Below are 115,343 nucleotides of genomic sequence, written 5' to 3'. Positions count from 1 at the left end.
GGCAGAGGGGTACGCACTGTCCCCATAGTTCAAAAAGGGGAGTTCATAAGAGTGACGGGGCTACGGGTAGCGCAGAAGGGGTAGTTGCGCACACCGAATCGGACTGGAGCCTCCTTCACAGAAAGCCCGGTTTTTTTCAACGCCGGATTTCTGACCGGTTTTATACCTATCTTGCGTCTCTTCAACCCGCTATCCGCTTACTTCGACACGTCCTGGCGATCAGGTGAAATCAAAGTGGTGAATCAGGAGAGACACATGGCTGCACGTATCGCAAACAAGGATAAATGGATGACTCCACGTCTTTACATGGCAGTTTCAGCAGCCCTCATGATGTTGCCCGGCCAACTGCTGGCGGGAGGCCTGATGCTCTATGAGATCGGCACGGACAACGTGGGACTGGCAAATGCGGGAGCCGCAGCTAGAGCCCAGGGACCCGCCACCCTCGCCAGCAACGTGGCGGGTATGGCCTGGTTGCCCGGTACGCAGATCACCGCTGGCGCCCAGGTGCTGCACAGCAACCTGGACTTCGAGTTGGACGAAAACACCAACGTCGCAGGGGGAGACAGCGGCAACGCGATGGAGTGGTCCCCAGGCGGGAGCTTGTTCGTGACCCGGGAAATCGGCGATGGCTGGACGGTCGGCTTTGCCAGCTACGGTGACTTCGGCCTCAATCTCAATTATGAGAATGACTGGAGCGGCCGCTACTTCCTGCAGAACGGCGAATTGCTCGGTATGTCGCTCATGCCGGCACTGGCCTATCGCCTCAACGAGCAGTGGGCATTCGGCGTTGGCCTGCGTGCTTTCTATGCCACGCTGGATACCCAGTTGGCCGTGAACAACGATCCGCTGGGACTGCTCCAGCGCCCGGACGGCCAACTGAAATACCGGGACCATGATTGGGGCTATGGCGGCAATCTGGGGGTTGTCTATGCCCCTGCTCCCGGGACGCGATTGGGCCTGAGCTACACGAGCGAGATCGACGTCGAGTTCGAGGATGGCCTGGACCTTCAGGGTGTCGGCCCCGTGACGACCCGTTTGCTGCGCGATCGCGGACTGCTGGACGCCGCCACCCGCATCGATATGCAGGTGCCACAAACCCTGACCTTCAGCCTCTACCACCAGCTCGACGAGCAGTGGGCACTCCTGGCCAGCGCCAATTGGCAGGACTGGTCCAGGTTCGGTGAGGTGGGCGTCGATCTGGACAGCAACCAGCCCCGCTCAGCAACGCTTGAGGCGAATTATCGCGATACCTGGCATCTCTCTGTCGGCACCCAGTACCGGTTCGACCCTCGGTGGATGTGGAGTTTCGGCGTGGGCTACGACAGCTCGCCGGTGGATGACGAGGATCGCACGCTCACGGTGCCGATGGCAGAAACCTGGCGCTTCGGCACGGGCCTGACGTATGCATTGGATGCCCAGACCGAGATGAACCTGAGCTATGAAATGGTCTGGCTCGGGGACATGGAGATCAGCCAGGAGAAGTCGCTCCCACTTGATGCGCCCCAGCGGGTTTCCGGCGAATTCGACAATGCCTGGATCCAGGCGCTCAGTGCCAGCGCTACCTGGCGCTTCTGAGTGTTGTGAGTGGTGGTCCGTGACGCGGTTGGATGCACAACGCATGCATGTACAGGGACTCGTAGAACCTAATGTCCAACAAGGAGAGAGCACGATCATGATGAAGACCAGGACCCTGATGGCAGGCAGCCTCGTGGCTGCCGCAGTACTACTGAATGGCTGCACCAGCAAAACGGTCAGCCAGGAGCAGTATTCAGGGTTTCTTCCCAGCTACGACGGGTTGAAAACCGTCGAAACCGCCAGCGGCCAGAAGGCCCTGCGCTGGGTGGATCCCGCGTTCAATGTGGCCAACTACGACAAGCTGATCTTTCAGCCGCTGCGCTTTTACCCCACCCCGCAAACGACAGATCGCATTGGGCAGCAGACCTACGACGAACTGTTGAAGTACGCCAACGCGCGCCTGGGCGAGGCGTTGTCCAGCAGGTTCCAACTGGTGGGCTTCTCCACCGGGCCTCGCACCCTCGAGTTTCGCGGGGCCATTACCGGCGTCAGTGCCAACACCGAGGGGCTCAAGCCCTATGAGGTCATCCCCATCGCTCTGGTGGTGGCCGGCACCATGGCCGCCACCGGCGAGCGCGACCAGGATACCGAGTTGTACCTGGAAGGGGAGCTGATCGACACCAGCACCGGCAAGGCCGTGATGCGCGTCGTGCGCAAGGGCTTTGGGAAGACGCTGAGCAATGACCGCCAGGCTATTGGATTCGCCGATCTCAAGCCGGTTGTCGACGAACTCACCACCGACGTTTTGAAGTTCCGTTAGCCCTGCAGGGGACTGTGCGCGAGTAAGTGATTCGATATCCAGACCGCGCTGTGTTCCTGTGCGCAAAAACCGTCTCATAGCCAAGGAGAATGCATATGAAAATTGCATCTACAGCCATGCTGGCTGCCGCTATCAGCCAGGGGCTAGCCGGCCATGCATCGGCTGCCGATCAGGACGAACTCCTGCAGATTGCCAAGGACGCCTACGTCTACGGCTATTCGTTGATGACTACCGAGGTCACCCGTGTGCAGATGACCAACGTAGACAAGGTGGACAACGAACATGCCCCCATGGGGCAGTTCTTCAACGTCAAGCGTTATCCGCCGGCGGGGTACCGCGGCGTGTCGGCACCGAATGCCGACACGCTCTACTCGATTGCTTGGGCGGATTTGAGCGAGCCGCAGGTATTCAGTCATCCCGACATGGGCGATCGTTATTACCTGATGCCGATGTACAACTTGTGGATGACCATCTTCGACTCCCCTGGGGCGCGCACCGCAGGCGGCGCTGCGGCCAACTATCTGCTGACCGGGCCGGGCTGGGAGGGCAAGGTGCCCGAGGGTATGAAGCAGATCAAATCCGCCACCCGAAAGATGTTGATTCTGGGGCGCACCTACGCCGATGGCACCGAAAAGGATTACGAGGCCGTCAATGCCCTGCAGGCGCAGTTGAAGCTCACCCCGCTGTCGGCCTGGGGTAAACCCTATACGCCCAAGGCTCCAGCAGTGGATCCGAATCCGGGCTTCAGCATGACGGCCAAACCGCAGGAAGTGATCCTCGGCATGAGTACCGAGACCTATTTCAACAAGCTCGCCGAACTGATGTGTGAAGCGGCGCCTCCCGCCGCTGAGGACGGCGCTATCCTGGTCCGCATGGCCAAGCTTGGCATCGAACCCTGCAAGCCGTTCAAACTCGGCAACCTGGACTCGGCGCTGCAAGCGAAGTTGAGCGACCTGCCAGAGGTCGCCCTGAAGGAGATCGGGGCCAACCAAGGCACCCTGGGACACAAGGTCAACGGCTGGACCTACACCAAGGGGCTTGGTGTATACGGCACTGACTATATGAAGCGTGCCGTAGTCGCAGCCTTCGGCTGGCCCGCAAACGTGGAGAGGGACGCGGTGTATCCCTACACCGAGGTGGACAGCGACGGACAGAAACTCAACGGCGCAAACAAGTACACCCTGACGTTCCCCAAGGGGCAGACGCCCCCGGTGAACGGCTTCTGGTCCATCACCATGTATGAGATCGACAAAGGTTGGTGGTTCGTGCCGAACCCGCTCAGCAAGTTCACCGTCAGCGCGCGCAACGATCTGCAATACAACGCCGACGGCTCGCTTACGCTGTACTTCCAACACCAGTCTCCCGGCAAGGACAAGGAGGCCAACTGGCTGCCGGCACCTCAAGGTGATTTCCTGCCAATGATGCGAATGTACTGGCCGAAGGAGGGCAACCCCTCGATCCTGGATGGTAGCTGGACTCCGCCGCAGATCGTCCGCGTCAATTAGCTGCCTTGGTGAGATGCCCCAATGCAGTTGGCATTGGGGCCCATTGGGCTACTCGTTGTTCGCAAGCCTGATTCGGAGGGGGCGGTAATCCCCTTGTCTCACCTTCGGCACTCCCAGATACCACGCGGCCGCGTATGTCATGGCCTCATCCTAGTACAGCGTCGGCGCCCCGAGGCCTGAGCTCTGGTTGCTTTCCCGTCTTGTTCAACGTCATGCCCCCCGTTGCTGGGGGTGGAACCTGAGCCGTGGCTTTTTATGTTCTGCAGAATGCTGTCGCGCTTTGCTGGTGGCCGCCCCTAGTGAGCGCGACCAGGATGCCGAGCTGTATCTGGAAGGGGAACTGATCGACACCAGCGCTGGCAAGGCCGTGCTGCGCGTCGTGCGCAAGGGCTTTGGGAAGACGCTGCGCAACGACAGTACCGATCTCAAGCCGCTCATTGATGAGTTCACCACCGAGGTTTTGAGGTCTTGAAGGGGGGGAAGAATGACCCCGGTCAGTGGCTGTACCGATTGTGTGACGCCCATATAACGTAGAGCCGCTGAGCCGTCTCAGCGTGTCTTGTCAGATTGCCGAGAGAATGAAAGGGAGTAAGTTCCGATGACGACCAAATACAGGATGTGCATGGCCGCGTTGGCCATGCTGAGTTGCGCATCAGTTGCCGCAACACAGGACAAGACACCGGGTTACAACTACCGGATTCCCGACAAGGTCATGACCCCGGACTCCGTCGAAACCCGCCTGGGTACATTGCGTTTCTTCGACGGAATGCCGGATGCGGCGACGGTCGAGGCGCTGTATGACAACCTCGACCTGATGCGAGGCGTGGAGACCTTCCTCAATGGTATCCCCGCCACCTCCATTGAAGGGCTGCGCCTGGGTCACCTCAGCATGGGGGTGGATGCCTCGAACAAGGCACTCATCATGGACAAGTTGCTGGATTCGGCTCCGCTGATGCTGACCGGCAATACCGACACGGTCTATTTGTCGGTGTTCCTGAATCTCGAGAAGGACGGTGCAACCGTTGTCGAGATTCCACCAGGTTCGGGCCCCGGCACCGTCAACGACGCGTACTTTCGCTTCGTCACGGACATGGGCGCCCCAGGTCCCGACCGCGGCAAGGGGGGGAAATACCTGATCCTGCCACCGGACTACAAGGGGGATCTCGCTCCGCCAGTGGGCGGTATGGAAGCTGTCGTCGAAGGTGAGAAATACTTCGTTTCCAGGTCGACCAGTTACGTCAACTGGCTGATCCTGCGCGGCTTCCTGGTGGACGGCAAACCCGATGCCGCCACCAAGATGTTCGAGAGCGGGGTAAAGGTCTATCCGTTGTCCAGCAAGGGCAATCCTCCGAAGATGGAGTTTGTCAGCGCCTCGCGGAAATTCTTCAACACCATCCACGCCAACAACTTCAAGTTCTACGAAGAGCTTCATACCGTGATCGATCGCGAGCCTGTGTCGATGCTTGACCCGGAGCTGCGTGGGCTTTTCGCTGCAATCGGTATCGAGAAGGGCAAACCCTTCGCACCAGACGCGCGGATGCAGAAGATACTCACCGAGGCAGTCGCCATCGGCAACGCGACCGCCCGGGCAATCAGTTTCCGACCGCGTTTTAAAGATGCCCCTCTCCATCCGGGTAGTGCATGGACCCATGCATTCATCGGCGGCGACTATCAGTGGCTCTCAGACAAAGGTATGGGCGGCCGCAATCTGGATGCGCGGACGCTGTTCTTCTACCAGGCCACCGTCAACACCCCGGCCATGGTGTTGAAGATGGTCGGGGCGGGCTCGCAGTACGCCTATGCGGCGACTGACAGGAAGGGGGCCTACCTGGACGGCAGCAAGACCTACCGGCTGAACATCCCCGCCAATGCACCTGCCAAGAACTTCTGGTCCATCGTGGTCTACGACCCGCAAACCCGGTCCGAGCTGCAAACAGGCCAGACGTTCCCCAGCAAGAACAACAAGCGCGATGACCTGATCGCCAATGCAGACGGCTCCATTGACCTGTATTTCGGCCCGCAGGCGCCGGAAGGCAAGGACGCTAACTGGATCCAGACCGTACCTGGAAAAGCCTGGTACACGCTGTTCCGGCTGTACGGTCCGCTCGAGCCCTGGTTCGACCAGACCTGGCGCCCTGGTGAAATCGAAGAGGTGAAATAGAGACGCCGATAGCCGTTCACCTGAATACGCAGGGCAGGGGGCGCGTCATCGTTAGGCTTTCCCCTGTGCCTGCGGTTCTGGTGGAGTTGCGGTAGTGCTCGACAGCACTCCAGCGGGGGCGTCATCCGGGCCAGTATGCTGATTAGATTTGATTCTGAGGCGCAACCGCCAAGGTATGGCCGTTATCTTGGTGCCTGGTGGTTGAAGCACTGGGTCCAGGCTTTACGTGCCATTGCCGTGAGCGGAGCAGTTGTCCCCGAATGATGCAGACCTCGGCAAGCTCCTCCCTGACTTTGAAAACCAAGGGAAAAAGCAGCATTGCCAGGAATTTCCATGCGACCTGTGCATAGCAGCGTGCGTTTGACACGTTGGCATCGTGCTGGCCGCGACCGTACGAACGATCAAATCACCAATTCGAAGCTCGATAACAGCCTCTCGGTCTGGGTTAGCTCCTGCTGAAGCAGTTTGCGCAGTATGGGGCGGGTTCCTTAGTGATGCTCGTTGGCGCTGCGCAGCCTCTAAGACTGCCGCCTGATCCAAATCCCAAAGGTCAGCGATGAAATCAGCGGTCGATTACCTCAAGTCTCGTGGCGTACAGGTACTGGATACTCCATCGACCTTCACCGAAGGCCCGGCCAAAGGACTGACGTGGGTGTACTTTCTGGCGCCCTGGGGTCTGCAGCTGGAACTGGTCAGCTTCCCCGATGGGATGGGTTATGAGAGAGGATTGACGCGTCTTTTGTGGAATCCGCGCACGCCTGAGCACTGATTCGGCGCAAGTGCCCCGGCCGGCCCCGCCTGGAGCCGGCCAGGGCACTTGAGGTCATCGCTTAGCTGTCCAGGGCGTTGGGCGGAACGATGTGATGAAGTTTCATCCAGCGATAGAGGGTCGGGCGCGACATACCCAACTCACGCGCTGCAGCGCTGACATTCCAGCGCTGTCGGCGCAAGCAATCTTCGATTGCACGCCCATGGGATGTCTGCTGCTCTAGGCCTGAAATAGAGCTCATGACCTGCCTTGGATTGACGCTCGGCAGGCATTCTTCGGGCAGGTCGTTGACCGTGATTTCATCAGTCTCGGCGGTGGCCAAGGCAAATTGCAGCGCATTGCGTAACTCGCGAATATTGCCTGGCCAGGCATAGCCGAGGAGAGCACTCATGGCGTCGCCCCGGATTCGAGCGGGACGTTGGCGTTGATCACAGAGCTCTCTGAATATGCGCTCTATCAGGTAATTCTTGTCGGCCCGTTCGCGCAGTGCAGGCAGGCGCAGGATTGCGCCATTGAGTCGGTAGTAGAGGTCTTCGCGGAACTCGCTTTGTTCGATCATTTGCCGCAGGTCGCGGTGACTCGCCGCGATGACACGGATATCGACCTTGATCGGCTTTTCGCCGCCCAGCGGCATCACTTCCTGCTCGGCAAGCACGCGCAGCAGCCTTGTCTGCAGGTGCAGTGGCATGTCACCGATTTCATCCAGGAAGAGCGTGCCGCCATCGGCTTGCTGGATCAGTCCTCGCATACCCTTGCTGCGTGCCCCAGTGAAGGTGCCGGGCTGGTAACCGAAGAGTTCGCTCTCGATCAATGATTCGGGCATCGCAGCGCAGTTGATGGCGATGAAGGGGGCTTTGCGCCTGTTGCTGCTGTCGTGCAGGGCGCGGGCAAGGCGCTCTTTGCCTGTACCGGTTTCGCCATTGAGCAATACGTTCAGCGGCTCGCTGCACAGTCGTTTGGCACGTGCCAGCATTTTGCGCATGACCGGGTCGTCATCGGCCAACTCGTCCAGTGGGCAGCGTTCCTGATTGGTGCGCTGGGCCTCGGGGGCGGCAGACGCACGGCTGGGTTCCATCAATGCGGCAAAGAACAGGGCGTTCTGTCGGTGAGTGCGGAAGGCGCGCACCTGGTCGGAACTGGCGTGAGGAATGCTGAAGATATCTTCAGGCACGCAGTCGAACAGATCCTCGATGCCGACTCTGCGAGCCAGCGCCGACGGCCGCTCCGCCAACTGCAGGCCACAATCGGCGAGCAGCCCCCGGGCCGCGGTGTTGGCTGCCAGGAGACTGCCGTCCCCGGCAAGCGCCAGCAGATACTGACGATTGATCAGGACGAACTCGCGGGATCGGTCGAAGCAGAGGATGTGCTCTGTACGGTAGCGACGCAGGAAGTAGGCATCTTCGATCATCCGCGCGTACTGCTTGACCAGTTGCAGGGCAAATAGCTGCGACTCCTTGGACGGGGGCGATTTCAATGCCGAGATATCGAGCACCGCCAATAGCTGTCCCTGGGGATTGAAGATGGGGACGGCGGTACAGGTCAGGGTGATGTGGTGAGCGCTGAAATGATCATGATGGTGACAGGTCAGCGGCTGCTGCTCCTTGATGCAGGTTCCCACCGCGCAGGTCCCGGCATGGTCTTCACTCCAGTCGGCACCCAGATAAAGGCCGGTTTTGCGATGTGCCGCTTCATCCAGCGGATCACCGAGAAACTGTACGGTGATACCCCGGTTATCGGTAAGGAGTATGACGTAGCCGAGTTCGGCGATGTGCCGGTACAACTGCTCGACACCGGCCCGCGCCACATTGATCAGCTCGTCTGCATGGTCCTGGTGTTCTCGCAATACCTGACGCGGGACGAAACGCGGAAGCGCTGGCTTTGCCGGATCCAGGCCGTAATCCTGGATACAGCGTTTCCAGGAGCGGGTGATGATGGATTCGTGCCCGGCACCGTCACTGGCATAGGACAGTACGGTGTCGATATGCAGGCTGGGGGTCGAAATGATGCTCATGCGGCCTCCCGGACTCGAGGGTGAGGCGCCCGAGATCCGTGACGATCTTGTTCTTGTTGACCGGTTGCACAGAGAGCTGCCTGGCACCAGTGCAATCACCTTACGAGTTTAGCCCTCCGGCGTCACCTGCCTGTTAGTCGGGGTCAGACGCATCTTTCTTACACCTGTAATACCCCGAACACTCGAAGGAGAGCATCGGGCTTTCTTCTCGTGGCTGAGAAATCCTTTTGATTCATAGCCTTGAAGGATCATTCAACGGTTTGGCACGCATTCTGCGCCGCGCTACCTCGGCCCCCACCGGGGTACTACAACAAGAAACGAGGATGCTCGATGCTGCCTTACCTGCAACGGACCAGCGTGACTGGTCCCTCGTCACTCGACAACCGAACCTGGGCCGCTGCGTGGGGCCTCGTACTTCTGGCCGGCGGACTCACTGCCACATGGCCGGCCAGCGCGTTGGACCTCGATGCCGGCGACTATGTGGCCGCGCCTGCCGGCACCACATTGGGCCTGCTCTACCTGCAAGGGGCCGAGCGTGATCGGCTGTACCGCGCGGGGCACAGCCTACCCGACGCGCCGGGGCTGGACTCGGAGATCGGGATATTGCGCCTGGTCCACTATTCCGACATCGGAGGCTTTCGTGTGGCGCCTCAAGTGCTGCTGCCATTCGGGCGCCTGGACGGGCGCCAGGGCTTGGGTGACTCCAGTGGCCTGGCCGATCCGATCCTGGCCATGCCTCTCTGGCTGATCAATGAACCGGAGCGCCGCCGCTACTTGGGCATTACTCCCTATCTGTTCCTGCCCTTGGGCGAGTACGACGCCGATGACGATCTCAACCTCGGCGAGAACCGCTGGAAGCTGAACGTGCAAGCCGCCTACGTTACCGGGCTGACCGAAAACCTCTCCCTGGACCTGGCCGCCGATGTGATGTTTTACGGGCGCAACAACCATTACGGCAGCGGCCGTTGGACCCAGAGGCAGAAACCCAGCTACCAGTACCAGGGCTTCCTGCGCTACCAGTTGACCCCGCAGGCGGACCTGCGCGCCGGCCTGTCGTGGCTCGATGGCGGCGCCAGCCGCGTCGATGACCTCCAACTGGATGATCGCCAGGAGACCGGCAAGTGGAACCTCGGCTTCTCCTGGTTCTTCCTGCCGAAGACCCAGGTCGCGGCCACCTATGGACGGGATTTCGCGGTGGAAAACGGCTTTCGCGAAGAGCACAGGTTGAACGTACGCCTGATGCAGGTGTTCTGAGCGGTCTGGACGGTCCGTTCTCTTGGGGCCCACGGGCCCCTTTTTTAGGTTCTTCTCGTCGCATCAGGGGAGGAATCCATGACAACCAATCGACTTCCATACGGCTGTAAAGCGATTGGAAGGATGCTTACAGGTGTAAAGCCTGCGCTTTACAGGTCCTGCCTCCAGGATGTCTTTCTCGTTAAATAAAACCCTTTAAAAACATGGTGTTATAGACATTCCGCGGCATTGGCACACAAGCTGCTCCATGGCTATCGAGGGGCCGAAAAGGCACCCGGACGAATAACAACAACGTCGCCACACCTGTTCCCACCTTGCAGGCGTGCCGGCAATAGCCTGGAGCTCTGCCATGCATGACTCTTCCTCTCTGAGCGGCCCTCTGAGCCGCCGACGCTTCCTCAGCCTATCGGGTCAGTCCGCGCTGATCATCGGCGCCACCGCCGTCGCCGGGCAGCTCATCCCGGTCAAAGTCCTCGCCGATGACGTGCTGCCCCAACTGCCCGCCGGCCTGCTGCGCATGGGTCGCGACATCTATCCCCACGACCGCCTCGGCGATGCGCCTTACGCCAAGTCGCTGTTCGAGCTGGTTGGCAAGAAGCCGGACCTGGTTCGTGAAGGCATCAACGCGTTGCAGGCCCGCGCCCGAGCCGTGCATGACCGAGCCTTCGAGGACATTGCCAACGAAGACGACCGCGTTGCGCTGTTGCGCGAGATCGAAACCACCCCCTTCTTCCGTGAAACCCGCAGCGCGCTGATGTTCGGCCTCTACGACAACAAGACCCTGTTCCCTCTGTTCGGCTACGAGGGCTCGTCGGTGGAGAAGGGCGGTTACATCGCGCGTGGCTTCAACGACCTCGACTGGCTCTGAGCGGTCACTCCCTTCGCGGCTCCATCCATTCCAACAATGAGGGTTAACCCCATGGCAGCGAAATTCTCCCAGGACGACAGCGACGTCGTCGTCATCATCGGTTCGGGTGCCGGCGGCGGCACCCTGGCCCACGCCCTGGCCCGGCAAGGTATCCGTACCGTGGTACTGGAAGCTGGCAAACGTTACGAGATGTCCGACATCGAGAACGATGAGTGGGCCATGTTCAACAAGATTTCCTGGCTCGACAAACGTATCGCCACCGGCGGTTGGGACGTGGCGCGCAACCATCCGAATCTGCCGGCCTGGATCGTCAAGGCGGTCGGCGGCAGTTCGGTGCACTGGGCCGGCGTCGCCCTGCGCTTTCGCGATTTCGAATTCCGCATGCGCACCGAGAATGGCGAAATCAAGGGCGCCAACATGCTGGACTGGCCGATCAGCTATGAGGAGCTGGAGCCCTGGTACGTCAAGGCCGAGAAGCACATGGGGGTGACCGGTCCGAGCACCGGGATGCCGTACCACCAGTGGCACAACTCCTTCAAGGTACTGGCCGCCGGGGCTCAGCGCATTGGCTACAAGGAAATCCAGTCCGGGCCGATGGCGATCAACACCCAGCCGTACGACAGCCGGCCGGGTTGCATGCAGATCGGCTTCTGCATGCAGGGCTGCCGCATCGGCGCCAAGTGGTCGACTCTCTACACCGACATCCCCCGCGCTGAGGCCACCGGCAACTGCGAGGTGCGTCCGCAGAGCATGGCGCTGCGTATCGAGCATGACGCCCGCGGCCGGGTCACCGGAGTGGTCTACGCCGACGCCCAGGGCCGGCAACAACGGCAGAAGGCCAGAGTGGTGTGCGTCGCCGGCAACTCCATCGAGTCGCCGCGCCTGCTGCTCAACTCGGAATCCTCGATGTTCAAGGATGGCCTGGCCAACTCCTCTGGCCAGGTGGGGCGCAACTACATGTGCCACACCACCGCCGGGATCTATGCGGTTCTTCCCAAGCCGGTTCACATGTACAGGGGGACCACCTGTGCCGGGATCATTTCGGACGAGTCGTACAACAATACCTCGCGCGGATTCGTCGGCGGTTACCGACTGGAAATCCTCTCTCTCGGCCTACCGTTCATGTCCGCCTTCCTCGACCCGACCCCGCAGGGCTGGGGTCGTGCCTTCACGGCGAAGATGGAGCGCTACGACCACATGTCCGGCGTCTGGCTGTGCGGCGAGGACCTGCCCATGGAGAGCAACCGCATCACCCTCCACGGCACCGAGAAGGATCAATACGGGCTGCCGATTCCGGTGGTGCACAAGGACGACCATCCTTTCGACAACGCCATGCGCGATCACGGCGTGGAGCAGACCCGCAAGTGCTACGAGGCGGTCGGCGCCACGGAAGTCATCCGCCTGCCGTCCTACCCGGCCAGCCACAACATGGGCACCAACCGCATGAGCGCCAAGGCCGCCGACGGCGTGGTGAACAAGTGGGGCCAGAGCCACGACATCCCCAACCTGTTTGTCTCCGACGGCAGCCAGTTCACCACCAGCGGCGGGCAGAACCCGACGTTGACCATTGTCGCCCTGGCCCTGCGCCAGGCCGAGCACATCGGTTCGCTGATCAATCAGCGCGCCCTTTGAGGAGCCGACCCCATGACCACACCCAGTAACGACCAGCGCCGCTGGATGCTCGAGCAGATGCTCGTCAGCCGCTACCTGGAAGAGTCCATCGAACGCATCTACATGGAAGGCAAGACGCCGGTCTTCAACATGGCCAACGGGCCCATCCCCGGCGAAATGCACTTGTCCAACGGCCAGGAACCTTGCGCCGTGGGTGTCTGCGCCCATCTGACGGCCGAAGACATCGTCACCGCCACCCATCGTCCGCACCACATAGCCGTGGCCAAGGGCGTCGACCTGGACGAGATGGTCGCCGAAATCTTCGGCAAGAAGACCGGCCTGTCCGGTGGCCGGGGCGGCCACATGCACCTGTTCGACGCCAGGGTGAATTTCTCCTGCTCCGGCATCATTGCCCAAGGCATGGGCCCAGCCGTGGGGGCCGCACTGTCGCGCCAGTTGCAGGGGAAGTCCGGCGTCGCCGTGGCCTATCTGGGCGAAGGCGCTGCGAACCAGGGCGCCTTCCACGAAACGCTGAACCTGGCAGCGCTGTGGAAGCTGCCGGTGGTGTTCGTCATCGAGGACAACGCTTGGGGCATCTCGGTGGCCAAGGCCGCTTCCACCGCCATCGAGCGCAATTACTTGCGTGCCGCCGCCTATGGCATGTCCGGCGTGTTCGTCCCCGGTAACGACGCCGACGCCATATTCGCTGCCGCCGGTGAGGCCATCGCCCGTGCCCGCGCTGGGGAAGGGCCGACCCTGATCGAGATCGAGACCCACCGCCTGGCCGGCCACTTCATGGGCGACGGCGAAACCTACCGCCCGGCCGGCGAGAAGGAGGCCCTGTTGGCCAAGGACCCGATCCCCGCTTACCGCCAGCGCCTGCTGGAGCTGGGGGTGCTGGACGAAATTGCCGCAGCCGACATCGACGAGCGCGCCCGCAGCCGTGTAGATGCCGCCGTGCAGTTCGCCCGCGACAGCGCTTATCCGGCACCGGAAGAAGCGTTGGAAAGGGTGTTCGTGTGAACGGAACTCGGCATAACAACGACAAAACGGAGACCGATATGTACCGACAACCAACCATGAAGGCGGCAGTCTGGCACGGCCGTCGCGATATCCGCCTGCAGGATGTCGCCCTCCCGCCGCAACCACAGGCCGGCTGGGTGCAGATCCGCGTCGAGTGGTGCGGTATCTGCGGCTCGGACCTCCATGAATACCTGGCCGGTCCGGTATTCATTCCCACCGACACAGCCCATCCGCTCACCGGCCTGAAGGGCCAGTGCATCCTCGGCCATGAGTTCTGTGGCGAGATCGTCGCCTTGGGCGAGGGCGTCTCGCATTTCGCCGTGGGCGAGCGCGTCGCCGCCGACGCTTGCCAGCACTGCGGCCAGTGCTGGTTCTGCCAGCAGGGCCAGTACAACCTGTGCGAGAACCTTGCCTTCACCGGGCTGATGAACAACGGCGCCTTTGCCGAACGTGTCAACGTTCCCGCCAACCTGCTGTACCGCTTGCCGGAAGGCTTCCCCACCGAAGCCGGTGCGTTGATTGAGCCCCTGGCGGTGGGCATGCACGCAGTGAAGAAGGCGGGCAGCCTGCTCGGCCAGACGGTGGTGGTGGTCGGCGCCGGTACCATCGGACTGTGCACCATCATGTGCGCCCGCGCCGCCGGTGCGGCGCGAATCATCGCCCTGGAAATGTCCACGGCGCGCAAGGCCAAGGCCCTCGAAGTAGGGGCCACTGAAGTCATCGACCCCAGTCAGTGCGACGCCATCGCCGCCGTGCGCGAGCTCACCGAGGGCTACGGCGCTGCCGTGTCCTTCGAGTGCATTGGCCACAAGGCCACCGCCAAGCTGGCCATCGATGTCATCCGCAAGGGTGGCCGTTGCGTGATGGTAGGCATCTTCGAGGAGCCCAGCGAATTCAACTTCTTCGAGATAGTCGCCACCGAGAAACAGGTCATAGGCGCGCTGGCCTACAACGGGGAGTTCGCCGATGTGATCGCGCTGATTGCCGACGGACGCCTGGACGTCACCCCGCTGATCACCGGGCGGATCGAACTTGAACACATCCTCGAACAGGGCTTCGAGGAACTGGTGAACAACAAGGACCAGAACGTGAAGATCATCGTCAGGCCGAGCGCGCCTGCCGCTGCCCGTCACTGATCCCATAGACGGAGGAATCGAGAAATGTCCGCAGCGATCAAAGAACGCAAACTCACCATCGCCCGCGCCATGGCCGAGGCGGTGGCCCAGGAAATGCGCCTGGACCCGCGCGTGTTCGTGATGGGTGAGGATATCGGCCAGCTCGGCGGGGTGTTCGGCAATACCCGTGGCCTGCACGAAGAGTTCGGGAGCGCGCGCATCCGCGACACGCCGATTTCGGAAACCGCCTTTATCGGCGCCGCCGTGGGCGCGGCTTCCGACGGCATGCGGCCAATCGTCGAACTGATGTTCGTCGACTTCTTCGGTGTGTGCATGGACGCCATCTACAACCTGATGGCGAAGAACACCTACTTCTCCGGCGGCAAGGTCAGCGTGCCCATGGTGCTGATGGCCTCCACCGGCGCCGGCTATTCAGACGCCGGCCAGCACTCCCAGTGCCTCTACGGCACCTTCGCGCACCTACCGGGGATGAAGGTGGTGGTGCCGAGCAATGCCTATGACGCCAAGGGTCTGATGACCGCCGCCATCCGCGATGACAACCCGGTGATCTACCTGTTCCACAAGGCCCTGCAGGGCATGGGCTGGCTGGGGACGGAGAAGGGCGCCACGGTGGCGGTGCCGGAAGCCCCCTATACGGTGGAGATCGGCAAGGCCAAGACCGTGCGTGAGGGCCGCGACGTCAGCATCGTCAGCCTCGGCGCCGGCGTGCACCACGCACTGCGCGCCGCCCAGCAACTGGAGCAGCAGGGCGTCAGTGCTGAAGTGGTGGACCTGCGCAGTCTCGTGCCGCTGGACCGCGAGCACGTCATCGAGTCGGTGCACAAGACCGGGCGGCTGATCGTGGTCGACGAGGACTACCACAGCTTCGGTGTCAGCGGCGAAATAATCGCCAGCGTCGTCGAGCACGATATCGGCATGCTCAAGGCGCGGCCGCAGCGGGTCGCCTTCCCCGATATCCCGATTCCCTTCACGCCGCCCATGGAACAGTGGGCACTGCCTTCCGCCGCCAAGATCGTCGCGGCCTACCAAAACCTGAAGAACGAGGAATAACACCATGTCTAACCCAATCCTGATTCCAACCGACCTCTGGGAAGGCGATGCCGAAGCCGTGATCACCTCCTGGCTGGTCAGTGACGGCGCCGAAGTTGGCCAGGGCGACCTGGTGGCCGAGATCATGTCCGAGAAGGCGCAGTTCGAGATCGAGGCCCCGGCTTCCGGTGTGCTGAAGATCCTGGAAGAAGAAGACGCGGTGGTCGCCAAGGGCGCGACCATCGGATTGCTGGAGTGAGCCATGGGGCAAATGCAGACTCCAGCTGCCGGTACCGGTAGCACCGTGCCCTTGAAAGGCATGCGCAAGATGATCGCTGCGAAGATGAGCGAGAGCCTGCAGACCGCAGCACAACTCACCCACCATGCCGAGTGCGAACTGACTGCCCTTCAGGCTAAAAGAGCGGAGCTGAAGGCGGCGGGTAGCGTGGTGTCGCTTCAGGACCTGCTGCTGTTCGAGATCGTACGAACCCTGAAGGACCATCCGGGACTCAATGCGACCCTGACGGATAATCAGATCACGCGGCACGGTTCGGTGCATTTGGGGTTGGCGATCCCGCTGCCGGACGATCTCCTGGTGGCGCCTGCACTGTTCGATGCCGATCAGCTGGATACGGAGGGCCTGGCGCTGGCACGCCGGGCCCTGGTGGACAAGGCACTGTCCGGAAAACTCTCGGTGAAGGAGCTAACGGGTGCCACGGTGACCGTGATCAACCTGGGGCTGTCGCGGGTGCGTTTTTTTACCCCCATTCTCAATGTTCCCCAGGTCGCCATCATCGGACTAGGAGGCGTCCAGCGTCGTCTACAACGGGACACCGATGGTTCGTTGGTGGAGCGCGATTTCATGGGGCTGTCGCTGACCTTCGATCACCGGGCTGTCAACGGCGCACCTGCCGCGGACTTCCTCGATGACCTGTGCCAGCGAATTGAAGGAGGCGAACTGTCATGAGCCAGATCTGGCGTGTCAGTGTCGAGGCTGGCCTGGAAGCTGAGCGGCAGCTGTTCGACCGTGTGCACGCCGGCGAGGAAGAGTGGGGCGTGTTGTTATGGCGGCCCTCTGATTCCGCCTTGGTCATGCCTCGCAGGCTAAGCCGGCTTCCGGGGTTCATGGCGGCAGACATCAGCTGTGCCGCGTTGGGCTGGCCCATCGCATTGCGAGACACCGGTGGCGAACCGGTACCGCAGTCACCTGCGGTGCTCAATGTGGCCTTGGCCTATGTCGTGTCGCTGGAGGACGACGAACAGTCGCGGATAGAGGCTGCCTATCTGCGACTGTGTGAACCCATCTGCCAGTGGTTGCGCGGCATGGGGCTGCTACCTGGCCTCGGGGAGGTTCCCGGCGCGTTCTGTGACGGTCGGTTCAACGTGACCCTGGGGCGCCGCAAGCTGGTGGGAACCGCGCAACGTTGGCGGCGGCGTGCAGCGGATAATCGCCTGGTGGTGCTGGTTCATGGCGCAATCCTGTTCGAGGACCAGCGAGAGGCCATGGTCGATGCGGTCAATCGTTTCTACCAGAGCTGTGGTCTGGAGCAACGATGTCGAGCTGCCAGCCACGTGTCTCTGGAGGAGTGGTTGGCTCCAGCGTGGCAGGAAGCGAAAAGCCTCGCTGACTGGTTTGAAGCTCCTTGGGAGGCGTGGTCACCCGACAAGGGCTCTGGCGATCAGATAGCTTTCTGTTGATCCGTCGCCTGGTTTCCAAGCAAAGCACGATCCTCTGAAGACGTTCCTGTCGTAGTGGGAGCAAGGAAGCGCCTGCTATGGGCCCCGGCCAGGTATAAGCGGTGCAGGCAGCGGAGATCGTGCTGTCGGGCTGTTCCCTTGGTCCCCAGCGCCTACTGGGCGCGTTGTGCATCGAAGTTGGCCGTGCCACTAAAGGGCATTCTCAGTTCTGGTGTTTGGGGGCGCCTGTTGTGTTTCCCGCGTTTCGGGAAGAGGGGAGTACCCGTTGGTAAACGGCAGCTATCGGCCCAGGCTGTGTAAAAACGTGGCCAGCGCCCTTGCTATGCTGCCGGCGGGTCTCATAGCGGGGGTACTCCATGAAGCGTTTCATCCAGGGCGAATGTCGAGGACAAACCACGCTACTGCCCGAGAGCTTGGATGATTACGTCACGGACACCAATCCGGTGCGGGTGGTCGATGTGTTCGTCGATGAACTCGACCTCGGCAGGCTGGGCTTCGACGGTATCGTCCCGGCAGAAACCGGTCGCCCCGCTTACCATCCCAGCGTTCTGCTGAAGATCTATATCTACGGCTACCTCAATCGCATCCAATCCAGTCGCCGGCTTGAGCGTGAGGCTCAGCGCAACGTCGAATTGATGTGGCTGACCGGACGTCTGACCATGCATAGCGACGGTCGGGGTCAGGCCGTCGCTGACCGGCCAATTGCTGTCGTTCGAGAACGTCAATCTCTGCCGATGCCCATCAATAGCTTTGGGTCGGAAGCTGCTCGGCACCGAGGACAGCTTTACGGCAGCGGCGACAACAGACATAGAGGGGGGAGGTCGCTCGTGAAGTCTGCCCCAATAGACCGTGATAATTCACAAATGGGTCGCTTGGGGCTGAGTTGTACGAAGCTTTTAGTGTTTCTGCATCGAGTCTTCGATCTTGTGCGGATGCGCATCCTTGGTTTGACCCGGTGCATTCTCGATGGCCTGCGCATCGTCGTTGCCCATGGAGTTGCGCAGGCCTTTTATCGTCTCACCCAGATCCGATCCCAGTCCTTTCAGGCGCTTGGTACCGAATAGCACGATCAGGATCAGCAAGATGATCAGCAGTTTCCAGATACTGATGCCGCCTATTCCCATGATGGTTACTCCGTAGTGAAGGTCTGGAGGACAGCCCCGATTACAAGGTGCCTGCGGATCGGGATTGCGCGTGCACTGAACGCTGTTGGCGGTTATCTGAAGGCTGGATTAGCCGATGGCCTGGGTGACTAGCGCGAACTGCCGGACACCAGCAACGGGTATAGGCGGGGTTCCGCGCGCCATCTGTGCGACGCAATCGACGTACCGCAATCCCGCATCGCTCAACCAGTCGCCGAGCCCAATATCCGCCAAGACATCCACGCGCACGAATTCGCCCTGGACGTGGTCAAGCAGTTCGGCGATCAGATGTTTGGCCTGTTCCGGCGTCTCCGCGACAATTGGGCCGATGACGTGGCCACGGCCGAAGGCGCGGAGCATCGCGAAGGCGCGCAATTGGCCATCGCGCTCTATGACGGCCGTCCGCTCGATCACGTCTTGAAGATCCTGGAATACACGGGTTCTGTCGAGGCCGCTGCCCGCATGAGCCAGTTCAAGAACCTGTGGCCACTCCTCGACGCCGGCAACTCTGCAGTGCTCACCAGCCGCCAGGGCAGGGCGCCCAATGTATTGCACGTGACCTTGGTGCTGATGAATCACGCCGAACTCGACAAAGCCCTGACTGGCATACAGTGGCACGCCAGCGAGGGTGGCGTTAAGTATCGCGGTAGTCGAGCCGCAGGCCTGTAGCGCCTGTTCCATTAATTTGCGCCCGATACCTTGACCCTGATACTCGTCGCTAACGATGACCAGGCCGATGGTGGCGTAGTCACCTTGCCGGCAGCTGAAGGCTGTTCCGATCAGGCGACCAGCATCCTCCGCAACGAACCCTTCAGCGACGCGCTGCAGCATGGCCCAGTCGTCGAGGCGATGTGGCCATTTGAGCTGCACAGACAAGGCGTGGGCTGCCGGCACGTCGGCGGCGGTCATGGGGCGATAGGTATACCGATGATTCTGCGAGTTGGGCATGACAGGTCTCCGTGGATGGGCCGCACGGCTTTGATTGCGGGTTAGATGGAGCCTGTATCCCACCTGCGCCGAAGCGTGGCAATAGGCACCGGCTAATTCGGCATATTCGCCAAGCGGACCGTTCTGCAGGCCATAGTTACTGCTCGAACGGTGGCGGGAATCGGCAGTAAATGCCGGGCGAGATTTTGCCTTCGTGGCTCGTTGTTGTAGCTCTCCAGGAGGCCTTCGTCGTCGAGGGCACTCCTGCCACACCACTCGACATTGGACTTTTTGAATCGGCGCTGGGCAACAGCTGTGCGAATAGCCCCTTCCACTACGCAACCACCTTCACGTGCGCTTCCGGGCATATAAAAAAGACGCCCGGTTGGGCGTCTTAAGGCAAAGGAGCGTGGAGGATGCCTTGAAAATAATGGGCCAATCCTTGGCAGAACAAGACGGCGGTGATTACAGGATGCTCAGCGGGTACTCGATGATCAGGCGTACCTCATCGACATCACTGTCGAACGAACTGGAGCGATGGGTGGCCTGGCGAATGCGGAAGGACAGGTCTTTGGCGGCGCCTTCCTGGACCACATACTTGGCTTCCAGGTCGCGCTCCCAATGATGCTCATCGTCGGCTCCGGCGCGGAAAGAGGTGCCAGTCGGATCAGCTTTGGTGAAGTCGATCTGATCGCCTTTGATGTAGCGCGCCATCTGTAGTGGTCTACTGATCCCGGACAACCATTTAGGCGAAAGCCCTCGCCGTGAGGGAGGTGTCTGATGAGCAAGCAACGACGTACGCTTGCCGCCGACTTCAAGCGAGAGGCCACAGCCCTGATGTTGGACCAGGGTTACAGCCATATTGAGGTTTGCCGCCCACTGGGAGTGGTGGGCCCCCAATGGCGTTCCTCTCCGAATGTTTCGCCGGCGCCATGGCAAGCCGGCTCCCGGCCTGGGCCACGGCACGGCGATTACCGCGCCGGGCCAGGGGAAAGCCCTCAGCGCGTGTACGGGCCCTGCATGACGACTGCTTGGCCGCTGACCCAACTAAACCAGGCGGATACGCCGAGCCAAGGATCGGTGCGTGCGAGTATGTCCATGAGGTTGACGTTCAGCGTGACCGTGAGGTCCGTCATCATGGGTTGTGTCGGATAGTACTTGACGGCGTGGCTCGTGCTCCAGATGAGTGCGAACTCGTAGTACGGGCCTTCCACGTAGGTACCGTCGGGAGCCCGTGTGATCGTGAGCGGGATGTAGTCACCGTATAGCGCCTGATTGCCACTGAACTGAGCAGGGGCGGCCCAGCCGACTCCCCAGAATAGCTGCATCAGGGTCTGGTAGGCCTGCAGCATCAACCCATTGGCCATCGTGCTGGCCACCGAGGCCTGGTAGTCATTGCTTCCGTTGCTACCGGGGATCGGCAGGTTGCCGTTGTCGGAATAGCTATAAAAGGCAAGCAGCCGCCCATGATCGCCGACGATGTTCGTGTAGAAGGTGTCGAGGGCGGTGAGGCTATTCTCGAAGGAGTTCGCGACGTTCTCCCAGTACTCGCCGATGGAGGCTGAGGTCAATGTTCCGCCAAGGCCACTGGTGACCACACGGATGACATCGGTCACGGCGGTGACGGCAAGGTCCAGCGCAGCGCCGCCGGGCAACATCCCCAGCAGACCGTAGCCTAGGTCCTCAAGCAGCTGGCCAAAGTCGACCAGCGCGGAGTCGCCCACCTTGGCCTGCATGTTGGAAATGGCACCGTTGATCAGCGAATCCGCCGCCGTCTGGGCGGCGTTCAGTGTCCCCTTGGTGTAGTCGTAGAGCGATTGCAGTTGCTCTACCGCGCCCAATTCCTGCCACACGGTGTAGATGATATGCAGCCAGTCGTCGGAGGCTACGCCCGCAGGGGCGGTAGGCGCGGAGGGCGCGAGCGTGTAGTTACCGTTGGCGTCGAACGCCAGCCAACTGCCCAGTTCTCCTGCCACGGTGTTCGGCGACCAGCTCGGCGAGGCAGCCAGCGCTCGAGGATCGAGCGGGTCGTTGGAGTTTGGCCCGTTGATGATATTGCCGAGCACGGTGCAGAGCGCCGAATAGGCGTTGTTGTAGTCGGGCCAGCCAGTCTTGGGTTGGTCGGCGATAGATTGCAGCAGGTCCGCTGTCGGCTGCTGCGTCGCGAAGCGGATGACGATGTCGTGGGTATAGATGAAGTTGGCCTGGTAGTCGGCTGAGCAGAAACCGAAGGTGGCCGCGCCGCAAGCACTGCCGTAGCGCATGGCCCAGCGGTTGCCGGCCACCGCCAGGGTGCGCATGTCGGTGTCCATCAGGTTCGGATCGGACGCGGGCTCAAGGATGCCCTCGGAGATCTGGTCCATAAGGGCGGCACGTCCGGCCTTGAGGACCTGGATGCCGGAGGTGTTGCTGAAGGCAAAGACGCCCCGGTAGGTCTGGCCGTCCTCTATCGCCATTTCCCAGCTCGGGATGCCGGCCACGTAGGGGTTACCGTTGGCATCGTTCTGCGACAACGCATAGGCGTGGGCTGCGGCGGCCCAGCGTCGCTCATCGGGGTCGCCGGTCTGGTTCGTGGTCAGAGTCAGTGGTGGCTCGTTGTGGTAGGCGTTCGCCAATGCCGCATTCAGCTCGTCGTCGGTGGGTTGGAGAACGGTGACCTGGGTTCCCACCGGGAACAGGAAGGCGCCGACGACCGGATGGCCGTTGTTGTCGATGCCGGTTTCCCACGAGGGGATGGCGAACACGTAGAGCGGATTGCCATTGTCATCCTGCTGGCTCAGTGCCCAGCGGAGGATGCCGTTCGCCCAATAGCGGTAATCGATGAAGACGCTGGTTTGGGGGACGTCGATGCCCGAGAGCATCGCAAGCACCTCGCTCTGCAGGATGTTCTGCCAGACCACGGCAACTGCAGTGCTTTGGATGGTGCCTGTTGATGGCGGCAGGGTGGAGAGGTGGGTAGCCAGGGATGGCCGTTGTTCAGGGGCGAAATCGCTGGAATCGAACATGGTAGATCTCCCTATCTGCGGATGAAGGCGAGCGACTTACGTGATGCCTTGCAGGCGCTGAAACTACAGCGCTCGGAGAGTTTAGCCAGCCTCACTTGCGTTGCCAGGGCGCCCGGTCTCGATCTGATAGCCGGTATTGGCCGCTCCTGGTTGGAGTACGCCTGGTGGATCCGGCACGCTCGGGTGAGGTTTCGAGAGCGATTACTCAGTGGGTGTTTGCCTTCAACAAAAGATCAGGCCCGGCCTATGAAGTCCGGGCATATTGCATAGGTGTAGTACGACGCGCCTTGGCTCAGCGAATTCCTGCATTGCGCAGGGCTGCCGGGGTCAGGTCGTTCATGCTTGTCTTCAGGTCGAAGGTGATCCCGCGCTTGGCCTCGTTGATCAGGTTCTGTACCAGGTAGCGTCCCGCGATCAGATCGTAGAGCGTGACCGCGGCGTAGTAGCTGGCGCCCTGCTGGTAGTGCAGTACCTGGTGCCCCTCGGCGACGCGCCAGAGTTGCCCGCGGCCGTCATAGTGGTCGACCTCCACCAGGGCCCAGGTGTCCTCGTCGAAGTACATGTGGCGCTTGGCGTAGATATGCCGTTCACCTGGCTTGAGAGTACCTTCGACCTCCCACACGCGGTGCAGCTCGTAGCGGGACAGGTCCTGGTTGATGTGACCGGGTTTGACGATGTCGGCGTATTTCAGCTTCGGCGACCACAACCGGTAGCTGTTGTAGGGAATGTAGATTTCTTTCTTGCCGACCAGCTTCCAGTCGTAGCGATCCGGGGCGCCGTTGTACATGTCGCCATTGTCGGCGGTGCGCATGCCGTCGGCGGCCGTGCCCGGGCCGTCGTAGGCGACCTGCGGGGCGCGGCGCACGCGGCGCTGGCCGGCGTTGTAGGCCCAGGCCATGCGCGGTTCCTTGATCTGGTCGAGCGTCTCGTGGATGAGAATTACGCCGCCGGCCAGGCGCGCCGGTGCGAGCACCCTCTGCTTGTAGTAGATGAGGATGTTGGCTGCATCCTGCGGGTTCACGTCAGCCATGTTCTGCGGGAAGGCGAAGGTTTCCTCCATCTCCACGACGGTGTAGGCGCCGTTCACCTGCGGGGTGATCTGCGACACCAACTGGCTGCCGTTGGTGCCGCGATAGCGGGTTTCGTGGTTCCACACGACTTCCACGCCGCTCTTGGGGATCGGGAAGGCGTAGTAGCGCGACTGCTCGAAGTTCTTCAGGCCATTACCGTTGTCCACCGTTTCGGTGGTCACCGCGCTGCGTTTCGCCGCGTCGTAGACCGACTGTGGTGCGGCTGCGCTGCGGTGGGTGGGGTAGACCGGAATTCGGTAGGTATCCGGATAGCGCTTGAACAGGGCCTGCTGGCCGGGTGTCAGTTTGTCCTTGTACTGCGCGACGTTGGCGGCCGTGATGACGAACAGTGGCTTTTCATTGGCGAACGGATCGCCGAGAAAGCCGTTGGCGTCCACCGGCGCTGCGCCCGGCTTCAGGCCGCCGGTCCAGGCGGGGATGCTGCCGTCGGCATTGCCGGCCTTCTCCGCGCCAAGCGGGGTCAGGGTAGTGCCCAGTTGCGCCGCCTCCTGCGGGGAAACAGCGGCCATGACTCCGGTGGCCAGCAGAGACAGCGCCAGGGCGCTGGATTTCAATACAGAGATGGATTTCATGCTTGGTTTCCTCTGCCAGGGTGGATCAGAAGTTCACGCCGAAGCTGAGCGCGATGAAATCGCGATCGCCGTTGGTGTTGAAATGGCCGCCAAAGAAGTCGGTGTAACTGAGGCTGGCGGTGTAGGTGTTCAGGTAGTCGGCATCCACGCCGATGCTGACTGCCTTGAGGCCTTCCTCGAAGTTGGGGCCATTGCCCTCTACGTCGTGTGACCAGGCCAGGTTTGGCGACAGGTTTATGCCGGCGAAGACGTTTGCGTAATCCAGCTTGGCGCGTGCACGGTAGCCCCAGGAGTGGGTGGTATAGAAACCGTGGCTGTTGCACTCCTGCTGCGGGTTGCTGGCAGAGGGGGTGCCCGGATTGCTGCCGACGCACAGGCTGGTGCCCGCCGGAACCAGTTGGCCCGGACCGAAGATCGGGTTGCGGCCGAAGCGGATGTCGCTGCCGTCGGTCCTGCCCAGGCCGTTGATGCGGTTGTAGCCGACCTCGCCGACCAGGGTCAGGCGGCTGGCGCCCCAGATCTGGTCGAAGAACTGGGTGGCGGTCATCTGTGCCTGGAATACCGGCATACGCTTGTAACCGGGCAGCGCGCCGCCGAGGACGACGGGCGTTTCACCGCTGACGAAGATCGGAGAGACCTGCTGGCTGAAGGTCTGTAGGTCGGTCTGCTGCAGTGCCGCCAGGTTCGCGTCGGTGGTATTGATCTGCAGCGGCATGTTCGGCCGATAGCTGACTTCGCCACCCAGTGCTGTACCGCCGACGTTGGTCTGGAAGCTCAGGCCGTAGAGGCGGATGTCTTCCGGATAGTCGATGAAGAAGCGCGCGCTGCGGAGCCGGTCGATCTGGTTCTGCCCGATCGCGCCCAGCACGGCCTGCTGCGCCTGAGCGGCGGTGCCGCCGGTCGCGATCACCTGGCCAGCGATGGCCTGAACCTGCGCGGCGGTGATGGGCGCAACCTCGGTCTGCCTGAAGCTGATGTACGGATTGCGGCTGTGGTAGTTCATCACATAGGCGCCGAACTCGGTGTCGTTCAACTCCGGCACGAACCAACGCAGGGCGATGCCGTATTGCCCCCCGTCGCGCGCGTCGTTGTCCTTCAGGCGCGGTTCGTAGGCGTTGCCCCTGCCGGTCGCGACGGCGCCGATGCCGCCCTGGTTGGCAAGTGGGTCTCCCTGCGCGAAGTCCGGTCCAGCGCCCACCAGTCGATCGTTGCAGCCTTGCGCTACGGCATCGCTGCCGAAGAAAGTGCCGCAATTGTCGACGACGGTCTTTTCCCATTCGAGCTGGTAGAACGCCTCGGCGGTGAGGTTCTCGGTCAGGCCCTGCGACACGTAGAACATGTTCACCGGGATCAGGCCTTCCTTGATCTCGGCACCGGGGCGGCGAAGCGCCGCGACGTCGATCGGGTTGATGCTGTTGATCGAGTTGCCGATGAAGGTGCTCTCGCCCCAACTCACTACCTGCTTGCCCAGGCGGACATTGCCCGGCAGGTCGCCGAGGTTGTAGTTGTGATACACGAAGGCATCGAGAAATTCGGCACCGGACGCCTTGGCCAGGTCGTCGCGGCCGCTGTCGTCGATGTCGTAGAACAGGCGGTGTTCGTCCTTCAGCTCGAAGTCGTACCAGTACTTGCCGCGGATGAACACACCACTGTCGCCGTACTTCAGCTCAAGGTCGTGCACACCCTTGAAGATCTTCGAGAAAGTTTCTCCCTTCTTGAAGTTCAGGCGGTTGTCGTCAGCCGTGCGGGTCGAGGATTCGCCCCGCTTGCCAAGAATATTGGCGCTGGAAATGAAGTCCGGGTCCGGGCCGCGCACTGCCCAGCTGGCACCTATCGAAAGCGATGAGTCGAAAGTCCCTTCGATCTCCCCAAGGGTGAAATCAATGGCGTGAGCCTGGGCAGTCACGCCCATGGTCACCGCGGCTGCCAGTCGATGCAGGCGGAAGGCTCGGGATCTTGTTGTTTTCATACGGCGCTCCAGCAGTGGAAATCGGGGCGGCGAACAGGCAGCTGGCCAGCGGCCGGAGTGCAGGTGAGTGGGGGCAGCGGGATGGGTGGAGCGATAGCCACGTGCGGATACTCCTCAGCAGTTTTTGTTGTTTTTGTAGGGGGGCTGGGGCCGATGCTAGGCGTGAGGGCGAACGGAGCCGCCACTCGGGGTGAGGGGAAAGAGGGGGGAGGGGGCTTTGGGCACCGGCACGAGCGCCGCTTTCCCTGAGGCGGGGAGGAGGGGCGCGGTGCCAGGTCAGATTCGTTTTTCCGGCAGCTTCGGACTAACTCTCGCCGAGCAGGAGGGCAGGGTGACGGACTTTTCCTGGCCTACGACTGCTTCGTCTGCTGTCTGGCCGCGACTATCGCTTCATAGCGGCCTGATACACCGAGCTTGGCGTAGATGTTCTTCAGGTTCCACTTGACGGTTTCCAGGCTCAGGTTGAGCGTCTGGGCGATGCGCTTGTTGGACATGGACTGTTCCAGCAGGCCGATGATTTCCTGTTCCCGCCGGGTAAACATCGGCGATTCGCTCGTTCCTGCCGACGCGGTATCCGCCAACCGCTGGGGACTGGCGAAAGCGGGCAGGGGCGATGCTGCAAGCCGATGGCGATAGCTGTCCAGAACCGGATCATCCTCGCAATCGAGCTGCGCCAGCAGCGTCTGCAAAGCCGGGCTCTCATCCAGCAAGGTTCTCACCAGGCCGAGGCGCTCGCTCTCCCGCAATGCGCCACGTAGTCGTGCATGGGATTCTTGCCGTTGCCCCAGGAGGTCCCGCGCCAGTGAACCGAGCAGTTCCGCCTGGATTTTCCATCTGCCTCGGCCGTAGCGCTCAGCAAGCTGCGCGAGTACCTGCGAGGCGTCGAGGGCGAGGGCCGGCTCCTGGCGCGCCAGGCTGACACGTGCGCGGGAAAGGGCCGCCAGCGCGGCGATTTCGTGGTCCTCCATCGAATCACCGGCATGACGGTGCGCCAATGCGTCGAGGCTTGCTCGCTGACTTTCGCATTGCCGCCAGTCGCCGCTGGTCAGGAGGATGCGCACCTGTTCGCAGAGGTTGTGCGCGAGCGCGCGATCGAACCCTTTGGCGCGCAGCTCCGTGGTTTTGGGTGCCAGGTACTCCAGAGCTGCCGCAGGCGACTCCTGCAGATACTTCAGGCGAGCGGTGGTGATCATCGCGCTGCTGAGCACGATAGAGGGTGAGACCTGGAGCAGATCGAGGCGGCCGCTCAGCGCCTCGCGGGCATCGTCGATGCGGTCCAGTTCATAGTGGATCTCGGCCATCATCACCGCACAGTGGCAGGTGCTGATCGAGCGTCGACCATGGATGTTTTCCGCCTGATGCAGCAGATCCAATGCGCGAGTTGCGGTATCGAGGATATTGCCTGCCAGCAGTTCTCCATAGGTGGCGGTGCCGATCGCCAGCAGTGCCAGTTCGTCCTGGCTTGCATAAAGCGAATTCGCCGCAGAGTCGTTGATGTAGTCCCGCACGCGCTGATGCTGCCCCTGGTGAGACAGGCAGCTGAGATACAGGCAGGCACGCATCTGCTGGTGGAAGGGATGGACGAAGACATGATCGCGCAGCGGTTCCAGGAGTCGGAAGGCGAGCGTCAGGTCATCGCGCTGGAAGGCGATGGCGGCCTTGACCAGTTCGATATGTGGCGCCAGCGCGGCGCTGCCATGGTCGGTCTGCAGTGCATTCAGCCAGGTTTCCGCCTTGCTGGTGAGCATGGTCATGATGCAGCTCCAGGCACCCTGCAACAGGACATTCGGGTGCCGCGCCAGGCGCTCCAGAGGGACGCAATCCAGCCAGCGCATGTACTGGCCGAGATTGCTGAGGTTGTGATGAGGTGGCTTCGACCGGCTCAGCAGGCTGACCAACACATCGAGATCATCGCTGAGTACCGCGTGGCGGATAGCTTCGTTCACCAGGCCGGTACTTTCGAACCAATCCATGGCGCGCCGGTGCAGTTGCTTCACGTCGAAGTTCGAACTGGCCAGCCGCTGCTGCAGAAATTCGGCGAACAGAGGGTGAAAGCGATACCACTGGTGGCTGTCTTCCATGTCCACCGGCAGGATGAACAGGTTGCGCGCCTCGATGGCTGCAATCAGTTCCGCCGCGTCGTCCGCCTGCGCGACGTGCCGCGCCACGTTGACATTGAAACGGCGCAGGATGGCGATTTTCTCCAGGAAATCGACCAGCGCGCCCGGTAGTCCGCTGAGCACGTCCTCGGTCAGGTAATCGCCCAGACCGGCTTTGCCGGGCAGTAGCCGGAGAGTCTTCGGATCCGTCCGCGGAGCGGATTTGAGCGCGATGGACATCAACTGCAGGCCGATCGGCCAGCCATCGGTGGTGTCGTGGATGGCGTGTGCCGTTTCCGAGCTGATCTCATCATCGAGGTAGGTCTTCAGGAAGTTCAGCGACTCCATGAAGCTGAAGCACAGATCCGTGCAGTCGATCTCGCAAAGCTCGGCCATCGCCCGCAGGCGCCCCAGTTTCAGCTCCGGACTCACGCGGGAGGCAAGGACGATGTGCAGGTTGGCCGGGGAACCGTCCACCAGGCGCTGCACCAGTTGCGTGCCAAGCGGGCTGTTGGCGAACTGGAAGTCGTCCAGCATCAGGTACAGCGGCGTGTCGACCCGCGCCAGGGTGTTGATCAGCACGGAGGCCAGGGCCTGCAGCCCCGCATGGGATTCGCGCTCGATCAGCAGCAGGAGGTCGCTGTCCAGCGGCAGGCCTGCCTGCTGCAAGGCACCGATCAGGCTGGCACAGAAGGTTTCCAGCCTGCAGTCCTCTTGCACCAGGGACAACCAGACGACGCTTTTCCCGGCCTTGATCAGGCCCTGCCGCCACTGTGCCAGCAGGGTGGTCTTGCCGAATCCCGCCCCACCGGTGACCAGGATCAGACGAGAGTCCTGGGCCTGCTGCAAGCGCATGAGCAGTGGCTTGCGCAGCAGCGCATGGCTGCTGAGGCGTGGTGGTGAGAGGCGGGTAGTGACCAGGAGCGGGGTGAGGGTCATGGGCAGGGCAATCTCCACCAGCTCATGGTATCGGCAGGGGTGGGGTGGGCCGTTTTCCTCGTCATGAGTGGGTACGACCAGGAGCTGGAAATCTAGTGTCTTGTCGTTGTTCGGTTCAGCGACCGTTTGCGGGATGAAACGCTTGGAGCCCACTTCCGCGCAACTGGTTTTTTCCGTGCCTGGACCGTGCGGACCACTTGCAAGGGGTGGAACCAGGCCTGTTCCGAATGCCTGGAATTCACGCAATTACACGAGAGAGATCGAAATGTCGGGTCCACTGGCTGGTGTGAAAGTTGTCGAAATGAACGCGATCGGTCCGGCACCGTTCGCCGTGATGATGCTTGCAGACATGGGGGCGGATGTCATACGTGTCGACCGTCAGGTCGCCAACTTCCTGAACGCTGACGGCAGCGTGCTCGGCCGTGGTCGTCGCAGCATCGCCATCGATCCGCGCAAGCCTGGAGCCACTGAGGTGCTGCTGAAGCTGATCGAGGGTGCCGATGTACTGGTCGAGGGCTTCCGCCCCGGTGTGATGGAGCGTCTGGGGCTTGGACCGGACGTGTGTCTGCAACGCAACCCGAAGCTGGTCTACGGCCGTATGACGGGCTGGGGCCAGGAGGGGCCGCTCGCTCACGCCGCCGGTCACGATCTCAATTACATCTCCCTGAGCGGTGCACTGCATGCCATGGGCCATGCCGATCGCGCACCGACTCCGCCGCTGCATCTGGTAGGCGATATGGGCGGTGGCGCCATGTTCCTCGTTACCGGCGTTCTCGCTGCGCTGCTGGAGGTGCAGAAATCGGGCAAGGGGCAGGTGGTGGATGCTGCCATCTGCGATGGCGCAACCCTGCTCAGCAGCATGTACTACGACCTTCGCCAACAGGGGCAGTGGAGCGATGAGCGCCAGGACAACATGCTCGATGGCGCAGCGCCGTTCTACGGTTGCTACACCTGCGCCGACGGCAAGTACATCTCCATCGGGCCGATCGAGCCGCAGTTCTACCAGCTGCTGCTGCAACTGTGCGAGATCGACGATCCGGCTTTCCAGGATCAGTGGGCGCGTCAGGAATGGCCGGCACTGCGCGAGAAGCTGGAGAAACTCTTCCTGAGCCGGCGCCGCGACGAGTGGGTGAAGCTGCTGGAAGGTACCGATGCCTGCTTTGCGCCGATACTGGGTTTCGGCGAAGCGCCGTACCACCCGCACAACAGGGCGCGCGAGGCGTTCATCGAGATCGACGGCGGGCTGTATCCGGCCCCGGCCCCACGCCTGAGCCGCACGCCCCTGCGCGCTGGGACGGTGGTGGAGAACGGCAGCCATACGCTGGAAATCCTCCGCGAGGCGGGGTTTGGTGAGGAGGAAATCGCCGGTTTGCGGGCCAATGGAGCGATTGCCTGATCGTCCTTCTCACCCGCAAGGGGATATCCCGCTCTGCAGGATTGTGCGGGACGCGTAGTCATCGCTTGCGATGCCCTTCGTGGGAGAGGGTGATTCCAAATGGGAAGTGCAGAGATGCATTTCCCATTTTTTTTGCTCCATTCCCGGCGTGGGCTTGCCCTCAACCCTGGCCCTTTTCTCGGAGGGAGATGGGGTGGTGACAGTCCACCCCACCCCAAATCCCACCCACCCTGAGCGGGTACAGCGCCTGGCCGATTCGCAACGATAGCTGCACGAACGCTTGGGTCATCACTCGCGACCGAAGCACCTTCAAACCTGCTGTGGAGTATGTGATGTCGCAGAAAGCCTACGTTGCCGGAGTTGGCATGATCCCCTTCGTCAAGCCGGGAGCCAGCGGTTCCTACATCGATATGGGCGCCGAAGCCACCCGACTGGCGCTGAAGGATGCCGGACTGGACTACAACCTGGTGCAGCATGCCTATGTCGGCTATGTCTACGGTGACTCCACTTGTGGCCAGTCGGCGTTGTACGAAGTGGGCCTGTCCGGCATTCCGGTGGTCAACGTCAACAACAACTGCTCCACCGGTTCCAGTGCGCTCTGGCTGGCGCGCCAGGCCGTAGAAAGCGGTGCCGTGGAATGCGCCCTGGCCTTGGGCTTCGAGCAGATGCAGCCGGGAGCGCTGAAGGCCCAGTGGGAAGATCGCCCGCCGGTGATGGGCAAGGGCCTGGCTGTCACCGAGCAGCTGTGCACCGATGCTGACGAAGTGCCGATGGCGCTGAAGATGTTCGGTGGCGCCGGCCGCGAGCACATGCAGAAGTATGGCACCCAGATGAGGACCTTCGCCGCCATCCGCGCCAAGGCCAGCCGTCATGCCGCCAACAATCCGCTGGCACTGTTCCGCAAGGTCGTCACCACCGAAGACGTGATGAACGACCAGGTCATCTGGCCGGGCGTGATGACCCGGTTGATGGCCTGCCCGCCGACTTGCGGTGCTGCAGCGGCGATCATCTGCACCGAGTCTTTCGCCCGCAAGCACAGCCTGCGCACCGACGTGGTGATTCTCGCCCAGGCACTGACCACCGACCGCTCGGTTGCCTATGACTCGGGTTCAATGATCCAGGCCGTCGGCTTCGACATGGCCCAGCGCGCCGCCCGGGAAGTCTACGAGAAGGCCGGCGTCGATCCGCACGATATTCGTGTCGCGGAGCTGCACGACTGCTTCGCCCACAACGAGCTGCTGACCTACGAGTCCCTGGGCTTCTGTCCGGTCGGCGGTGCCGAACGTTTCATCCTCGATGGCGACAACACCTACGGCGGCCAGGTGGTCACCAACCCGTCCGGCGGCCTCCTGTCCAAAGGCCATCCTCTGGGCGCCACCGGCCTGGCCCAGTGCTACGAGCTGACCCACCAGCTGCGTGGCACCGCCGAAGCCCGCCAGGTCGAAGACGTGAACCTCGCCCTGCAGCACAACCTCGGTCTGGGCGGCGCCTGCGTCGTGACCCTCTACGGCCGCGCCTGAACCCATGCGCGCGCTCCCTCGGGCGCGCACCTTGACGCATTCTGATAGGAGAGAAGTGAAATGGCAGACAAGAGTCTGATCGGCCGCTCCCTCGGCGTAACCCACGCCGAAGTGGAGAAGGGTCGCCTGCGTTTCTTCGCCAAGGCCATCGGCGAGACCGATCCGGTCTACACCGACGAAGCTGCCGCAAGGGCCGCCGGCTACAAGTCGCTGCCGGTACCACCGACCTTCCTGTTCTGCCTGCAAGGCGAGGGGCGGGACCTCGGCGAGTTCCTCGATCTGCTGGGCTGGGACCTTGGCCGCATCCTGCACGCCGAGCAGGAATTCATCTACCACAAGCCTGCAGTTGCCGGTGACGTACTGAGTTTCGACACCACCATCGCGGACATCTACGAGAAGAAGGGCGGCGCCCTGCAGTTCGTGGTGCAGAACACCCGCGTGACCAACCAGGATGGCGAGCACATCGCCGACATCCGTTCGTCCCTCGTGCAGCGCTGAGGAGCCCCTGATGAGCAACGTTCAATTCTCCGACATCCAGGTTGGCGACGAGATTCCGCTGCTGAAACTGGACCCGATCAATCGCACCACCCTGGCCCTGTACTGCGGCGCTTCGGGTGACCACAACCCGATCCACATCGACATCGATTTCGCCCGCAAGGCGCGCATGCCCGACGTATTCGCCCACGGCATGCTCTCCGCTGCCTACCTCGCCCGCCTGCTGACCAACTGGGTTCCGCAGAAACAAGTGCGCCGCCTGTCGATGCGCTTCACCGGCATCACCCAGCTGGGCCACGTCCCGACCTGCACCGGCAGGGTCGTCGATAAGTTCGAAGCGGACGGCGAGAAGCGAGTGCGCCTGCAGATTCGCTGCGGCAACCAGCACGGTGAAGAAAAGATCGCCGGTGAAGCCGTGGTCGCCCTGGCCTGAATCCCATTACAACCAACAAGAATCGAAGGATAAGCAAGATGAGAAAGCTAGAAGGTAAAGTCGCCCTGGTCACCGGATCCGGACGTGGCATTGGCCGTGAAGTGGCCCTGCAGCTGGCTGGTTACGGCGCCAAGGTAGTGGTCAACGACCTGGACGCAGCTCCGGCTGAGGAGGTGGTTGCCGAGATCCGCAACGCCGGCGGTGAAGCCGTCGCCTGCGTGGGCAGCGTGACCGCTGTCGACTTCGCTGATCGTTTCGTGCAGACCGCCGTGCAGAACTATGGTGGCATCGACATCATCGTCAACAACGCCGGTTACACCTGGGACAACGTGATCCAGAAGATGTCGGACGAGCAGTGGTACGCCATCATCGACTGCCACCTGACTGCACCGTTCCGCATCCTGCGCGCTGCCCAGCCGATCATCAGTGCCGCTGCCAAGGCCGAGAAGGCCGAAGGCCGCGAGGTCTTCCGCAAGGTGGTGAACATTTCCTCCGTCGCTGCTAACGGCAACGCGGGCCAGGCCAATTACTCCTCGGCCAAGGCCGGCATCCTGGGCATGACCAAGACCCTGGCGAAGGAATGGGGCCGCATGAAGGTCTGCGTCAACGCCGTCGCTTTCGGTTTCATCCAGACCCGCCTGACCCAGGCGCTGGCCGGTGAAGACAGCAAGACCGTCAATATCGAAGGTCGCGAAATCAAGGTCGGCGTGCAGCAGTCGATGATCGACGCCGCCAGCATGACCATCCCGCTGGGCCGTCCGGGTACGCCGAAGGAAGCTGCTGGTTCAGTCGTCATGCTGTGCCTGCCGGAGTCCGACTATGTTTCCGCCCAGACCATCGTCTGCGGCGGCGGCATCGGCTCTCTCTAAGAAGGCGACACGCAGGAGCCAGCCATGCCCGGGAATGCCGCGGTGCAAAAGCTTCGCGGGCAAAGCTCCCTCCTGCGCAAAGATGCCAAGCCCGACTCAGGTGCTGGGCAACAACAAGAATTTCGAGGTATTGGCGATGTTGGAAAACTACCGCTCCCCCTGGATGGACTCTGAAGTCGAGGCATTCGCCGATAGCGTCCGTCGTTTCGTCACCGACACCCTGGCTCCCCGCGAAGACAAGTGGCGCGAGCAGCACCAGGCTGATCGCGAATCCTGGCTGGCCTGCGGCGAGATGGGCATGATCCTGCCCGACGTGGACGTCGAGTACGGCGGTTCGGGCGGCACCCCGGCGCATCTGGCGGCGGTCATCAATGAACTTGCCTATGCCGGCGTTAGCGGTCTTTGCCTGGGTATCAACCATATCGTCGGCCACTACATCCTCGATGACGGTACCGAAGAGCAGAAAAAATACTGGCTGCCGAAGATCGCTTCCGGCGAATGCATCTGCTCCGTCGCCATGACCGAGCCGGGCACCGGTTCCGACCTGCAGGCCGTACGCACCCGCGCGGTGAAGAAGGGCGACAAGTACGTCATCAACGGCGCCAAGACCTTCATCACCAACGGCCAGCTGAGCGACATGGTGGCCGTGGTCGCCAAGACCGATCCGAATGCGGGTTCCAAGGGCATATCGATCTTCCTGGTCGACACGCGGCTACCGGGCTTCCGTCGTGGCAAGGTACTGGACAAGGTCGGCATGCCGTCCTCGGACACGTCGGAAATGTACTTCGATGACGTTGAGGTACCGGCCGACTGCCTGCTCGGCGGCGTGGAAGGCCAGGGTTTCTATACCCTCATGAAGCAGTTGCCCTACGAGCGCGCGCAGATCGCCATGGGCGCCGCGGCCCAGATGGAGCGAGCGCTGAAGCTGACGGTGGAGTACACCAGGGAACGCAAGGTGTTCGGCAAGCCGGTGCTGGACTTCCAGAACACCCGCTTCAAGCTGGCCGAGGTCAAGGCCACCGTGCTGGCCGGCCGCACCTTCTGCGATCACCTCATTCAGCAATGGATCGCGGGCAGGATGGACTCCACCCTGGCCTCCATGGGCAAGTTCTGGCTGACCGAGCGCGCCAGTGAAGTGACCGATACCTGCCTGCAGTTCTTTGGCGGCTACGGCTACATGAACGAGTACCCCATCGCCAGGATGTGGGCTGATGCGCGCGTGCAGCGCATCTATGCCGGCACCAACGAAATCCAGCGCGAGCTGGTCAGCCGCTCACTGTAAGCGTACGAGCCGGGGGAGCCTGCATTCGGCAGGGCTCCCCCGACTCCAGGGCGAGAGTCGCTAAACTGGATTCAGAGGCAGCCGCGATGAAAGAACCACAGTCGAAGCCGTCCGACCGACGCTTGCTGCATACCCGCCAGGTCAGCTGCAGCGGATACCTGCGCGACGATGGCCTGATCGATATCGAAGGTCGCCTGTTGGACACCAAACCGCACGACGTGGAAGACGTCTACCGAACCATTCCTGCGGGTGATCCGTTTCACCGGATGCGGGTGGTGATGACAGTCGACAGCGATTTCGTCATCCGCAACCTCTCCGCCTTCACCGACGCGGCGCCGACGCCCTATTGCGCTGGCATCACCACGGCCTATGCGGCGCTGGAGGGAGTAAAGGTCGGGCCTGGATTCAGGAACGTAGTCGCTGAGCGCCTGGGTGGCGATAAAGGCTGTACGCACCTCACCGAACTGCTCGGGCCGATGGCTACCACGCTGTACCAGAGCACCATGCACATGTGGGTCGAAGCGCAACGGCAGAGGGTCGAGTCCGATGCCAGCTACGAGCCGCCCACGCCCTTCGTGATCGGCAGCTGCCACGGCTATCGCACCGATGGCGAGCCAGCCCGGCGACTACAGCAGCGCTGGGGCGAATGGCGGGGAGGGGCGATGACCGCTGCCCCGGATGACAGCCAGCCCCGGTGAGCCCGGACTGACAGCACTCCCACAAGAACAAGATCGGAGTTTTCTCATGTACTTCACTCAAGGGTTGCACCGTCAACTGCAACAGCGTCCTAAGGCGACAGCCATTCGCTGTCAGGGCCATTCGGTCACCTTCGCCCAACTCGGCGATCGCGTCGCCCGCCTGGCTGGCGCGCTGAAGACGCTCGGCGTGGTCAGCGGTGAACGCGTGGCGATGTTGTCGATCAATTCGCAGCGCTATATCGAGTACTACCTGGCGATTCCCTGGGCCGATGCGGTGCTCAATCCCGTGAACATTCGCTGGAGCGTGGAGGAGATCGTCTATTCCCTGGACGATTCGGCAACCTCCGTGCTGATCGTCGACGAAACCTTCAAGGCGCTGGCTGGCCAGATTGCCGAGAAATCCCGAACCATCCGTACACTGATCTATGCCGGCGACGGCGAGACGCCGCCAGGCATGCTCAATTACGAAACGCTGATCGCCGACCATCAGCCAGTCGAAGATGCGCGGCGCGGCGGCGACTCGCTGCTGGGCATCTTCTATACCGGCGGCACCACGGGCTTCCCGAAAGGGGTGATGCTCAGCCACCGCAATATCGCTTTTTCTAGCCTGGCCCTTCTGGCCGGGCTGGACTACGGTTCGCATACCGTCTACCTGCATGCCATGCCGATGTTCCACTTGGCCGACCTGGCGGCGATGAACGTATTGTTCATCAGTGGCGGTATGCATCTGGTGTTGCCGACCTTCAATCCGCTGGAAGCGCTGCTGCTGATCAGCCAGGAAGGGGTCACCGATACGCTGCTGGCGCCGACCATGATCCAGATGCTGCTGGATTGCCGCGACACCAATCCGGCTGCGGCGGAACTCGACCTGAGTTCCGTGCGCGAGATCAGCTACGGCGCATCGCCCATTTCCCCGGCGCTGCTCGACCGGGTCCGCCGGACCATTCCGACCGCCGAGCTGGTCCAGGGCTACGGCATGACCGAACTCGCCCCCGCCGTGGCGGTCCTCGGTGCGCAATACCACTGCCCGGAGCATCAGCTCAGCGGCAAGATGTACTCGGCCGGGCAGCCGGTCAGCTGCGTCGAGGTGCGCATCGTCGACAGCGAGGACCGCGAGGTGCCGCGTGGAGTCGCGGGTGAGATCGTGGTCAAGGGGCCGAACGTGATGCTCGGCTACTGGAACAAGCCGGAAGCGACCGCCGAATCGTTGCGCGGCGGCTGGATGCATACCGGTGACGGCGGTTACATGGACGAGGATGGTTTCATCTACGTCTGCGACCGCATCAAGGACATGATCGTCAGTGGCGGCGAGAACATCTATTCCGCCGAGGTCGAGAACGCTATCGCCAGCCATCCGGCGGTGGTGCAGAGCGCGGTGATCGGCATCCCCAGCGACAAGTGGGGCGAAACGGTGCACGCAGTGATCGTCCTCAAGCCTGGCGCGAGTGCCACCCAGGAAGAGATCGTCGCCCACTGCCGCGAGCGCATCGCCGGCTACAAGTGCCCGCGCAGCCTGGAGTTCCGCGACAGCCTGCCGCTTTCCAGCGTCGGCAAGGTGCTGAAAACCGAACTGCGCAAGCCTTTCTGGGAAAACCGCATACGCGGCGTCGCCTGACCAACCGGGCTGGCCGCAAGCCGCCCCACATCATCCCCAACAACCGCCCCGTGCCTCGCGACAGAGGTGCGGCGGGCAAGATTTGCATCGGCGCTCAGGAGTTGCGAGATGAAAAACCTGCAAGGCAAGACCGCACTGATAACCGGAGCGGGTCGTGGGATCGGCCGTTGCGTGGCCCTGAAGCTGGCCGCCGAGGGCGCCCGTGTGGTGCTCAACGATCTGGACGCGGCCCCAGTCGAGGAGGTTCTGGCGGAAATCCGCGCGGCCGGTGGCGAGGCAATCGCCTGCATCGGCAGCGTTACGGCGGAGGATTTTGCCGAGCGTTTCGTGAACATCGCGGTCGAGCATTTTGGCGGAATCGACATCATCGTGAACAACGCCGGCTACGGCTGGGGGGCGGTGATCCAGAAGGCCACCGACGAGCAGTGGTACGCCATGCTCGACTGCCACATGACGGCGCCATTCCGCATCCTGCGCGCCGCCCAGCCGATTATCAGCGCTGCGGCGAAGAAGGAAGCTGCCGAAGGCCGTGAAGTGTTGCGCAAAGTGGTGAACATCTCGTCCATCCTCGCCGGTGGTGGGCCGGGACAGGTCTGCTACTCGTCGGCCAAGGCAGGTCTGCTTGGCATGACCAAAACCCTGGCCAAGGAATGGGGCCGCCTGAAGGTCAACGTCAACGCCGTTGCTTTCGGAGTCATCGACACTCGCCTGACGCGCATCGAAGCCGGTGCCCAACGCGGCACGGTAATGGTCGACGGCCGCGAGCTGCCGACAGGCCTGAGAAATGGCGAAATCGACGCTCTCACGGCGTTAATCCCGCTGGGCCGCGGCGGCAGTGCCGAAGAAGCAGCAGGCGCGGTGTATCTGCTGTGCGCTCCCGAGTCCGACTATGTTTCCGGGCAGACGCTGGTCTGCAGCGGCGGTTACGGCAACGTATGAGAGGGGGAGCGATCGTCATGCAGAGCAATTACTCCCCCTCATGGATGACCGAAGAAGTCGAGCAATTCGCCGACAGCGTGCGCCGCTTCGTCGTCCAGACCCTGGCGCCGCAGGAAGAGCAGTGGCGCGAGCAACATCATGTCAGCCGCGATGCCTGGCGGGCGATGGGCGAGATGGGGATGATCCTGCCGGACATACCCGCCGAGTACGGTGGCTGCGACGGCACCGCGGCCCATGTGGCGGTGGCGAACCTGGAATTGTTCCGGGGTACCGTCAGCGGCGCCGGAATCATGATGAACCACATTGTTGGCCATTACCTGTTGGCCGATGGAACCGAAGAGCAGAAGCGCACCTGGCTGCCCAGGATCGCCTCCGGCGAGGTCATTTGCTCGCTGGCGATGACCGAGCCGGGCACCGGCTCCGATCTGCAGGCCATCCGCACCCGTGCGCAGCGGCGCGGTGACAGGTACGTCATCAATGGTGCCAAGACCTTCATCAGTAACGGCCAGACCAGCGATGTCGTGCTGGTGGTCGCCAAGACCGACCTGGAAGCCAAGGGCTCCAGGGGCATCTCGCTGTTCATCGTCGATACCCGTACTCCCGGCTTCAAGCGTGGAAAGTGCCTGGAAAAGATCGGCCAGGCCGCGGCCGATACCTCCGAGATGTACTTTGATGACGTCGAGGTTCCCGCCGATTGCCTGCTTGGCGGCGAGGAGGGGAAGGGCTTCTACACGATGATGAAGCAACTGCCCTACGAGCGTGCGCAGATCGCCTTGGTGGCCCTGGCCTCGATGGAGCGCGCCCTGGAGCTGACCCTGGAGTACACCCGCGAGCGCAAGGTATTCGGCAAGCCAGTGCTGGACTTCCAGAACACCCGCTTCGTACTGGCCGATGTGAAGGCCACGGTGCTGGCCTCGCGGACCCTTTGCGACCACATGGTCCAGCAATGGGGCGACGGCCGTCTCGACTCGACGCTCGCCTCGCTGTGCAAGTTCTGGCTCACCGAACGCCAGAGTGAAGTGCTGGACCGTTGCCTGCAGTTCTTCGGTGGCTACGGCTACATGAACGAATACCCCATCGCCCGCATGTGGGCGGATGCCCGCGTGCAGCGCATCTACGGCGGCGCCAACGAGATCCAGCGCGAACTGGTCGGCCGCTCTCTCTGAACCGGGGGCACCCGTGGCGACCTCGGCCGCCCACGGCTCGACAAAAACAAGAATGGAGCTATCGCATGTACATCACCCAGGGGCTGCACCGACACATGCAGCAGCGCCCCAATGAGCGGGCAATTCATTACCAGGGATGCAACATCGGCTTCGCCCAGTTCGGCGAGCGCGTCGCCCGTCTGGCCGGTGCGCTGAAAAAACTGGGCGTAACCAGCGGCGACCGCGTGGCGATGCTTTCGCTCAACTCGCAGCGCTATATCGAGTACTACCTGGCCGCTCCCTGGGCCGACGCGGTGCTCAACCCGGTGAACACCCGCTGGAGTGCGGCGGAAATCGTCTATTCGCTGGACGATTCGGGCACGAGCGTGCTGATCGTCGACGACGCCTTCAAGGAACTCGGCGCCAGGGCGGCCGCCGAATCGAAAAGCGTGCGCACGCTGATATATGCCGGCGACGGCGATACCCCGCAAGGCATGCTCTCGTACGAGACGCTGCTTGCCGATGCGCAACCGGTGGAGGATGTGCGGCGCGGTGGTGATTCGCTACTCGGGATCTTCTACACCGGCGGCACCACGGGTTTCCCGAAGGGCGTGATGCTCAGTCACAACAACGTTGCTTTCTCGGCAATGGCCTCCGTGACCAAGGGTGTGTTCGGTGACGGAGAGCGTTTTCTGCACGCAATGCCGATGTTCCACCTGGCCGACTACTGGGCCATGAACGGCCTGTTTTTCAGCGGCGGCTCGCACATCGTCCTGCCGTCCTTCGTGCCGCAGACGGTGCTGGAAACCATTGCCCGGGAGCGTGTCACCCAGACGCTACTGGCGCCGACCATGATTCAGATGCTGCTGGACTGGCGCGACGGTCACCCGCAAGCAGCTGCGCTCGATCTGAGCTCGCTGTCGATGATTTGCTACGGCGCCTCGCCGATCACCGCTGCATTGCTCGAACGTGCCCGCCAGGCCTTCCCTTCGGCCGAGTTCTTCCAGGGCTACGGCATGACAGAGCTGGCGCCGCTCGCCACGACCCTGCCGGCTGAGCATCACGTCGGCAGCAAGATGTACTCGGCCGGACGGCCTGGAGCATGCGTCGAGGTGCGCATCGTCGACAGCGAGGATCGCGAGGTGCCGCGTGGCTCGCTGGGCGAGATCGTTGTGCGTGGGCCAAACGTAATGCTCGGCTATTGGAACAGGCTGGAGGCCACCGTCGAAGTACTGCGCGACGGCTGGATGCACACCGGCGACGGCGGCTACATGGATGAGGAGGGCTTCGTCTACGTCTGCGACCGACTGAAGGACATGATCATCAGCGGCGGCGAGAACATCTATTCCGCCGAGGTCGAGAACGCCATCGCCAGCCACCCGGCGGTGGCGCAGAGCGCGGTGATCGGCATCCCCAGTGACAGGTGGGGGGAGACGGTGCACGCGGTGATCGTCCTCAAGCCCGGCGCGAGCGCCACCCAGGACGAGATCGTCACCCACTGCCGTGAATGCATCGCCGGCTACAAGGTGCCGCGCAGCCTCGAGTTTCGCGATGCGCTGCCACTGTCCGGTGTTGGCAAGGTGCTGAAAACCGAATTGCGCAAACCGTTCTGGGCAAACCAGAAACGTGGCGTCGCCTGAGTCGAACCCCTTGAGCAACACCGAGGAAAAACCATGAATCAGATTCCTTCCACCGATTTCCAGAGCATCGCTTACGAAAAGCCGGCGCCTCATGTTGCGCGTATCAGCCTCGACCGCGTGGACAAGCGCAACGCCCAGGACACACGCCTGCTCTACGAGCTGAATGCCGCCTTCGATCAAGCCAATGGCGACGACGAGGTGAAGGTGATCATCCTCGCTGCCAAGGGTGAGCATTTCTCGGCCGGGCATGACATCACCGAGGAAAACGCTATCGAGAACATGGCCGAGTTTCAGACGGTTGGCACCTGGTGTGGCTTCGGTTGCTGTACTTCCGGCACTGAAGCGCAGATGACCCGTGAGAAGGAGATCTATATCGGGTTGTCCGAGCGCTGGCGCAACATCGCCAAGCCTACCATCGCCCAGGTGCAGGGCAAGTGCATCGCCGGCGGCCTGATGCTGGTGTGGCCGTGCGACCTGATCGTCGCTGCCGAAGATGCCCTGTTCATGGACAACACCGTCGCCATGGGCATCTGTGGCGCGGAGTACTTCGTTCATCCATGGGAGATGGGGCTGCGCCAGGCCAAGGAATTCCTCTTCACTTCCGGCTGGCTCACTGCCCGGGATGCCTGGCGCATGGGCATGGTCAACCACGTGGTGGCGAAGGAGCAGCTGGAGGATTTCACCCTGGCGCTGGCGATGAACATCGCGCAGAAGCCGATGTTCGCCCTGAAGCTGACCAAGGAGGCGCTGAATGCCGCGCAGGACGCTCAGGGCCGGGTCTCCGCCATGCAGACCGCCTTCGCCCTGCACCAGGTCTGCCACAGCCACAACCTGATGCGCTTCGGCATGCTGGTCGATCCATCCGGGGCGCCGCGCATGACCAGCGCCGCAGCGGCAGCGGGCAGCACCGCCGCGAAGCCGAATGCCAATGACAAGGGCGTGGCCAGGGCCTGACCGGTCAACCAACCGAGAACCACGACAAGCAGACCATCGAGGAATCGATCATGAATTTCCAGGCGATCACCTATGCCCGGGACGGTGCGGTTGCGGTCATTACGCTGAACCAGCCACAGACCCTCAATGCGCTCAACGAAACGATGCTCAACGAAGTACTCGCCGCGCTTGCGGAGGCACGTCGCGACAAGACGGTGCGTGCCTTGCTGCTGATAGGCAGCGGCAGACTGTTCAGCGCCGGAGCTGATCTCGGCGCTCTCACTCAGGCGAACGATCTGGGACTCAGTCGCGGAGAGAACGTCGGCCGGATGATGCATCAGGTGTTCAATCGGGTGACTCGCGAATTGCGCGAAATGCCGGTGCCGGTGCTGGTTGCGCTGAACGGCGGTGTGGCCGGTGGCGCGGTGGGAATTGCCCTGGCGGGCGATGTCATCGTCGCCGCGCGCTCGGCCTATTTCTACCTGCCCTTCGTGACGAAGCTCGGCCTGATTCCCGATCTCGGTGCCACCTGGTTCCTGCAGCGCACCCTGGGTGCGGCGCGAGCGCTGGCGCTGTCCCTCGCCGGCGAACGCTGGTCGGCGGAACAGGCCAGGGACTGGGGAATGCTGCATGCCTGTGTCGATGACGACGCATTGCCTGCGGAGGCGATGAAGATCGCCCGGCAACTGTCCCGACTGCCGGCCAACGGAGTGATCGAGGCGCGCCGGGCATTCGATGCAGCCAGTCGCAACGATCTTTCCAGCCAGCTCGCCTACGAAGCGGAGCGCCAGCGCGAGCTGCTGGACTTGCCGAGCTTCGAGGAAGGCGTCCAGGCGTTTTTCGACAAGCGCGAACCGGCGTTCTCCGGGCGCGGTTGATTTTCGGGTTACCACAAAAACGGCGGCCCGGGTGCCGCCTACAGGAGCAATGTATGGTCATGACATTTTCCGGCAAGGTCGCTCTGGTCACGGGTGCGGCTGGCGGCATCGGGCGAGCGACTGCCCAGGCGTTCGCGGCGCAAGGCCTCAAGGTGGCGGTCAGTGATCTCAACGTCGAAGGGGGCGAAGAGACGGTGAAACTGATCCGCCAGGCGGGAGGCGAGGCGATCTTCATTCGCTGCAACGTCGCAGTCGAAGCCGAAGTGAAGTCGCTGCTGGAACGGACGGTGGCCCAGTACGGGCGCCTCGATTACGCCCTGAACAATGCCGGTGTCGAGCGCGAGAAGGGACGCATGGCCGACAGCAGCGAGGCTGACTTCGACTTCATCATGGATGCCAACGTCAAGGGCGTCTGGCTGTGCATGAAGTACCAGCTTCAGCTGATGCTCGCCCAGGGTGGTGGTGCCATCGTCAATACCGCGTCGATCGCCGGCCTGAAGGGCGTCGGGAAGATGGGCATCTATTCGGCTTCCAAGCACGCGGTGATCGGCCTGACCCGTTCGGCCGCGGTCGAATACGCGAAGAAGGGCATCCGGGTGAATGCCGTATGTCCTGGGGTGATCGAAACGCCCATGTACCAGCAGGTGGCCGGGAACGACCCGCAATTGCCTGAGCGGTGGGCGGCCATGCATCCGCTTGGCAGGTTGGGACGTCCCGAAGAGATCGCCGCCACCGTGCTGTTCCTCTGCAGCGATGGAGCCAGCTTCACCACGGGCCAGGCGCTTGCAGTGGATGGCGGAATCACCGCCTCCTGACGGATGTGGCAACCCGCATATCGGCGAAACCCGCAGGGGAGCCAGCGCTCCCCGCATCTGAAGAGATCATTCGAACCATGACAATTTCGTCTTCCGTTCTTCCGAGCTTCACCAACGCCCTCGACTTCAACGGCAAGACCGTTCTGGTGGTCGGTGGCTCCAGCGGCATCGGCAACGGCATCGCCCAGACGTTCCGCCGCCTCGGCGCGGAGGTGCATGTCTGGGGCACCCGCGCCGCGGCCAGCGACTACAGCCCGGAAGAAGGCTCAGACCTGGAGGGCCTGCATTATGCGCAGGTCGATGTGTCCACCCAGGCTTCCATCGATTCCGCACATCCAGCCTTCGAGCGTCTCGACGTGCTGGTGCTGGCCCAGGGCATCGTCCTCTACAAGCGTGCCGAGTTCGCCATGGACGGCTTCGACAAGGTGGTGCAGGTCAACCTGGCCAGCCAGATGGCCTGTGCGCTGAAGTTCCAGCCGATGCTGCGCGAGAGCCGGGGTGCGCTGGTAACCCTCAGCTCCACCACCGGTTTCCGTTCCGCACGCGGCAATCCGGCCTATTCAGCTTCCAAGCATGCTGTCGTCGGCCTGACCGCCAGCCTGGGCGAGGCCTGGGCTGGCGAGGGCATCCGCGTTAATGGCATCGCTCCCGGGTTGGTCGAGACCAAGCTGACCAAGGTCACCACCGAGGTCCCGGCGCGGCTCGCCGGGGTGCTTGACCGTATCCCGCTCGGCCGTACAGGTCTTCCCGAGGAAATGGCGGGCGCCGTCGTCTTCCTCGCTTCGCCCCTGGCTTCCTACGTCGTCGGACAGACCCTGATCGTCGACGGCGGCCTGACTCTGGCCTGATCCCAATTTTTCCGGAGAACTATCGATGAGCTGGTCTTTTGAAACCGATGCCGAATTCCAGGCGCAACTCGACTGGATCGATGAATTCGTCCGTACCCGTGTCGAGCCGCTCGACCATGTGCTGGATTGCGCCTACGACGTGAAGAATCCGGCCAACATTCGCCTGGTACGGCCGTTACAGCAGGAGGTCAAGGCGCGTGGCCTGTGGGCCTGCCATCTGGGGCCTGAACTGGGCGGACAGGGCTTCGGCCAGGTGAAGCTGGGCCTGATGAACGAGATTCTCGGTCGTTCCGATTTCGCTCCGGTAGTCTTTGGCTGCCAGGCACCGGACAGTGGCAACGCCGAAATTCTCGCCCACTTCGGCACCCCCGAGCAGAAGAAGCGCTGGCTCGAGCCATTGCTGGCCGGCGAGATCGTTTCCTGCTTCTCGATGACCGAGCCGCAGGGTGGCGCTGATCCCCAGGTGTTCACCACCACTGCGGTACGTGACGGTAACGAGTGGGTGATCAACGGCGAGAAATGGTTCTCCTCGAACGCCAGCTTCGCCGATTTCTTCATCGTCATGGCGGTCACCAATCCGGATGCTCCGCTGATTTCCGCCCAGTCGATGTTCATCGTTCCAGCCGGCACGCCTGGACTCGAAATCATCCGCGACGTCGGCTTCGCCTCGGAGAAGGTGGCCACCCATGGCTATCTCCGCTACACGAACGTGCGCGTGCCGGCCGACCACATCCTTGGTGGCGAAGGACAGGCCTTCGTCGTCGCCCAGACCCGCCTGGGGGGCGGCCGCATCCACCATGCGATGCGCACCATCGGTGAATGCAAGGCAATCCTCGATATGACTTGCGAGCGCGTACTGTCGCGGGTGACCAAGGGCGAGCGGCTGGCGAAGAAGCAACTGGTGCAGGAGAAGATCGCCGACAGCTGGATCGAACTGGAGCAGTTCCGCCTGCTGGTCCTGCGCACCGCCTGGCTGATCGACAAGCACCAGGACTACAAGCGGGTGCGCAAGGATATTGCCGCAGTCAAGGCGATGATGCCCAAGGTTCTTCATGACATCGCCGCGCGTGCCCTGCACCTGCATGGCTCGATCGGGGTCTCCAACGAGATGCCGTTCGCGCACAGCGTAATCAACTCTTTCTTCCTCGGCCTCGCCGACGGCCCGACCGAAGTACATAAGGTCACCGTAGCGCGCGAGGTGCTCGCCGGCTATCAACCGACAACCGACCTGTTCCCGTCCTATCACCTGCCGCGTCAGCGCGAAAGAGCTCTCGGCCTGTACGGCGATTCCCTCGAAGACTTGCAGGCAGTGCTGTGACCTATCCGACGCAAGAGGGATGAGTGATGAGTGATCTTGCAAACGGCCTGCGCTGGCAGGCACTAGTGGACATTGAACGGCTGATCGGCTGGATGGATGAGCAGGGGCTGGGTGAGGGCCCCATCGTCGGTGCGCAGTCGCTGGCCGGCGGCACCCAGAATCTGCTGTTGCGTTTTCAGCGTGGCGGGCGCGACTTCGTGTTGCGCCGCCCGCCGCTGCATCCGCGGGTCGATGGCAACAGCACCATGCGCCGCGAGATGCGGGTGCTTGCGGCCCTCAAGGACACCGAGGTGCCGCACGCCGGTTTTATCGCTGGCTGTGAAAGCGTTGAGGTTCTGGGCTCGGCCTTCTACCTCATGGAGCCGGTCGAGGGCTTCAACGCCTGCGCCGAGATGCCGGAACTGCACGCCAGCGATCCTGCCATCCGGCACGCCATGGGTCTGGCATTGGCGGATGGCGCGGCGGCCTTGGGGCGGGTGGATCTGAAGGGTGTGGGTCTAGCCGATCTGGGCAGGCCCGATGGCTTCCTCGAGCGTCAGGTACCGCGTTGGAAGGCGCAGTTGGACGGTTACGTCGAGTATGCCGGGTGGACCGGTACGGCAGCGCTGGGCGATGTGGCGGGTATTGGCCGCTGGCTGGAGGAGAAGCGGCCGAAGTCGTTCCTGCCGGGACTGATGCATGGCGACTACCATCTGGCCAATGTCATGTTCCGCAAGGATGGCCCCTCGCTGGCCGCGGTCGTCGACTGGGAAATGACCACGGCGGGCGACCCGTTGCTCGATCTGGGTTGGATGCTGGCTACCTGGCCGGACGCCAATGGTGTATCCGCTGGACCGGCAGCACCCCAACCCTGGGAGGGCTTCCCCAGGGCCGATGAGTTGGTAGCCCAGTACGCCAAGGGCAGCCAACGAGACCTGGACAATGTGCACTGGTACACCGTGCTGGCCTGCTACAAACTGGGCATAGTTCTGGAAGGTACCCATGCCCGTGCGTGCGCCGGTAAGGCTCCTCGAGCGGTTGGGGAGCAACTGCACGCTGCTGCGCAAAAGCTGTTCGAGCGCGCCGGGCAGTGGATCGCCGGTCGTCCCTAATGGCAGCAGGACGTGCCATCCCGGTCAGGGACTTTTGCGGGAAATCGTTGAAAACGGTCAGGTAGCGTAGGACATCGGTTGCAGCGAGCGCCCTAGATTATGCTTGTGAAATCAGTGGGTTACGAGGTCGGCCACCGGCATGGGGGCACGGGGTCGAGTGTTCGAATCACTCCGTCCCGACCATATTTCTGAAGAGGCTCAAGCACTTAGGTGCTTGAGCCTTTTTCATTTCTGAGGCGTGCGCAAAACTTGCGCAAAATGCGCGCAAAACTCAGCCCGCAATTTCCGCAATATCCAGGTCAGCTTCCACCTCGGACCAGATCACTTCCGAGTAGTCTTTCTGGTAGTTGCGCGTCATATCTTCGCTGGCATGTCCGGCGATCTTCTGCCCGTCCTTACCCGCTCGCTTATAGAGGTGCACCTGCCTTCGTGCCTGCCCGCGAGCTTGATCCATGAGCCGCTAACCCCCCATGAGCACGTCGCGGGACATGCTCGGAAGTCCTGCCCAATGCGATCGAATCGCTGACTATCAGCTCACCAGGGAAGCCAATGCGACAGACCCAACTTCAGAGGTTTTCACCCACCCACAGGTGGGGATGTCCCCCATTTTTTGACACATTAGCCAGGGGTGAATGCGTGGATTGTCCCTTTTCCATTTCCACATTCGGTATGGCGCAGCGGCCGCGAGCCAGCTATTCACCAATAGCAACTAGCCATGATCCAGGGACCAGGAGGCAAGTATGAAGTTATGCATGACACGCAATTCAGTATCTTGAATAACAAAGAAATTATTTCTGGTACGACCTTTGCTGAAGCCTCATCTGTCGGGCAAATCGCCATTAGTGGCGCCAAGCCGTATAGCTGGATCGAGGTCAAGGCACATGAAAAAACCTCTCCTGATCAATCCCTGGCATGCTTTCATGCCGTCCGCCGCCATCACTACATTATTCAGCCTGGGGGTGCTCTCGGTTCAGGCAGTCCCTCTCGACGACAACAGCCCGCCGCCGCCGACTGATCCATCCGCCTTCACCGACCAACCGGCCAATCCGACCCAGGCCCTGCTCGATCTCTTTACCCTGCCGCACGCCAACGAGGGTGCGCTGGAGCTTCCCAACGGCGGATGGGGCGACCGCACCACCCCCAATGCCGAAAACGTGCTGCCACCAGCTCTGCAGACGTCGGCCAGGTATCCCACCAACGGCAAGCCCAGCCCGCTTTTCGGCGCACAACCGTTTACCCAGCAGTTGCTGCTGTTCGAGGAGTTCGGCATGGAGCGGCCAGATCCAACGCTGCCGCCGCCGGAGCTGAGCTTCCCGCTTCCCAGCCTGGGGCCGGCACCATCACAGGACCCCAATTCCGTGGCCCGCAGCAGCCCGGCCGGAAGCGACCTGGAAGCCTTCCTCAGGCAACCGGGGCTGCACCCCTTTCCGACCCAGTATTCCAACGTGCTGGACCGCAACCCGTGGAAGGCGCAGATCGAGATGTTCCTCAACCGCCACCCGGTCGGCTCCCCGGCAGAAGGTCGGCCGCCGGGAAAAGGCTGGTCGCATCAGCGCTGGAACGAGTTCTACCCGCAGGCGGTATTCAAGACCGCCCAGGTCGGTGCGCGTATCAACTGGGGCCTGCGTGACCGCAAGCAGCTGCACAACTATGCGGTCGGCGAGTTCGCTCCGGGGGGGCTGTACCACCAGACCTCCGACATTCCGACCACGCTGGGCACCACCAAGGGCATCGACGTCCGCTTCCATCCAAACATGCCGGTGCAGAACCACAAGTCGCTGTGGACCTTCGACGGCACTCTCCCGCCCAAGCTGTTGATGGCGCGCCATGGCCAGCCGCTCCTGATGCGCCACTACAACGCGCTGCCGATCGACCCCGCGGCCAACGGCGGATTCGGCCTGCATACCCTATCGACCCACGAGCACAACGGCCACAACCCGGCGGAAAGCGATGGCTATACCAATGCCTATTTCTTCCCCGGCCAGTACTACGACTATCGCTGGCCGATGCAACTGGCCGGCTACGACACCATCAACACCCGCGCCGAAGACCCGCGCGCCGCCTTTCCCTGCTCGCCGGGCGAAACCCTGTTCGTCAACGACGCTTCGCCAGGGCTGAAAACCTGCGAGAACGGCAGCATCAAGATCCGCGGCGACTGGCGGGAAACCATGAGTACCCACTGGTTCCACGACCACATGCTGGATTTCACGGCGCCGAACGTCTACAAGGGCAACGCCGTGATGATGAACTACTACAGCGCCATAGATCGCGGCAACGAGGCGTTCGACGACGGCGTCAACCTGCGCTTCCCCAGTGGTTCGGCATTGCCCTGGGGCAACCGCGACTACGACGTCAACCTGGTGATAGCCGACAAGGCCTGGGATGCCAACGGCCAGCTGTGGTTCAACCCGTTCAATACCGACGGCTTCCTCGGTGACCAGATCCTGGTCAACTGGCAATACCAGCCCACACTCAAGGTCCGCGCGCGCAGCTACCGTTTCCGCCTGCTGAACGGCTCGATATCGCGCTATTTCAAAATCGCCGTGGTGCGTGAAGTTGCCGGCAATGGCGGCGAGTTCAGAGGTCCGCCGGGCTCCAACGTGTCGTATGAGCGGGTGCCGTTCCACATGATCGCCAACGACGGCAACATCATGGAACATGCCGTGCCGTTCGACGGCAGCATGGACCTCGATGGCAACGGCAACCAGCAGGAACACAAAGGCATCCTGCCGGTGCAGGCCATCGCCGAGCGCTACGACATCATCATCAACTTCGCCAAACACGGGATCAGCGTCGGCGACAAGCTGTATTTCGTGAACCTGATGGAGCACAAGTCCGGCAAGGGGCCGGAGGAATCCATCCCGCTGGCTGACGTGCTGTCCGAGGAATACAAGGCGGTGATCAAGCAGACCAGCAAGGGACCCGAGTGGGACGACGGCGACCCGGTGGTCGGCAAGTTCCTGCAACTGGTGGTCCACCCTTACAGCGGCGAGGACCTGAGCATGGACCCGGTCGCCTACGAGCCGGCCAAACCGGGCAAGCCGGCGGGACTGAAGATGATTCCGCTGCCGATCGATCGTGACTCGGCCGCCGACAAGGCCAAATTGCGCGAAGCGCGTCACCGCGAGTTCCTCTTCGGCCGTTCCGACGGTACCGACACCTCGCCCTGGACCATCAAGACCGATGGCGGATTCGGTTACAGCATGGACCCGCGGCGCATTACGGCGGCGGTGCAGTTGTCCAGCCAGGCTACCGATGCAGGCTTCAGCGGCGACGGCACCCTGGAAGTGTGGAAGCTGGAGAACGGCGGCAACGGCTGGAGCCACCCGGTGCACGTGCACTTCGAGGAAGGCGTGGTGCTCAGCCGCGATGGCAAGGCTCCGCCGGAATGGGAGAAATGGGCACGCAAGGACGTGTTCCGCATCGGCCCGGAAGAGGACAGTTCGCAAGAGGTGGAAGTGGCTATCCGCTTCCGCGAGTTCGCCGGAACCTATATGGAGCACTGCCACAACACCCAGCATGAGGACACCTCGATGCTGCTGCGCTGGGACCTGGAGCATCCGGGCCAGTTCCAGGTGATGCCGACCCCGCTGCCGGGTTGGGATGGCGTGGAATACGTGGCTTCGGTGGGTCTGCCGACCTTCCGTACGCAAGGCCAGAACAACGACGACGATGACCCGACGAACCAGCCGCCAGTGGCGGCCGATGACAGCGCCGCGACCATGGCCGGCCAGTCGATCACCCTCAACGTGCTGGCCAACGACATCGACCCGGATGGCAACATGCCGCTGACCATAACCGGCCTCACCCAGCCGGACTCCGGCCACGGCTCGGTCAGTACCGACGGCAACATGATCGTCTACAACCCGCCGGCCAGTGTCCCGGCCGCGTTCGTCGCCAGCTTCAACTACACGGCACGTGACGCCAAGGGCGCCGACTCGCTCGCCCCTGCGACGGTCAACATCGCGGTGAGCCCGGTCGACGAGGAGCCCCCGGCCAACCAGCCGCCGGTCGCCGTCAACGACAGTGCCACGACCGTAGCCGGCCAGCCGATCACCCTCAACGTGCTGGCCAACGACACCGACCCGGATGGCAACATGCCGCTGACCATAACCGGCCTCACCCAGCCGGCCACTGGTCACGGCACCGTCAGTACCGACGGCAACATGATCATCTACAACCCGCCGGCCAGTGTCCCGGCCGCGTTCGTCGCCAGCTTCAACTACACGGCACGTGACGCCAAGGGCGCCGAATCGCTCGCCCCTGCGACGGTCGACATCGCGGTGAGCCCGGCAGTGGCGCTGGACCAGATCCAGGTCACCAGCGCTACGGTGACTGCGCGTAGCGGCAATCGCTACACCTGGGATCTGGTCGGTACCACCACGGTGTCCAGCGGTAACAGCATCAGCGTGACGGTGGCGACCTCCAACGGCCCGCTGTCCCTGGGGACGGCCACGCTATCGACGCTGACCAGCGCCGGCACCGCCCGCTGGCATCTGTCGGCGACCACCACCGGTAGTGGTCCGGCCAGCCCGGCGACAGCGACCGTGACCTCGTTGCTGGGCCAGAGCGTGACGGTGCCGATTACCAGCAAGTGAGTGCGCATGACACGAAGGGCCGCTGCGGCCCTTCGTGGGCGACACCAACCAATCAGCGAGGGCTACATGATGTCCAGGTCATGGCGTGTTCTGCTCGTGCTGTCGTTGATCGTCGGCAGCCTGTCGTTCTGGCCCATCCAGCTCCGGCAGGCTGCGACCGAGCAGGCTGGGGCTGATGACACGGCGAGCCCCTGGGGCGCCAACTATTTCCCCAACGTTCCGCTGGTCACCCAGGACGGCAAGAAGGTCCGTTTCTTCGACGACCTGATCAAGGACAAGGTCGTTGCCATCAACTTCATCTTCACCGGCTGTGGCGATTCCTGCCCGGTGGAAACCGCGCGCTTGCGCCAAGTGCAGAAAATCCTCGGCGACCGTGTCGGCAAGGACATTTACTTCTATTCGATCAGCATCGACCCCTACAACGACACCCCCGCCACGCTGAAGAGCTACGCCGAAAAATTCGGTATCGGCCCCGGTTGGGAGTTGCTCACCGGAGACCCCGACGACATCGAACTGCTGCGTCGCAGCCTGGGCCTCTACATCGAAGGTTTGGAAAACGGCCGCTCCAAGGATCACAACCTCAGCCTGATCATCGGCAACCAGACCACTGGCCGCTGGATGAAAGCCTCTCCCTTCGAAAGCCCCTACATCCTTGCCGATCGCCTGGGCAACAGCCTGCACAACTGGAAGCAGGCCAGCGCCATGACCCATGACTACGCCCATGCACCCGAACTCCGCGCGCCCAGTACCGGCGAGCAGATCTATCGCACCCGCTGCTCATCCTGCCACGCCTTGGGCAAAACCGAGCCAGGCGGGCAACGGGGCATCGGCCCCAACCTGCTGGGCGTGACCCGGCAACGCGATGTCGCCTGGCTGAGCCGCTGGCTGAAGGAGCCTGACCAGATGCTGGCGGAGAAAGACCCGCTGGCCATGCTGCTGTTCGAGCAGTACAACCGCCTGCCGATGCCCAATCTGCGTCTGGGCGATGCCGAGGTCAGTGCCCTGATCGACTACATGGAAGAGGAAACCGCACGCCTGCAGGGCCCCATGGCGGTTAGCCGCCAATGATCGCAATGCAGGCGAAACGATGAATGGCCGGGCCGACGGTGAACAGCTATTCAACGTCCGCTCCTGGCCGGTTGGCGAGCGGCGCTATGGCTGGCCCACCCTTGTCCTTCCTCACATGGAGGACAAGCCATGGCCACCACTACCACCTACGGCCATCAACCGTGGAACAAGGGAAAGCCAGCCGGACAGAAAGCACCGCTCTGGCTCAGAGACATTTGGGCCATCCGGGCAAGACTCCAGATTGCGGACAGAGCCCGGGATCTTGCTCCATTCGACTCACCTGGCACTGAGACGAGGCAATGAGTGCTCCGGAGCGGAGCTCGCTCCAAAGCACTCTTGCATCTCAGGCGTGAAGCAATGTATCGAGGCGGCCCTTGTCAACGAGGCTTGCCAGATCATCAAAACCGCCGATATGAACATCACCAACAAAGATCTGCGGAACGGTTCTGCGCTGGGACCGCTGCATCATTTCCGCTAGATGTCGGGGTGATTCTTCAACGTTGATTTCGTAAGGGATGACCCCCTTGCTCGATAGCAGCCGCTTGGCGCTCACGCAGTAAGGGCAGTGCGCGGTGGTGTAGATAGTCACTTGGGTCATGGCGGTTACCCTCCTAGTGTGCCGACGGTGGGAAGTCGATATCGGTAGTGGCGATGTTGTTCAGGTAGTTGGTCAGGGTTAACAGCGTGACCTGTGCCACCACCTCCACGATCTTGCTATCGGTAATACCGGCTTCACGCGCTGCGGCAATCTGGTCGTCACCCAACTGGCCGCGGCTTTCGGTGATCTGACGCGCCAGGGCGGCGACGGCGCTGAGCGAGCCGGTACGTGCCTGACTGATATCCTCGTCGCTCAAACCCGCCTTGGCGCCAAAGAAAGCGTGCGCGGCCAGGCAGTAATCACAACCGTTGATTTCCGAAGCCGCGAGGGCAACGACTTCACGTTCAGCGGCGCTCAGTGAGCTTTTACCCAGTGCTTGAGCAAGGCCCAGGTAACCATTCAGTGCAGCGGGAGAGTGGGCCAGGGTCTTGAATGCGTTGGGTATGAATCCGATACCTTTCTGAATGCCTTCAAGGGCAGCGCGCGAGCCGACAGGGGCCTGGTCCAGCGAGAGAGCAGCGATACGAGTCATGGTGATTCTCCGGTAGGTTGATAACCGCTTGATGAACAAGCTTGGGATCAATACTAGGGAGACAGGTTTTTCTTTCGGATTCAGATCGTCGAACTTATGCAACAGATCGTCCAAATGTGAGCGCGACATGGACCGACTATCCACACTGATCAAGCACTTCAACCTGCATGCCTCCACGTTTCACCAGGGTGGGTTTTGCGGCACAACCCACCTGCATGGGCAGCACAGCTATGGCCACGCACATCTGCTGCGTTCGGGCCGCCTGGCCTTCAAAGACAAGCGCGGCCAGCTCATTGAACTGACGGAACCCAGCCTGATACTGGCAGCGCGCCCGCAGGAACATCAGTTGCTGGCGACTGAAGCGGATGAAGCGGAGTTGGTGTGTGCAACCTTGCAATTCGATGGCGGAGCCAACAATCCGCTGACCCTGGCGTTGCCGGAATTCATCATCAAGCCGCTGCACGAATTGCAGGGCGTCAATGGCACCCTCGACTGGCTGTTTGAAGAAGCCGTCAGTGACGAGTGTGGTCGGGATGTCATCCTCAATCGTTTGTTCGAGCTGATGGTGATTCAGCTGCTTCGCCACCTTATCGTCAGCCGTAGTATTGCGTCAGGGATGATGGCCGGGCTGGCTCACGCTCAGCTGTCCCGCGCGCTCGTGGGTATTCACAACGAACCACGGCACAACTGGTCCGTGGCGGAATTGGCTGACCGCTCGGGTATGTCGCGCGCGAGCTTTGCTGCGCACTTTCGCAAGATCGTCGGCATTACTCCTGCGGATTACCTGACGAACTGGCGAATCAGTCTGACGCAGAAGCGCTTGCGGGAAGGTCGCCCCATCGCCCTGATTGCCGATGAGGTCGGTTACGAAAGTCCGTCTGCGTTGGCGCGTACCTTTCGACGCAAGGTTGGGGCAAGTCCGAAGGAATGGCTGCAGCAGAATGCAACATGATACCTGGCCGACAGCTGTGCCGGTTGCGGCAACAAGCGCTGGCCTGCGCCCCGTCTGGAGACACTTACAAGTGCTCACGGAGAAAATCGACGAACGCCATCGTCCGTGCCGAACGTCTTCGTTCACGACTGAACACGGCGCTGACCGGTAGCGCCGTGGTCTGGTAATCGTCCATCACGCTACGCACTCTGCCTTGCTCCACGTCTGCTGCGAATAGCCATTCCGGAGAAAGCGAAATGCCCAGGCCGCAGAGGACCATTTCGCGAATGGCCTCACTGCTGTTGCTGGTGACGTTGCCCTTGATGACAACATCGAGTGCTTCTGCACGGCGTGTGAAGTGCCAACTGTCGTAGTGCTCCAGCAATGTGAAACCAATGCAGTTGTGGCCTACCAGGTCACCCGGCCCGCGTGGCAGGCCGTGTCGATCCAGATAGGCCGGCGCGGCATACACCCGCCGCGTGCTGGTGCCCAGGGACACGGCCACCAGTCCCTCGCTCTTCACCACCCCGATCCGGATAGTCAGATCGATGTTTTCCATGAGCAGGTCTTCGTTGTGATCGTTCAGCCGCAGGTCAATCCGCACTTCGGGATAGCGCTGCAAAAAAGTCCCGATCAGAGGCGCTATGCACAACCGCCCGTAGCTGACCGGTGCGGCGACTCGCAGAGGGCCGGCGATTTGCTCCTGGCCGCTGGCAAAGCTGCGCGTGGCTGTTTCAAGGTGGCCGAGAATTTCCTGGCAGTGGCTGTAGAAGCGTTGCCCCTGGTCGGTCAGGGCCAGGTGCCGGGTACTGCGGGCAAACACGGGCCCGCCCAGATACTGCTCCAGCGCGCGGACCTGCTTGCTCACCGCAGGCTGCCCCACGTTCAGCTCTCGAGCTACCGCAGAAAACGACCCGCGTTCCACGACGCGTACGAAGATGCGCATGCTGTCGAACAGGTCCATCGTAATTAGGCCTCTTGGGGGAATAAGTAATATGCAAATTTAGTTTCTTATCGGAATGAACAAGGCGGAGCAACCTGTAAGCGTCCACTCCAGCGAGGTTCCAGATCATGAATCACAAGATGCTTGCCGCTATCGCCGAGTCTGCCCAGGCGCCGCTGGCCGTACGCCACATCGCTCGCCCTGTTCCCGCCAAAGGGCAGGTCCTGGTCAGGGTTCACGCCGCAGGGGTCAACCCTCTCGATACCAAGATCGCCACCGGTGCAGGCGCTCATGCCCGCCAGGCGCTGCCGGCAGTGCTCGGCCTGGATCTCGCCGGCACGGTCGTCGAACTGGGCGAGGCGGTTGAGGGTTTCACTCCTGGGCAGGAGGTCTTCGGCATGGCCGGTGGGATCGGCGGCGCCCAGGGCACCATGGCCGAGTACATTGCCGTGGATGCCAGGCTGATCGCATCAAAGCCGCACGCACTGAGCATGCGTGAGGCGGCCGCATTGCCCTTGGTATTCATCACCGCGTGGGAAGGCCTGGTCGATCGCGCCAATGTCCATGCAGGCCTGCGTGTGCTGATTCACGGTGGCGCAGGAGGTGTCGGTCAGGTGGCTGTTCAACTGGCCAAGGCTCGCGGCGCCGACGTTTACGCCACCGGTTCGGCAGCGAGTCTCGACTTCATTCGCTCGCTGGGCGCTACGCCAATCGATTATCAGACGCAGAGCGTAGAGGCCTATGTCGAGCAGCACACGGCCGGGGAAGGCTTCGACATCGTCTATGACACCGTGGGCGGCAGCACACTGGATGCGTCATTCAAGGCCGTCAAGCCTTACACCGGACACGTACTGAGCTGCCTCGGTTGGGGCCAGCACAGCCTCGCGCCGCTGTCATTCAAAAGTGCCACCTACTCAGGCGTGTTCACCCTGGCGCCGTTGCTCACAGGCAAGGGGCGCGAACACCACGGGGCTATCTTGCGTGAGGCGGCTGCACTGGCAGATGCCGGGCAACTGACGATCCGTGTGGATCAGCAGCACTTTGTACTGGATGAAGTCAACGAGGCGTTCCGTCAGGTCGCGGAAGGCCGTGGCATGGGCAAGACGGTCATCCAGTTGGTGAGCGAATAGTCCCCGATACTCCTTCAGCCAGAGAATATAGCCAGTCACGACCGGCAGAAATCGACCCCGAGCTGCCGGTGGGGACTGGCTGTAACCGGCCAAGGGCATCAAGGCCCGGTCAGGCCACGCAGTCACAAGCGGCCGTATTTGCGCTGGCTTGTTCGGAGTTCCCGAAGGTGTATGTACTGTCGTTTGATATCAATTTGAAGTTACGGTGCTGACCAGGGTTTTTCAGGATTCGGAACAAGTCGTTGAGATACAAAAGTGATTTCGTATCGCCGGTGGCTTGTTACCGTACTGAGCTTTCCAGGAGCAAATATCGGAATGTACTTAATTCCAACTGGTTCTAACTTCCTTGCACATATTCTCCTTACGCTGTAAGGACTCCTCGTCTAGACCTTCAACTCGCGCCGGTGCCCGATAAGGTCAGCATTGGCCAGTGAGAAATCGGGCGTATTTCCGATCTGGGGAACTCCTGCGAACAATAGGGCTACCGGCAGTACATCTGCTGTTCGCCCAGCAACACTTGCCAAGCAATGGGTGTTGCTCACGCAGCAGGATCGGCCCAGGGAATGCCTGTAAGCCGCGAGTTACGGGCACGAGGGTGGTGGCACAAAGACTGCAATTCCCGGATTGAACGCAACAAGCGCTGCGCAGGGCAGGGCTATTGGAATCTCGGGAAATCAAGTGCACGCAGTCGATTACGTGGTGCGAAAACAGGATGAGGCGGTAAGCGGGGAGACATTGCCCCATTCGCTTGTGGGGGGACCCTCGGTGGGTGTCCAGGCGTCGGAAATCGCCGTGGAACTGAGGGCTGTCACCAAGGTGTATGAGAACGTCCGCAAGGGCACGTCGCGCAATGCGGTGGAGCGTATTGACCTGGCTGTTCGACGCGGCGAAGTCCTTTGCCTCATGGGCACGTCAGGCAGCGGCAAGTCCACGCTCCTGCGCCACATCAACCGTCTGATAGAGCCCAGCAGCGGCGAAGTCCTGATCGACGGCAAGGCCATCAGCGACCTGTCCGCCCCGGCGTTGCGGGAGCTGCGCTCGCGGCGCATCGGCATGGTGTTCCAGAACTTCGGCTTGCTTCCCCATCGTTGCGTGCGTGACAACGTTGCCTTGCCGTTGGAGCTGAGGGGGGAAGCGGAGGCGTCCCGACATGCGGCCGCCGAACTCCAGCTGCAGGCTGTGGGGCTGGGCGAATGGGGTGACCACTTCCCCCACGAATTGTCTGGCGGCATGCAGCAGCGGGTGGGACTTGCCCGTGCCCTGGTGACCGAGCCGGACATTCTGCTGATGGATGAGCCGTTCAGTGCGCTGGACCCGACGATCCGCCGTGAATTGCAGGCGCATTTCCTCAGGCTTGTTCGTGAGCGCGGCATCACCACCGTGCTGGTCACCCATGACCCTGCAGAGGCGCTGCGCCTGGGGGATCGCATCGCAGTTCTGCGCGGTGGCAGGCTGGTCCAGGTCGGTTCGCCCAAGGAGCTACTCGAGCATCCGGCTGATGCCGGCGTCGCCGACTTCTTCAGCGACAGTCCACGGCCGGAGCTGGCTCTGGCGAAGCCTGCACCGCCAGCGGACATTGCGGCAGATTCCACGGCTGTTCAGGCCCCCGGGGCGACCTGGGTGACGCGTCTGCTGCTGGGACCGGCAGCCTTCGCTGCCGGCGGTCGCAACGGTCTGTTCTGGCTGGCGTCATTGTTCGAACTGGCGGCACTCGCCCTGCTGGGCTACGGCCTGCAGTCCGCTGGCAGCCTGACGCTGCTGGCCGGCATCTTCCTGCTGGTGGCCAGCCGTGCCGGCGTTGTCTGGCGGTCGGGCCGCGCCGGCAAGGCCACTGGGCATTCCTGGGTATTGCCACTGGTCTTGCTGCTTGCCGCCCAGGCGCTGACCTTCTGGCGCGCCGCCATGCCGGATGCGCTGGGCCCCTTGCTGCAGTTCCCCGCCGACAGGGAAAGCATGCTGGCGGTCGCAGGTGCCATCGACCGGCTGATCGCCTGGTCCCAGGTGACCTTCGAGGCCGCCTTCGTCGGCGTCATCGTCGTGGTGCGGAGCGTCATCGAAGGACTGGAAGGGGCGCTGGGCTGGTTGCCCTGGCCGGTGCCGGCGCTGGCCCTGGTGTATGTGGCCTGGCGTTCGGCGGGACTGGCTCTGGCCCTGGTCAGCGCCCTGGCTCTGGCCTACGTCGGGCTGTTCGGTTTCTGGGAACGTACGTTGTCGACGGTCGCCCTGGTGGGTTCATCGGTATTGCTGTCACTGCTGATCGGCATTCCGACGGGCATCCTGCTGGCCAAGCGCGCCCTGGCCCGGCGCCTGGTGACCCCGCTGCTGGACGTCATGCAGACGCTGCCGACCTTCGTCTACCTGATTCCGGCGGTGGCGTTCTTCTCCGTGGGCAAGACCCCGGCGGTGATCGCCACCGTGGTTTTCGCCCTGGCGCCGATGATCCGGCTTACCGCTCTGGGCATCCAGGAAGTGCCCAAGGCCGCAGTGGAAGCGGCTGTGGCCCATGGTGCGACGCCCTGGCAGACCCTGACCCGCGTCGAGTTGCCGCTGGCGGCGGGGTCCCTCCTGCTGGGTATCAACCAGACCATCGTCATGAGCCTGTCGATGGTCGTGGTTGCGGCGCTGATCGGTGCGGGCGGCCTCGGCTACGACGTCATGACCGCGCTGCGCAACATCAAGGCTGGCGAAGGTGTGCTCGCCGGTATTGCCATCGTCTTCTGTGCCCTGATTCCCGACCGGATCCTCCAGGCATCCCTGCGTAAACGTCATCGAATCATTAACCAAGAGTGAGAATTTTCATGGCTAAGTTTTTAGCTCGCGCCCTTGCCGGCGCGGCCATCCTGAGCGCGCTGCTACCGGCGGCCACGCTGCAGGCCAAGGAGCGGATCGTCATCGGTGAACAGAACTGGACGGGCGCCATCGCCATCCAGCACATCCTTGGCGAAGTCATCAGCACACGTCTGGACGGTGAGGTGTCCTACCTTGCTGGCGACGTGCCGGTGCTGTTCGCCGCAGCTGCCAAGGGCGACGGCTCGGTGGACGTGCTGACCGATATCTGGTTGCCCAACCAGTCCGCAGCCTGGGCCAGGTACGTGAACGGCGGCACGCGTTCGCTGGTGCCCAACAAGCAGCCCTACGTCGGTGAGCAGGGCTTCTACATTCCCGGCTACATCCAGGACAAGCATGGGGTGAAGTCGGTGTACGACCTGCAGAAGCCGGAAGTCGCCAAGCTGTTCGAGCCGCTGGGCGGTGGCAAGGCGCAGCTGCTGGTCGGGCCAGCGGGCTGGGAGTCCACCTACATCGGCGAGATCAAGGCCAAGGACTATGGATTTGCCGGCCACTTCGAATCCGTCTCCACCGAAGCGGCGGTCACCTACGCCAAGCTGGATGCTGCGTACAAGTCTGAGCGCGGCGTGGTCTTCTACGCCTACACGCCGGACTGGATCTTCTCTGCCTACGACCTCCGCCGGCTGGAAGAGCCCCCATTCGATGGCTACGCGCAGGACAACAAGAAGGATGACCCGCTGTACAAGGCGGACGGCTGCTGGAAGTTCATCAGCCCGACCGTCGATGCGGACTGGCTGAACAAGAGCAGGATCACCTGCGCCTACCCGGACGCCAAGGTATACATCCTCGCCTCGGTCAGCCTGCAAAAGCGCGCGCCGCGAATTGCTGCCTTCCTGGAGAACGTGAGCATCGCACCCCAGGCGCTGAATGACCTGATCCTGAAGATCGAGAAAGAAAAGCAACCGGCCGAAACCGCTGCCAAGGCCTGGGTAGAGGCGAATCGCGCCACGGTGGACAAATGGTTGCTGGCTGCCGGCGAGAAGGTGGCCGCGCAATGAGTCGTCCGTCGCTGACGTTACTCGATGGCGGCATGGGGCGAGAGCTCAAGCGCATCGGTGCACCGTTCCGCCAGCCTGAATGGTCGGCACTGGCCCTGCTGGAGGCGCCCGAGTATGTCACCCGGGTCCACCAGGCGTACATTGCCTCCGGGGCGCGGGTCATCACCACCAACAGTTACGCACTGGTGCCTTTCCACATTGGCGAAGAGCGTTTCGCCAGCCGAGGCGCGGCGTTGGCCGACCTTGCCGGACGTCTGGCGCGCGAAGCGGCGGAAGAAGGCGGGGAGCCGGTGCGGGTGGCGGGTTCCCTGCCGCCTGCGCTGGGTTCCTATCGTCCGGACCTGTTCGACCAGGCGCGTTCCACTGCCATTCACCGCGAACTGATTGCCGGTCTGCGGCTCCATGTGGACCTGTGGCTGGCCGAGACCCAGAGTTCCATCGCCGAGGCGCGGGCCGTGCGCGAGGCGATCGGCGATGACGGCAAACCGCTGTGGCTGTCATTCACGCTGGTGGATGCGGCGAGCGAAGCGCTCCCGCAGCTGCGTTCCGGAGAACCGGTGGAAGAGGCCGCGCGCGTGGCGCTGGAGCTCGGCGCCAGCGCACTGCTGTTCAATTGCAGCCAGCCCGAGAGCATGGGCGCGGCGCTTGAGAAAGCGCGAGCGGTGTTAGCCAAAGAACGCGGCGAGCTGCAGCTGGGCGTCTATGCCAATGCCTTCCCGCCGGTAAGGGAAGACGCACAGGCGAACGAAACGCTGTTGGATATCCGCCCAGACCTCGGCCCCGAGGCCTACCTGGACTGGGCCCGGAGCTGGGTGGGGCAGGGCGCGGATATAGTCGGCGGGTGTTGCGGCATCGGCCCTGAGCACATTGCTGAGCTGCGCCTGCATTTACTGGCCCATGCATACAAGGAGGCTCTGGAATGAGCGAATGGGAACGCGCCACCTTTGGTGCCGGATGCTTCTGGCAGGCCGAAGCCACCTTGCGCAGCCTCGAAGGCGTGCAGGACACCCGCGTCGGCTACGCCAGCGAAGCGGGCCGCGAGGAGCCCCTGATCGAGGTGGTGCAGGTGGACTTCGATCCCCGGCGCCTCACCTATCCGGCGCTGGTCGAAGCCTTCTGGGGGCTGCATGACCCGACATCGCGGGACCGGCAGGGCGAACACATAGGTGTGAAATACCGCTCCGTCATCTTCACCCATTCGCCGCAGCAGGCCGCAGCCGCCCGGGACGCGCTCAGGCGTCAGGAGGAGTCCGGTCGTTTCCCGCGGCCCATTGCCACCGTCATCCTCCCCGTGGGGCGCTTCGAGCCTGCTGAGGAGGAACACCAGCGCTACCTGGAGAAGAACGGGCTCACGTCCTGTTCGATCTGATTGGCCACGTCTGCGGCAAGTGTTGCTGGAACCGCTGCCCCAGCGCTTCAGCCATGTTTCAGAGCGCTGGTTGTTTCAGGATGACTCATACCTCCCCGTCGTGAGTCACCCCTCACGATGTGATGCAGTTTCATCCAGCGATACAGGGTCGGGCGTGACATGCCCAATTCACGCGCCGCGGCGCTGACATTCCAGCGCCGCCAGTCATGCCTCTCTGGATGTGTGGCTGGCCCCGGTGTGGCAGGAAGCGGAAAGCAATGCCGACCGTCACTCCGCAAGGAAGATCATTTCCGGCGGCTCATGCATCAGAAATCTCTGGTGAGAGATATTCCAGGCGTAGGCGCCCGCGTGGGTGAACACCAGCAGATCGCCGACGGCAAGTTCGTTGACGGGGTGCTGGCGGGCCAATACGTCCTTTGGCGTGCACAACTGGCCGACCAGGGTGACCGCCTGGTCTTGCAGGTCCGCTGCGCGCTCGCCGCGCAGTACCACGAAGGGGTGGTCGTGGCCCTGGGCGGCCGGGGTGCGGAAGTGGTGGGTGCCGCCACGGGCGACGGCGAAGTACTGGCCGTGGTTGCGTTTGATGTCGAGCACCTGCATCAGGTAGTAGCCGCAGGCGGCGCTGATGAAGCGGCCGATTTCGAAGCGGATGCGGGTGTCCGCCATGCCTTCCTCCGCCAGTATCCCGGCCAGGCCCTGGCAGAAACGCGGCCAGTCGAAGGAGCTTTCGGGGTGCTGATAGTTGATGCCCATGCCACCGCCCACGTTCAGTAGCGGAAGCTGCAAATCCTGCTCGCGGCAGATGCGGCGGAACGTCTGGCAGTAGGCGCGGATCAGCTGCAGGTGGGCCGCCACGTCCAGCTGGTGGGAGAGCAGGTGAAAATGCAGGCCCTTGAGCTCCAGGGCGGGCTCCTGGCGCAGCAGTGCCAGGGCTTCGTCCAGTGCGTCTTCATCGAGGCCGAAAGGCGTGGGCTTGCCGCCCATCACCAGACGGCTGTCCGGTGCCTCGGCCAGCTTCAGGTTGAGCCGCAGCAGCACCGGGGCACGTAGGCCCCGTACAGCGGCGAGCCGCGCCAGGCGCCGCAATTCGTGCACGCTCTCCACGTGGAAGGCGTCGATCCGGCAGTCCAGCGCGGCATCCAATTCGCTGTCGAGCTTGCCGGGGCCGCCGAAGATCAGCGGCTGGCCCGGGCAGTGCTCATGCAGCCAGGCCAGTTCGCCGCCGGAAGCGGCCTCGAATCCATCCACCAGCGGTGCCAGGGTGCGCAGGATGGGGACTTCCGGGTTGGCCTTGGCGGCGTAGAAAAGTTCGCAGCCCGCGGGCAGCACGGCGCGCATGGCACGCACGCGCTGCTCCAGGGCTGGCAGGTCATACAGGTAGGCACACAGCGGGTCGCGGCGGTTGCCCCGAAGTTTGTCGATGGCAGCGGTGATACGCGCGGGAAGGCTCATGGGCGGGCTCCGCAGAAGGGGTTGGGCAGGGTGGTGTAGCCGGCGTCGCGGTCGGCGCGCTGCATCAGGCGGGTCATGAAGTTTTCCTTGCTGGGCAACGCCGCACCGGCGCACAGGCCGCGCAACGGCTCCGGGTGACCGAGTTCCTCGCAGAGCTGCTCCAACTGCTGGCCGACGCGCTGCCACAGGCGCTGTTCCAGTGCGGCCTGGCCGTCGGAGAGGTGGAAAATCGCTTCGCCCAGGTTGTTCACCAGGGCGCAGTAGGCGAATCGCTTCCAGGCCTTGTCGGCGCTGTAGTAAAGGGAGGCGCGGGTGCGCTCGTCGAGGTGCTCCAGGCGCGACTGCGGCCAATGCTCGGGGACCAGCTTGGTTCCCTCCAGGTCGCGGACCCAGACGCGGCTGGGCAGGTCGTCGGCGTCGAAGCCGAGGACGGTGTTTTGCAGGTGCGGCTCCAGTACCACGCCATGGCGGAACAGGCAGTGCAGCACACCGCCAAGCAGCAGGTCGGCGTAGCGCTCCAGCCAGAGCAGGGTGGCCTGAGCCGGGGACAGGCCAAGGCGTTCGGCACACTGGCGTACACGCTGGCGGCATACGCTGTGGCCGTGCAGGTCCCAGGTGAACAGCGCCATGGCCACCTGCGGCTGGAGCGCAGCGCGGCGCGCCGGATCCAGGTTCCGTCGGTAGAGGATGCCGAAGCATTCGGTGACGTCGCGGGCCGCTTCCGGATCGCCCAGGGCGCTGAGGTCGAGGGTACTGGCGGCGGGCTCGGGCATCAGCTCGAAACCCGGCCGCGCCTCGGCCAGTTCGTCCATGACCGGCGTCAGCAAGCGGGTCAGGGCAACGGCGCTGTCCAGCTCGTACCAGGCGTTCTTGCGCACGCAATTGGTCAGCCGCACGTGCACCGAGAACTTGAGGAAATACTCCAGATCCGGGTGGTACAGGGTCCGCACCGATGAGGTGGGGTAAAGCGCGAGGCCCTGGGCGCCGAGGTACTCCATCAGCCCCTGTGCCTGTGCCCGCTGCACCAGCGGATTGGCGAGAATGCGCTGCACTTCCCAGGGGTGGCAGGGGTAGAGGTCGTCACCGCCGCTGAGCTGTCGCAGGGTGTCGCGCGGGTCGTTGCCCTGATGGCGAACCAGGGCCGGGTCGACACGGAACCAATGCAGGGCGAAGCAGGCGCCTACTTCGGGTGAGCAGGCCAGCAGCGCATCCAGGTCCACGCCCTCGCGGCTCTTGGGCGTCGGGTGCAAGGCGTGGCCCCATACCTGGTGCTGCTCCGAACGCAACAGGCTGTCGTCTGGTTGCTGGTTGGCAGGTACGACGTGGCGCAGGAAGGTGCGGGTGATGTGCAGGCTGTTGCCGATCTGTTGCATCAGCTCGCCATGGCGTTCGCCGCTGGTCAGCGGGGCGAGCAGCAGGTGCGCCAGCTCCAGGGCGCCAAGGGGGCGCCAGCCTTGGCCGTTGCCTTTGTAGTAGGGCGCGCTGACGAAACGGCAGCGGCCGAGCACGCTGGTGCGGTCGGCCAGCAGGGCCAGGCGTCCCGCCGGCAGGTGGATACACACGCGCTTGCCGGCGAGCTGGCGCAAGCTCATTGGCAGGTCGTGATCCCGGGCGTCGAGGCTGGCCTCGCCACGGGGCAGCGCGTACTCGCGCAGGTAGCAATTGATCAGGCATTCGATGGCGTGCCGCTGGGCATCGCCGTCGAGCGTGCGTTCGTGAAGGGAAGCCAGATTGTTCGCAAGGTTCATGCAGTTATCTCCCGCGTGGCGGTGAGCAAGGGACGCGCCAGTACCAGCGCCGCGACGGCGGCCAGGCTGGCGACCAGGAAGGGGGAGGCGATGCCGCAGCTCTGGCTGACCAGACCTGCGCTGGCGCCGGCGGCAGCGCCGGCCCATTTGCCGCTGGAGTCATACCAGCCGAATAGACGCCCGACGCCGCCGTGGCGGCTGCGCTGGCTGAGGCAGCGATGCAGGCCGATGAAGCCCAGCAGCATCCCGGCGCCGCTGAGCAGGCGCAGCGCGAACAGCGACTCGGGCTGGCTGGTCCAGAATTGCAGGGCGTTGGCCAGGGCCAGCAGGGCGAGGCCCGGCAGGAGCAGGTTGGCGGCCTGGCGCTGGGCCCACGGCAGGGCCAGCAGGTAGACCAGGTGCGGCAGGCTGTAGAGCAGGCCGATGAGCGCATCGTTGCGCAGCCCTAGCGCTTCGCCGTAGGGGACGAAGTAGGGGAAGGTCACCACCATGGCGAAGCTGAACAGGAATTGCACCGCCAGCAGGCGCGGCAGGTCGTCCGGCATCCGCCCGGGCTGCTCGCCCCTGGCATTGGCACCGGCCTGGCGCCGGGGCGCATCGGCCGGCAGCAGCAGGATCAGCACGAAGGCCAGCAGCGGCAGCCAGGCCAGCGTCCGGTAGAGCTCCAGGCCCATGCCGCTGGCCGTGAGCAGGCCAAGCAGGATCGGCCCGCTGATCATCGCCAGGCGTGCCGAATACTGGGTCCAGTTCAGCGCCCGGGAGAGGCTGCCGCCCTTGAGCTGGGTGGCCAGGTAGGCATTGGATGCCGCCATGGCGCCGCCAAAGGTGCCCTGGATCACCAGTGCCAGCACGAACACCGTGAGGTTGGGGCTGAAGCCGGCCAGCAGGAATCCGGCGCAAAGTCCGGCATGGGCGCGAAGCAGCGACAGTCGGCAGCCATGGCGGTCAGCCAGCTGGCCCCAGAGCGGCGCAGCCAGGGCGGTGCACAGGGTCGGCAGGATGAACAGCACGCCGATGCTCCAGGCCGGCGCATCCGGCGCCAGATCGGCGAGGATGCGCGGCAGGTACAGCGGAATGCCCAGGGCCGTAAAGGCGGAGAGGTAGTGGCCAAGCAGAACGCTGGCGATCAGTCGGCGCGGCATGGTTGAGCCTCCAGCAGGAAGTTCGCCGCGCTGTAGCCGTAGAACTTGTTGATGTCCCGCGCCCCGGACTGTGCCTTGCTGAACAGGCTGCCGGCGCTCAGCAAGTACTTCACCGGCAGGGTCGGGCTGTCCAGCAGGAAGTCCCTGGCCTCGCCGCAGTCCAGGCCCTGGCTCTCCAGCTGCTCGATGCAGGTGAGCAGGCGCTGGCGCAGGGTCGCGTAGAGCGTTTCGCGCGATGCCAGGCCGGCATCGGCGATCGCCTCCAGCGGGGCGACCATGTTCAGCTGCAAGGTGATGGTGCAGAACATTTCCGCCAGCGGCTGGCTGTCGGCTACGCGAATGCGTTCGTCCCGCAGCGCGGCGGGCAGGCTCGCGAGGTCGGGGCAGGCCCGGGCAAAGCGTTCGGGCCAGAGGCGTGCGGCGTCGTTGTCCTTCATCAGCAGGCGCATGGGCCGGCCATCCTGCAGGATGAGCACAGCGTTCTGCTGGTTGGCTTCCAGGGCAATGCCGTAGCGCAGCCACAGGCGCAGATGCACGTGCAGCAGCAGGTCGAGGTAATCGGTCAGCCAGCCCTGCAGGTCGCCGGCATGGAAGCGCTCGACCAGCGCTTCGACGAACAGCCGGCCATCCGGCAGCGGGCTGGCCAGGGCGGCGACCGGTACCAGGGTGGCCTCGGCCAGTTCGGCCGGGTAGCGCCGGACGATGTAGGCCAGGTGCTTGTGTTCCCCGGCGTGCCCGCCATGCCGCTCATCCACGTGCAGGTAGCGCCGGCCCAGCTCCGGGTCGCGCGCGGCGAGCGCTTGCAGGGTGGTCTGGAACCAGTGGCCGTCGTACAAGGTGCTCGGTTTGATCAGCCGCAGGTTGCGGGCGCCGAGGGTGCTGACCAGCAGGGGCAGCTTGATGTGGCAGTGCGGGTGCTCAACACAGACCAGGGTGCGCACGGAGAGCGTCGGTTCCACTAGCAGGGCGCTGCGCGGGGCCTTGATGCAGCCTGCGGGCAGGCCGTATTGCTCCAGCAGCGGCCAGGTCAGCGGATGCACGGGCAGCAGGGCGTGACTGGCGGCCAGGCCCGCGTCCAGGCCGAGTTCACCGAAGCTCGGCCAATGGGCCGGCGCCGGGCTGCTGAGGCTGAGATCGCTTTTCGGGACGGCCAGCCAGTTGAGGGTGAAGCGCGGGGCGAATTCCGGCGCGTAGCCTTGCAGGGCGGCCTGGTCGAAGCCGCTCTTGGCGCGGGCTGTGGGGTAGAAGGGGTGGTCGAGGTAGCTGGCGATGCGGTCGATGCCGAGCAGCCGCTGGCCCCAGGACGCTTCATCGAGGATCTTGGCCAGGCTGCCTGCCTGTGCCTGGTAGGCCTCGCGGCAGAGGCCGCGATGCAGGGCGGCGCAGTCGGCCTCGTCACGATAGGCGGCGAAGCGCGCCAGGCTATCGGGGTCCAGGCCCTGGCCGAGGTGTTCGAGCCAAAGGTCATAGCCCTGTTCGATGCGGACCTCGTCCTCGCGGCGCCAGAGCCAGGCGTCGGCTTTGGCGCTCCAGGCCTGCAGGGGGCCGCCGCGGCGCAGTGGCAGCCAGAGCTCGCCGCTGCCCAGGTGGCTGACGCAGAGCCAGTCCTGCGCCGGGGCTTGCGGCCAGTGGCTGGCCAGCTCGGCTGGAATCTCGCGCACCTGGCCCTGGCTGAGCAGACCGCGGATGTCTTCGCGCAGGCAGCAGTCGATGATGCGCAGGGCGATCGACGCCTTGTCTGCGCTGCTGGCGACGCGGCTCATGCCAGCACCCAGCGCAGGTCGGCCAGGGCGGTGGCCAGGCGTGCGTCCAGGCGGCTGGCGTTGGGCGCGATAAGCCGCAGGACGCCGAGGTAATCCTTGTTGGAATTGCTGAGGCGGATTTCGTCGCCTGGCTGGTGCAGGGCGCGGTAGTCGCTCCAGTGGCCGTCGTACTCGTGCTGGAAGCTGCCGGGGGCTTCCAGCAGGCGGCCGGCCCGTTCGGCCACCAGGTAATGCACCAGGGCCTCGGCGCCACTGTCATGGGCATCCGCCAGCGGCTCGCCCAGGTGCAGGGCGAGGATGCGATCGAACCAGCCTTGCGGCAGCAGGCGGTCAAGGAGGAACTCGCGGCCGTCGCCGATGCTGCGGTAGTTGATTTCCACCAGCACGGGCCCCTGGGCGGTGAGGATGAATTCGCTGTGGCAGACTCCGAAATTGATGCCGAACGCAGCCACCTGGGCCAGGGCCGCGGCGCGGTGTTCACGGCAGAGCTGGCCGTTCCAGCGCGCGGCCAGCTCGACGAAATACGGTGGCGGCGAAAGGGTCACGTCGAAGCCGCCGATGGCACGCAGGCGCTGGCCGTCGCCGAGGGTTTCCAGGGTGAACAGCGGGCCTTCCAGATAGGCCTCCAGCAGCAGCGCGCGGCCGGGATTGTGTTGCCAGAACTGAGCGCAGTAGGCGTTCAGTTCGTCGGCGCTGTGGCACAGGCGCACGTCGAGGCTGGCGACGCCCTCGCGAGGCTTGGCGACCAGGGGGAAGGGCGCATCGGCGGGCACCTTGCCGCCAGCCGTGAGGACGTGGAACCACGGGCCGGGGAGGCCGAGCCGCTGCAGGCGTTCGCGCATCGCCGCCTTGTTCTTGGCGGCGTAGCACAGCTGCCAGTCCTTGCCGGGACAGCCGAAGGTTTCTGCCACCAGGGCGGTGGCCGTCTGCAGGTGATCGCTGTTGCAGAACACGGCCTGCGGGCGCAGGCCGTGGGCGTTGAGCAGCTCGATCACGGCAAGCGGGTTGAACACGTCGCACTCGAGGATTTCTAGGCCTTCGGCAGGATGACCGGCTGAGGCCAGCGCACGTCTGTGCGCCTGGGCGTGATCACTGATCAGCACTATCGGCAGCCCGCGTTTGCGCGCGGCTGGAAGGAATCCCTCGGTGATGGCGGGGTGGACGATGTGGGTCAGGATCACGAGCGGGCGTTGCATGGAAGCCTCCTGCGGGCAGAGATCGTCCCTCCGGACGATCGGACGACGGTTTTGGGGCGCCTGCCGGCAAGCCGCGAGGGCTGGCGACGGCAGGCAATTGGAGCGTGCGGGTGTGGGTTAGAAGCGGTTGCTGATGCCCGGGCTCAAGAAGCGTCCGGGCGTGGGCTGGCGAGTCGATACCGCGGAATGGGTTCGATCTTCAGTAGTGGGAAACCACGGGGAAGGGCGCATAACTGACATGCCGTTGTCATCCAGACTGCTTCAGGTTTCAGGGGGACGGTTGAAGGCTGGCCAGGCGTGCCTTGAGCGCGCCATGCAGCAGGCCGCGGTCTTCGCCGGCCAGGTAGCTTCGAATGCCCAGTGCCTGCCAATGCCGGTGTTGTTCCGGGGTACGCGGATTGGCGCAGAACGGGACACCTGCGGCGATGCAGGCTTGCGCCATGTCCTGAAGGCTCTGCCAGACGCGCGGATGCAGCGGGTCGGGGCCCAGCTGGAGGTCAAGGGCCAGATCAAGCGCACCTTCGAGGACCATGCCGATCCCGGACAACTGAAGGATTTCAGGCAGGGCTTGAACGCCGGCCGTGCTTTCGATCATCGGTACGATGGGGCGTGCCTGATTGGCTCTTTCGATATAGGACGCCAGGGGCAGGCGGCCGAAGCCGGTCACCCTGCCGCCGGTGATGCCGCGCGTGCCCCGGGGCGGAAAGAATGCGGCCGAAACCGCGCGCGCGACTTCTTCGGCGTTTTCGACGCGCGGTAGCACAATGGCTTCTACGCCGGCGTCCAGCGCACGGCCGATCAGCTTGGCGTCGACTTCCGGCACGCGCAGCCAGGGCGAAATGCCGGCCGACTCGCAGGCGCGCAGGCAATGCATCAGCTCATCCCCGGAGCGCAACAGGTGCTCCATGTCGAGGATCACGAAGTGATAACCCGCGTGGGCGATCATCTCGCAGAGCAGGGGAGAGGGGACGGAATTGAGCAGACCGAAGACGAAACCGCCTTGATCCAATCGTTCAAGGACGGGGGACTGACGAATCATGGCAATCCAATTATTAATAAGCGTTTGCAAATGATAATCGTTGTAAATGAAATGTAAAGGCGTATTGCGAGTGTTTCGCAATTAGCTGCGCCGGCGATCCGAGCCGCCGGGGAAGAGCCGGTGGACCGGACCGGAGCGGCGCGGTCAACCCTGCAACGTCGCCTCGATGGTCAGATTCTCCAGATCACGCCCGACCGAGGCCGCCGCGAGGAGTGCTCCCGCACGGAAGAAGCGCGCCGTGAAGTCCTGCTTCTCCAGGGAGCCGTCGATGCGGACTTCGTCCCAACTGTGCGCGTGTCCGCTATAGCGAAGATCCAGCCCGTAGTGGTTCGTCCAGAAATACGGCACATCCGTGAACGCCCGCCCGGCACCCAGCATATTGGCCGCGGCAGCCTGGCCCTGCCGCTGGGCATGGACCCAGTGCTCGACCCGGATCAGCTCCGCGCCGTACTGAAAGCGCGCGACATCACCAGCGGCGAAATGGCCGGAGACCGAAGTCTCCAGGTAGGGATCGACGAGGATGCCGTCCTGCACGGCCATGCCGGCCGTGGCTGCAAGTTCGGTGCGCGGCGCGACACCTGCGCCGACGATCAGCAGGTCGGCGGCAATCCGGGTGTCGTCGGCCAGTGTGAGTGTCTTGCCATCGAAGGCTTTGGCCGCCGAGCGCAGGTGGAACACTACGCCCTGCTCCTGGTGCAAGCGGGTGAGGAAACCACCCACTTCCAGGCCCAGCACACGCTCCAGCGGCACCTCCTCAGGGGCCACCACGTGCACCTCAAGCCCGCGCGCCCGCAGCGCGGCTGCTGCCTCCATGCCGATAAAGCCTGCGCCGATCAGGGCGACCGAACTCGCCCCCTGGCTTGCTGCAATGATCGAGCGGGCATCGGCCAGCGAGCGCAGCATGAACACGTTGGGAAGGTCGAACCCGGGGACGGGCAGACGCCGTGGTTCCGCACCCGTGGCGATGAGCAGGGCGTCGTAGGCCAGCCGTTCACTCGATCCGGTCAGCACTTCCCGTGCACGGGTATCGATCGTGGTGACGTTGCAGCCGAGGCGCAGGTCGATCTCCCGATCGGCGTAGAACTCCGGGCCCTGCAGCGGAATCCAGTCCTCTGGTGCGGTTCCGGCGAGGTAGTCCTTGGACAGATTGGGCCGGTCATAGGGCGCCGACGCATCGGCGCTCAGCATCGACAAGGCTCCGGCATAACCCAGTTCACGCAGCCGCTCTGCAGCGGCGAACCCCGCGGCACCACCACCGACGATCAGGATTCGTCCGGGCTGGTTGGGTAGGGCGCTGGGCGGTGACGGCTGAGTGGCGGTTTCCGCGCCGCGCACGAATACGCTCTCGCCGACGATCTCCACCTGCCAGGTTCCCAGCGCCGCGAAGGCGGGCGCCCGCAGGGCCGCACCCGTACGCAGGCTGAAGCACGCGTGGTGCCACGGGCAGCGAACCTCGTCATCGACCACCAGGCCATCGGCCAGCGGCGCGCCATAGTGGGTACAGAGACCGCTGACCGCATGGAAGCCATCGTCCAGTCGCACCAGCAGGACCGGGTTGCCTTCGACGTGGCCGGCGAGCACGCCGGTGGCGGGCACCCTGGACAAGGGCACGCCCAGGGTCAGGTCGGGACCGGCGGGGAGGGAATCGGAGTGAGCCATGGGGTGACTCCTTTGATGTGGACGATCCGTCCGGGTTGCAAGCGTTCTGCACGGAGAGCGGCAGGGAGGCGCCGGACCCGGAGGGATCGTCGCGGGTGCTTCGCGCACCCGCGCGACTACGTTGGAAAACAACCGGCGTGGCAGGCGACCCGCCAAGCCGGTTTCGTGGAAGCCCACGGTTTCGGCCCATACAGGGCGATCATCTGGACAGATTCCGGCAATTCCCGTGCGCTCAACCAAGCACCATTGCAACAACGATCAATGCGCCAACGACCATCAGGAAACCCATCAGCACCATCGCGATGCTGCGCAGGGACTGCCGGTCTTGTGAGCCTAGCAAATGCATTTTCGACCTCCTCGGCAAGAGCCATGTCTGGATGTCACTTCCGACGTTACGCCGCCCCTATGAATTTGAATAACGATAAAAATCGGCCGTAAATATCGGTGTTATCGAATCCATTTGGTGTGTGGAGTCCTTGTTGCCCGAAGGGGCAGCGGGCACGCCTGATCGCCGATCGAGGAGGTGCCGCTTATGGATACCGAACTTGCCCGAACCTTTCTCACCGTCATCGCGGCGGGAAACTTCCGCAATGCCGCCTCGCGGCTGTTCGTCACGCAATCGACCGTCAGCGCCCGCATCGCCGCACTGGAGGAGCAGCTCGGCTGTAGCCTGTTCGTGCGCAACAAAGCCGGCACGACACTCACCCCGGCGGGCCTTTCCTTTCACCCCTTCGCCACCACCCTGGTGCGGACTGTGGAACGCGCGCGCCAGGACATCGGCGTGGCCCTGGGCTTTCGGGCGTCCGTGACCATTGGTGGTCGTTTCGGGCTTTGGGACGATCTGCTGTTCGCCTGTCTGCCGCGAATCCGCAAGGCCGTGCCCGACATCGCCATACGCGCCGAAATGGCCTTCGAAGATGAGCTCATTCAAGGGCTGGTCGAGGGGCGCACCAGTATCGGGGTCATGTACACGCCGCAAAGCCGGCCCGGGCTGGTGGTTGAACCGTTGCTGGAAGAGCAGCTGGTGTACGTGACCACCAGCGACGACCAGTCCAGCCCGCCCGGTGAGAACTATGTGTACATCGACTGGGGACCCGAGTTCGCCCGCAAGCACAGCGCTGCGTTTCCCGACTTCCTCGGTGCCGGGTTGAGCTCCAACATCGGCTGGCTGGGCCTGACCCACATTTTGTCGGCTGGCGGCGCCGGGTATTTTCCTCTGCGCCTGGTCAGGCAGGCGCTAAGCGCGGGGCAGCTGCATCGGCATCCCGACGCGCCGGACTTCCGCCTGCCGGCGTATCTGGTGTATCCGGCCGATCCGCAACCTGAAACGCTGGGGCTTGTGCTGCAGATCGTGCGTGAAGTGACCGCGGAGATTCTGCAGCAGCATGCGTGACAGGCCGTCGCCAGCGTGGCGCTGCAGTGCGGGGGCGATGCCAACGCCGGACGCTGGTCGGTGAAAGTGGCGGCCTGGAGGCCAAGGTCGAATGGACCAGAAATTTGACAGTGGGAAGTTTCCCTGATTTATTGAAACCGGTTTCATTCGCCGTCACCGACAATAACCACAAAGGGAACACCGATGGCCGATACCCCTCTATCATCCAGCCCGCGGGTCACCATCAGCGAAGTCGCGCGGGTCGCTGGCGTGTCCAAGGCCACGGTTTCCCGCTACATCGGTGGTGACCGCCAGTTGCTGGCCGACGCCACCGCGCGGCGCATCGAAGAGGTGATCAATCGCCTGGGCTACCGTCCGAACCAGATGGCCAGGGGCCTGAAGCGGGGGCAGACGCGATTGATCGGCATGCTGGTGGCGGACATCCTCAACCCCTATTCAGTAGCAGTGATGCACGGCGTGGAAACTGCCTGCCGTCAGCACGGCTACAGCCTGGTGGTGTGCAATACCAATCGCGATGACGACCAGGAGCGCCACCATCTGGAGGCGCTGCAGTCCTACAACGTCGAGGGGCTGATCGTTAATACCCTCGGCCACCACCCGGGCGAACTGCTCACCCTTCGGCGCGACATCCCCATGGTCCTGGTGGACCGCCAGATTCCCGAACTGAACGTCGACCTGGTCGGCCTGGACAATACCGACGCTGTCGAGCAGGCCCTGGACCATCTGCAGGAGCGCGGTTATCGCGACATCCTGGCGATCAGCGAACCACTGGACGGCACCAGTTCCCGCCTCGAACGCGTGCAGGCGTTCGGCGACTCGATCAAGCGCCGGCGGGGAATGCGCGGGCAGGTGCTGGAAATCGCCGGCGACCTCGACGACCGCCTCCGCGCCTTCCTCGGCTCCAACGGTCATGGTCCGCAGGCACTGTTCACCTTCAACGGCGTGGCCACCCTGGCGGCCACCCGCGCCCTGCGCGAGCAGGGCTGCCAGCTGTTCGCGGATGTCGGCCTGATCGCCCTCGACGAACTGGACTGGTATCCCCTGGTTGGCAGCGGCATCACGGCGCTGGCGCAACCCACCCAGCGTATCGGCGTGACGGCTTTCGAATGCCTGCTGGACCGACTGCGCGGCGACGAAGCCGAGGCACGCCGCATCGATTTCAAGGCTGAACTCAGCATCCGAGGTTCCACCCACCCACGTGGCTGAACAGGGGCAGCGGTTCAGCCTTTTGTTCAGCTAGAAATGAAACCGGTTTCATAGGATAACAACAATGCTCCAGAACCCTGTTTCCATCAGCCTTTCCAGCTACGGCGCCGACCTGGTCCGGCAGCGCGGACAGGAAGATTTCCTGGGCCTGCTGGCCAGTGCCGGCGCGACTCGCGTCGAGCTGCGCGAGGAGCTCTTCGAGCGGGCGCCGGACACGGTGGCGCTTTCCGAGTCCATGCGCATGCTGCAGCTGGAATGCCTGTACTCCTCACCCATCGAACTGTGGACGGCGGACGGTCAACAGGCCCCGTGCCTGGCGGATCGCCTGCAACGGGCGCGCGCCCTTGGCGCCGTGGCGCTGAAGGTTTCCCTGGGCCACTACGGCGACGCCTGCGATGTCGAGGCCCTGCGCCCGCTGCTGGCGCAAGGCGGCCCTGCGCTTCTGGTGGAGAACGACCAGACCCCGCAGGGCGGGCGCATCGAGCCCCTGCTGCGGTTCTTCCAGCGGGTCGAGGAGCTGGGAATGCCGTTGGGGATGACCTTCGATATCGGCAATTGGCACTGGCAGGGGGAATCCCCGCGGCAGGCGGCGCGTCAGCTCGGGCGCTGGGTGCGCTATGTGCATTGCAAGGCCGTACGCCGCCGCGACGATGGTCGCCTGGTGGCCGTGCCGCCGCTGGCGGCTGACCTGGGCGAATGGGATGGCTTGCTGGGCGAGTTCACTCCCGGGGTGACGCGCGCCGTGGAGTTCCCCCTGGAAGGGGATGACCTGCTGGTGCTGACCCGCGCCCAGGTGACCAGCCTGTCTCGCCTCGGCCTGAGTCCGGAGGTGAGTCATGGCTGAACATGACGTGCTCTGCTTCGGCGAGACCATGGCCATGTTCGTTGCCGAACAGACCGGTGACCTGGCTGATGTCGAGCTGTTCGGCAAGCGCATCGCCGGTGCCGACAGCAACGTGGCCATTGGCCTGGCGCGGCTCGGCTTCAACGTGCGTTGGCTGAGCCGGGTCGGCGACGACTCCCTGGGGCGCTTCGTGCTCGCCAGCCTGCGCCGGGAAGGCCTGGATTGCACCTCCGTCGAAATCGACCCGAAGCATCCCACCGGCTTTCAGCTGAAGGCGCGCTGCGACGATGGCAGCGACCCTGCGGTGGAGTACTTCCGTCGTCATTCAGCTGCCAGCCAACTGTCGCCGGCGCTGATTGGTCCGCAATTGCTGCAGGCGCGCCACCTGCACGCCACCGGCATCCCCCCAGCGTTGTCGCCGAGCTGCCGGGCGCTCTCCCATGCACTCCTGGATGCCATGCGCGCCGCCGGCCGCAGCGTTTCCTTCGACCCCAACCTGCGTCCCTCGCTGTGGCCCGATCGCCTCACCATGATCCGCGAAATCAATGCGCTGGCGCTGAAAGCCAACTGGGTGCTGCCGGGCCTGGAAGAGGGTCGTCTGCTCACTGGCCGGCAAGCGCCGGCGGACATCGCCGCTTTCTACCTGGATCAGGGGGTGGAGCGCGTGGTGATCAAGCTGGGCGGGGAGGGTGCCTATTACCGCAGCGCGGCTGGCGAAGGCCGGGTGCCTGCGGTGCCGGTGCCGAGGGTGGTGGATACCGTCGGTGCCGGCGACGCCTTTGCCGTCGGCGTGGTGAGCGCGCTGTTGGAAGGCCTTGAATTGTCCCGCGCGGTGGCGCGCGGAAACTGGTGCGGCAGCCGCGCCGTGCAGTCCCGTGGCGACATGGAGGGGCTGCCCCATCGTCAGGAACTGGAGGAGCAGGACCGGCGCAGGAGCGCCTGAACCCATTGATCACCGGCATTGCCGGCACCTGTTGCAACAAAAACAAAAAGCTCAGGAGACCCATCCATGCAATCGACTCGCCTCGCCCCGCGCCGTTGGTGGTACATCATGCCGATCGTGTTCATCACGTACAGCCTGGCGTACCTCGACCGCGCCAACTACGGGTTCGCCGCCGCCTCCGGGATGGCCGAGGACCTCAACATCACCCCCGGGCTATCCTCGCTGCTCGGCGCGCTGTTTTTCCTCGGCTACTTCTTCTTCCAGGTACCCGGTGCCATCTACGCCGAGAAGCGCAGTGTGAAGAAGCTGATCTTCGTCAGCCTGATCCTCTGGGGCGGCCTGGCGACCCTGACCGGGATGGTCAGCGACGTCTACCTGCTGGTGGCCATCCGCTTCCTGCTCGGTGTGGTTGAGGCGGCGGTGATGCCGGCAATGCTGATCTACCTCTGCCACTGGTTCACCCGCGCCGAGCGTTCGCGGGCCAACACCTTCCTGATCCTCGGCAACCCGGTGACCATCCTCTGGATGTCGGTGGCCTCCGGCTACCTGGTGCAGCAGTTCGACTGGCGCTGGATGTTCATCATCGAAGGCCTGCCGGCGGTGATCTGGGCCTTCTTCTGGTGGCGCCTGGTGGATGACCGTCCGGCCCAGGCCAACTGGCTCGGCGCCCAGGACAAGGTCCGTCTGGAGGAAGCGCTGGCTGCCGAGCAGCAAGGCATCAAGCCGGTGAAGAACTACCGCGAGGCGTTCCGCTCGCCCAAGGTGATCATCCTCTCGCTGCAGTACTTCTGCTGGAGCATCGGTGTGTACGGCTTCGTGCTCTGGCTGCCGTCGATCCTCAAGCAGGCCGCCAATCTCGATATCGTCCAGGCCGGCTGGCTGTCGTCGCTGCCTTACCTGGCGGCGGTGATCGCCATGCTCGTTGTGTCCTGGGCCTCGGACCGCATGCAGAAGCGCAAGCGCTTCGTCTGGCCGCCGCTGCTGATCGCCGCGCTGGCCTTCTACGGCTCCTATGCCCTGGGTAGCGAGTACTTCTGGATCTCCTACGTGCTGCTGGTGGTCGCCGGCGCCTGCATGTATGCCCCCTATGGGCCGTTCTTCGCCATCGTGCCGGAAGTGTTGCCAAGCAACGTCGCCGGCGGCGCCATGGCGCTGATCAACAGCATGGGCGCGCTGGGGTCCTTCGCCGGCTCCTGGCTGGTGGGTTATCTCAATGGTGCCACCGGTGGCCCCGGTGCCTCCTACCTGTTCATGTGCGGCGCATTGCTGATGGCCGTTGCGCTCACCGCTGTGCTCAATCCCTCGCAGAACTCCGGCCGTGTCCACAAGCGCGAGCACCGGCTGGCGACAAGCCAATAGGAAACTCTGAAATGAAGAAACGTATCGTCCTCTACAAGCGCCTTTCCGATGAACTGATGGCGCGCCTGCAAAGCCAGGTCGAGGTAACCCTGGTGGATGAACCCTGGCAGGACGGCCAGGCGCGCCTGCGTGACGCCCTGCCAGGGGCCCACGGCCTGCTCGGTGCCAGCCTGCGGGTGGACGCCGGATTGCTCGACCTGGCGCCGGACCTGGAAGTGGTGTCCAGCGTCTCGGTGGGGGTGGACAACTACGACATCCCCGAGCTGACCCGGCGCGGCGTGCTGCTGACCAACACCCCCGACGTACTCACCGAAACCACTGCCGACACCTGTTTCGCATTGATCCTCGCCACCGCGCGGCGGGTGGTGGAACTGTCGGAATGGGTGCGTGCCGGCCACTGGCAGGGCAACCTGGGGCCGGCCCATTTCGGCAGCGACGTGCACGGCAAGACGCTGGGCATCGTCGGCATGGGGCGTATCGGCGAAGCCCTGGCACGGCGCGCTGCGGCCGGCTTTGGCATGCGCGTGCTGTACCACAACCGGCGGCCCAGGCCGGAAGTCGAGGCGCGCTACGGTGCCCGCTACCTCGGCCTCGATGAGTTGTTGGCGCAAGCGGACTTCGTCTGCCTGACCGTGCCGCTGACTGTCGACACCGAAGGCCTGATCGGCGAGCGCGAGCTGGCCCTGATGAAGCCCGGGGCGATCCTCGTCAACATCGCCCGCGGACCGGTGGTGGACGAAGTGGCGCTGATCGAGGCGCTCCGTCAGCGGCGTATCCGCGGGGCCGGCCTGGATGTGTTCAGCCACGAGCCGCTGCCCACGGACTCGCCGTTGCTGAAGCTCGACAACGTGGTGGTGACGCCGCATATCGGCTCGGCCACCCATGAGACCCGCGAGGCCATGGCGCGCTGTGCAGTGGAGAACCTGCTCAGCGCCCTGGCCGGCGAGCGCCCGGCGAACCTGGTGAACGAGGCGGCCTGGGCCGCACGGCACTGAGGGAGGGAAGGGCGGGGCGACCCGCCCCGCCCTTGCTGCCAGTGGGAGGCAACAGGTAGCCCGATGAAATCCCGGAGCGGCAGTGAGACTATCCCCGGGTTTCACCTGATGGGCTGCGATTTGATCCAGCGCTTACAGCCTTGCTCTGTGAACAGCTTGACGGTAGCGCGGATGGGGTAAACGACGAACCGCGACGTTCATGTAAAAGCGTCGCGGTTCGCAGGGGCAGAGGTCAGTAAGCGTTAGAAATGCCACTCGACATGTAACGTCGGAGCGTAGGTGTTGGCCCCCGGTTTGTTTATCGCGCCGTACTTGTGCCGCCAGTATTCATAACCGGGGCCGATCCAGAACTTGTTCTTCTCGCCGAATGCCAGCTTGCCGACATCGACCATCAAGGCGGTGCGAATCAGGCTTTCCTCGCCCGTGTCCTGGCGGAAGTAGTCCTTACCCTTTTCGGTCTTGTAGCTGGCGAAGCCGTGGAACTTGAACGGCACGTCCAGCATCTCGAAAGGCAGCCCCCAGGCCAGGTGGACCACATAGTAGGGATCGAACTGGATGTCCTCGGTCTGGCAGCTGGGCAGCCCGCAATGGTTCCATTCCATCGAGTAGAAGAGGCTCAGGTCGAGGTAGCCCGGCACGTCGAATTTCAGTGTGGGGCCCAGCAACAGCTGGCGCTTGCGTGTCGAGAAATCGGTGTTCTTGTAGTTCAGCTCGAACCCGCTGCTGAAGGCGACTTCCTTCACCGGGCCGAAGGCGAAGGAACGGTCGAAGACACGGCCGAGGTACAGCTGGTGACGATAGACAAGGTAGGTCTCGACCGCGCCCGAGTCGCTGTCCTTCTTCGGGTCGTTGCTGTCGGACTTGAGGACGTCGAGATTGAAGAAGTGCTGGCCATGGGAATAACCGCTGGCATGGCTGAGCTGATAGATCTCCTTCTGGATCTTCTTCGTCACCGGCGGTTCGGTGAAGTGCTCGCCGTAGCGGAAGCCGACGAAGGTGTCGCTCCAGTCCATGGCCTGGACGCCCGTGGCCATGCCAAGCGCGCCAGTGATCAGTACCTTGCAAAAGCTCTTTTGTAGTTGTTGTGCGTTCATCGAGGTCTGGTTCCGAATTTGCTGGTGCCCGGATGTGATCGCCCGGGCACCAAGGGGGCAGCGTGGCTGCCGGTTGCTTACTTCATGGTTGGCATGACGAAGTCGGCGCCTTCGCGGATGCCACTCATCCAGCGTGACGTGACGGTCTTCAGTCGGGTGTAGAAGCGCACGCCTTCGGGGCCGTGCATGTGGTGGTCGCCGAACAGAGAGTTCTTCCAACCACCGAAGCTGTGGAAGGCCATGGGCACGGGAATGGGGACGTTGATGCCGACCATGCCGACCTGGATTTCGTGGGCGAACATGCGTGCCGAATCGCCATCGCGGGTGAAGATGGCGGTGCCGTTGGCGTACTGGTGGGCATTGATCAGGGCGACCGCTTCCTTGTAGTTCTTCACGCGCACCACGCCGAGCACCGGTCCGAAGATTTCGTCCTGGTAGATGCGCATCTCGGGGGTGACCCGATCGAACAGGCTGCCGCCCAGGTAGAAGCCGTTCTCGAACCCTGGACGCTGCATGCGGAATTCGCGTCCGTCGACCACCAGGCTGGCGCCTTCCTCGACGCCGATGTCGACGTAGCTGCGCACGCGGTCGCGGTGTTCACGGGTGATCAGCGGCCCCATTTCCGCCTGGGGGTCGGTGCCGGGACCGATCCGCAGTGCCTTCACCCGGGGAGCGAGTCGTGCGATGAGTGCATCGGCCGTGGCATCGCCAACGGCCACGGCGATGGAGATCGCCATGCAGCGCTCGCCGGCTGCGCCATAGGCGGCCCCGATGAGGGCGTCGGCGGTCTTGTCGAGGTCCGCGTCGGGCATCACCACCATGTGGTTCTTGGCGCCCCCCAGGGCCTGCACGCGCTTGCCGTTGGCCGCGCCGGTGGCATAGATGTGGCGGGCGATGGGGGTCGATCCGACGAAGCTCACCGCCTGGATGTCGGGGTGGGCGAGGATGGCGTCCACCGCTTCCTTGTCACCGTTGACCACGTTGAATACGCCGGCGGGCAGTCCGGCTTCCTCCAGCAACTGGGCGAGGAACAGCGCGGCGGAAGGATCGCGTTCGGACGGTTTCAGCACGAAGGTGTTGCCGCAGGCCAGGGCCACCGGGAACATCCACAAGGCGACCATGGCGGGGAAGTTGAATGGCGTGATACCGGCGACGACGCCGAGCGCCTGGCGTAGCGAGTGGGAGTCGATCGAGCTGCCGACGTTTTCGCTGACTTCGCCCTTGAGCAGGTGCGGGCCGCCGCACGCGAATTCCACGACTTCCAGGCCACGTACCACTTCGCCCATGGCGTCGGAATGCACTTTGCCGTGTTCTGCAGTGATGATTTGCGCGAGCTTTTCTCCGTTCTGCTCCAGCATGTCCTTGAAGCGGCTGAGAATGCGTGCGCGGCGCAGCGGCGGGGTAGCCGACCAGCCCGGGAAGGCGGCCCTGGCCGCCGCGACTGCCGCCTGCAGTTCGCTGGCACTGGCCAGGGGGACCCGGGCGCTGATTTCTCCCGTGGCCGGGTCGCATACGTCCGCGAATCGTTGGCTATTGCCTGAGACCAATTGGCCGTCGATGTAGTGCTGCAACAGGGTTGTCATGGCTTTTCTCCGCATGAGTGGGCCCTACCGGCGACGTCTGGCGTGCCGGCTGGGACGGGGTTTGGGGGTCAGATGGCAGGTGTTTTCGTCTTGCCGTCGGGTGCCAGGCGGGCCCTGGGCTTCTCTGTGTGGGGCATGAAGAACATGGTCAGGGTGCCCAGGGCGAAGAAGCCGGCACACACCAGCAGTCCCAGCGACAGGCTGTGGCGGGTCGCGATACCGCTCAGCAGCAGGGGCGCGAAGGCGGCGAGCCCGCGCCCGAAGTTGAAGCAGAAGCCGGCGCCTATGGTTCGCACGCGCACCGGATAGAGCGCGCTGAAGTAGGAGGCGAAGAGGCTCGCGAAGGCGTAGAAGAACGCATAGACCGGCCCGAGCCAGAACAGCAATTCGTTGCGTGTGGTCATTGCATAGATGGCCAGCATCACTGCGCTGCCGAGCAGGGACAGCAGGGTCGCATCACGCTTGCCGATGCGATCGGCAATGACCCCGAAGGCGTTGATGCCGATGAAGGCACCGATGTTCAGGATGGCCATGAAGTCAGCCATCCTGGCGATGTCCAGACCTCGCTCCTGCACCAGGTAGGTGGGTAGCCAGGTGCCGGCGCCCCAGAAACCGATGACCGAGCAGCTCGCCGCGGTGGTGCCGAGCAGGGTCAGCCTGCGCAGTTCAGGCGAAAAGATTTCGCTGATGGAAACCTTGGCGACAGGGCGTTCGGTCAGTACGGCCGGCTTTCTCTGCTCTTGCCATTCGCGGGACTCGGGCATGAACAGCCAGACATAGCCGATGGGCAGAAGGGTGGAGATGCCGGTTGCGAGGAACAGCAGTTCCCAATCGGGCAGCAAGGCTTTGCCGGCGAGGGCGGCGATGCTGGCGCCGATGGGGAAGGAGCTGAGGACGAAGCCGGTGGCGCGAGCGCGCTGGTGGGGAGGCCAGGTCTCGGCGATATAGGCCGAGACGATACCCCACACGCCGCCCAGGCCGAGGCCGGAGAGAAAGCGCAGCAACAGGAGCAGGTACCAGTCCCGGGTCATTGCCACCAGCATCGTCAGTGCGCCGAAGCAAACCAGCGAAGCCAGCAGGGCCTTGCGCCTGCCGAAGTTGTCCGAATACCAGCCGGTGGTGATGCTGCTGAAACCGATGCCGAGCAGGGTGGCCGAGGCCAGCATCCCGGCTTCGCCGATGGTCAGCCCGAGGTCCTGGCGGATGACCGGCAGGGCAATGGTCAGCAGGATGATTTCCATGGCGTCGAACAGGTAGGCCAGGAAACCGCCGGCCAGTACGTGCCATTTCGAGAGTGCTTTCATGGTCGGGCCTCCTTCAGCGTTGTCTTGCCGGACGAAGGAAGGCCGCATGGGGCAGGGGATGGGCGAGCAGGGTGGAGTAGCGCATCGTGATTACCTCGTTCTTGTTGTTGTGGTTCGGATGAAGCGCGTTACAGCAGGCTGCAGCATTCCTCGAAGGAGAGCCTCGGGCTGCGGGGAAACAGCTTGTCGGGATCGCCGTAACCCAGGTTGCAGAGGAAGTTCGTCTTCACCTGCATGCCGGGAAAACAGCCGTCATCGCCGAAGAATTCGCGGTCGACCCGTTGATGGTCGAAGCCGGACATGGGGCCGCAGTCCAGCCCCAGGGCGCGGGCGGCGAGGATGAAGTAACCGCCCTGCAGCGAACTGTTGCGCAGGGCCGTGGGTTCGATCAGCTCGGGCTGTTGCGCGAACCACTCGCGGACGTCCGGGTTGTGCGGGAACAGGCGTGGCAACTGAAGGTGGAAGGCCGCGTCGTAACCGATGATGGCGGTCACCGGTGCCCCGAGAACCTTGTCCACGTTGCCGGGACTGAGCGCGGGCAGCAGACGCTGCTTGGCGGCGGCGCTGCGCAGGAAGACGATCCGGGCCGGACAGCTGTTGACGCTGGTCGGCCCCCAGCGCACGAGGTCGTACAGTGCCGCGAGTGCCTCGTCATCCACTGGCTGGTCGCGCCAGCCGTTCTGGCTGCGTGCCTGGCGGAACAGCAGGTCCAGTCCCTGCTCGGAAAGCCGTTGGGTACTCATGTCTTCGTCCTCGTCGTTACTGTGCGGTGCGCTTGCGCAGGGCGTCCGGGCGCGGGGCGATGGTTTCGCTTTCGCTGCAGCCGCCGAGGAAGTACTCGACGGACATCGGCGGCCCCCACTGATAGAGGCTGGAGTCGCAAGCCTGGATGCGGTTCATCGGCGAGGCGTTGTTGAACAGGTCGCCGTCGGTGAAGTGCTCGATGAGGTTGCCCGAGGGGTCTCTCCAGTAGTCGAAGATCTGGCTGCCGAGTACATGCCGGCCGACGCCCCAGAACGGACTCCAGCCCTGTTCGGTCATCCATTGGTGACCCAGGCACTGGGCGTCGAAGTCCTGCACTTCGAACGAGGCGTGGTGGACGACGTCCTTGCCCGCCTGGAACAGCGCGATCGTGTGGTGGTCGGTCCATGCCGTACCGCGATTCAGGCGCAGGAATGCGGCTGTCGGGCAGTTGCAGTCATCCCCTTCGACGATCAGGTCCGAGGGCAGCATGCCGAGCACGCTGCGGTACCAGCGGAGCATCCTCACCATGTCGGTCACGCCGATGGCGACGTGGCCAAGGCGCATCACCTGGGCCGGGCCTTTGCCAGGGCGCTGCACGTCGCCGAAGCGCCGCTTTTCCTCTGCCGAGTTGAGTGTCAAGGCGGCGCGTTGGGGCAGCGCTTCGACGGTTTCTATCCCGTGCACCAGGTCAATCCTTCGCCCCGACGGGTCGTGCAGCGTCACGTAGTGCCCGCCGCCCGGATGCTCCAGCGGCTGGATGGCGGATGCCCCGGGAAAACGTGCGGCGGTCTGCAAGTCGTCCAGGCTTTCCACGGCGAAGGCAATGGCACTGAGCCCGGACGATTCGGCCCGTTCGGCGATGTACACGTACGGCAGCGGGCCGGTGCCACGCAGGTAGATGCGTTGCTCGGTGCGATGAGCCACGACCAGGCCGAAGTCGGTCAGGAAATGCTCGATGGCGTCGAGGTCCTTGTGCTGATAGATCACGTGGTTGATGTCTTTGATGCGCAGCATGGCTGCTACTCCTTGGCCGGGCGCCGCGGCGGGTATCCGGCAACGGATGCGTTGATCTGTCGTTCGTCGGCAAGGAAATGGCGCTGGCTTTTTCAGGGACGGCCGGGCCCACGGGCCCTGGAGCAGGGCCCGGAAGGGTTTTGGCAGTCAGTGTGTGTCGAGCCGGCCAGCGCCCCTGGAGGCGCTTTCGCAATCAGCCTTGCGCAGTCGAACAGCGAGGCATGTCGTCAGGCTTGCGGGCCTTCATCGGCAATGGGATTGCTCAACATGCCGAGGCCTTCGATCTCGACGGTGCAGAGATCGCCCGCCTTCATGAACAGCATCGGGCGCCTGGCCCAGCCGATGCCAGCCGGGGTGCCGGAAACGATCACGTCACCCGGCTCCAGGGTCACGGCTTCGCTGAGGGTGGCGATCAGCTCGGCGACATCGAAGATCAGGTCAGCGGTATTGCCCTGCTGCTCGACCTTGCCGTTCAGGCGGGTGGTCAGGCCGAGGCCGCGTGCCCCTGGCGGCAACTCGTCGGCGGAGACGAAGGTGGGGCCGAAGGCGCCCGTGGCATCGAAGTTCTTGCCGATGGTCCATTGCGGCGACTTGAACTGGTAATCGCGCACCGAGGCTTCGTTGAAGATCGAGTAGCCAGCGACGTGCTCCAGCGCGCGCGCCTTGGTGATATGACGGCCGCCGCGGCCGATGATCACCGCCAGCTCGCCTTCATAGTCCAGCTGCTCGGACACGCGCGGGCGAATGATGGGCTCACCGTGGCCAACGAGGGTGGTGGAGAAACGCGGGAAGAAGGTGGGGTAGGCGGGCTGTTCGTACGGGCTTTCCTTGGTGTGATCGGCGTAGTTGAGCCCTACGCAGACGATCTTCCCGGGACGCTCGATGGGGGGCAGGTAGCGGATGGCGGCCGGGTCCAGCTCGCGGGCCTGGCTCAGGCGGCGGTGGGCGTCCCTGAGTGCCTCCGGACCGGCCTTGAGCAGGTCGTGCAATGTGCCGGGAAAACCTTCCTCGTGTTCAGCCAGGCCATACAGCCTGCCGGACACCTCGACAGCCAAACCCTTGTGGGACGCTTGCAGAAATTGAGTGAAACGCATGGGGAGATTCCTCTGTTGTTCTTGTTAGTTGGAGAGGTACGGTACGGTACCGTACCCTTTGAGCAAAATTTGATCTCGAAAGCTGAATCGGTCAAGAGGGAAATCAAGAATCATGAGGAATAAGCAGGTGGATATTTATGCTTATTCGTCGATGGCGGCTGCTGGAAGCCTTGGGTGTCGCGGGTTAGGCTATTGTGCCCCGAAGCCTTGGAAACGCCCATGACCCAGTTGGAAAGCCCGCGCCAGGCCGCCAAACGGCAACACATCCTCGATGTCGCCACCGAGATGTTCCTGGAGGAGGGCTACGCAGGCGTGAGCGTGGACGGCCTGATCGCGCGGATCGGCGGTTCGAAGCGCACCTTCTATGCCTACTTCGGTGGAAAGGACGGCCTTTTCGCGGCGATCATCGCTCGATTGTGCGAAGAGATCGTCAATCCGCTCACCCATATGGACCTCAAGCGCAAGCCCCTGCGCGAGGCATTGCTGACGATCGCCGAGACCTTTCTCGATGTGGTGCTGGCGCCTCGTACCACTGCGTTGCACCGCTTGATCGTCGCCGAGGCCCCGCGTGCGCCCGAGGCGGCCAGGTCGTTCTTCGAGGCTGCTCCGGGCACCGCCTACAGATGCCTCACGGAGTACTTCACCTGGGCCGAAAGCGCCGGTCTGGTGGCTCCTGGCAGTGCCGAGCGGCGGGCCGTGATCTTTCTGGATGCCCTGACCGGGAAACTCCAGTTGCAGTGCCTGTTGGGGTTGGTCGAGTCACCAACGCGGTCGGAACGGCAACCGCTGATTGAAGAGGCCATTGCCATCTTCATCCATGGCCTGGAGCCTTGAGGCAGACTCTGATGGCGATTGCCTGATGGGCCCTGCCAGGAAGTCGATCGGCCTCCGCCGCAAAGCAGCTCTCCAGACCGGCAGTCAGGTTGCCGAGACTTGATGTGCATCAAGTGCCGCATTGGCAATGGCGCTAGTGTCGAGCCTGATGTTCCGGCGGATCGAGCGAATGTCCTGGTTCCGATTTCATCGAGGCTCGTTGCTACCCATGGTGCTGTGGGTGCTGGCGTCCGGGGGCGCGACCAGCCAGGGCCGCCTGCCGTTCGCGCCTCACGATCTGGCGAGTGGTCAGGATGAAGCGTCGTCCAGCCTGCATGAACGGTCCCTCCTGCTGATACTTCCGGCAGCGCTCCTGTTTGCCGTCCTGTCTCCGCGATTCGCGGCACTCGCCTGCCACCTGCCTGCGCCGTCACGGCCACCGGCACGTCTGCGCTTCGTCCGCTTCAACGATTGACCCTCCCTTCGTGCGCCCGGACCTCCGGACGCACCTTGGCCGCGTCTGCACGAGCTGGCGTAGGCCGTTGCCTCCCACCCATCGAAACCGCCGGAGATCGCCATGCACATGACAATCAAATCGCTCGTCGCCGCCCTGCTGGTCAGCAGCCCGCTACTGGTCGCGGCCGTCGAGGAGCATCACCCCGACCAGGCGCCGGCGAAAGCCGGGAGCTCGTCTGCAGCCGTCCAGGACCGGGAACAGGCCATGACCGAGCAGATGAAGAAGATGCAGTCCATTCACGACAGGATCGCTGCCGCCAAGACGCCGGAGGAGCGCCAGGAGGCCATGCGCGAAGGCATGCAGGCGATGAAGGAAGGTCTTGTCATGATGCAAAACGGCTGCCCCGGCAGGGGTATGGGCCAGCACATGATGATGGACCCCAAGATGATGGACATGATGATGCGGATGATGGACCAGCAGTCCGGCATGATGGGCCCGCAGCCGGCCCAGTAATCGACTGCCGCACCCCGGTGGCGGCCTGCAGGACGCCAGCTATCTGTCCAGGCGACAGTGCCTGCTGTTGCCACTGAGGGGGAGCGCGCAAGGCGAGCGGGCAGGGATGGCTGCTGCCCTGGTCGCGGCGCCTCCGTGAATGGCCGGAAGCGGCCATATGCTTGCAAAAAACTCAAGCGTAGGCGGTCTTTATATCGTTTGTCGGGCCCAGGCCCGGTGTCGACCATAGCCCCTGTCCAGAGCCGTATCGCACGGCTGAAAACAACAGGAGGTCGACATGAACCCGCTGCCATCCCTCTGGGGCGCCAATAGCCCCTCGTGCCTGCTTGGCTCCCGCCATCTCGCCACCGGTGAACTGGTGTTCCCGCCGCTGCCTGGGCACTCGCCGCTGGCCACCCACTACCGCACCGAGCCCCTGGCTGCCGAGGGCAGCCTGTACAGCTTCACCATCATTCATCCGAGCCCGAAGAGCGGTCTGGCACCGTTCGCCCTGGGCTATCTGGACCTGGAGGGTCCGGTGCGCCTGTTCGGCCGCATCACCGGCAGCGAGCGCCCGGTGATCGGCGCTACCTACCGCATCCGTCCCGATGAAACCTATGGCTATGTGTTCGAATCCGTGGAGGCCAGCCAATGAGCCAGATGCATGTAATGGGCGGCGCCATGACCCGCTTCGGCCGCCACCAGGGTGTGATGGCGCCGGAACTGGCCCAGCAGGCGATCCTCGAGGCTGTGGCGGACGCCGGCCTCGAACTGCAAGACATCCAGGCCATCTACTGCGCCAATGTGCTCGGCGGCATGATCCTCGGCCAGGTGATCCTGCGTGACCTCGGCCTGGCCGGCATCCCCGTCTACAACATCGAGAACGCCTGCGCCAGCGGCGCCACCGCCGTGCATCTGGCGCGCCACGCACTGCTGGCCGGGCAGTACGAGCGGGTGCTGGTGTTCGGTATCGAACAGCTGACCCAACTGGGCGGCGGCACCATCCCGATGCAGCGCAATGACGAGAAGACCGACCTCTTCGCCAAGGCCGGCATGGTGCTGCCGGCGGTCTATGCCATGCGTGCTACCCGCTTCATCCACGAGCGCGGCGCCAGCCCGGCGGACCTCGCCCGCGTGGCGGTGAAGAACCGCCATCACGGTTCCCTCAACGAATACGCCCAGCAGCGCAGCGAAGTGACCCTGGAAGAGGTGCTGGGCTCGCGGATGATCGCCGACCCGCTGACCCTGTTGCAGTGCTGCCCGTCCCAGGTGGATGGCGCTGCCGCCCTGGTGCTGGGCAACAGGCCCGGCCCCCATGGGCGGGACGTGCGCGTGCTCGGTTCGATTGTCGTGTCCGGCCTGCGCGAAGGCGCCCGTGACGACATCCTCGACGCAGAGATCACCGCCCGTGCCGCGCGCCTGGCTTATGAGCAGGCAGGAGTCGATCCGCGTGATGTGGGGGTGGTTGAGCTGCACGACGCCTTCACCATCGCCGAACTCCTCTACTACGAAGCCCTGGGCCTGGCGCCCCACGGCGAAGCGGTCGCGCTGCTGCATTCCGGTGCCACCGCGCTGGGCGGACGGGTGCCGGTGAACCCCAGCGGCGGCCTGCTCGCCAAAGGGCACCCGCTGGGCGCCACCGGCGTTGCGCAGATGGTCGAGCTGATGTGGCAACTGCAGGGCCGCGCCCACGGGCGCCAGGCCGACAACCCGCGCATCGGCGTAGCCCAGTGCACCGGCGGCGGCATCGCCGGTGTCGACCATGCCGCGTCTTCCGTTCACGTACTGGGGGTGTGAGATGAGCAAGCAACGCTTCCAACTGGGCCAGGTGGCCGCCGTGACCGGCGCCGCCCGTGGCATTGGCCTGGGCATCGCCAGCCGCCTGGCGCGCGAAGGCGTGACCGTCTTCCTGCTGGACCGCGATGCGCCGGCCCTGCTCGATAGCGTCGAGCGGCTGCAGGGTGACGGCCTCGACGTTCACGGCATCGCCCTGGACCTGACCCGGGCCGCCGATGTCGACCGAGCTTTCGGCCAGATCCGGGAGATTTCCGGGCGCCTGGACTTCCTCGTGAACAACGCCGGAGTGGTGCGCGACAAGCGCTTCCTGACGATGACCGAAGAAGACTGGGACCTGGTGGTGGATACCAACCTGCGGGCGCAGTTCCTCTGCTGCCGGGCGGCCCTGCCGCTGATGCTGGAGGCCGGCTTCGGGCGCATCGTCAACCTGTCGTCCCGCGCCTGGCTGGGCGGCTTCGGCCAGGCCAACTATTCCGCCGCCAAGGGCGGGGTGGTGAGCCTCACCCGCAGCCTGGCCATCGAGTTCGCAGCCAAGGGCATCACGGTCAACACCATCGCCCCCGGCATCGTCGACACGCCGCTGTTCCAGGCTTTCGACCCGGAAGTGCAGGCGCGCCTGAAGGACACCGTGCCGGTCAAACGCATCGGCACGCCGGATGATATCGCCAACGCCGTGGAGTTTTTCCTCGATCCGGCCAGCGCCTACGTCACCGGGCAGACCCTCTATGTCTGCGGCGGGCGCAGCCTGTCGTCGGCCAGCGTCTGAGGAGGTCGCCATGTCCGTACAGCTTGAAATCCGGGGCGCCGTGGCGCTGATCAGCCTCGACCGCCCTGATGCCCTGAACGCCCTGGACATCGAGTCCCTGCGCACCCTGCGCGGGCACCTGGCGGAAGTCCGCGACCGCCGCGAGATCCGCGTGGCCGTCATCACCGGCAGTGGCGAGCGCGCCTTCTGTGTCGGCGCCGACCTGAAGAGCACGCGGGTGTCCGGCGCGTCCTATGCCGAGGCGCTGTTCCTCGACAAGGAGCCGGCGGCCGATGCCGGCCTCTATGTGCGCCTGATGGACCTGGCCGACCTCGACCTGCGCAAGCCGCTGATCGCCGCCATCAATGGCCACTGCCTCGGCGGCGGCCTGGAGCTGGCCTTGCAGTGCGACCTGCGCATCGCCTCTGGCAATGCCAGCTTCGGCTTGCCGGAAGCGCTGGTCGGTTCGATTCCGGCGGTGTCCGGGCTGCATCGCCTGCTCAAGGCCGTGCCAGCGGCCCATGCCATGCAGATGGCCCTCACCGGCCAGCGGATCGACGCCCGCCAGGCGCTGGCTATCGGGCTGGTGTCGGAGCTGCTGGACAGCCGCGAGTCGCTGCTGGACCGCGCCCTGGCGCTGGCCGGGCGCATCGCCGATGCCGCTCCTCTGGCGATCCAGGCGCTGCAATCCCTGGCCCGCCAGACCGCGCACCTCTCCGATGCCGACGCCCAGCGCCTGGCCGAGTTGTATTGGGGCGTGCTGCGGGATACCGAGGACCGTCTGGAAGGGCGTGCGGCCTTCGCCGAGAAGCGCGCGCCGCATTACAAGGGCCGCTGAGCGCCGGGGAGATTCGTCATGCAACTGAGCAATCCGTTCCTGCAAAGCCTTGGCGTAGAGCTGGTCCACTGGGCCAGTGGCGCGGCCGAATTCCGCATGCCCATCGAGGCGCGCCACCTCAACCGCCAGGGCATGCTCCACGGCGGGCTGGTCGCCACGCTGCTGGATGCCGCCTGCGGCTACGCGGGGCTGCATTCGGCGGAAGGCGAGGCCGAGGTACACGGCGTGACCGTGATGCTGAACATCGCCTACCTGCGCGCTGCCCGCAGCGGCACCGTGCTCGCCAGGGGCAGGGTCAGCCGCAATGGCCACCGTCTGTACTTCGCCGAGGCGTCTCTGCTGGACGAGGATGGCGGGTTGCTGGCGACGGCCCAGGGCGCCTTCAAACAGGGAGGTGGCCGTCATGCTGCGTAATGCCTTGCAGGGCCTGACAGTGCTGGATTTCACCCAGATCGCCGCCGGCCCCACCTGCACCATGCTGCTGGCCGACATGGGCGCGCGAGTGATCAAGATCGAACCGCCGGAAGGCGACCTCGGCCGAACCCTGGGGCCGGCCTGGGTGGGGGAATCCAGCGCGCTCTACCACGGCTTCAACCGTGGCAAGCAGGGCCTCTGCCTGGACCTGAAGAACCCGGCGGGACTGGCCGTGGCCAAACGCCTGGTGGAGGAGGCGGATGTGCTGATCGAAAGCATGCGTCCCGGCGTGATGGCTCGCCTCGGGCTGGGTTACGAGGAACTCTCGGCAAGCCACCCGGCGCTGATCTACTGCTCCATTTCCGCCTATGGCCAGCAAGGGCCCTATGCGGACCGCGCCGGGGTGGACGGCATTCTCCAGGCGGATTCCGGGCTGATGAGCCTGATCGGCATCCCCGGCGCGCCTCCCTGCAAGGTACAGGCGCCGGTGGTGGACGTGGTGACCGGCTACATGGCTTGCATGGCGATCCTCGCCAAGTTTCAGGCCCGGCATCGGGACGGGCAGGGCGGTCATCTGGACGTGAGCCTGATGAACTCGGCGCTGGCCTTGCAGCAGTCGTCCATCAGCAGCTACCTGCGCGACGGCGAGCTGCCGACGCCCATCGGCAGCGCCGCACCCTATTCGGCGCCGAACGAGGCGTTCCAGACCGAGGATGGCTGGATCATGGTGGCGGCCTACAACGGTAACCGCTGGGAGCGCCTGTGCGCGGTGCTTGGCCATCCGGAGTGGGCGACCGATCCTCGCTTCGTTACCTCGGCCCAACGCGTGGTGCACCACGCCGCGATGCAGGACGCGCTCAACACCGTATTCCGCACCTGCAGCACCGCCCACTGGCTGGAACGCCTGCGCGTGGCGGACATCCTTTGCGCGAAGGTGGCCGACTACAGCGACCTGCTGGAACACCCGCAACTGGCCAGCAACGGCATGCTCGCGACCATCCGTCACCCCCGCCACGGTGAATTGCGGGTGCCCGGTTTCCCGGTGAACAGCGCCGAAGCGGCGCAGCAGCCCTACCGGCCGGCACCGGACAAGGGCGAGCATTCCCGCGCGTTGCTCGCGGAAATCGGCTACGGCGAACTGGAGGTGGCGCAGATGCTGGAGAGCGGGGCGGTGATCTGACTCCACCCGCCGCGCCTCGGTCGTTTGGTTTCGCGTCCGCGAAGGTCCCGTAGGTTGGTTCGAGGAACGAGGCCAAATACTGCCGGGCAAGTCCGCTACGTTGGGTTTCGCTTCGCTCTACCGAAACCTACGAAGAAGCTGCGCTTGTTGTGGGAGATTCAGTCGCGAAGCAGGACGTTCTTCCAGGGGCGAAGCATCCCGGCCAATGCGCCGGGATGCTTCGTTTTCTGCCTTATCCGATCCTTGTCCCGGCCAGGCTTTCCAGCACCTGCACCACATGGGTCATGTCCCGGGTCGGCTCGCCGCTGTTGATGGCCTGGTCGAAGAGCTGCTTGACCACCGCGCAGGTCAGGGCCGGCGTTCCGTTGGCTTCAGCCTCGGCCAGGAACAGGCGGATATCCTTGCGCATCAGGTCGAGACGGAAGCCGAAGTCGAACTCGCGCTTGAGCACCGTGCCGGCGAGGATCTGTTCACTGGTGTAGCTGCGTGCCGTGCTTACATTGAGGATTTCCAGCATCAGCCGCGGCTCCAGGCCAGCCTTGATGCCGAACAGCAGCGCTTCGCTGCTGGCCACCAGGGTGGCTCCCACGATCATGTTGTTCACCAGCTTGAGGCTCTGGCCGAGGCCGGGTGCTTCACCCAGGTGAACCACCTTGCGGCCGTATGCGGCGAACACGGGCTGGCAGCGGGCATAGGCCTCGGCGGGGCCGCCCACCATCACCGACAGGGTGCCGGCTTCGGCACCGGCGACACCGCCAGCCAGGGGCGCGTCGAGGGTGGCGATGCTGCGCGCCTGCAATGCCTGGTCGAGGCGGCGGGCGACGCTCGGACCCGTAGTGGAATGGTCCACCAGCACGCGCACGCTCTCGCCATGGATCACGCCGTTTTCGCCCAGTACCACCTGTTCGACTATTTCCGGCGTCGGCACACAGACCAGCACGATCCGCGCTGCGTCAGCCACCGCCCGTGGCGAGGTGTGAGGGCGTGCACCGCGTCGCAGCAGGGGTTCGAGTGCCTGTCGATTGGTGTCGAAGAGTTCCAGGCCGAAGCCGTGGTCGAGCAGGTGTCGCGCCATTCTCTGGCCCATGGCGCCAAGGCCGATGAAACCGATGCTGTCGTTCATTCTTGTCGCTCCAGTTCAACGGATGGTCTTCACCTCCGGTTGGGGTGAAGAGCCGCCATCCTAGGAACCTGCGAGCGACCCGGACAAAGCACTTTTAGGCCGTGGGACGTTGCGAAAAACTCAAGCTGCCTGGCGGGTCTGTCGCGCCTGCTCCAGCAGCCACTGGCGGAAGGTGGCCATGTCCTCGCTTTCCGGCCGGTGCCTGGGGGTGAGCAGGTAATAGGTGTAGGCGCCCATGTCCACGGTTTGCGGAAAGGGGCGCACCAGGGTGCCTTCGCGCAACTCCTTCTCCACCAGGAACAGTTGGGCGATGGCGATGCCCTGACCGCCGGCCGCCGCCGCATAGGCCATGGATGAACTCTGGTAGGTCATGCCGGCGCGGGCATCCACCGCGCTGCCCACGCCCGCCGCCTGCAGCCAGTGGCTCCAGTCATCCGGCCGCGCGATGGAATGCAGCATGGTGTATTCGGCGATATCCGCCGGCTCGTGCAGGCCGGGCCCGAGGTCGAGCAGGGCAGGGCTGCACACCGGGGCCAGCACGTTGTCACTGAGCACGTAACAGTTGCAGTTGGGCCAGTCGCCGGAACCAAGGCGGATGGCGGCATCCAGGTCGTCCTTGTGAAAGTCCACCGGGTCCAGGGACGCGGTGAGCAGTACCTCGATCTTGGGGTTTTCCTGGTGGAAGCTGGCCAGGCGCGGAATCAGCCACTGCATGGCGAAGGTGGTGTAGGCGCGGACCTTGATCTGCCGGCGCTTGGCCGGGCGTTTGAGCTTGCCGGTGGCACTGCGCAGTTCTTCGATGATCCGAGCCACCGCCTTGAAGTACTGCTCGCCGGCCGGGGTGAGGGTGATCTGCCGGTGCCCACGGAGGAACAGCGGTTGCTCCATGTACTCCTCCAGCGTACGGATCTGCCGGGAGACGGCGCCGGGGGTGACGTTCAGCTCATCGGCGGCGAGGGTGATGCTGAGGTGCCGGGCGACGGCTTCGAAGGCCCGTACGGCATTTAGCGGCGGCAGTCTGTCCATGGGCGGATCTTCTTCTTGGAAGCAGGAAAGGCGCGGAATCTTACTCTAGTTCTGATTGAGTAAATCTCAAGCGAATGCCCTGTTTTAATCGTTTGTCGCGGCCTCCGGCGGGTTCCTAGCATCGGCCCGGACGTATCACAACAACAAGAGAGAGCCGCTCCATGACCACTTCCAACCGGGCCAATCGCTTTGGTCCGCAGACCCTCTTTGCGCTGTTCGGCCTGACCTTGGGCGCCACCAGTGGCACCGCCAGCGCTGGTTTCATCAAGGATTCCAGGGCCAGCCTGGAATTACGCAACTTCTACTTCAATCGCGATTTCCGCCAGGACGGCGCCATGCAGCACAAGGCCGAGGAGTGGGCCCAGGGCTTCCTGCTGCGCTACGAGTCGGGCTTCACCGAAGGGCCGCTCGGCTTCGGCGTGGATGCGCTCGGCCTGCTGGGGGTGAAGCTCGACTCCAGCCCGGACCGAACCGGCACCGGCCTGCTGCAAGCCGATCGCGAGAAACCCAATCGTGCCCAGGACGAGTACAGCGAGCTGGGGCTGACCGCCAAGCTGCGGGCCTCCAATAGCCTGCTCAAGGCCGGCACCTTGCAGCCCAAGTTGCCCATCGCCCTGTCCAACGATTCGCGCCTGCTGCCGCAGACCTTCCGGGGCACCTGGCTGAACAGCGCGGAGGTGGAGGGCCTGAGCCTGGACCTTGGACGCCTGGACCGGGTGAACCTGCGCAATTCTTCGGATAATGAGGAGATGCAGGTGTTCACCGGTGGCGCGCGCAACATTGTCCTCGGCCGTCACAAGGCCAGCGATGCCCTGGACTTCGCCGGGGCCACCTACAAATGGAGCCCGGCCCTGACCAGCAGCTACCACTACGGAGCGCTGGACGGCATCTACCGCCAGCACTACTTCACCCTTGGCCATCTGCTGGACCTGGGCGATGCCGGGTCCATCAAGTCCGACCTGCGCTGGGCGCGCAGCGATGACGACGGCGGCAGCAACGTCGACAACCGCGCCCTGGGCGCCATGTTCACCTACAAGCTGGGACCTCAGGCCTTCGGTGTTGGCTACCAGCGCATGTCCGGCGACACCGGCTTCGCCTACGTCAATGGCGCCGATGGCTACCTGGTGAATCTGGTGCAGATCAATGATTTCGGCAACGAGGACGAGCGTTCCTGGCAAGCGCGATACGACTTCGATTTTGCCGCGCTGGGCGTTCCCGGCCTGACCTTCATGACTCGCTATCTGTCGGGCGATAGCGTGGATGTGAACGGGCGGCCGGAGGCGGGCAAGGAGTGGGAGCGCGATATCGATATCGCTTATGTGGTGCAGGATGGACGGCTGAAGAATCTCGGCCTCAAGTGGCGCAACGCGACGGTGCGCAGCAACTTCGGGCCGGACATCGACGAGAACCGCTTGATCGTTACCTACACGGTGCCGCTCTGGTGACGGCAGAGGAGCCCATCGCGACGAGGTGATGGGGTGCGCAAGCTCAACCCATCCTGCGAAATCGGCTCCTGCAGCCTGGTGGGCTTCGGCCCACGCTGATTGCATCAGGCCCAAACAAAACCCCGCACGCGGCGGGGTTTTGCTTTGGAGCCGGCATCAGAGCCGGATGATCACCGACTTCAACTGGGTGTAGTGGGAGAGGGCGTCGATGCCCTGCTCGCGGCCATAGCCGCTCTGCTTGAAGCCACCACACGGCGTCTGCACGAAGCCGCCACTGTACTCGTTGACCACGATGCGCCCCGCATCCAGGCTGGCGGCCATGCGGTGCACGCGTCCGATATCGCGGCTCCAGATACCGGCGCCGAGGCCGAACTCGCTATCGTTGGCGATGCGCAAGGCATCGGCTTCGTCCTTGAAGGGGATGACGCAAAGGATGGGGCCGAAGATTTCTTCCCTGGCCAGGGTCATGTCGTTGTTCACGCCGGTGTAGACGGTCGGTTCGATGTACCAGCCGTTGCCCAGGTGCTCACCGCTGGCCACCTTGCCGCCGATGGCGGGCTTCAGGCCTTCGCGCTCGGCTATCTCGAAGTAGCTCTGGATCTTCTCGAACTGCGCCCGGGTGGTGATGGGGCCGGAGGTGGCGTCGAACTCCGGACCGACGCGCAGGACGGCAACCTGTGCCAGCAACTTGTCGACGAAGCGGTCGTGGATGTTCTCCTGCACCAGCAGGCGGGTGCCGGCACAGCACCACTGGCCGCTGTTCCAGGTAAAGGCGCGGGTGGCGCCCCTGGCAGCGGCGTCGAGGTCGGCGTCGTCGAAGACGATATTGGCCGACTTGCCGCCCAGCTCCAGGGTCAGCGGCAGGATGCGTTCGGCGGCGATGCGGCCCAGTTCCTGGCCGGCGGTGATGCCGCCAGTGAAGGAAATCTTGCGCATCAGCGGATTGCGCGCCATCGCCGGGCCGATGATGCTGCCCTTGCCGACGATCACGTTGAACACGCCGGCAGGCAGGCCGGCTTCTTCCACGGCGATGCGGGCCAGTTCCACCAGTGATGCAGAGGTGTGTTCGGAGGGTTTGGCGACCACGGTATTGCCGGTGGCCAGCGCCGGAGCGATGGCTCGGGCGGCCTGATGCAGCGGGGCGTTCCAGGGCAGGATGGCGCCGATCACGCCGAAGGGGTCGCGACGGGTATAGACGTGGTAGTTGGGGCCCTGGTTGATCACCTCGCCGTCCATGACGTTGACCAGGCCGGCATAGAACTCGAAGTACTGGGCAGTGAGGTCCATCAGGGTCGCCATCTCGTGGCCGGGCTTGCCGGTTTCGGCACTTTCCAGGGCGCCCAGGCGCTCTTCGCTGTGGCGCACGATACGCGCCAGCTCCAGCAGGATGCGGCCGCGTTCGGCTGGCCGCAAGTCGCGCCAGGCAGGCAGCGCGTCCTCGGCGGACTGGATGGCCAGGTCGACCTGCTCGGCGCTGCTGTTGGCGACTTCGCCCAGTTTCTCGCCGGTGCGCGGGTCGAGCTTGTCGACGTAGCGGCCTTCGGCCGGTACCAGGAAACGGCCACCGACGTAGCTCTCAACTTTCAGGAACATGCTTCGAGTCTCCTCAGTTCATGGCCCGGGTCATGTGTGGGTGAAATTCTTGTTCGTCGACCCGGACATGGGGGCAGGTTCGGTGTTCGGAGCGCTGACTTCAAAGGAATTTTCGGCTTCCTACGCTTGAAAAAAACTCAATCATACTGGTGCCTGGGCCGCGCATCGCTGCTGGGTTTTGGCTTGACTTTTTCTCACTTGAACAGGGAGGAAATCTCGCTTCACTGCAGCCCTCGCGGCGCTGCATCTTGCTCCTCAGCCAGAAGAGAACGCCCTCGGGCGATCAACAACAAAAAGTGTGCTCACGGGAGCGACGCAATGAACTACGACAATAGTGCGATTGGTGAATCCATGCCTGAAATGACGGTCACCGCAACGGCGGCCGCTGGCGGCCGAAAGCTGACCGGAACCGAGAAGAAAGCCATTGTGGCTGCGACCCTCGGCACCATAGTCGAGTACACCGACTGGGTGATCTACGCGACCTTTTCCTCCATCCTCGCCAAGCAGTTCTTTCCGGCCGGAAACAGCCTCACCGCGCTGCTCTCGGTGCTGGCGGTGTTTGCCGTGGGCTTCCTGATGCGCCCCATCGGCGGCGCGGTGCTCGGCGTGTTCGCCGACCGCTACGGCCGCAAGAAGGGCCTGGCTCTTTCCATCCTGCTGATGTCGCTGGCGTCGCTGGTGATCGGCATCTGCCCCAACTATGAAAGCATCGGCATCGCGGCGCCGATCATCCTGGTCCTCGCGCGCCTGACCCAAGGCTTTTCTGCCGGAGGTGAATTCGGCTCCGCCTCGGCCTTCCTGATCGAATCGGCGCCGTCCAATCGTCGTGCCTTTGCCGGTTCCTGGCAGTGGTTCGCGATCAATGCCGGCACCCTGGTGTCCTTCCTGCTGGGCTTCGTGCTGGCCTCGGTCGGCAGCGATACCGCGTTGGAAGACTGGGGCTGGCGCGTGGCGTTCATCATCGCCGCGGCGATGGGTGTGCTCACCCTGTGGATTCGCCTGTCGGTGAAGGAAACCGATGTGTTCAAGTCTCGCGTGGCGAAGAAGCCTGTCGAGAAGCGCCCGATCCGCGACATCTTCACCACCCACCGCAAGGACGTGCTGCGGGTGATCGGCGTCGCCATGGCCGGCAACCTGCTGAACTATGTGTGGATGGTGAGCTACCCGTCCCAGGTCCACCTGGTCACCGGCATGTCCATACGCGAGACGTTGCTGGCCGGGGTGATCGCCGTGGCCGTGTCGTTGCTGCTGATGCCCTTCGCCGGCATGCTGGCCGATCGCATCGGTCGCCGCCCGCTGCTGATCGGCTTCGCCGCCGCCTCCATTCTCTGGGCCTGGCCAAGTTTCGGCCTGCTTTACCAGGGCATCAGCCTGGCAGAGGTGGCGCTGCTGCAGACCGTTTCGATGGTGATCATGACCGGCTTCGGCGCCGCCTCGGCCGTGACCATGGCCGAACAGTTCCCGGCGGAAGTACGCGTCACCGGCATCGCCTTGCCCTATGCGCTGTCGGTCACCCTGTTCGGCGGCACTTCGCCCTACATCATGACTGCCATGTCGGGAGCCGGTTACGGGCACCTGTTCTGGCTCTACCTCATGGCGGTGAGCCTGGTCAGCCTGGTGGTCTACGTCCGCATGCCGGAAATGAAGGGCCAGCCGTTGCGTTGAGCCACTTCCTGAAGCGAAAAGACCGAACCCCTGGGTTCGGTCTTTTCGTTCTGGCAGGTGCTGCGTTTTTTATTTCTGGGAACCGGGAATCCGCAGGGGAAACATGGGGTGGTGCCGAGCGAAGCGAACTGACAAACCGTATCCCGGATGAAAGCCAGAGTGCGGCGGTGGGACTTTCTCCGGATTTAATCCGAGCTATGGAACTGCGGTTTGCAACGCAGCGGCGAATTCACCACCAATACTTTCCAGAAGTGGAAGAGCTTTTCGATAGTGAGGGCGGACTCATTGCAAGAGAGGACATCAGGAAGGCTCGCTCGACGTAGCGCCAGCGCAGGGGCTGTGCCGATATGCTTCAATCAGGTTTGCCATCCCGTACTTCAAGGGAAGAGTCTGATGCTGATGTATCGATTAAATTCCGCTGCGGGCTTTTTGTATAAATAAAACTGGTCCATTACTTGCACTGTGCGATATACACAAGTTTCATCGCTAATAAATTTTGGTTCGACGCTGTGGCATTGCAGGGGCTCCGATTATCCAATCATGTAACAATGGGGCAGGAAATATCGAAAAACCATTGATGGTCTTGATCCGGACTGATTTGACCTGTTTATGAAGCTGGTCAGCTTGTAGAGGTCATTGTTTATCCGCAGTGATCCAAGCGGGCTGGCATTACATCTTTCCGGCGAGTGTCCAGTTGTGCGGCAACAGTTCGGCCCGTGCGCTGGCCTTCATTGGCACGTCCTTCAAGCAGGCACATGGATCATGCCCGTTCAGGAGGGCTGACTGGATCGCAAGCGTTCTGCAAGGGCGCATACCTGGCCCCGGTATCAAGGGAGGCTTGTCGAGCCAGGGTGTCAATATTCAGTTGTTCTTCTCTTTGCTCAAGCTCTTCTCAATTCTTGTTGTCAATATTTCGTCATTCTGCCGAGTGAGGTTGGTCTCAACTTCCCGTGTTTCCTGGGGTGAGCATTAGAGATGATGCGCCCGCGGTAATGGCCATTGATATCTGGCGCTGTGCAGGTTTCGTAGTTCTCTGCGGGCATATATAAGGGTTGCCTGGAGTTTTGTGTAAAACCTGCTATTTCTGGAAAAAAACAGCTGCAACCGCTCGTTCGTTCGATGACAAGAGGACTGTCAAATATGTCGATCCAGGCCAAGGTGTCTCCCCTCGCCCACAGTGTTACTTCTGCCGCTCCCGTCGATATCCCCGCCAATGGAATCCTGACACTCTCCCAGAGCAGTAATGTCGTGCTGAATATCGCTCCGGAAAGTGTGACGGGCTTCTCGAAAAGTGGTTCTGATCTGATTGTGCAGATGAAGTCTGGCGAGAGCATTCGCATCGCCAACTTCTACGCCGAGGGGCAGCCTGCCAGCCAGTTGTTCCTGGTTGACGGAGACAAGTTGGTGGCCGTCGATCTGCCTCCGGTGGCTGCCGATGGACCGCTGGTGGCGGGCTATGTGCCCCAGGAAAGCCTGGCTGGATTCGAGTCACTCACCGATGCAGGTGTTTCCTTCGGGGAGTTGGGCGCCGGCACCGCATTGCTGATTGGCGCGGCGGTCATCGGCGGCGGCATCGCGATTTCCAACAGCAGCGGCGGGGGTGGCGGTAGCAGTGGCGGTGGTTCGTCGGACACCACTGCGCCAGCGGCAGCCAGCGGTCTGCAGATTTCTCCGGATGGCAGCATCCTCACCGGCAATGCCGAACCGGGCGCCACGGTGGGCGTAGACACCAACGGCGACGGTCAGCCGGACGTGAGCGTGGTGGCCGGTCCCGACGGCAGCTTCCAGGTGCCGCTGGAGCCGCCGCTGACCAATGGTGAGACGATTTCCGTGGTAGTGACCGACCCGGCTGGCAACAGCAGCCCGCCAACGCAGATCGGTGCACCGGATACCACCGCGCCGGCGCCGGCTGGCAATCTCCAGGTCGCGCCTGATGGCAGCAGCGTTAGCGGCAATGCCGAACCGGGCGCCACGGTGGGCGTAGACACCAACGGCGACGGTCAGCCGGACGTGAGCGTGGTGGCCGGTCCTGACGGCAGCTTCCAGGTGCCGCTGGAGCCGCCGCTGACCAATGGCGAGACGATTTCCGTGGTAGTGACCGACCCGGCTGGCAACAGCAGCCCGCCAACTCAGATCGGTGCACCGGATACCACCGCGCCGGCGCCGGCTGGCAATCTCCAGGTCGCGCCTGATGGCAGCAGCGTTAGCGGCAATGCCGAACCGGGCGCCACCGTGGGCGTGGACACCAACGGCGACGGTCAGCCGGACGCCAGCGTGGTGGCCGGTCCTGACGGCAGCTTCCAGGTACCGCTGGAGCCGCCGCTGACCAATGGCGAGACGATTTCCGTGGTAGTGACCGACCCGGCTGGCAACAGCAGCCCGCCGGTTACCGCCGTAGCTCCCGATTTCCCCGATGCGCCGCAGGTCAACGCGAGCAATGGCAGCGAGATCAGCGGTACTGCCGAGGCCGGCGTTACCATCGTGATTTCCGATGGCAACGGCAATCCGATCGGCCAGACCACTGCTGACGCCAACGGCAACTGGTCGTACACCCCGGACAGTCAACTGCCCGACGGCACTGTGGTCAACGTGGTGGCGCAAGACGCCGCCGGCAATAGCAGCCCGCCTGCCAGCACAACCATCGATGGTGTGGCGCCCGCCGCGCCGGTGATCGATCCGAGCAACGGCACCACCATCAGCGGTACCGCCGAGCCGGGCAGCACCGTGACCCTGACTGATGGCAGCGGCAACCCCATCGGCGAAACCACCGCAGATGGCAGCGGCAACTGGAGCTTCACCCCGGGCACTCCGCTGCCTGACGGCACGGTGGTCAACGCCACGGCCACTGATCCGGCTGGCAATACCAGCGGCCCAGCCAGCACCACCGTGGATGCCGTGGCGCCCGCTGTGCCCGTGGTCAATCCGAGCAACGGCAGCGAGATCAGCGGCACCGCCGAGCCGGGCAGCACCGTGACCCTTACCGACGGCAGCGGCAACACCATCGGCGAAACCACCGCAGACGGCAGCGGCAACTGGAACTACACACCGTCTTCTCCACTGCCCGACGGCACCGTGGTCAACGCTAGCGCGACTGACCCGGCTGGCAATACCAGCGGCCCAGCCAGCACCACCGTGGATGCCGTGGCGCCCGCTGTGCCGGTGGTCAACCCAAGTGATGGCAGCAGCCTCAGCGGTACTGCTGAGCCGGGCAGCACCGTGACCCTTACCGACGGCAGCGGCAACACCATCGGCGAAACCACCGCAGACGGCAGCGGCAACTGGAACTACACACCGTCTTCTCCACTGCCCGACGGCACCGTGGTCAACGTGGTGGCGCAAGACGCCGCCGGCAATAGCAGCCCGCCTGCCAGCACCACCGTGGATGCCGTGGCGCCCGCCGCGCCGGTGCTCGACCCGAGCAATGGCACCGAGATCAGCGGCACTGCCGAGCCGGGCAGCACCGTGACCCTGACCGATGGCAGCGGCAATCCCATTGGCGAAACCACCGTCGATGGCAGCGGCAACTGGAGCTTTACCCCAGGCACTCCGCTGGCGGACGGTACCGTGGTCAACGCCACCGCCACCGACCTGGCCGGCAACACCAGCGGCCAGGGCAGCACCACCGTGGACGCCATCGCGCCGGCCACGCCGACCGTGAATCTGAGCAATGGCAGTAGCCTCACTGGCACCGCCGAGCCGGGCAGCACCGTGACCCTGACCGACGGCAGCGGCAATCCCATTGGCGAAACCACCGCTGATGGCAGCGGCAACTGGAGCTTCACCCCGGGCACTCCGCTGGCGGACGGCACGGTGGTCAACGTGGTGGCCCAGGACGCCACCGGCAACAGCAGCCCGCCGGCAACGGTGACTGTCGACGCCAGCGCGCCGCCGGCACCGGTGATCAACCCGAGCAACGGCACGACTATCAGCGGCACCGCCGAACCGGGCAGCACCGTGACCCTGACCGATGGCAGCGGCAACCCCATCGGCCAGGTCACTGCCGACGGCAGTGGCAACTGGAGCTTCACCCCGGGTACGCCGCTGCCTGATGGCACGGTGGTCAACGCCACGGCCACCGATCCGACCGGCAATACCAGCGCACCGGCCAGCATCACCGTGGATTCGGTGGCGCCCGCCGCGCCGGTGATCGATCCGAGCAACGGCACCACCATCAGCGGCACCGCCGAGCCGGGCAGCACCGTGACCCTGACCGATGGCAGCGGCAATCCCATTGGCGAAACCACCGTCGATGGCAGCGGCAACTGGAGCTTTACCCCAGGCACTCCGCTGGCGGACGGTACCGTGGTCAACGCCACCGCCACCGACCTGGCCGGCAACACCAGCGGCCAGGGCAGCACCACCGTGGACGCCATCGCGCCGGCCACGCCGACCGTGAATCTGAGCAATGGCAGTAGCCTCACTGGCACCGCCGAGCCGGGCAGCACCGTGACCCTGACCGACGGCAGCGGCAATCCCATTGGCGAAACCACCGCTGATGGCAGCGGCAACTGGAGCTTCACCCCGGGCACTCCGCTGGCGGACGGCACGGTGGTCAACGTGGTGGCCCAGGACGCCACCGGCAACAGCAGCCCGCCGGCAACGGTGACTGTCGACGCCAGCGCGCCGCCGGCACCGGTGATCAACCCGAGCAACGGCACGACTATCAGCGGCACCGCCGAACCGGGCAGCACCGTGACCCTGACCGATGGCAGCGGCAACCCCATCGGCCAGGTCACTGCCGACGGCAGTGGCAACTGGAGCTTCACCCCGGGTACGCCGCTGCCTGATGGCACGGTGGTCAACGCCACGGCCACCGATCCGACCGGCAATACCAGCGCACCGGCCAGCATCACCGTGGATTCGGTGGCGCCCGCCGCGCCGGTGATCGATCCGAGCAACGGCACCACCATCAGCGGCACCGCCGAGCCGGGCAGCACCGTGACCCTCACCGACGGCAGCGGCAACCCGATCGGCGAAACCACGGCCGACGGCAGCGGCGACTGGACGTTCACCCCGAGCACCCCGCTGGCCAACGGCACGGTGGTCAATGCCGTGGCCCAGGACCCGGCCGGCAACACCGGCCCTCAGGGCAGCACTACCGTGGACGCGGTGGCGCCGAACACGCCAGTGGTCAATCCGAGCAACGGCAACCAGCTCACCGGTACCGCCGAGCCGGGCAGCACCGTGACCTTGACCGACGGCAACGGCAACCCGATCGGCCAGACCACCGCCGACGGCAGCGGCAACTGGACTTTCACGCCCGGCTCGCAATTGCCCGATGGCACCGTGGTCAACGTGACCGCGACCGACGCCGCTGGCAATACCAGCCCTCCCGCTACCACTACGGTGGATTCCTCGCTGCCGTCGATCCCGCTGGTCGACCCGAGCAACGGCTCGGTGATCAGCGGAACCGCCGATGCGGGCAACACCATCATCATCACCGATGGCAGCGGCAACCCGATCGGCCAGGTCACTGCAGACGGCAGCGGCAACTGGTCGTTCACCCCGGGCATCCCGCTGCCGGACGGCACCGTGGTCAACGTGGTGGCGCGCAGCCCAAGCAACGTCGATAGCGCGCCGGCGGTGATCACGGTGGATGGCGTGGCCCCGGCGGCGCCGGCGATCGAGCCGAGCAACGGCACCGAGATAAGCGGTACCGCCGAAGCCGGCGCGACCGTGATCCTCACCGATGGCGGCGGCAACCCGATCGGCCAGACCCTCGCCGACGGCAGCGGCAACTGGACGTTCACCCCCGGCACGCCGCTGGCCAACGGCACGGTGGTCAATGCCGTGGCCCAGGACGCCGCCGGCAACACTAGTGGTCCGGCCAGCACCACGGTGGACTCGGTGGCTCCGGCCACGCCGGTGATCAACGCCAGCAACGGTAGCGTGATCAGCGGTACCGCCGAGGTCGGCGCCAAGGTGGTTCTCACCGACGGCAACGGTAACCCGATCGGCGAGACCACCGCCGACGGCAGCGGTAACTGGACATTCACCCCCGGCACACCGCTGGCTAACGGCACGGTGGTCAACGCGGTGGCCCAGGACGCCGCCGGCAACACCAGCGGCCCGGCCAGCACCACGGTGGACTCGGTGGCGCCGTCCGCTCCTCTGCTGAGCATCAGTGCCGATGGCGCGCTGCTGACCGGCGTCGCCGAGCCGAACAGTCAGGTGCGCATCGTGGTCAACGGCGACACTGCCAACCCGATCACGGTCAACGTCGACGGCGCCGGCAACTTCAGCTTGCCGTTCGCGCCGCCGCTGATCACCGGCGAGCTGATCGCCGGGGTCGCCGTCGACGGCGCCGGCAACGTCAGCGGGCCGGCCACCATCAACGCGCCGGACCTGGCGCCGCCGACCATCAGCGTGCCGGAAGCCGCCGATACCTGGATCAACGACGCGGAGATCGGTGACGGCATCCAGGTCGACGTCACTGTGCGTCCGACCATGCAGGTCGGCCAGGTGGTCACAGTCAAGTTCGCCGGGCAGAACGGCTACGAGGCCGAGGTCAGCCATACCCTCACCGCCGGCGACATCGCCGCCGGCAACCTGACCCTGACCCTGACGCCTCCCGGCGGCATGGGCCCGTTCCCGGAGGGCGCCTCGACCGTCACTGCCGACATCAATGGGGGCACCGCGTCGACCCCGGTGCCGTTCACCATCGACACCATCCCGCCGGCGACCCCGGTACTGTCCCTGGTCGGTAACATCCTGACCATCTCGGCGGAGCCGGGCACCGAGCTGACGGTCACCGTCGACGTTGGCGGGGTGACCGCCACCGTCACGGCTACAGCCGACAACAGCGGTCTGGCCTCGCTGAACCTGCTCACCGACCTGGACATCGACTTCACCTGGGACCAACTGCTGAACGCCCAGGTTTCGGTGGTCGGCGAGGACCTGGCCGGCAACCCAAGCAACGTGGCGAGTATCGGCGTTGGCACCAGCATCGAGCAGCCAGTGACCATCGGTAACTTCGGCCTCGACGTCAGCCTCAACCCGCTGAACCCGCGATTCGGTTTCAGCGGCACCACCGAGCCCGACTCCAGCGTGGTGATCCGGGTCATCACCCCGGCGTTGAACGTCGAATTGCTGCCGATCCAGGCGGACTCGTCCGGAAACTTCTCGCTGAACCTGCTGAGCCCGACCATCCTCACCCAGTTGGGGTTGAACATCACCGACATCCTCAATCTCGGCTCGCAGATCTCGTTCAACCTCGTCGCCACCGACACCAACGGCAATGACAGCGCCGCCTACGGGATCACCCTGAGCCCCAACGGACTGTCGCTCAACATCGGCCAGATCGACGTCAACGGTACTTCCGGCGACGACGTGCTGTCCGGCGTCAACGGCAGTTCGGAGCACTTCAACGGCGGCGACGGCAGCGACCTGATCTTCAACGTCGGCACCGGCGATCATGTGGTGGCCGGCAACGGCAACGACACCCTCCAGATCACCGCGACCGATTTCGTCAGCATCGATGGCGGCGCCGGGTTCGACACCCTGGTCCTGGCCAACGGCATCGACCTCGACTACAACGCCGTCGGCGTCGGCACGCTCAGCAATATCGAGCGCATTGACCTCGGCACAGGCGACTCGGGTAGCGTGCTGACCCTGACGGCGGCGGAGGTGGATGCCATCACCGATGCCAACAACACCTTGCAGATCACCGGTGAAAACAACGACACGCTGAACGTGGTGGGTGCGGTGAACACCGGGACCACGCAACTGATCAACGGCATTAGCTATGACGTCTACACCTTCGGCAGTACCACCCTGCTGATCGAGGACAACACGGTACAGGTCGTGGTCTGATGCGCGGGCGTAGGCAGTACGTGCGCAAGGGACGGCGCTGCGGGAGGGGAGCCATCTGGCTCCTTACCCTGGGGCTGCCGATGTTCACGTCGGCCATGCCCCTCGACCAGGCGGTCAGGGCAGGGCTGGCAATCCACCCCGAAGTCCGTTCCGCGCTGGCCGAAGCGGAGCGAGCCGGCACCGAGGTGGAAATGGCCAAGGGAGGTTACTACCCCTCCGTCACGATGTCCGGGGGGCCGCAGGAGTTCGATTTTGGCGAGGTCGTCTACGACCTCTCCGTGTCGCAGATGCTGTACGACTGGGGGCGGGTGACGAGCAAGGTCGATAGCGCCAGCGCGACCCAGCGCAAGCTGTCCGAAGCGGTGCTGGTGGCGCGCGACGACGCGGCGCTGGATATCGTCGAGACCTATCTCGACGTGCTCGCCTCGGAGCGCCGGGTGGAGGCGGTGCGCGCGCACATCCAGCGCCTGGACGGCATCCGCGAGATGACCCTGGCGCGTGGCGGCGACGGCTATGCCGATCGCAGCGAGCTGGATCGCGCCAATCTGGAGCTGTCGCGGGCCCAGGAGCAGCTGTCGCTGGAGAAGGGCAACCTGCAGGACGCGCGCAACCAGTACGCGATCCTGGTCGGCCAGGCGCCCAGCGACCTGGTGGAGCCCGAGCCGATGTCGCTGCAGCGTTTCCTGGCTGCCAGCGACGTGGCGCAGGTGATCCGCGAATCGCCGCTGCAGCGCAAGGCGCTGGAGGACGCCAACGCCGCCGAGGCGGAAGTCCGCGAAGCCAAGGCGTCTCTGCTGCCGCAACTGAACCTGGAGGCCAGCGCGCTGCGCCGGGAGGTCGGCGGGCATCCGGAAAGTGATTCGATGGTGTCGTTGCGGCTGCGCATGGACACCTTCCAGGGGCTTTCCAACTTCCAGCGGCCCACAGCCGCGCAACAGCGCCTGGAGTCGGCGAAATGGACGGCCGATGCGATGCAACGTGACATCCGCCGGAAACTGCAGACCCTGTTCGACAACAGCGAAACCCTGGGCTGGCGGGAGCAGTCGCTGAGTCAGCAGGTGAGCGAGTCGCAGCAGGTCGGCGAGCTGTACCGCGAGCAGTTCGAGGTCGGCCGGCGCGATGTGATCGATCTGCTCAACGTCCAGCGGGAGCGTTTCGAGGCCGAACGGCAGTTGATCAACCTGCGGATCGAGCGCAAGCGCATCGAGTATCGGGCCGCCGCTCAGGTCGGCCTGTTGGGGGCACTATTGGAGAACCGTCTGAATCATGGAAGTTGAACAATCCCCGGATAATGTCGTGGCGCTGAACCACGACACGGTGCCTGACCCGTTGCGTCAGGGCTTGTTGTTGCTATGCCGGCAACTCGGGCGCCCGCTGGGCGACGGCGAGCTGGTCGACGGCATGCCCCTGGAGCACGGACGGTTGCCGCTGCAACTGGTCGCCCGTGCACTGCGTCGCGCCGACATCACTGCCAGGGTCGCGGAATTTCCGTTGCGGCAGATGGATGCCTATCTGCTGCCGGCCCTGTTGCTGCTGGAGGATGGGCAGACTCTGGTCCTGGTCGGCGTCGACGGTGACCGGTTCGAGGTGTTGGTGCCGCAGAGCAACGGCGGTAGCCAGCGCCTGGCGCTTGCCGATCTGGAGGCGAGTTACAGCGGCACGGCGGTGTTCGCCAAGTGCCGCTATCGCTCCGACGGGCGAGTCGGCGACTATGCCGGCAGCTTGCCGGAACACTGGTTCTTCGGACCGCTGAAGCGGCTCTGGCGCTCCTATGCGGAAGTCACGGCCGCGGCCCTGGTGGCGAACGTCCTGGCCGTTGCATCGGCGTTGTTCGCCATGCAGGTGTACGACCGCGTGGTCCCCAACGCGGCCTTCGACACCCTGTGGATCCTCGCCAGCGGCGTGGCCTTGGCCATCGTCGTCGATGGGGTGTTGCGGATCATGCGCGGGCACCTGCTCAACGTGCTGGGCAAGCGCCTCGACCTGCAGCTGTCGAGCCTGCTGTTTTCCCGGGTACTGAGTACCCGGATCAGCGCCAAACCGGCGTCGATGGGGGCCTTCAGCACGCAGGTCCGCGAGTTCGAGTCGGTCCGCGAGTTCTTTACCTCGTCCAGCGCGGCGTTGATCAGCGATCTGCCATTCGTGGCGATCTTCCTGCTGGTCATCGCCGTGATCGGCGGCCATGTGGTCTGGGTTCCACTGTTGGCGTGCGTGCTGATGGTCTTGCCGGGGTTGCTCACCCAGCGCCTGCTGGGTCATCTGTCACGGCAGAACCTGCGTGAAGGGGCGATGAAGAACAGCGTGCTGCTGGAGGCTTTCGAGCATCTGGAGACGGTCAAGGCCTCACGCGCCGAAGGCCGTTGCCTGCAGCATTGGGAAACCCTCACCAGCGAACTTGCCGGCAATGCGATGAAGACCCACGCCCTGGCGTCGATCCTCAGCTACTCGGCGAGCATCGTCCAGCAGCTGTGCTACGTCGGTGTGGTGGTGTTCGGCGTCTATCGGATCAGCGACGGCGCGATGACCGTCGGTGCCCTGGTCGCCTGTTCGATACTTGCCTCGCGGGCCATTGCGCCGCTGTCCCAGGTGGCCACGATCCTCGGCCGTTGGCAGCACACCAAGGTGGCGCTGGAAGGCCTCGATCAATTGATGTCGGCCGAACAGGAGCGCCCCCAGGGCAAGCGCTTCGCGCACCGGGAGCGTCTCCATGGCCATTACCGCCTGGAGGCATTGCGCCTGGCGCATGGTGACAGCCCGCCGGTGGTGGACGTGCAGGCGCTGAACATCCAGGCGGGCGAGCGGGTGGCCCTGCTCGGGGGCAACGGCGCCGGTAAGTCGACCCTGCTGCGCCTGCTCAGCGGCCTGATCGACGCGCAGTCCGGCCGCCTGCTGCTGGACGACCTCAACCTCAGCCAGATCGACCCGGCCGACCGCCAGCGCGGTATCGGCTACCTGCCGCAGGAAGTGGCGCTGTTCTACGGCACCCTGCGTGAAAACCTCAATCTGCAGAACGCCGCGCTGAGCGACGAGGATTTGCTGGAAACCCTCGATGGAATCGGCTTGGGCACTTTCGTTCGCGCCCACCCGCTGGGCCTGGACATGCCGATCCAGGGCAATTCCAGCCTGTCCGGCGGCCAGCGCCAGGCAGTGGGGCTGGCCCGGGTACTGTTGCAGGACCCGCCGATCCTGCTGCTCGACGAGCCGACCGCGGCCTTCGACCAGAACAGCGAGAAACAGGTCATCAATTACCTGCAACAGTGGCTGGGCAAGCGCACCCTGATCATCACCACCCACAAGAAAAGCATGCTGGCGCTGGTGGAGCGGGCGGTGGTGCTGCGCAACGGCCAGGTGATCATGGATGGCCCGTTGAACCAGGTGGTGCTGGGCAACCAGGTACAGGCGCCGCAGGCGGCCGAAGGAGGTAGCCATGGGCTCTGAAGGCAAGTCCGCGCAACTGCGACGGCAACTGGACGATCCCTTGCTGGCCACCACCCACCCGGTTTACCGCCCTCTGCTCTGGACCCTCCTCGGTAGCGTGGTGCTGTTCGTCATCTGGGCCGCCTGGGCGCAGCTCGACGAGGTGACTCGCGGCGACGGGCGGGTAGTGCCGTTCAGCCGCATCCAGAAGATCCAGAGCCTGGAAGGGGGGATTCTCGACCAGCTGCTGGTGAAGGAGGGCGACCTGGTGGAGGTCGGGCAGCCGCTGGTGCGTCTCGATGACACCCACTTCCTCACCAACTTCCAGGAATCGGCCAATCAGGCCACCGTGCTGCGAGCGGCCATCGCCCGGCTGGATGCCGAGGTGTTGGGCAAGTCGGCCATCGAGTTCCCGCCGGATATCGATCCGGAGGGGGCCTTGGCGCGTTCCGAGCGCGAGCTGTTCAAATCGCGGCGGGACAAGTTGCTGGAGGGCAGCGAGGCGATCCAGAAGCAGATCCGCCTGGCCAGGAGCCAGCTCGAACTGGTCCGCCCGTTGGTGGCCAAGCGCGCGGTAAGCCAGATGGAAGCGCTGAAACTGAGCCAGGACATCGCCGCCCTCAACGGCAAACTGACCGAGCTCAAGAGCACCTACTTCCAGGACGCCTACACCGAGCGCTCGCAGCGCAAGGCCGACCTCAGCGCCCTGGAGCCGATCGTCCAGCAGCGCCAGGACCAATTGCGCCGCACCGAGATCCTTTCGCCGGTGCGTGGACGGGTCAACACAGTGCTGATCAACACCCGCGGCGGGGTGATCCAGCCCGGCGAGGCGATCATGGAAGTGATCCCGGTGGAAGACCGCCTGTTGGTAGAGGCGAAGATCAAGCCGCGCGACGTGGCGTTCCTGGTGCCGGGCATGCCGGCCAAGGTGAAGATCACCGCCTATGACTTCAGTATCTACGGCGACCTCAAGGGCACCCTGGAGCAGATCAGCGCCGACACCATCGAGGAAGATACGCCCCATGGCAAGGAGTCCTACTACCAGGTGCTGATCCGCACAGACGGCAGCCAGCTGAAGCGCGGCGAGGAGGTGCTGCCGATCATTCCCGGCATGGTCGCCGAGGTGGATATCCTCAGTGGCAAGCGCAGCGTCCTCAACTACCTGCTGCGGCCCCTCATCAAGGCCCGTCTCTACTGAGTGAACGGCGCCGACGGAAACCTCGGCGCCGCGGTGTTTCGGGGCAGCGTTCGCCGGCCAGGTCAGTCGAACACTGGCCGGGCCATCAACCAGCGGCCACCTACCTCGTACATCCAGGTACCGATTTCGGAGGCGACGCTGGCCAGCCACAGCCAGCGGAAAATGGCATTGTGCAGCGGGCTCCGGGGGGACTTGCTCCGGCCCTCGGGGCCGTGGCCTCAGACCACCAGCGAGAGCAGCAGGATGAACACCAGGCCCACCACCGACAGGATGGTTTCCATGGCGGTCCAGGTCTTGAAGGTTTCGGCAACGGTCATGTTGAAGTACTGCTTCACCAGCCAGAAACCGGCGTCGTTCACGTGGGAGAGGATCAGCGAGCCGGCGCCGGTGGCGAGCACCAGCAGTTCGCGGTTGACCCCGGGGATCATCTCGATCACGGGCACCACGATGCCGGCACCGGTAATGGTGGCGACGGTGGCCGAGCCGGTGGCGATGCGGATCACGGCGGCCACCAGCCAGGCCAGGAGGATCGGGGAGATTTGTGCCTGCACCGCCAGGTGGCCGATGACGTCACCCACGCCGCTGGCGACCAGCATCTGCTTGAAGCCACCGCCCGCGCCGATGATCAGGACGATGGCAGCGGTGGGCGCGAGGCTCTCGTCCAGCAGCTTCAGTAGCTGCCGGGAGGTGAACCCGCGCGCGCGGCCGAAGGTGTGGAGCGCCAGTAGCAGGGCCAGCAGCAGGGCGGTGATGGGGTGGCCGATCATGTCCAGCCAGGCGCGGATCATGTGCCCTTCGTCGAGCACGACGTCGGCGAAGGTCTTGAGCAGCATCAGGAACACCGGCAGCAGCACGGTGAGCAAGGTCACGCCGAAGCTGGGCAGGGTGCTGGCTTCGGGTTCATGGGCCAGTTGTTCCACCAGTTCCGGCGAAGGGGTGCCGGGGATGCGGCGGGCGATGAAGCTGCCGAACAGCGGGCCGGCGATGATGGCGGTGGGCAGGGCGACGATCAGTCCGTAGAGGATGGTCTTGCCGATATCCGCGCCGAACACGCCGATCGCCAGCAGCGGGCCGGGGTGCGGCGGAACGAGGCCGTGGACCACCGAGAGGCCGGCGAGCAGCGGGATGCCGATCTTGATCAGGGACACCCCGGTGCGCCGCGCGACGATGAACACCAGGGGAATCAGCAGGACGAAACCGATCTCGAAGAACAGCGGGATGCCCACCAGGAAGGCGGCGAGCATCATCGACCACTGCACGCGTTCCTTGCCGAAGGCCTGGATCAGCGTGCGGGCGATCTGGTCGGCACCGCCGGATTCGGCCATCAACTTGCCGAGCATGGTGCCCAGCGCCAGGATCACGCCGACAAAACCGAGGACGTTGCCGAACCCTTCCTGGAAGGATTTGACGACTTTCTCCACCGGCATGCCGGAGGTCAGGCCGAGGAAGCCGGCCGCGATGATCAGTGCGACGAAGGGATGCAGCTTGAAACGGGTGATGAGGACGATCAGGCCAAGGATGGTGACCACCGCGTCCAGCAGCAGGAAGGTGTCATGGGAGATGGCGAGCATTGGGATGTCTCATATTGTCGTTGTTGTGCATGGCGCTTTAGAGACAGCGCTATCTTTGTGACGCAAGCGTTTGGCCGATCAGGCCGGAGTATGGTCGAGCCACCATCGATGGGCGTCTTCGGCCAATTGGGAAACGTCGCGGGTGGCATCCAGGGCCAGGGTCAGGGGTTCACCGAGGGGCGGTTCGAGGGCTTCGAACTGGCTGTCGATCAGGGTCGCGGGCATGAAGTGGCCCGGCCGGTGGGTAACGCGCTGGGCGGCGACCTCGGGGGTCAGTTCCAGGAATACGAAGCCGAGGCCGGGGACTGCGTCGCGCAGACGTTCCCGGTAGCTCAGCTTCAGGGCCGAGCAGGTCAGCACGGGGCGTTGCCCGGCTTCCACGGCCTGGCGCAATTCGTCGCTCAGGCGGTTCAGCCAGCCGGCGCGGTCCTGGTCGGAGAGGGGGATTCCGGCGCTCATCTTGCGGATGTTCTCCGCGGGGTGGAAAGCGTCACCTTCGATGGCGGTCGCGCCACTGCGTTCGCATAGCGCCTGGGCGACGCTGGACTTGCCGCAGCCGCAGACGCCCATGATCACGAGCGCGTTGATGGGTTGAATCATGGGGAACCTCAGTGTTGAGATAGCGCTGTCTTTTCTGGCTGAGGCCAATGTAAAGCAGGCTGTTTCGCCGCATCTTGTCATTTTTGTGGACTTCCGCTACTGCCGGAGGGGCGTTCTCGAGCCGTTTCGGCGTCAGGTGCATTCAGGCAATTGCCGAATCGTCGAGACAGCGCTACCTTAATGTCAGATTTTTTGTTTGACAAGCAGCCCTATGACATCCGCCAACAACGAAAAGAATGCCCGCACGACGGGACGGCCGACCCTCAACGAAGTGGCGCAGCGCGCTGGTGTGAGTCCGATCACCGCCTCCCGGGCGCTGCGCGGCGTTACCACGGTGGCCGAGGAATTGGCGCAGAAGGTCCGCGATGCCGCTCGCGAACTGGGCTATGTGGCCAACCCCGCGGCGCGCGCCCTGGCGTCCGCGCAGAGCCAGTCCGTGGTGGTGCTGGTGCCCTCGCTGTCGAACCAGTTGTTCGTCGATACCCTTGAAGCCATTCACGGTGTGCTGCACCCCAAGGGTCTGGAAGTGCTGATCGGCAACTTCCACTACTCCCGTGACGAGGAAGAGGACCTGATCCGCAATTACCTCGCCTACCAGCCGCGCGGCATGCTGCTGACCGGCTTCGAGCGGACGGAAAGTTCGCGGCGGATGATCGAGGCCAGCGGCGTGCCCTGCGTCTACATGATGGACCTGGACAGCGGGTCGGGGCTGCACTGCGTGGGCTTTTCACAGTTGCATGCCGGCGCCACTGCCGCCGAACACCTGCTGTCGCGTGGGCGCAAGCGCCTGGCTTTCGTCGGCGCGCAGCTCGACCAGCGCACCTTGCTGCGCGGTGAAGGTTTCCGCCGCGTGCTGCAGAAAGCCGGGCTGTACGACCCGAGCCTGGAGCTGCTGACGCCGCGCCCGTCGTCGGTGGGGCTGGGCGGCGAGCTGTTCACTCAGTTGCTGACCAGTCACCCGCAGATCGACGGCATTTTCTTCGGCAACGACGACCTGGCCCAGGGAGCCTTGCTGGAGGCCATGCGCCTGGGCGTGAAGATCCCCGAACAGGTGGCGGTACTCGGTTTCAACGACCTGCCCAGTTCGGCCTTCATGGTGCCGCGCCTGAGCAGCATCCGTACGCCGCGAGAGGCCATCGGCCGCCGCGCGGCGGAGCAGATACTCGCCTTGATCGCCGGCAAGGTGGTCGAGGAACCGGTTCAGGACATGGGCTTCGAGCTGATGGTTCGTGAAAGCACCTGATCCGCAATCGCTGTCATGCGTCCCCATCCATTCAGCTCCTGGAGTCGAATCCATGCATCCCCGCGTCCTTGAAGTTACCGAGCGCCTGGTGGAGCGTAGCCGCGCCACCCGCGAGCGCTACCTGGCGATGATCCACAAGGCGGCCAGCGACGGGCCCCAGCGCGGCAAGCTGCAGTGCGCCAACTTCGCCCACGGGGTGGCCGGCTGCGGGGGCGGCGACAAGCAGCGCCTGCGCCTGATGGATGCGGCCAACGTGGCCATCGTCACTG

The 115,343-nt window shown here is 63.9% G+C and carries 89 protein-coding genes and 8 pseudogenes; 64 read left to right on the top strand and 33 right to left on the bottom strand.

Annotation, left to right across the window (positions count from 1 at the left end):
* The first annotated feature begins 306 nt into the window (after positions 1-306).
* The 5 genes from ACFW0B_RS11105 to ACFW0B_RS11085 all read left to right on the top strand — a co-directional run bounded on the left by ACFW0B_RS11105 (position 307) and on the right by ACFW0B_RS11085 (position 6,001).
* Positions 307-1,575: an OmpP1/FadL family transporter gene (locus ACFW0B_RS11105; protein ID WP_449148042.1), complete on the top strand. Its 1,269-nt coding sequence runs from the start codon at positions 307-309 to the stop codon at positions 1,573-1,575.
* 97 nt (positions 1,576-1,672) lie between these two features.
* Positions 1,673-2,335 carry a DUF3313 domain-containing protein gene (locus tag ACFW0B_RS11100; RefSeq protein WP_217633606.1) on the top strand — a complete coding sequence of 221 codons (663 nt, stop codon included), beginning with the start codon at positions 1,673-1,675 and terminating at the stop codon, positions 2,333-2,335.
* A 95-nt stretch (positions 2,336-2,430) separates the two neighbouring features.
* Complete coding sequence (locus ACFW0B_RS11095) at positions 2,431-3,840, top strand: DUF1254 domain-containing protein (RefSeq protein ID WP_449148000.1); 1,410 nt, start codon at positions 2,431-2,433, stop codon at positions 3,838-3,840.
* 280 nt (positions 3,841-4,120) lie between these two features.
* Positions 4,121-4,312: a hypothetical protein gene (locus tag ACFW0B_RS11090; RefSeq protein ID WP_449147998.1), complete on the top strand. Its 192-nt coding sequence runs from the start codon at positions 4,121-4,123 to the stop codon at positions 4,310-4,312.
* A gap of 126 nt (positions 4,313-4,438) precedes the next feature.
* Positions 4,439-6,001, top strand: coding sequence for a DUF1254 domain-containing protein (locus ACFW0B_RS11085; protein ID WP_449147996.1), 1,563 nt, complete (start codon positions 4,439-4,441; stop codon positions 5,999-6,001).
* Positions 6,002-6,402: 401 nt separating this feature from the next.
* Here ACFW0B_RS11085 and ACFW0B_RS11080 read toward each other — a convergent pair.
* Together ACFW0B_RS11080 and ACFW0B_RS11075 are read right to left on the bottom strand one after the other, a co-directional pair.
* Positions 6,403-6,565, bottom strand: a pseudogene (locus ACFW0B_RS11080) (PIN domain-containing protein); the annotation flags it as partial.
* A gap of 266 nt (positions 6,566-6,831) precedes the next feature.
* A complete protein-coding gene (locus ACFW0B_RS11075; RefSeq protein ID WP_449147994.1) occupies positions 6,832-8,781 on the bottom strand; it encodes a sigma-54-dependent Fis family transcriptional regulator in 1,950 nt (649 codons plus the stop codon).
* A gap of 330 nt (positions 8,782-9,111) precedes the next feature.
* On the opposite strand from ACFW0B_RS11075, the gene ACFW0B_RS11070 reads away from it, so the two are divergent.
* The 10 genes and pseudogenes from ACFW0B_RS11070 to ACFW0B_RS11025 form a co-directional block, all read left to right on the top strand.
* The gene (locus ACFW0B_RS11070; RefSeq protein WP_449147992.1) at positions 9,112-10,035 is read left to right on the top strand and encodes a transporter; all 924 of its coding nucleotides are present in this window, start codon (positions 9,112-9,114) and stop codon (positions 10,033-10,035) included.
* A 349-nt stretch (positions 10,036-10,384) separates the two neighbouring features.
* Positions 10,385-10,903 (top strand): transcriptional initiation protein Tat, encoded by a 519-nt coding sequence (locus tag ACFW0B_RS11065; protein ID WP_280349383.1) that lies wholly within the window; start codon positions 10,385-10,387, stop codon positions 10,901-10,903.
* 51 nt (positions 10,904-10,954) lie between these two features.
* Positions 10,955-12,535 carry a GMC family oxidoreductase gene (locus ACFW0B_RS11060; RefSeq protein ID WP_044872452.1) on the top strand — a complete coding sequence of 527 codons (1,581 nt, stop codon included), beginning with the start codon at positions 10,955-10,957 and terminating at the stop codon, positions 12,533-12,535.
* Positions 12,536-12,547: 12 nt separating this feature from the next.
* A complete protein-coding gene (locus ACFW0B_RS11055) occupies positions 12,548-13,537 on the top strand; it encodes a thiamine pyrophosphate-dependent dehydrogenase E1 component subunit alpha (RefSeq protein ID WP_449147991.1) in 990 nt (329 codons plus the stop codon).
* Positions 13,538-13,593: 56 nt separating this feature from the next.
* Positions 13,594-14,673 carry a 2,3-butanediol dehydrogenase gene (locus ACFW0B_RS11050; protein ID WP_280362988.1) on the top strand — a complete coding sequence of 360 codons (1,080 nt, stop codon included), beginning with the start codon at positions 13,594-13,596 and terminating at the stop codon, positions 14,671-14,673.
* 24 nt (positions 14,674-14,697) lie between these two features.
* Positions 14,698-15,723 (top strand): alpha-ketoacid dehydrogenase subunit beta, encoded by a 1,026-nt coding sequence (locus ACFW0B_RS11045; RefSeq protein WP_082073202.1) that lies wholly within the window; start codon positions 14,698-14,700, stop codon positions 15,721-15,723.
* Between the two features lie 4 nt (positions 15,724-15,727).
* Positions 15,728-15,961, top strand: a complete 234-nt coding sequence (locus ACFW0B_RS11040; RefSeq protein WP_449147990.1) for a lipoyl domain-containing protein — start codon at positions 15,728-15,730, stop codon at positions 15,959-15,961.
* Positions 15,962-15,964: 3 nt separating this feature from the next.
* Positions 15,965-16,669, top strand: coding sequence for a 2-oxo acid dehydrogenase subunit E2 (locus ACFW0B_RS11035; RefSeq protein WP_449147989.1), 705 nt, complete (start codon positions 15,965-15,967; stop codon positions 16,667-16,669).
* A complete protein-coding gene (locus ACFW0B_RS11030) occupies positions 16,666-17,400 on the top strand; it encodes a lipoate--protein ligase family protein (protein WP_449147988.1) in 735 nt (244 codons plus the stop codon). The genes ACFW0B_RS11035 and ACFW0B_RS11030 overlap by 4 nt, the downstream gene beginning before the upstream one ends.
* 356 nt (positions 17,401-17,756) lie before the next feature.
* Positions 17,757-18,056, top strand: a pseudogene (locus tag ACFW0B_RS11025) (transposase); the annotation flags it as partial.
* Positions 18,057-18,296: 240 nt separating this feature from the next.
* On the opposite strand, the gene tatA reads toward ACFW0B_RS11025, so the two are convergent.
* From tatA to ACFW0B_RS11010, 3 genes and pseudogenes are all read right to left on the bottom strand, one after another.
* Positions 18,297-18,524, bottom strand: a complete 228-nt coding sequence (gene tatA / locus ACFW0B_RS11020) for a twin-arginine translocase TatA/TatE family subunit (RefSeq protein WP_449147986.1) — start codon at positions 18,522-18,524, stop codon at positions 18,297-18,299.
* A gap of 108 nt (positions 18,525-18,632) precedes the next feature.
* On the bottom strand, positions 18,633-19,490 hold the full coding sequence (locus ACFW0B_RS11015) for a GNAT family N-acetyltransferase (RefSeq protein WP_449147984.1): 858 nt from the start codon (positions 19,488-19,490) through the stop codon (positions 18,633-18,635).
* Between the two features lie 444 nt (positions 19,491-19,934).
* Positions 19,935-20,183: pseudogene (locus tag ACFW0B_RS11010) on the bottom strand (OprD family outer membrane porin); the annotation flags it as partial.
* A 66-nt stretch (positions 20,184-20,249) separates the two neighbouring features.
* Here ACFW0B_RS11010 and ACFW0B_RS25985 point away from each other — a divergent pair.
* Positions 20,250-20,360, top strand: a pseudogene (locus ACFW0B_RS25985) (transposase); the annotation flags it as partial.
* Positions 20,361-20,467: 107 nt separating this feature from the next.
* Here the strand turns inward: ACFW0B_RS25985 and ACFW0B_RS11005 are convergent.
* The 4 genes from ACFW0B_RS11005 to ACFW0B_RS10990 form a co-directional block, all read right to left on the bottom strand.
* Positions 20,468-22,474, bottom strand: a complete 2,007-nt coding sequence (locus ACFW0B_RS11005; RefSeq protein ID WP_449147982.1) for a hypothetical protein — start codon at positions 22,472-22,474, stop codon at positions 20,468-20,470.
* 292 nt (positions 22,475-22,766) lie between these two features.
* A complete protein-coding gene (locus tag ACFW0B_RS11000; RefSeq protein WP_449147980.1) occupies positions 22,767-24,137 on the bottom strand; it encodes a DUF1329 domain-containing protein in 1,371 nt (456 codons plus the stop codon).
* Between the two features lie 25 nt (positions 24,138-24,162).
* A complete protein-coding gene (locus ACFW0B_RS10995; protein WP_449147978.1) occupies positions 24,163-26,106 on the bottom strand; it encodes a DUF1302 domain-containing protein in 1,944 nt (647 codons plus the stop codon).
* A gap of 350 nt (positions 26,107-26,456) precedes the next feature.
* On the bottom strand, positions 26,457-29,144 hold the full coding sequence (locus tag ACFW0B_RS10990) for a LuxR C-terminal-related transcriptional regulator (protein ID WP_449147976.1): 2,688 nt from the start codon (positions 29,142-29,144) through the stop codon (positions 26,457-26,459).
* Positions 29,145-29,409: 265 nt separating this feature from the next.
* On the opposite strand from ACFW0B_RS10990, the gene ACFW0B_RS10985 reads away from it, so the two are divergent.
* From ACFW0B_RS10985 to ACFW0B_RS10905, 17 genes are all read left to right on the top strand, one after another.
* A complete protein-coding gene (locus ACFW0B_RS10985) occupies positions 29,410-30,540 on the top strand; it encodes a CaiB/BaiF CoA transferase family protein (protein WP_449147974.1) in 1,131 nt (376 codons plus the stop codon).
* Positions 30,541-30,872: 332 nt separating this feature from the next.
* A complete protein-coding gene (locus ACFW0B_RS10980) occupies positions 30,873-32,060 on the top strand; it encodes a lipid-transfer protein (RefSeq protein ID WP_449147972.1) in 1,188 nt (395 codons plus the stop codon).
* Positions 32,061-32,120: 60 nt separating this feature from the next.
* Entirely contained in the window at positions 32,121-32,558 is a 438-nt protein-coding gene (locus ACFW0B_RS10975) for a MaoC family dehydratase N-terminal domain-containing protein (RefSeq protein WP_449147970.1), read from the top strand.
* A gap of 10 nt (positions 32,559-32,568) precedes the next feature.
* The gene (locus ACFW0B_RS10970; protein WP_449147968.1) at positions 32,569-32,988 is read left to right on the top strand and encodes a MaoC family dehydratase; all 420 of its coding nucleotides are present in this window, start codon (positions 32,569-32,571) and stop codon (positions 32,986-32,988) included.
* Between the two features lie 38 nt (positions 32,989-33,026).
* Positions 33,027-33,857 carry an SDR family NAD(P)-dependent oxidoreductase gene (locus tag ACFW0B_RS10965; RefSeq protein WP_449147966.1) on the top strand — a complete coding sequence of 277 codons (831 nt, stop codon included), beginning with the start codon at positions 33,027-33,029 and terminating at the stop codon, positions 33,855-33,857.
* Positions 33,858-33,993: 136 nt separating this feature from the next.
* Positions 33,994-35,139, top strand: coding sequence for an acyl-CoA dehydrogenase family protein (locus tag ACFW0B_RS10960; protein WP_449148040.1), 1,146 nt, complete (start codon positions 33,994-33,996; stop codon positions 35,137-35,139).
* 86 nt (positions 35,140-35,225) lie between these two features.
* Positions 35,226-35,837 carry a DUF2889 domain-containing protein gene (locus ACFW0B_RS10955; protein WP_449147964.1) on the top strand — a complete coding sequence of 204 codons (612 nt, stop codon included), beginning with the start codon at positions 35,226-35,228 and terminating at the stop codon, positions 35,835-35,837.
* A gap of 46 nt (positions 35,838-35,883) precedes the next feature.
* Complete coding sequence (locus tag ACFW0B_RS10950; protein ID WP_449147962.1) at positions 35,884-37,452, top strand: long-chain-fatty-acid--CoA ligase; 1,569 nt, start codon at positions 35,884-35,886, stop codon at positions 37,450-37,452.
* Positions 37,453-37,560: 108 nt separating this feature from the next.
* The gene (locus tag ACFW0B_RS10945; RefSeq protein WP_449147960.1) at positions 37,561-38,391 is read left to right on the top strand and encodes an SDR family NAD(P)-dependent oxidoreductase; all 831 of its coding nucleotides are present in this window, start codon (positions 37,561-37,563) and stop codon (positions 38,389-38,391) included.
* A gap of 17 nt (positions 38,392-38,408) precedes the next feature.
* Positions 38,409-39,557: an acyl-CoA dehydrogenase family protein gene (locus tag ACFW0B_RS10940; RefSeq protein ID WP_449147958.1), complete on the top strand. Its 1,149-nt coding sequence runs from the start codon at positions 38,409-38,411 to the stop codon at positions 39,555-39,557.
* A 65-nt stretch (positions 39,558-39,622) separates the two neighbouring features.
* The gene (locus tag ACFW0B_RS10935; RefSeq protein WP_449147956.1) at positions 39,623-41,176 is read left to right on the top strand and encodes a long-chain-fatty-acid--CoA ligase; all 1,554 of its coding nucleotides are present in this window, start codon (positions 39,623-39,625) and stop codon (positions 41,174-41,176) included.
* 33 nt (positions 41,177-41,209) lie between these two features.
* Positions 41,210-42,130 (top strand): enoyl-CoA hydratase, encoded by a 921-nt coding sequence (locus ACFW0B_RS10930; RefSeq protein WP_449147954.1) that lies wholly within the window; start codon positions 41,210-41,212, stop codon positions 42,128-42,130.
* Positions 42,131-42,180: 50 nt separating this feature from the next.
* Positions 42,181-42,987 (top strand): enoyl-CoA hydratase-related protein, encoded by an 807-nt coding sequence (locus tag ACFW0B_RS10925; protein ID WP_449147952.1) that lies wholly within the window; start codon positions 42,181-42,183, stop codon positions 42,985-42,987.
* A 53-nt stretch (positions 42,988-43,040) separates the two neighbouring features.
* The gene (locus ACFW0B_RS10920; protein WP_449147950.1) at positions 43,041-43,802 is read left to right on the top strand and encodes an SDR family oxidoreductase; all 762 of its coding nucleotides are present in this window, start codon (positions 43,041-43,043) and stop codon (positions 43,800-43,802) included.
* Positions 43,803-43,879: 77 nt separating this feature from the next.
* On the top strand, positions 43,880-44,650 hold the full coding sequence (locus ACFW0B_RS10915) for an SDR family NAD(P)-dependent oxidoreductase (protein WP_449147948.1): 771 nt from the start codon (positions 43,880-43,882) through the stop codon (positions 44,648-44,650).
* 25 nt (positions 44,651-44,675) lie between these two features.
* Entirely contained in the window at positions 44,676-45,968 is a 1,293-nt protein-coding gene (locus ACFW0B_RS10910) for an acyl-CoA dehydrogenase family protein (protein WP_449147946.1), read from the top strand.
* A 26-nt stretch (positions 45,969-45,994) separates the two neighbouring features.
* Entirely contained in the window at positions 45,995-47,059 is a 1,065-nt protein-coding gene (locus ACFW0B_RS10905; RefSeq protein WP_449147944.1) for a phosphotransferase family protein, read from the top strand.
* 271 nt (positions 47,060-47,330) lie between these two features.
* Here ACFW0B_RS10905 and ACFW0B_RS10900 read toward each other — a convergent pair.
* Positions 47,331-47,480: pseudogene (locus tag ACFW0B_RS10900) on the bottom strand (integrase); the annotation flags it as partial.
* A gap of 499 nt (positions 47,481-47,979) precedes the next feature.
* Between ACFW0B_RS10900 and ACFW0B_RS10895 the strand changes: the two are divergent.
* The 3 genes and pseudogenes from ACFW0B_RS10895 to ACFW0B_RS10885 all read left to right on the top strand — a co-directional run.
* Positions 47,980-51,657 carry an Ig-like domain-containing protein gene (locus tag ACFW0B_RS10895; RefSeq protein WP_449148038.1) on the top strand — a complete coding sequence of 1,226 codons (3,678 nt, stop codon included), beginning with the start codon at positions 47,980-47,982 and terminating at the stop codon, positions 51,655-51,657.
* Positions 51,658-51,726: 69 nt separating this feature from the next.
* On the top strand, positions 51,727-52,725 hold the full coding sequence (locus ACFW0B_RS10890; RefSeq protein ID WP_449148036.1) for an SCO family protein: 999 nt from the start codon (positions 51,727-51,729) through the stop codon (positions 52,723-52,725).
* A 129-nt stretch (positions 52,726-52,854) separates the two neighbouring features.
* Positions 52,855-53,001, top strand: a pseudogene (locus tag ACFW0B_RS10885) (integrase); the annotation flags it as partial.
* Between the two features lie 67 nt (positions 53,002-53,068).
* Here ACFW0B_RS10885 and grxC read toward each other — a convergent pair.
* Complete coding sequence (grxC, locus tag ACFW0B_RS10880) at positions 53,069-53,323, bottom strand: glutaredoxin 3 (RefSeq protein ID WP_449147942.1); 255 nt, start codon at positions 53,321-53,323, stop codon at positions 53,069-53,071.
* Positions 53,324-53,336: 13 nt separating this feature from the next.
* A complete protein-coding gene (locus ACFW0B_RS10875; protein ID WP_449148034.1) occupies positions 53,337-53,855 on the bottom strand; it encodes a carboxymuconolactone decarboxylase family protein in 519 nt (172 codons plus the stop codon).
* 127 nt (positions 53,856-53,982) lie between these two features.
* On the opposite strand from ACFW0B_RS10875, the gene ACFW0B_RS10870 reads away from it, so the two are divergent.
* Entirely contained in the window at positions 53,983-54,807 is an 825-nt protein-coding gene (locus ACFW0B_RS10870; RefSeq protein WP_449147940.1) for an AraC family transcriptional regulator, read from the top strand.
* A 64-nt stretch (positions 54,808-54,871) separates the two neighbouring features.
* Here ACFW0B_RS10870 and ACFW0B_RS10865 read toward each other — a convergent pair whose 3' ends face one another.
* Entirely contained in the window at positions 54,872-55,750 is an 879-nt protein-coding gene (locus tag ACFW0B_RS10865; RefSeq protein WP_449147938.1) for a LysR family transcriptional regulator, read from the bottom strand.
* Between the two features lie 107 nt (positions 55,751-55,857).
* On the opposite strand from ACFW0B_RS10865, the gene ACFW0B_RS10860 reads away from it, so the two are divergent.
* From ACFW0B_RS10860 to msrA, 5 genes are all read left to right on the top strand, one after another.
* Positions 55,858-56,859, top strand: coding sequence for a zinc-dependent alcohol dehydrogenase family protein (locus ACFW0B_RS10860; protein WP_449147936.1), 1,002 nt, complete (start codon positions 55,858-55,860; stop codon positions 56,857-56,859).
* A gap of 792 nt (positions 56,860-57,651) precedes the next feature.
* On the top strand, positions 57,652-59,649 hold the full coding sequence (locus ACFW0B_RS10855) for an ATP-binding cassette domain-containing protein (RefSeq protein ID WP_449147934.1): 1,998 nt from the start codon (positions 57,652-57,654) through the stop codon (positions 59,647-59,649).
* A gap of 8 nt (positions 59,650-59,657) precedes the next feature.
* The gene (locus ACFW0B_RS10850) at positions 59,658-60,704 is read left to right on the top strand and encodes an ABC transporter substrate-binding protein (RefSeq protein WP_449147932.1); all 1,047 of its coding nucleotides are present in this window, start codon (positions 59,658-59,660) and stop codon (positions 60,702-60,704) included.
* Complete coding sequence (locus tag ACFW0B_RS10845; RefSeq protein ID WP_449147930.1) at positions 60,701-61,627, top strand: homocysteine S-methyltransferase family protein; 927 nt, start codon at positions 60,701-60,703, stop codon at positions 61,625-61,627. The genes ACFW0B_RS10850 and ACFW0B_RS10845 overlap by 4 nt, the downstream gene beginning before the upstream one ends.
* On the top strand, positions 61,624-62,073 hold the full coding sequence (gene msrA, locus ACFW0B_RS10840) for a peptide-methionine (S)-S-oxide reductase MsrA (protein ID WP_449147928.1): 450 nt from the start codon (positions 61,624-61,626) through the stop codon (positions 62,071-62,073). The genes ACFW0B_RS10845 and msrA overlap by 4 nt, the downstream gene beginning before the upstream one ends.
* 47 nt (positions 62,074-62,120) lie before the next feature.
* Here msrA and ACFW0B_RS10835 read toward each other — a convergent pair whose 3' ends face one another.
* From ACFW0B_RS10835 to ACFW0B_RS10800, 8 genes are all read right to left on the bottom strand, one after another.
* Positions 62,121-62,351 (bottom strand): helix-turn-helix domain-containing protein, encoded by a 231-nt coding sequence (locus ACFW0B_RS10835; RefSeq protein ID WP_449147926.1) that lies wholly within the window; start codon positions 62,349-62,351, stop codon positions 62,121-62,123.
* Complete coding sequence (locus tag ACFW0B_RS10830; RefSeq protein ID WP_449147924.1) at positions 62,341-63,525, bottom strand: type III PLP-dependent enzyme; 1,185 nt, start codon at positions 63,523-63,525, stop codon at positions 62,341-62,343. The genes ACFW0B_RS10835 and ACFW0B_RS10830 overlap by 11 nt, the downstream gene beginning before the upstream one ends.
* Entirely contained in the window at positions 63,522-65,273 is a 1,752-nt protein-coding gene (locus ACFW0B_RS10825; RefSeq protein ID WP_449147922.1) for an IucA/IucC family protein, read from the bottom strand. The genes ACFW0B_RS10830 and ACFW0B_RS10825 overlap by 4 nt, the downstream gene beginning before the upstream one ends.
* Positions 65,270-66,415: an MFS transporter gene (locus tag ACFW0B_RS10820; RefSeq protein ID WP_449147920.1), complete on the bottom strand. Its 1,146-nt coding sequence runs from the start codon at positions 66,413-66,415 to the stop codon at positions 65,270-65,272. The genes ACFW0B_RS10825 and ACFW0B_RS10820 overlap by 4 nt, the downstream gene beginning before the upstream one ends.
* Complete coding sequence (locus ACFW0B_RS10815) at positions 66,400-68,178, bottom strand: IucA/IucC family protein (RefSeq protein WP_449147918.1); 1,779 nt, start codon at positions 68,176-68,178, stop codon at positions 66,400-66,402. Before ACFW0B_RS10815 ends, ACFW0B_RS10820 begins: the two co-directional genes overlap by 16 nt.
* Positions 68,175-69,374 carry a siderophore biosynthesis protein PvsA gene (locus ACFW0B_RS10810; RefSeq protein WP_449147916.1) on the bottom strand — a complete coding sequence of 400 codons (1,200 nt, stop codon included), beginning with the start codon at positions 69,372-69,374 and terminating at the stop codon, positions 68,175-68,177. Before ACFW0B_RS10810 ends, ACFW0B_RS10815 begins: the two co-directional genes overlap by 4 nt.
* A 268-nt stretch (positions 69,375-69,642) precedes the next feature.
* Positions 69,643-70,494, bottom strand: coding sequence for an HpcH/HpaI aldolase family protein (locus ACFW0B_RS10805; protein ID WP_449147914.1), 852 nt, complete (start codon positions 70,492-70,494; stop codon positions 69,643-69,645).
* A gap of 63 nt (positions 70,495-70,557) precedes the next feature.
* Entirely contained in the window at positions 70,558-72,072 is a 1,515-nt protein-coding gene (locus ACFW0B_RS10800; protein WP_449147912.1) for an FAD-dependent oxidoreductase, read from the bottom strand.
* Between the two features lie 532 nt (positions 72,073-72,604).
* On the opposite strand from ACFW0B_RS10800, the gene ACFW0B_RS10795 reads away from it, so the two are divergent.
* From ACFW0B_RS10795 to ACFW0B_RS10770, 6 genes are all read left to right on the top strand, one after another.
* Positions 72,605-73,465: a LysR family transcriptional regulator gene (locus ACFW0B_RS10795; protein WP_449147910.1), complete on the top strand. Its 861-nt coding sequence runs from the start codon at positions 72,605-72,607 to the stop codon at positions 73,463-73,465.
* A gap of 183 nt (positions 73,466-73,648) precedes the next feature.
* On the top strand, positions 73,649-74,671 hold the full coding sequence (locus ACFW0B_RS10790; RefSeq protein ID WP_449147908.1) for a LacI family DNA-binding transcriptional regulator: 1,023 nt from the start codon (positions 73,649-73,651) through the stop codon (positions 74,669-74,671).
* 64 nt (positions 74,672-74,735) lie between these two features.
* A complete protein-coding gene (locus ACFW0B_RS10785; protein ID WP_449147906.1) occupies positions 74,736-75,515 on the top strand; it encodes a sugar phosphate isomerase/epimerase family protein in 780 nt (259 codons plus the stop codon).
* Positions 75,508-76,458: a sugar kinase gene (locus ACFW0B_RS10780; protein WP_449147905.1), complete on the top strand. Its 951-nt coding sequence runs from the start codon at positions 75,508-75,510 to the stop codon at positions 76,456-76,458. Before ACFW0B_RS10785 ends, ACFW0B_RS10780 begins: the two co-directional genes overlap by 8 nt.
* A 66-nt stretch (positions 76,459-76,524) precedes the next feature.
* Positions 76,525-77,817, top strand: coding sequence for an MFS transporter (locus tag ACFW0B_RS10775; protein WP_449147904.1), 1,293 nt, complete (start codon positions 76,525-76,527; stop codon positions 77,815-77,817).
* 11 nt (positions 77,818-77,828) lie between these two features.
* Positions 77,829-78,812 carry a 2-hydroxyacid dehydrogenase gene (locus tag ACFW0B_RS10770; protein WP_449147903.1) on the top strand — a complete coding sequence of 328 codons (984 nt, stop codon included), beginning with the start codon at positions 77,829-77,831 and terminating at the stop codon, positions 78,810-78,812.
* Positions 78,813-79,054: 242 nt separating this feature from the next.
* Here ACFW0B_RS10770 and ACFW0B_RS10765 read toward each other — a convergent pair whose 3' ends face one another.
* The 6 genes from ACFW0B_RS10765 to ACFW0B_RS10740 form a co-directional block, all read right to left on the bottom strand.
* Complete coding sequence (locus ACFW0B_RS10765; RefSeq protein WP_449147902.1) at positions 79,055-79,906, bottom strand: hypothetical protein; 852 nt, start codon at positions 79,904-79,906, stop codon at positions 79,055-79,057.
* 77 nt (positions 79,907-79,983) lie between these two features.
* Positions 79,984-81,489 (bottom strand): CoA-acylating methylmalonate-semialdehyde dehydrogenase, encoded by a 1,506-nt coding sequence (locus ACFW0B_RS10760; RefSeq protein ID WP_449147901.1) that lies wholly within the window; start codon positions 81,487-81,489, stop codon positions 79,984-79,986.
* Positions 81,490-81,557: 68 nt separating this feature from the next.
* A complete protein-coding gene (locus tag ACFW0B_RS10755; RefSeq protein WP_449147900.1) occupies positions 81,558-82,793 on the bottom strand; it encodes an MFS transporter in 1,236 nt (411 codons plus the stop codon).
* Between the two features lie 128 nt (positions 82,794-82,921).
* Positions 82,922-83,536 (bottom strand): malonic semialdehyde reductase, encoded by a 615-nt coding sequence (locus tag ACFW0B_RS10750; RefSeq protein ID WP_449147899.1) that lies wholly within the window; start codon positions 83,534-83,536, stop codon positions 82,922-82,924.
* A gap of 16 nt (positions 83,537-83,552) precedes the next feature.
* Positions 83,553-84,551: a 2,4,5-trihydroxytoluene oxygenase gene (locus tag ACFW0B_RS10745; protein WP_449147898.1), complete on the bottom strand. Its 999-nt coding sequence runs from the start codon at positions 84,549-84,551 to the stop codon at positions 83,553-83,555.
* Between the two features lie 227 nt (positions 84,552-84,778).
* Positions 84,779-85,645 carry a fumarylacetoacetate hydrolase family protein gene (locus ACFW0B_RS10740; protein ID WP_449147897.1) on the bottom strand — a complete coding sequence of 289 codons (867 nt, stop codon included), beginning with the start codon at positions 85,643-85,645 and terminating at the stop codon, positions 84,779-84,781.
* A gap of 219 nt (positions 85,646-85,864) precedes the next feature.
* Between ACFW0B_RS10740 and ACFW0B_RS10735 the strand changes: the two genes are divergently transcribed.
* The 8 genes from ACFW0B_RS10735 to ACFW0B_RS10700 all read left to right on the top strand — a co-directional run bounded on the left by ACFW0B_RS10735 (position 85,865) and on the right by ACFW0B_RS10700 (position 92,381).
* A complete protein-coding gene (locus ACFW0B_RS10735) occupies positions 85,865-86,479 on the top strand; it encodes a TetR/AcrR family transcriptional regulator (protein ID WP_449147896.1) in 615 nt (204 codons plus the stop codon).
* A 556-nt stretch (positions 86,480-87,035) separates the two neighbouring features.
* A complete protein-coding gene (locus tag ACFW0B_RS10730; protein WP_449147895.1) occupies positions 87,036-87,428 on the top strand; it encodes a hypothetical protein in 393 nt (130 codons plus the stop codon).
* Positions 87,429-87,705: 277 nt separating this feature from the next.
* Positions 87,706-88,062 (top strand): Zn-ribbon domain-containing OB-fold protein, encoded by a 357-nt coding sequence (locus tag ACFW0B_RS10725; RefSeq protein WP_449147894.1) that lies wholly within the window; start codon positions 87,706-87,708, stop codon positions 88,060-88,062.
* A complete protein-coding gene (locus tag ACFW0B_RS10720) occupies positions 88,059-89,204 on the top strand; it encodes a thiolase family protein (protein ID WP_449147893.1) in 1,146 nt (381 codons plus the stop codon). Before ACFW0B_RS10725 ends, ACFW0B_RS10720 begins: the two co-directional genes overlap by 4 nt.
* 1 nt (position 89,205) lies before the next feature.
* Positions 89,206-89,970, top strand: a complete 765-nt coding sequence (locus ACFW0B_RS10715; RefSeq protein ID WP_449147892.1) for an SDR family NAD(P)-dependent oxidoreductase — start codon at positions 89,206-89,208, stop codon at positions 89,968-89,970.
* Between the two features lie 10 nt (positions 89,971-89,980).
* Positions 89,981-90,787 carry an enoyl-CoA hydratase/isomerase family protein gene (locus ACFW0B_RS10710; protein WP_449147891.1) on the top strand — a complete coding sequence of 269 codons (807 nt, stop codon included), beginning with the start codon at positions 89,981-89,983 and terminating at the stop codon, positions 90,785-90,787.
* A gap of 18 nt (positions 90,788-90,805) precedes the next feature.
* The gene (locus ACFW0B_RS10705; RefSeq protein ID WP_449147890.1) at positions 90,806-91,201 is read left to right on the top strand and encodes a PaaI family thioesterase; all 396 of its coding nucleotides are present in this window, start codon (positions 90,806-90,808) and stop codon (positions 91,199-91,201) included.
* A complete protein-coding gene (locus ACFW0B_RS10700) occupies positions 91,191-92,381 on the top strand; it encodes a CaiB/BaiF CoA transferase family protein (protein ID WP_449147889.1) in 1,191 nt (396 codons plus the stop codon). Before ACFW0B_RS10705 ends, ACFW0B_RS10700 begins: the two co-directional genes overlap by 11 nt.
* A 232-nt stretch (positions 92,382-92,613) precedes the next feature.
* On the opposite strand, the gene ACFW0B_RS10695 is transcribed toward ACFW0B_RS10700, so the two are convergent.
* On the bottom strand, positions 92,614-93,504 hold the full coding sequence (locus tag ACFW0B_RS10695) for an NAD(P)-dependent oxidoreductase (protein ID WP_449147888.1): 891 nt from the start codon (positions 93,502-93,504) through the stop codon (positions 92,614-92,616).
* A 120-nt stretch (positions 93,505-93,624) separates the two neighbouring features.
* Entirely contained in the window at positions 93,625-94,530 is a 906-nt protein-coding gene (gcvA, locus tag ACFW0B_RS10690; RefSeq protein ID WP_449147887.1) for a transcriptional regulator GcvA, read from the bottom strand.
* Between the two features lie 161 nt (positions 94,531-94,691).
* Between gcvA and ACFW0B_RS10685 the strand changes: the two genes are divergently transcribed.
* Positions 94,692-95,975, top strand: coding sequence for an OprD family porin (locus tag ACFW0B_RS10685; protein WP_449147886.1), 1,284 nt, complete (start codon positions 94,692-94,694; stop codon positions 95,973-95,975).
* Positions 95,976-96,131: 156 nt separating this feature from the next.
* Here the strand turns inward: ACFW0B_RS10685 and ACFW0B_RS10680 are convergent, their stop codons facing one another.
* On the bottom strand, positions 96,132-97,568 hold the full coding sequence (locus ACFW0B_RS10680) for an aldehyde dehydrogenase family protein (protein ID WP_449147885.1): 1,437 nt from the start codon (positions 97,566-97,568) through the stop codon (positions 96,132-96,134).
* A 318-nt stretch (positions 97,569-97,886) separates the two neighbouring features.
* Between ACFW0B_RS10680 and ACFW0B_RS10675 the strand changes: the two genes are divergently transcribed.
* From ACFW0B_RS10675 to ACFW0B_RS10655, 5 genes are all read left to right on the top strand, one after another.
* On the top strand, positions 97,887-99,233 hold the full coding sequence (locus tag ACFW0B_RS10675; RefSeq protein WP_449147884.1) for an MFS transporter: 1,347 nt from the start codon (positions 97,887-97,889) through the stop codon (positions 99,231-99,233).
* 1,140 nt (positions 99,234-100,373) lie between these two features.
* Positions 100,374-107,045, top strand: a complete 6,672-nt coding sequence (locus tag ACFW0B_RS10670) for an Ig-like domain-containing protein (RefSeq protein ID WP_449147883.1) — start codon at positions 100,374-100,376, stop codon at positions 107,043-107,045.
* A complete protein-coding gene (locus ACFW0B_RS10665) occupies positions 107,045-108,322 on the top strand; it encodes a TolC family protein (protein WP_449147882.1) in 1,278 nt (425 codons plus the stop codon). The genes ACFW0B_RS10670 and ACFW0B_RS10665 overlap by 1 nt, the downstream gene beginning before the upstream one ends.
* The gene (locus ACFW0B_RS10660) at positions 108,312-110,483 is read left to right on the top strand and encodes a type I secretion system permease/ATPase (protein ID WP_449147881.1); all 2,172 of its coding nucleotides are present in this window, start codon (positions 108,312-108,314) and stop codon (positions 110,481-110,483) included. The genes ACFW0B_RS10665 and ACFW0B_RS10660 overlap by 11 nt, the downstream gene beginning before the upstream one ends.
* On the top strand, positions 110,473-111,660 hold the full coding sequence (locus tag ACFW0B_RS10655) for an HlyD family efflux transporter periplasmic adaptor subunit (RefSeq protein ID WP_449147880.1): 1,188 nt from the start codon (positions 110,473-110,475) through the stop codon (positions 111,658-111,660). Before ACFW0B_RS10660 ends, ACFW0B_RS10655 begins: the two co-directional genes overlap by 11 nt.
* A gap of 83 nt (positions 111,661-111,743) precedes the next feature.
* Here ACFW0B_RS10655 and ACFW0B_RS10650 read toward each other — a convergent pair.
* The 3 genes and pseudogenes from ACFW0B_RS10650 to ACFW0B_RS10640 form a co-directional block, all read right to left on the bottom strand.
* Positions 111,744-111,851: pseudogene (locus tag ACFW0B_RS10650) on the bottom strand (MFS transporter); the annotation flags it as partial.
* A gap of 27 nt (positions 111,852-111,878) precedes the next feature.
* On the bottom strand, positions 111,879-113,231 hold the full coding sequence (locus tag ACFW0B_RS10645) for a GntP family permease (protein WP_449147879.1): 1,353 nt from the start codon (positions 113,229-113,231) through the stop codon (positions 111,879-111,881).
* A gap of 78 nt (positions 113,232-113,309) precedes the next feature.
* On the bottom strand, positions 113,310-113,831 hold the full coding sequence (locus ACFW0B_RS10640; RefSeq protein WP_449147878.1) for a gluconokinase: 522 nt from the start codon (positions 113,829-113,831) through the stop codon (positions 113,310-113,312).
* Between the two features lie 211 nt (positions 113,832-114,042).
* Between ACFW0B_RS10640 and gntR the strand changes: the two genes are divergently transcribed.
* Both gntR and ACFW0B_RS10630 read left to right on the top strand, forming a co-directional pair.
* Positions 114,043-115,074, top strand: a complete 1,032-nt coding sequence (gntR, locus tag ACFW0B_RS10635) for an HTH-type transcriptional regulator GntR (RefSeq protein ID WP_449147877.1) — start codon at positions 114,043-114,045, stop codon at positions 115,072-115,074.
* 52 nt (positions 115,075-115,126) lie between these two features.
* Positions 115,127-115,343, top strand: a pseudogene (locus tag ACFW0B_RS10630) (phosphogluconate dehydratase); the annotation flags it as partial.

The organism is Metapseudomonas phytobenefica (genome assembly GCF_043392685.1).
Lineage (GTDB): Bacteria > Pseudomonadota > Gammaproteobacteria > Pseudomonadales > Pseudomonadaceae > Metapseudomonas.
This window is presented reverse-complemented; position numbering and strand designations above follow the sequence as displayed.

What these genes read in the sequence shown, in the direction of transcription:
- ACFW0B_RS11105 (WP_449148042.1), top strand. Translation starts at nt 307, where the DNA reads ATGGCAGTTTCAGCAGCCCTCATGATGTTGCCCGGCCAACTGCTGGCG.
- ACFW0B_RS11100 (WP_217633606.1), top strand. Translation starts at nt 1,673, where the DNA reads ATGATGAAGACCAGGACCCTGATGGCAGGCAGCCTCGTGGCTGCCGCA.
- ACFW0B_RS11095 (WP_449148000.1), top strand. Translation starts at nt 2,431, where the DNA reads ATGAAAATTGCATCTACAGCCATGCTGGCTGCCGCTATCAGCCAGGGG.
- ACFW0B_RS11085 (WP_449147996.1), top strand. Translation starts at nt 4,439, where the DNA reads ATGACGACCAAATACAGGATGTGCATGGCCGCGTTGGCCATGCTGAGT.
- ACFW0B_RS11075 (WP_449147994.1), bottom strand. Translation starts at nt 8,781, where the DNA reads ATGAGCATCATTTCGACCCCCAGCCTGCATATCGACACCGTACTGTCC.
- ACFW0B_RS11070 (WP_449147992.1), top strand. Translation starts at nt 9,112, where the DNA reads ATGCTGCCTTACCTGCAACGGACCAGCGTGACTGGTCCCTCGTCACTC.
- ACFW0B_RS11065 (WP_280349383.1), top strand. Translation starts at nt 10,385, where the DNA reads ATGCATGACTCTTCCTCTCTGAGCGGCCCTCTGAGCCGCCGACGCTTC.
- ACFW0B_RS11060 (WP_044872452.1), top strand. Translation starts at nt 10,955, where the DNA reads ATGGCAGCGAAATTCTCCCAGGACGACAGCGACGTCGTCGTCATCATC.
- ACFW0B_RS11055 (WP_449147991.1), top strand. Translation starts at nt 12,548, where the DNA reads ATGACCACACCCAGTAACGACCAGCGCCGCTGGATGCTCGAGCAGATG.
- ACFW0B_RS11050 (WP_280362988.1), top strand. Translation starts at nt 13,594, where the DNA reads ATGAAGGCGGCAGTCTGGCACGGCCGTCGCGATATCCGCCTGCAGGAT.
- ACFW0B_RS11045 (WP_082073202.1), top strand. Translation starts at nt 14,698, where the DNA reads ATGTCCGCAGCGATCAAAGAACGCAAACTCACCATCGCCCGCGCCATG.
- ACFW0B_RS11040 (WP_449147990.1), top strand. Translation starts at nt 15,728, where the DNA reads ATGTCTAACCCAATCCTGATTCCAACCGACCTCTGGGAAGGCGATGCC.
- ACFW0B_RS11035 (WP_449147989.1), top strand. Translation starts at nt 15,965, where the DNA reads ATGGGGCAAATGCAGACTCCAGCTGCCGGTACCGGTAGCACCGTGCCC.
- ACFW0B_RS11030 (WP_449147988.1), top strand. Translation starts at nt 16,666, where the DNA reads ATGAGCCAGATCTGGCGTGTCAGTGTCGAGGCTGGCCTGGAAGCTGAG.
- tatA (WP_449147986.1), bottom strand. Translation starts at nt 18,524, where the DNA reads ATGGGAATAGGCGGCATCAGTATCTGGAAACTGCTGATCATCTTGCTG.
- ACFW0B_RS11015 (WP_449147984.1), bottom strand. Translation starts at nt 19,490, where the DNA reads ATGCCCAACTCGCAGAATCATCGGTATACCTATCGCCCCATGACCGCC.
- ACFW0B_RS11005 (WP_449147982.1), bottom strand. Translation starts at nt 22,474, where the DNA reads ATGTTCGATTCCAGCGATTTCGCCCCTGAACAACGGCCATCCCTGGCT.
- ACFW0B_RS11000 (WP_449147980.1), bottom strand. Translation starts at nt 24,137, where the DNA reads ATGAAATCCATCTCTGTATTGAAATCCAGCGCCCTGGCGCTGTCTCTG.
- ACFW0B_RS10995 (WP_449147978.1), bottom strand. Translation starts at nt 26,106, where the DNA reads ATGAAAACAACAAGATCCCGAGCCTTCCGCCTGCATCGACTGGCAGCC.
- ACFW0B_RS10990 (WP_449147976.1), bottom strand. Translation starts at nt 29,144, where the DNA reads ATGACCCTCACCCCGCTCCTGGTCACTACCCGCCTCTCACCACCACGC.
- ACFW0B_RS10985 (WP_449147974.1), top strand. Translation starts at nt 29,410, where the DNA reads ATGTCGGGTCCACTGGCTGGTGTGAAAGTTGTCGAAATGAACGCGATC.
- ACFW0B_RS10980 (WP_449147972.1), top strand. Translation starts at nt 30,873, where the DNA reads ATGTCGCAGAAAGCCTACGTTGCCGGAGTTGGCATGATCCCCTTCGTC.
- ACFW0B_RS10975 (WP_449147970.1), top strand. Translation starts at nt 32,121, where the DNA reads ATGGCAGACAAGAGTCTGATCGGCCGCTCCCTCGGCGTAACCCACGCC.
- ACFW0B_RS10970 (WP_449147968.1), top strand. Translation starts at nt 32,569, where the DNA reads ATGAGCAACGTTCAATTCTCCGACATCCAGGTTGGCGACGAGATTCCG.
- ACFW0B_RS10965 (WP_449147966.1), top strand. Translation starts at nt 33,027, where the DNA reads ATGAGAAAGCTAGAAGGTAAAGTCGCCCTGGTCACCGGATCCGGACGT.
- ACFW0B_RS10960 (WP_449148040.1), top strand. Translation starts at nt 33,994, where the DNA reads ATGTTGGAAAACTACCGCTCCCCCTGGATGGACTCTGAAGTCGAGGCA.
- ACFW0B_RS10955 (WP_449147964.1), top strand. Translation starts at nt 35,226, where the DNA reads ATGAAAGAACCACAGTCGAAGCCGTCCGACCGACGCTTGCTGCATACC.
- ACFW0B_RS10950 (WP_449147962.1), top strand. Translation starts at nt 35,884, where the DNA reads ATGTACTTCACTCAAGGGTTGCACCGTCAACTGCAACAGCGTCCTAAG.
- ACFW0B_RS10945 (WP_449147960.1), top strand. Translation starts at nt 37,561, where the DNA reads ATGAAAAACCTGCAAGGCAAGACCGCACTGATAACCGGAGCGGGTCGT.
- ACFW0B_RS10940 (WP_449147958.1), top strand. Translation starts at nt 38,409, where the DNA reads ATGCAGAGCAATTACTCCCCCTCATGGATGACCGAAGAAGTCGAGCAA.
- ACFW0B_RS10935 (WP_449147956.1), top strand. Translation starts at nt 39,623, where the DNA reads ATGTACATCACCCAGGGGCTGCACCGACACATGCAGCAGCGCCCCAAT.
- ACFW0B_RS10930 (WP_449147954.1), top strand. Translation starts at nt 41,210, where the DNA reads ATGAATCAGATTCCTTCCACCGATTTCCAGAGCATCGCTTACGAAAAG.
- ACFW0B_RS10925 (WP_449147952.1), top strand. Translation starts at nt 42,181, where the DNA reads ATGAATTTCCAGGCGATCACCTATGCCCGGGACGGTGCGGTTGCGGTC.
- ACFW0B_RS10920 (WP_449147950.1), top strand. Translation starts at nt 43,041, where the DNA reads ATGGTCATGACATTTTCCGGCAAGGTCGCTCTGGTCACGGGTGCGGCT.
- ACFW0B_RS10915 (WP_449147948.1), top strand. Translation starts at nt 43,880, where the DNA reads ATGACAATTTCGTCTTCCGTTCTTCCGAGCTTCACCAACGCCCTCGAC.
- ACFW0B_RS10910 (WP_449147946.1), top strand. Translation starts at nt 44,676, where the DNA reads ATGAGCTGGTCTTTTGAAACCGATGCCGAATTCCAGGCGCAACTCGAC.
- ACFW0B_RS10905 (WP_449147944.1), top strand. Translation starts at nt 45,995, where the DNA reads ATGAGTGATCTTGCAAACGGCCTGCGCTGGCAGGCACTAGTGGACATT.
- ACFW0B_RS10895 (WP_449148038.1), top strand. Translation starts at nt 47,980, where the DNA reads ATGCCGTCCGCCGCCATCACTACATTATTCAGCCTGGGGGTGCTCTCG.
- ACFW0B_RS10890 (WP_449148036.1), top strand. Translation starts at nt 51,727, where the DNA reads ATGTCCAGGTCATGGCGTGTTCTGCTCGTGCTGTCGTTGATCGTCGGC.
- grxC (WP_449147942.1), bottom strand. Translation starts at nt 53,323, where the DNA reads ATGACCCAAGTGACTATCTACACCACCGCGCACTGCCCTTACTGCGTG.
- ACFW0B_RS10875 (WP_449148034.1), bottom strand. Translation starts at nt 53,855, where the DNA reads ATGACTCGTATCGCTGCTCTCTCGCTGGACCAGGCCCCTGTCGGCTCG.
- ACFW0B_RS10870 (WP_449147940.1), top strand. Translation starts at nt 53,983, where the DNA reads ATGGACCGACTATCCACACTGATCAAGCACTTCAACCTGCATGCCTCC.
- ACFW0B_RS10865 (WP_449147938.1), bottom strand. Translation starts at nt 55,750, where the DNA reads ATGGACCTGTTCGACAGCATGCGCATCTTCGTACGCGTCGTGGAACGC.
- ACFW0B_RS10860 (WP_449147936.1), top strand. Translation starts at nt 55,858, where the DNA reads ATGAATCACAAGATGCTTGCCGCTATCGCCGAGTCTGCCCAGGCGCCG.
- ACFW0B_RS10850 (WP_449147932.1), top strand. Translation starts at nt 59,658, where the DNA reads ATGGCTAAGTTTTTAGCTCGCGCCCTTGCCGGCGCGGCCATCCTGAGC.
- ACFW0B_RS10845 (WP_449147930.1), top strand. Translation starts at nt 60,701, where the DNA reads ATGAGTCGTCCGTCGCTGACGTTACTCGATGGCGGCATGGGGCGAGAG.
- msrA (WP_449147928.1), top strand. Translation starts at nt 61,624, where the DNA reads ATGAGCGAATGGGAACGCGCCACCTTTGGTGCCGGATGCTTCTGGCAG.
- ACFW0B_RS10830 (WP_449147924.1), bottom strand. Translation starts at nt 63,525, where the DNA reads ATGAGCCTTCCCGCGCGTATCACCGCTGCCATCGACAAACTTCGGGGC.
- ACFW0B_RS10825 (WP_449147922.1), bottom strand. Translation starts at nt 65,273, where the DNA reads ATGAACCTTGCGAACAATCTGGCTTCCCTTCACGAACGCACGCTCGAC.
- ACFW0B_RS10820 (WP_449147920.1), bottom strand. Translation starts at nt 66,415, where the DNA reads ATGCCGCGCCGACTGATCGCCAGCGTTCTGCTTGGCCACTACCTCTCC.
- ACFW0B_RS10815 (WP_449147918.1), bottom strand. Translation starts at nt 68,178, where the DNA reads ATGAGCCGCGTCGCCAGCAGCGCAGACAAGGCGTCGATCGCCCTGCGC.
- ACFW0B_RS10810 (WP_449147916.1), bottom strand. Translation starts at nt 69,374, where the DNA reads ATGCAACGCCCGCTCGTGATCCTGACCCACATCGTCCACCCCGCCATC.
- ACFW0B_RS10800 (WP_449147912.1), bottom strand. Translation starts at nt 72,072, where the DNA reads ATGGCTCACTCCGATTCCCTCCCCGCCGGTCCCGACCTGACCCTGGGC.
- ACFW0B_RS10795 (WP_449147910.1), top strand. Translation starts at nt 72,605, where the DNA reads ATGGATACCGAACTTGCCCGAACCTTTCTCACCGTCATCGCGGCGGGA.
- ACFW0B_RS10790 (WP_449147908.1), top strand. Translation starts at nt 73,649, where the DNA reads ATGGCCGATACCCCTCTATCATCCAGCCCGCGGGTCACCATCAGCGAA.
- ACFW0B_RS10785 (WP_449147906.1), top strand. Translation starts at nt 74,736, where the DNA reads ATGCTCCAGAACCCTGTTTCCATCAGCCTTTCCAGCTACGGCGCCGAC.
- ACFW0B_RS10780 (WP_449147905.1), top strand. Translation starts at nt 75,508, where the DNA reads ATGGCTGAACATGACGTGCTCTGCTTCGGCGAGACCATGGCCATGTTC.
- ACFW0B_RS10775 (WP_449147904.1), top strand. Translation starts at nt 76,525, where the DNA reads ATGCAATCGACTCGCCTCGCCCCGCGCCGTTGGTGGTACATCATGCCG.
- ACFW0B_RS10770 (WP_449147903.1), top strand. Translation starts at nt 77,829, where the DNA reads ATGAAGAAACGTATCGTCCTCTACAAGCGCCTTTCCGATGAACTGATG.
- ACFW0B_RS10765 (WP_449147902.1), bottom strand. Translation starts at nt 79,906, where the DNA reads ATGAACGCACAACAACTACAAAAGAGCTTTTGCAAGGTACTGATCACT.
- ACFW0B_RS10760 (WP_449147901.1), bottom strand. Translation starts at nt 81,489, where the DNA reads ATGACAACCCTGTTGCAGCACTACATCGACGGCCAATTGGTCTCAGGC.
- ACFW0B_RS10755 (WP_449147900.1), bottom strand. Translation starts at nt 82,793, where the DNA reads ATGAAAGCACTCTCGAAATGGCACGTACTGGCCGGCGGTTTCCTGGCC.
- ACFW0B_RS10750 (WP_449147899.1), bottom strand. Translation starts at nt 83,536, where the DNA reads ATGAGTACCCAACGGCTTTCCGAGCAGGGACTGGACCTGCTGTTCCGC.
- ACFW0B_RS10745 (WP_449147898.1), bottom strand. Translation starts at nt 84,551, where the DNA reads ATGCTGCGCATCAAAGACATCAACCACGTGATCTATCAGCACAAGGAC.
- ACFW0B_RS10740 (WP_449147897.1), bottom strand. Translation starts at nt 85,645, where the DNA reads ATGCGTTTCACTCAATTTCTGCAAGCGTCCCACAAGGGTTTGGCTGTC.
- ACFW0B_RS10735 (WP_449147896.1), top strand. Translation starts at nt 85,865, where the DNA reads ATGACCCAGTTGGAAAGCCCGCGCCAGGCCGCCAAACGGCAACACATC.
- ACFW0B_RS10730 (WP_449147895.1), top strand. Translation starts at nt 87,036, where the DNA reads ATGCACATGACAATCAAATCGCTCGTCGCCGCCCTGCTGGTCAGCAGC.
- ACFW0B_RS10725 (WP_449147894.1), top strand. Translation starts at nt 87,706, where the DNA reads ATGAACCCGCTGCCATCCCTCTGGGGCGCCAATAGCCCCTCGTGCCTG.
- ACFW0B_RS10720 (WP_449147893.1), top strand. Translation starts at nt 88,059, where the DNA reads ATGAGCCAGATGCATGTAATGGGCGGCGCCATGACCCGCTTCGGCCGC.
- ACFW0B_RS10715 (WP_449147892.1), top strand. Translation starts at nt 89,206, where the DNA reads ATGAGCAAGCAACGCTTCCAACTGGGCCAGGTGGCCGCCGTGACCGGC.
- ACFW0B_RS10710 (WP_449147891.1), top strand. Translation starts at nt 89,981, where the DNA reads ATGTCCGTACAGCTTGAAATCCGGGGCGCCGTGGCGCTGATCAGCCTC.
- ACFW0B_RS10705 (WP_449147890.1), top strand. Translation starts at nt 90,806, where the DNA reads ATGCAACTGAGCAATCCGTTCCTGCAAAGCCTTGGCGTAGAGCTGGTC.
- ACFW0B_RS10700 (WP_449147889.1), top strand. Translation starts at nt 91,191, where the DNA reads ATGCTGCGTAATGCCTTGCAGGGCCTGACAGTGCTGGATTTCACCCAG.
- ACFW0B_RS10695 (WP_449147888.1), bottom strand. Translation starts at nt 93,504, where the DNA reads ATGAACGACAGCATCGGTTTCATCGGCCTTGGCGCCATGGGCCAGAGA.
- gcvA (WP_449147887.1), bottom strand. Translation starts at nt 94,530, where the DNA reads ATGGACAGACTGCCGCCGCTAAATGCCGTACGGGCCTTCGAAGCCGTC.
- ACFW0B_RS10685 (WP_449147886.1), top strand. Translation starts at nt 94,692, where the DNA reads ATGACCACTTCCAACCGGGCCAATCGCTTTGGTCCGCAGACCCTCTTT.
- ACFW0B_RS10680 (WP_449147885.1), bottom strand. Translation starts at nt 97,568, where the DNA reads ATGTTCCTGAAAGTTGAGAGCTACGTCGGTGGCCGTTTCCTGGTACCG.
- ACFW0B_RS10675 (WP_449147884.1), top strand. Translation starts at nt 97,887, where the DNA reads ATGAACTACGACAATAGTGCGATTGGTGAATCCATGCCTGAAATGACG.
- ACFW0B_RS10670 (WP_449147883.1), top strand. Translation starts at nt 100,374, where the DNA reads ATGTCGATCCAGGCCAAGGTGTCTCCCCTCGCCCACAGTGTTACTTCT.
- ACFW0B_RS10665 (WP_449147882.1), top strand. Translation starts at nt 107,045, where the DNA reads ATGCGCGGGCGTAGGCAGTACGTGCGCAAGGGACGGCGCTGCGGGAGG.
- ACFW0B_RS10660 (WP_449147881.1), top strand. Translation starts at nt 108,312, where the DNA reads ATGGAAGTTGAACAATCCCCGGATAATGTCGTGGCGCTGAACCACGAC.
- ACFW0B_RS10655 (WP_449147880.1), top strand. Translation starts at nt 110,473, where the DNA reads ATGGGCTCTGAAGGCAAGTCCGCGCAACTGCGACGGCAACTGGACGAT.
- ACFW0B_RS10645 (WP_449147879.1), bottom strand. Translation starts at nt 113,231, where the DNA reads ATGCTCGCCATCTCCCATGACACCTTCCTGCTGCTGGACGCGGTGGTC.
- ACFW0B_RS10640 (WP_449147878.1), bottom strand. Translation starts at nt 113,831, where the DNA reads ATGATTCAACCCATCAACGCGCTCGTGATCATGGGCGTCTGCGGCTGC.
- gntR (WP_449147877.1), top strand. Translation starts at nt 114,043, where the DNA reads ATGACATCCGCCAACAACGAAAAGAATGCCCGCACGACGGGACGGCCG.